The sequence below is a fragment of the Nocardia sichangensis genome, from assembly GCF_047200615.1.
Taxonomy (GTDB): Bacteria; Actinomycetota; Actinomycetes; order Mycobacteriales; family Mycobacteriaceae; genus Nocardia; species Nocardia sichangensis.
This window is the reverse complement of the sequence record NZ_JBJZOK010000023.1, coordinates 1-113,932: the sequence shown is the minus strand read 5'-3', so window position 1 is coordinate 113,932 and position 113,932 is coordinate 1. Positions and strand designations below refer to the sequence as shown.

The window sequence follows — 113,932 nt, the reverse complement described above, 5'->3', positions numbered from 1 at the left end:
GCCTGCGGCGACGGCCAAGACGTCGGGGAATTGTCGCCCGACGGGTCCTCGTTCACCTGCGCCGTCTTGCCCGGTATTCCGGCGCCGGTTTTCCGGCTGCGTCCGACTCCGAGCGCTGTGCGCCCAGAGCCCGGATATGTGGGCGTCGCGATGCCGAGGCGATCGGCTCCCGCCGTGCTCAGCCGCTCGGCGCGGATAGCGGCGGTGCCCAGTGCCGACGCCGGGTTCTATGTCGGGCCCGTCACCGGCGAGCCGAGGCCTCCGGAACCGCCACCGCTGATCACCGGTACCGCCGTCGATTTCGACCGGAAGCTACTGCGTTTCCTCGGGACCTCCGAAACGCAGCTGGTTTCGGCGTCCGGGCGACTGATCACCCTGTGGGATCTCGCGCAGCGCGACCGGCTGGCGAAATCTTTAGCGGTGCCGATCGTCAAAGGATGCAATTCTTGTGAACCAAGCTTGTCGCTGTCCCCGGACGGGCGCACCGCGGTGATCACCGGCCAGGACAAAGATCCGGGAGAATCGGCGCTCAACAGTGACGTGGTGATCATCCAACAGCTCGGGCCGAACCCCTCCCGGCAGCTCTCCATACCGGGACTATCCGGGAAACTCGCCTGGCGCGCGGATGGCACGATGCTGGCAATCGCCGCGAATCCGGCATCCGGCTACGAGCGACGTGTATTCCCGCCCAAACCCCACGTGGAGACTCCGTTCGAGGTGACGGTCCTGTCCTCGCCACCACCGCAGATCAGCGTCGAGGCGGCCGGTGTGTCGTCCGTATCACCCACCGCTGTTTCTCTCGACAGCAGGGGGCGGGCGTATCTGCACGATCTGGCTACCGGCGGCATCAGTTCGGAATTCATCCCGCTGGGCGGCGCGGTCGACACAGACCATGTCGTCGAAGCGGGAATCGACGCGGCCGGAGAGTTCCTGGTCATGCGCGATGCCGAGCACATATCGGTCTATGACTTGGCGCGACAGCAAAACGCGCACGATATCGACGGCAAGGACGCGCAGTCGGTGTTGTTCGCCGGACGGCATCTGCTGATCCGCCGGAAAGACAGCATCGAGATCTGGGATCGGACCGGCTCGAATCGAGAGCGGACGATCCCGTTCCGCAGTACTCGGAACTCGGCCGCGCAGCTCGCCGCCGCTGCGGACGCGAACGTGGTCGTCGCGAAAGACGAGGCAGGCTATCTGACTGTCTTCGCCGCCGACGGCACGAATCTGGGCGAACTCGAGCCTGATTCCGTTTGGCACGTCCCATCCGCCGTCGCCTTGTCCGCTGATGGACGGTATCTCGTGACGGTGAATCCCGGTCCCGCGTTCTCCGGCGGCGTCGATGGGACGCTGATCGAACGGGACATCTCACCGGACGGCCTGATCCGGGCCGCTTGTGCGCATGCTGGTCCGGATCTCACCGGCGCCGAATGGAACGCCTTGATGGGAGTTGCGCGTCCCGCTCAAGCCCGCTGCCCGTAGGGCGCGTTCGACTGCCGCCGGCGTTTCGCTCAGTCGGCGTGACGGCTCCTTCATGGGCTGGTCGGTCTTCCGGCGCCGACCGCCCTGTCCGCGAAATCCGGATGTGCCGGCGACCGGGTGAACGACGCCCGATAGCTGCTCGGTGGCACTCCGACGTGCCGGATCATGTGCTGGCGCAGCGACTCCGCCGAGCCGATGCCGCTGTGCCTGGCCACCTGGTCCATCGGCAGCGTCGTGGATTCCAGTAGCTCCCTGGCGCGTTGCAGGCGCTGGTGCAGCAGCCATTTCTGCGGGCTGAGGCCGGTCTCCTCGTGGAAGCGGCGGGTGAGCGTGCGCACGCTGGTGCGGGCGTGGGCGGCCAGATCGTCCAGCGACAACGGTAGGTCCAGCCGTCGCAGCGCCCAGGCGCGGGTGTCGGCGAGCGTCACGCCGTTCTCGGCGGGCAAGGGCGCGTCCACGAACTGGGCTTGGCCGCCGGGCCGCACCGGGGTGACGACGGCCGTGCGAGCGGCCGCGTTCGCGACGGTCGCGCCGTAGTCGGCGCGAATCAGATGCAGGCACAGGTCGATTCCGGCCGCCGCGCCGGCGGCCGTGGTGATCGGGCCGTCTTCGATGAACAGCGCGTCACTGCGGACCGACACGTCCGGGTGGTTCGCCGCCAGTTCGTCGGCGAGAGCCCAGTGGGTGGTGGCGGTGCGGCCGGACAGCAGGCCGGCCTGCGCCAGCACAAAGGCGCCGCTGCAAATCGAGGTGACGCGCTTGCCCGCGGCCACCGCGCGGCGCAGGGCGGTCAGCGTGGCGGCGTCCGCGTCGGCGCGGCTTCCGGTGCTCGGCACGATGACGATGTCCGCCTCCTCGATCGCCGCCAAGCCCCGGGAGACGACCACGTCGAATCCACCCAGCCCAGCGGGCAGCACGCCGGGCACGGCGGTGCACACCACGATGCGGTAGCCGGGCTCGCCGTCGACCATCGCCGCGCCCAGCACCGTTTCGGGCATGGCCAGGTCGAAAGCTTTCACCGGAGGAACCGCGACGACAGCGACAGTCTGCATGGCCTGATCCTTGGGATAGTTGGCAATCCAGCCAGTAGCTTACCCGTCGCCGCACCGGCAGGCTGAGTAGCGCACGACCGGCGAACGGCACCCCGAATGCCGCAGGTCGTGTGGAAAGACTTGTCGCAGAGAGGAATACGCATGCATTCGCATGTCATCGTCGGACGTGGCGCCACCGCTTCGGCCACCGCGGCGCTACTGGCCGGGTCCGGCGACCGGGTACGCATGGTCAGCCGCAGCGGCGCGGGGCCCGAGCACCCGAACATCGAACGAATCGCCCTCGACGCCTCGGACGCGGACGCGCTGACCGCTGTTGCCGAAGGCGCCGAAACCCTGTTCAACATGGCCATGCCCGCGTATCACACCTGGCCGGAGACCATCCCGCCGCTGTTCGGGTCCATTCGCTCCGCCGCCGAGCGGTCCGGTGCGAATTACGTGATGCTCGGCAACCTGTACGGCTATGGTCCCGCCGACGGGCCGGTCACCGAGCAGGCACCGCTGGCGGCCACCGGGCCGAAAGGGCGGGTTCGCGCCCGCATGTGGCGGGAAGCGGAAGAGGCGCACCGGGCGGGCCGAGTGCGCGTCACCGAGGTCAGGGCGTCCCAATTCATCGGTCCCGGCGCGATCTCGGTGTTCTCGCTCCTCGCACAGCCGAAGATCTCGGCGGGGCAGTTGGCGCTGCTGCCGCAGGAACTCGACCTGCCGCACGCATACACCGCGGTCGGCGACGCGGCGGCGGCAGCGGTCGCCGTCGCCCGCGACGAGCGCGCGTGGGGCAGGCCGTGGCATGCGCCGAGCATCACCGCGACCGCGCGGGAGCTGGCCGGACGATTCGCCGCGGCGGCCGGGGCGCCCGAGCCGCGGCTGGCGGTCATGAGCGATCGCGAACTGACGCTGCTCGGCCTCACCGACCCGTTCTGGCCGGAGTTGTTCGAGACCTACCACATGTCGCACGCGGCCTTCACGGTCGACGACTCGGCCATTCGCGACACCTTCGGCCTGAAGGCATCCGACCCGGACGAGGTGTTCGCGCAGGTGGTGCACGCGGCTCGAGCGTGATCCGGGACCACGCCGTTGCTGGGACCGCACATCGTGGCGGCGCGGTGAGGTCGAGATCTTCGCCGACAGTTGAGGACCCGCGCGCCGGCGCTCGCGCGGACATCGGTCAGGGAGGCGTCGCCTTCCCCGCGAACTGTTGTCGTCGCAGGACGGTTCTGGCCAGTTCGGCCGGGGTGCCCGTGCTGGTGTCGACGATCGTGTCGTAGGCGGCGCCGTGGTGGTGCACCGCGTGAAAATGGCCGCGCGCCAAGCCTTTTTTGACGTCGCGTCCGCGCGCCTGTTCACGCCGCTCCGCCACGGCCAGCGGGCAGGTGACGCGCACCAGCTGCACGTCCAGCCCGGCCAGCGCGGCCATCCAGATCGGCAGTAGATCCGCGCTCAGCAACATCTCGTCGATCACCAGGTGGTCCCCGCCGTGGGCGAAGGCGGCGGCCGCGGCGCAGGCGGAACGCAGCATCCGCCGCCCGACCTCGCCGTAGCGGATGACCACCATCGGGCTGCCGTCCGCGTCCCGGTCGCGGTCGTACCAGAATCCCTCTCGGCTGAGCGGACCGTCACGTCCTCCGCCCCAGTTCGGCGGAATGAGCTGGAACAACGTGTCGATGCCCCAGTAGACGAAGGGGATGTCGCTCTCGTCCTGGATGGCTCGCGCCAAGGTCGTCTTACCCGAGCTCGACGTTCCGTTGAGGAAGATGACGCGGCTGGTCGGTTCGACGCTGCGCATCCCGCCACGCTACCGGGTCATCGTCCAGCCCGGCTCGCTACGGATTCCAGGGGTCGAGGCCACCGTCGGGATCCAGGTGATCGAGGTTGGCGACGCGCCTGGCCGATCGCATCAGGGCTTCGCGGTTGATGTCGTTCGGGTTCGCGTAGTACTCCCTGGCCGCTTCCTGGTGCATGGTCGCGACTCGGTGGCCGATCGCCCAACGGGTGTCACGGCCCGCGCCGTCCCACTCGTCCGGGGTGATCGCCGCGCGCAGCGCCCGGTCCGAATGCCAATTCTGCTCGACCCGCTGCACGAACGCCTGATCGATGTTCGCGTTGGGGGCGGGCGCGTTGCTGTGCCGGACGAAGCTGTCCGCGGCGATCACCGCCTGGGCGGCGAAGGCATCGTGCGCTTCGTGGTCGACGTGGTTGTCCACCGCCCACGCCGCCGCGATCGCCTTCTGCAACGGCGCGAAGCTGTACGGGTTCTGCGATGCCGTCGACTCCTGGACGGAGTATGCCGTCAGCGCATTGGTGACCCGCTCGTGGCTCGCGCCGGAGGAGAGCAGGACAGCATGGATGCGCGAATCGGGAACCTTGTTGTCGCGCAATACTTTCAAGGCCCGCGACACGCCTATTTGGGTGTGTATGCCGCCGACCTGCTGGGCCGCGTCGACCGCCACACCACGCCAGTTGGTGCGGGACAGCTGATGCTCGACGTAGCCCGCTTCGCGGCTGGCCAGGATCCTTCTGGTGGAGCGTTCGATCGTCCGTCGGGTGCTGGAGAGCGGATTGAACGGATTGACCCGCCCGCCCGCCAGCCAGGCCGTCACCGGCGAGGAGTTGATGGTGTTGAGCGTGGAGAGTGGGGTCACCCATCCCATACCGGGCGCGGACTTCCCGCCGCCACCGCCGCCCATGCCGAGGGCGGTGCCGCCGCTGCTCCCGGACTTGCTCGTACTGCCTTGCATCGCGAGCGCGAATCGGTTGGCGATCCAGTCGTTGCCCCGGCTGAAACCGCTGCTGAGGCGTTTGAGCTGGAGGACTGCGACGATCTCGACGGTGCCCGCGATGATGATCACCGCCATGACCTGTCCGCGCGCCTGCGCGAACAGATTGCCCATGAACAAGACGTAGACGCCGAGGAAGATGGTGTACGCCGTCATTCGTGCCGCCGCGACGAAACTGTCGACGACATTGCGCACCAGGAACGTCTGCGTCGGACCGTATACGAATCCGCCCGCCGCGAAGCCGAATATCGACATGAACCCGTGATAGATCGTGTCCAGCGCGGCCTTGATGACCTTCATGCCGAGGTACATCGCGAAGGCCAGCAGGATGCCGCCGCAGACCAGCAGCATCAGACCCGTGGCGACCTGCCCCATGGAGGGATTCTCGGCCTTCGCGCGCGCGGCGCTGTCTCCACAGGACTTCAGGCCGCTGATCACCCGGGAGTCGTCACCCGCCGCCACCCCCGACGACCACGCCGATCGGCAGGCGGGCCGCTGGTCCACCGTGTGCCCGAAATTCCACACCTGTAGCGGCTTCCGGGCGAAATTATCGGCCAGGTCGCTCTGCATCGTCGCCACCAACTGGGTCGGATTCGGGTCGGCGTTCCCGTTCAGACCGGCGGCCACCGAGATCCCGAGATCGCGGCCCTGGGCCAGCAACCCGTGCGAGGACAGCACATCCGCGAGAGGCTCGGCGAGGAACAACGGGCCCAGCAGCGCGACGCCCACCATCGTCACCACCTGCATGGTGGCCTTCGCGTGGTAGCCGCGCGCGATGAACCACGCCACGCAGACCGCGCCGATGGTCGCCGCGGTGACCAGCATGATCGGGGTCGCGATCTGACCGGTGAGCGTGTCGGCCACGCCGTGCAACGCCGCACTGAACATGTCCAGCCACCGGAAGCTCAACGCGTAACCGATCAACCAGATCGCCGTCGTCACGATGGCGATGTAGCCGATGAACTCCAAGCCCAGCACGGCCCACAGAATGGTGGCGCGCGGCTTGAACAGGCTCTCGTCGCCGGTCGCGAATCGGTAGTCCGACAGCGGGATGCCCGACGAGTCGTGGATGTTCATCCAGCTGAGCCCGTCGATGCCGGAGGTTCCGGAAGTGCTGCCCGCCGCGTCTTGGGCGACGGCCAGCGCACCGAGGAAGCCCGGGAACACGAAGAGCGCGAAGAGAGTGAGGGTGGTCCAGATCGCCCGCCGCCGCCAAACGCCCGGCCGAGAACCCGGCCACCAGTTCGGCGCACCGGCGAGCAACGCGGTCACGGCTGTGGGAAACTCGCGGGGGACTCCGATCGAATGCCGCTCGGTCGAACTGAGGCGGACAGTGCGTGATCGCACCGCCTGGGGGCAGATGTGCACGAAAGAGTCCTTCGTCCCGTCTCTGGGGGCGCAGTCGACTGCGAATTCCGAAACGGGTTGCACGCGAACGTCAATGGCGTCTCGCCCCCGTCTCACGTCCTGTATTACAGACAGGGACGGAAACATCCGCCTGAACGTCCAATGACATCCAGGCGGCTCGGGAGTGTACGTACGCACCTCGGCCGTCTACTTGCGAAGTGCGTCAAATCAACTGGTGTACAGAGCGTTTCAGCGCAACCAGCCGCCTTCGACGCAGGCCACGTCATCGGTGTACGCGATATTCGCCCCGGACGGCGACCAGGGGAGGACACGCGGTCGTCGATCGCCCGACTTGTCGTACACCAGGTGAACAATGCCGTCATGGCATACGACGAGGAGCTGGCCGAGCGAATCCGGGAACTGATCGCACCCGGCCCCGAACTCACCGAGCGGAAGATGTTCGGCGGCCTGGCCTTCTTGATCGGCGGCAATATGGCGGTGGCCGCCAGCAGGCAGGGCGGTCTGCTGGTGCGGGTCGATCCCGACGAGGGCGAGCGGCTCCTCGGTGACACGGTGGAGCCAATGGTCATGGGCGGGCGCGAAATGGTCGGCTGGCTGCGGGTCACCGCCGTCGACGACGACGAAGTACTGCGGGAATGGGTCGAGCGCGGCGTCGCCTACGCCCGGACCCTCCCACCCAAAACGAAGAAGTAGCTCCGCTCAGGCCCTGACCTGCCGCCGGAACAGCACACGGTCGAATTCGCGTCCGTACTCGTCGACCGCGACCACGTCCATCTCGCTGGCGAACACGCCCGGCCGGACGTCGACGCGCAGGAACGAGTAATTCCGGAAGCGGACCCGCGACCACGGCGCGGCCTCGTCCTGCTTACCGCCGCCCGGGGTCCACACGTAACTGTTCGGCACCGAGGTGTCGGCCAGCTCGCTGCCGCGGAAGGTTTCCCGCGACCCGGGCTGGAATTCGTAGCGCGGGCGTCCGCCGCCGCCCACGGTGTAGTAGACGGTGCCGTCGGTCTCCGGGTAGACGATCGAGTTGTCGCCCGCGACCTTCGTCGCCTGCCCACCACGCAGCGGATCGGTGCGCTCGTAGACGTGATTGTGACCCTGCAATACCAGGTCGACCTGGTAGCGGTCGAAAAGCCCGACCCACGCGTCACGCACACCGCCGTCGCTGGCGTGCGATTCGGTGGTCGAATACGCGCAGTGGTGGAAGAAGCAGACGATGAAATCGATGTCGGGGTCGGCGCGGTGGGCGGCCAGGGTGCGTTCCACCCAACTCGTCTGTGCCCCGCCGGAGTAGCCGCTGTTCGCCCGGATCTCGTAGGAGACGTCGTTGGCGTCCAGCGAGAGCACCGCGACATTGCCGTAGGTGAACGTATACGCCGACGGGCAGCCCGCCGGACCGTTGCCGGGGAAGTCCAGGCGCGCCAGATGCCCGCCGTAGCCGTGGTCGCCGTAGGTCGCCTCCATGTCGTGGTTGCCGGTGGCGAACATCCACGGTGTCTGGGCGGCGCTGGGCTCGATGGCGTTGAAGTAGACGTCCCAGACGTAGGGGTTGTACTTGTCGAAACCGCTCGCCTGCTGCGCTCCGTGCGCCGCGAACTGCCCCGGCTTGCCCGCGCCGGACGGGTCGGCGTAGGCGATGTCGCCTGCGAGGATGTGGAAGTCCGGCCTGGCGGCGGCGATCTGGCGCAGCACGTTGCTCGCGTGCGGCGCGGCCGGATCGTTGTCGGCCTTGTAGTACTTGTCGTCGTAGTCGCCGGGAGCGACGCCCTCCGGCAGCGCGGGCGTTTCGTCGGTGCCCTGATCGCCCATCATGGTGAACCGGAACGGAAGGACCGCGGGGCGTGCGCTGGGCATCGCGGGTGCGGCGGCGCGGATGTCGCCGACGAATCCGTCGGAGGTCCGCCAGCGATAGAAGTGCGGCACCCGTCCGGGCAGGCCGTCCACCGGGGCGTGGACGTAGAACTGTTCGGCCGCGAGCACGCCGCCGTCGGCGGTGGGCAGCTGGGTGAGCAGGTTGCGCACCTCGGCTTGGACCGTCGCGCCCAGCGCCGGTGTCGGTCCGTGGTCGAGATACACCGTGGCGCCCGCCGGACGCCGCGAGAGTTGCGCCGCGAAACGCAACTGGCTGGCCGCGTCCGGCCCGAAGGCGACGCGCCGTCCACCCACCGCGAGCTGGGCCTCGTCGGCGTAGGCGCGCCTGCCGAACGGCGTCGTGCCGACGGCGGCCACCGCTGCCGCCGCGGCGGCGCCGCGTAGTACGTTGCGCCGCGACACCGGGCGACGGCGCAGGTAGGCGCGGTGCTATTCGTGCTGCTCGGGCATGGTCATGTGGGCAGCGAGATGGCCGGGAATTCCGGTGTCCGGAATGTCGCCTGCTGGATTCAGCGGTGTGGACGGCATACCGCAGATGCTGTACCGGCACGGCGCACGGAGCAACTCGACATCGCACCGCACGCGGGAATACCTCGTGAACAGACGGTTTCGCCGTTCGGGTTTGTTACATTTGTCGGAAATGTGTGAAATATGTGATGCCCGAACGTATTTCACCGGCGACCCGCCTGGGTTTCGAGTCGGATGGTCGACGGCCAACGGGCCGCGCTTTCTCGGCAGGGTTGCGGCCGACGCGTCTACGCCGACGGCCGATCCGTCGCGTCCGACGACTGTTCTGTATCCGTGGAAGTGCCGGGGGAGAACGGGAAGACCAGCGAAGCGCTCCACGGGAACCCCGGCGCACCCGGCCGCGTGGACCCGGCGGCGGCCGCCAGCGGTGCGTTGTTGCCGGTCAGCCTGCGGACTGTGCGCTCCATCGCGGGCAGGATCTCGGCGATATCGAGATCGGCGTTCGCGAAACGGCCGATCAGCGCGTAGATCATGTTGGTCAGCACGAGCGCGATGTCGGCGGTGTAGTCGGGATCGACATCGGCCAGCAGGGCGCTCGCGGCGGGCAGCACGGCGTCGAAGCCTTGCGCGTCGAGTCGTCGGCCGCCGGGGCCGGACCGCGCGCGATAGTAGGCCTCGAGCATCCGGGGATTCCGTTCCCACGGCTCGAACACGTAACGCATCAACCGCACCAGGCCGTCGGCCAGCGTCTCGTCCTCGACGGACGGGGCAGGGGCGGCGTAGGTGTTGGTCGCCATCCATTGCTCGACGGCGGCGAGCATCAGATCGTCGCGGGTGGGGTACCGCTTGTAGACCGTGGCCAGCGAGACGTGCGCGTTGCGGGCGACCGCACGCAGTTGGACCGCGTCGTAGCCGTGCGATTCGAGCATCGACACGACGGCGTCGAGGATCTTCGCCGTCGAATCTTCGTCTGTCCGGGCCACGTACGTACGGTAATCCAGGATCCGAGCGCGGGTGCTCGTCACCGCGGCGGCATTGAGCGAACGCGTGTTCCGATACCGCCGCCGTGGCTAAGCTGCCAGGATGACGCTCTTTCTCCGCGTCGCCGCAGTGCCGGTTGCGCTCGCCGGTGCGCTGGTGAGCGCGGCGCCCGCCGAGGCAACGCCCGGTAGCGACATCACCGCCGTCACCCTCGGCCAGGCGCAGATTCCCGCCGGGCTGGTGCCGTTCGTCGCGGGCACCGATCTGGTTGTTCGCGAGATCACCATCGGTCCCGGCGGCTCCACCGGTTGGCACTACCACCTCGGTCCGGTCTTCGGCTTCGTGCGGTCGGGCACGCTCACCCACCCCGGACCCGACTGCGACGCTCCGGTCTTCCGGACCGGCGAGTTCATCTACGAGCCCGCGGGTGAATGGAATGTGCACATCGGCCGGAACCTCGGCGCGGAGCCGCTCGTCCTCGACGTCGTCTACGCCCCGCCCACGGGCGAACCGCTGTTCGTCGACGCACCCGCCCCGGCCTGCGCGTAGGACCGTTCGGTCGCATGGGCGGTGGTTGCCGAGCCCGATGGCGTCCGGATGTCGGCGGTCGCGGTCGGGCGATCCGGCGGCGCGGGCACCGTAACGGTATCGGCATCATGCAGGAATTCGACCGGTGTCGGTCCTAGGGTCACCGTCCGGCGGCACGGGCCGGTGCCCCGAGTAGCCAGCGCCAACGTGGCAGTTCGGTGATTGCCGTGACGGCCGTCAACGTGGTGACGACGACGGCCGCCCAGGCCGGCCATGTGGCCCAGGACGCGAGTACGGCGGCGGCGAGTTGGAGGACGACGAGACCGATGGTGACTATGCCGGGGACCGGGATGAGGACCTGTCTTTTGTCGCCAGGGGTGGCGAAGAGGGTCGGCAGCCCGATGAGCAGGACCAATGTCGCGACCGCGAGCGCGACCGAGTGATCGGCCAGTGCCCATAGGGTGGCGATCCAGGCAATCAGTTCGGTGGTGAACCGCAGAATCGAGGCAATACGTCCCTGGCCGGTGAGGTTCGGCGAGGTGATGGGCCGAGTGGACATGACGGACAGCGTGTCATACCAGCTGGTCTGGAACGCTCGATGCTCCCAGTGGTGAGCAGGCGGCGGCGTCAGCTACGCCACACAGCAGTGAACTCATACCACGGGCCAGCGAGGTGAGTTGCGGTGAAGTCGTCGAATCCAACCGGTGTGCCATGAGGTGAGTACGCCCACCCACATGCGCAAGCCGCACCCCCGGATCGTCGGCCGGAACGAAACCTTCGCGACAAACGCTAGCAAGTACGCCAACCGCTTCGCAGTAGCACGCGCTTCGAGTCATCGGGGTCGCGAATCCGTAAGCGGCGCTTGCCGTCTCGCGTCAGTGACTAGGGCAGGCGGTGATGGGCGTAATCGCGGTGTCCGAGCCGGGTTCGACCGGTACGGCCACATCTAGATCGCACAGTCGGCGCAGGTAGATCAACTTGTCCTAGTCCCCGCAGCGATCCGGCGCAGCTTCTGGCTCGCGGTTCGCGCCGCCCCGCCAGCTGCGGTATCCGCGGTGCGCGGCGAAAGTTCCGATGATCGCGGTGGCGCACCAGACCGCGATGGCGGTGTAGGCGAGCGGGGCCGACAGGTCGCCGATCGATGCGCCGAGAGCGGTGTAGACGAATGCCCGTGGAGCCGAGCCGATGAATGCGCCCACGGCCATCTGCCACAGCGGGACTCCGAACGCGCCGAATACGTACGACGCCAGTGCATCCGAGATGCCAGGGACGAAGCGCTGGCCGACGACGGCCCACAAGCCGCGCCGCGCGATCTGGGCGTCGATACGCTCGGCACGCTCCTGGCCGAGCAACCCGCGCGCGCTTTCGCGGCCCGCCCGCCGCCCGAGGAAACTGGTGATGGTCGCCGTGCCCACCGCCGAGCCCAGCGTCACGAACGTCCCGACCAGCGGCCCGAACAGCAGACCGCTCCCGGCGGCCAGCATCGGGCCGGGCACGAAGATCGCGCCGAGCACCGCCGAGGCCGCCAGATAGGCGAACGGGGCCGCGGGTCCGGTCGCGGCGATCGCGTCGCGCACGCGTTCGACGTCGATCACTCCCGCGACGGCGACCAGATAGAACATCCCGAACAGGAATACGACGAACAGCGCCAGCCGCGCGATGTGCCGCCGCCGTCCGGTGCGAAAGAAGCCGTCGTTGTCCGTCATGCTGACCGCAATCCTGCCTCGAGCTGGCCGGACGTTCACGTCGAGGGTGCACAGTGCCCGCCGCCGGAGCACGGGACACAATCACGAAGCGGGGCTCTACGGTTTGAGCTATCGGCGGTGGCCGACCGGGGTGTGAATCCCGAATCTCCGCGCTTCTGTGGAAACCTGGTCGCGAACCGGCGGGGTCTGTACCCGGCTCCCTGTGCCTTGTCAGGTGCGCACCGTTCAGCTGTTGGGCGTGCGACTGGTGATCGAAGGAGCCGCCGTCGATTCAGGGTTCTAGGTACAGGCGCTCGTTCGGTAGGCGGCGTAGGCCGCTGGTGTCGGTGATCGCTACGGTTACCGCATCGGTGTAGCGGCGGGTCTGGTGTTCGTGGACGAACAGCAGGGCGGCGGTGAGGCAAGCGACGAAGTCGAAACGCATGCCGTGCAGGAATATCGACAGGCGGACGTCGGGTTCATCGGGCCGTGGGGATGTCACGGCCGCTCCGGTTCGCGGTCGCGGAAGTAGCGGAAGTCGTCACGGCTCACGATCACGGCGGTGACGAAGGTCGAGCAGGTGAGGTAGTCGCAGTCGCGATGCAGGTCTAGGGCTCGAAGTGCGTTCTTGCGGCTGGATACCGGCCAGTGTGGGTTGTCGTGGGCGAATCGGGTCCGCAGTGAATGCGGTCGGCCGTTGGCGTCGCTGGGGAAGAGCCACACGAGACCGTCATCGGGCACGGGACACCACCCGGAATCCCCGATGGCGGTTCGGCATCTGATCCGCCCACGCTCGAATGGCTTCCAGCACAACGCGTCCCGACGGCCGATATGGTCCGCGCGGCGGCACTATCCACTGGCGGATCGCGCCGGAAGAGGCGGTGGGCGAGGGGAGTGCGATCGTCGCTCCGGACCGAGCCACGCTCACGTCCAGCCGGAACAACTCCGCGAACAGCCGGTCGTCGTCCGGCAGATCCGCCACGATGAGGAACGTCCAGCGGTCCGAACGTGGGTGTGCGACAACGGGTCCGAGGAGTTCGCCCCGGCTCTGCATATGGGCTTTCGTTGCTTGCCCCAAACGCGTGGGCATCGTCACCCCGCACACGTACCCGGCACGCAGGATGATCCGCCCCAACTCGGGCGGGTCGATCACAGCGGGTAGATCGCACTCGCGCCGGTAGTAGTAGCACCTGGAACGCGGTGTGTCCCCGAACGATTGCATCACCGTCTGCGCTCCCCTCAGATCTGTTGCGGGGTTGTTCGCCCCACACGTTGTTGATGAATCTGCGGCGCAAGTCGGGGAGTGTCAGCCGGTCGAAGGCCCTCCCCGCCGGGCGCGGCGGACACAGGAGACCAGGCCCATGCGGGAATGTGTTGTCAAATTGGGTTTGTCAAATAGACTTCTTCAAATCGCCTGGGTGTTAGTCAGTTCGGCGTACAGGCTCGCGGCACGTTCAGCATGGGTAAGCACTCAAAACGGGGGTCGGCGGCATGTCAGAAATCGGTAGTACAGTTCCTCGGCGGCAGTTGGGCCGCTACCTGCGTGATCTCCGCACTCAGACCGGTATGACGATCCCGGAGGTTGCGAAGTTGATCCAGCGGAGTCCGAGCACGTTGCAGCGCATCGAGAAGGGGGAGCTTCCGCAGAAGGTCCGGACCGTCGACATCCGCGAACTCTGTAACGTACTGGGCGCTGACGAAACGATGACGGCGGCCATCACTGGACTTGCTGAGCAAGCCAACGTCAAGAGTTGGTGGCATGAGTACGGGACGCTCATCCCTAAGGACTTCGACGTGTACATGGGTCTGGAGTCCGCAGCGGAACAACTGACTTCGTACTCGCCCGATGCCGTTATAGGTCTCCTGCAACACCCCGACTATGCGAGGGTTCTTGTCCGTGGTGTCTATCCAGCCGGTACGCCCGACGAGATCGAGCAACGTGTGCATCTCAAACAGCGCAGACAGGCCCTGATCACACGCAAACGGCAGCCCGCGCGACTGAACATCGTCTTGGGCGAGGCGTCGTTGCGCCGGGTCGTAGGCAATCGGAAGATCATGTCTCGACAGGCCAGACATCTGGCGGACACCAGCACGTTGCCCAATGTCTCACTGCTGGTACTCCCGTTCGATGCCGGTATCCCGATGGGCGACCCGTTGGGCCTATTTACCATCCTGAATTTCGGGCTCAGCAGTAGAGGCGAGGCTGTGGAGCCTCCGGTGGTCTATTTGGAGAACTTCACCGGCGACATGTACCTGGAGAAACAGACTGATGTCGACCGCTACCATGAGGCGCATCAAGCTATCCGCCGCGCGGCGTTGGACGAGAAGATGAGCAGAGACCTGTTCCGGCAGGTGGCAAGGGAGTTCTCGGCGTGACCGACAAGTACGACGTTGACCTATCCGGAGCGAGTTGGTTCACCAGCACTCGCACATCTGGCGGTAAGGACTGCGTAGAGGTCGCCCATCTGGCAGGCGGCATGGTCGGCGTCCGAGACTCCAAAAACCCGACCGGCCCAGCGGTGGTGTTCACACCCGCCGCCTGGGACGCCTTCACCGCTGGCGTCATGGGCGGCGAGTTCGACCGCTCGTAGACAATGCGTGGGCGGGAGTGCCCCTCCACGCACCATCATCCAGTACCAACAGGGGGTACGAACGTGCACGTCAACCGGTCGAACGCGAATTGGTTCAAGAGCACGCACAGCGGTGGAGGCCAGGAGTGCGTGGAGGTCGCCCATCTGGCAGGCGGAATGGTCGGCGTCCGAGACTCCAAGAACCCGACCGGCCCGGCGTTGGTCTTCACGCCCGGCGAATGGGACGCCTTCACCGCTGGCGTCGTGGGCGGCACCTTCATCCACTCATAGGCCCGAGAAGTCGCGCGGCATCATTCCGGTGTCATCGGACAAGATCAACGGCACATGGCTGTGGCGTTTGCCGAGAAGACCTCTCGCTCATGTGCCGTTGATCTTGATGTTCAGGGTGGGTCGCGGGGCAGGAGGGTGCCGAGGGGGCCCAGGTCGATGTTGAGGTCTTCGGGGGTGAGGCCGAAGTGGTCGCGGAGTTCTTCCATGCGTTGCTCGAGGAGCATGAGGGTGGTGCCGATGCGTTCTATCTGGGTGTCGGTGAGGTCACCCGCGTCTACGCGGCGGAGTGCTTGGCGTTCCATGAGCTGGCGGAGGAGCTCGACCAAAGTGAGGACGAGGCTGACCAGGCCGCGCTCGACGGATTCCGGGTCGGTGTCGATACGCGGTGGGATGCCGCCGAATTCAGTCATCGCGGGGTGCCTCCAGCGCGTGCAGCGGTCCGGAGAGGGTGCTGATCGAGGAGATCAGCGCCCGCAGCGAGATCTGGACCAGGTCGACGTCCGCGATGGCGAGCTTGATGTCGCCGGAGATCACCACGCCGCCGGCCAGCACCCGATCCAGCAGATCGACCAACGAGACCCGGCGCTCGTCGTCGACCTCACGTGTGGCGCGGCTCATGCCGGTTCTCGTTCCACGCCCGCGAACGAATACGGCGGCCACGGGCCGGTGAGTTCGAGGCGGATGCCAGGGAATTCGTCGCCGAGCGCCGTGACGATGGTGGCGAAGTCGTCGGTGCGGTCGTCGTCCACGAGGTAGGTCCCGTTGAGCACCAACCAATCACGACGGCCACTCAGTGCCGGGTCGGTCAGCGCCTGACGTCGCCCCGCCGCCGCGTGCTGGAGCAGGCGGCTGTGGATCTCCTCGGCGCGCTGGGCCGCGTCGCGTTCGATGGTTTCCTGCGCGGACAGTTGCGCCCGGCGCCGGGCCAGATACGCGGCTCCCGCGCCCTTGCCTTCGCTCGCGGTGCGGGACTCGGCCACGGCGGCGGTCAGGGCGGCGCGGTCGCCGTAGGCCTTCACGCCCCACTCGGTGCGGCCGCTCACCAGCTCCAGCGCGGCGGCGAAATCCGCTCGCCGCTCGGTCAGCAGGTCGCGCACCCGGTCGTCGTCGAGGAAGACGGTGGCCAGCCGCAGCGGGACGGTCGGGCCTCGTCGCACCAGGGTCGATACGACGGCGTCGTGCGCACGGGCCGTCCCTTCCAGCCAATCGAGGTCCTCCAGATGCGCCCGCAGCGGCTGCTCCCCGAACACCTCGAGCGGCACCGAGCCGACGATCGCCGTCAGCCCGTCCACGACCACCGTTCGCACCGGCTCGCCCGCGACTCCGGTCAGCTCGCCCAGCTCCTCGCCGCCGCAGCCGGGCGTCACCGCGTACAGCCAGACCCCGAGATCCTCCGTCACGACCGCTCTTCCCTCGGTTGGCGGCGACGCTCGATGCGTTGCGGTTGTTCCTTGGCACCCTCCAGCTCCGCGATCCGGTCGCGCAGCTTCTGATTCTCGAGTTCGAGATCGTGATCCTGCCGCTCCAGCGTGCGGGCCTTGCTGTTGAGCCAGGGATCGGTCTCCCACCAATCGATGCCCACCGACTTGGCCGTCTCCAAGGACGCGATCACCAACCGCAGCTTGATCGTGAGCAGTTCGATGTCGAGCAGGTTCACCTGGATGTCGCCCGCGATGACCAAGCCTTTGTCGAGCACTCGCTCGAGGATGTCGGCGAGGTTGGTCGACGAATGCCCGCCTCCGTACGGCTGCGGCGCGGACGATCCGCCGGGCACCACCGTCATGACCGAGCCCTTCCGATGTCGGTGCTGCCGCGGGCGTAGCGTCTGGTTCTGCGATAGGCCAGCAGGTTCCCGTCGAGATCGATCTCGACTTCGTAGAGCGCGAGAATGTCCGCCGAGGACGGGATGCGGCGGTCCTCGAGCACCTCGATCTCCACCTGCCAGCCGTCCTCCGTCGGTTCCATCGAAGTGACCCCCTGCACCTCTTTCGACGTCAGTTCCACCAGGTTCTCCACAGCCATGGCGGCGGCCTGCGCCGGGCTGGGAGGGGGTTCGTCGGAAGCCGAGTCGACGTCTTCGGAAGTGGTCTTGCGTGCCACGCGCGGTCACTCCTTCCGGATCACGCGCGGCGACCGGTCATGCGGTCCAGGACCGCCTGCTGCGCTTGTCTGCGCTCCTCTTCGGACAGCTGACCGGCTGCCGCGGCCGCGTCGATCTCCTCGAGTTCCCGCCGCATGACGGCGGGATCCCGCATCTTCTGATCCACCTGGTCCTGGATCAATTCGCCCAGCCAGATCACGCCGCGGACCGGGGCGACGGGCAGCGTCAGGATCGATGTGAGCACACCGAACATGCCTTACCCCTCGGGTGCGCGCTTCATGACGAAGTCGTAGGCCGCCATCGGGCCGAGCAGGTTCAACTCCACGCGGCCGTCCCAGTCCTCGCCGAGCCGGCGCAGCGTCTCCTCCAGGTCTTTCTGCCGGTCCAGTTCGACCAGAACCGCGATGTGGACGGCCTCCTCCTCATGCGTGGGCTCGCGCTGGTTGACGAGCGGTTCGAACTCCTCGAGCTCGGCGACCACCTTGCGAGTGTCCTCGGCCCGCTTGGACTCGATGGCCTGATTGATCATCTCGCCGAGCGCGATTCGCTCGTTACGGGTGGCGTCCTCCGGTTTGTCACGGATCTCCCCGGCCAGCCGGGCGGCCTCGGCGTTCTCGTCGAGCAGCTCCCGGAGGATGGTGTTCTCGACGTAACGGCCGCGGACCACGAACTGCGCACGGCCCTCGAGTTGCTCCAGCGCGGAGCGGAATTCGTCCTCGTTCGCTCCGAGGAGTTCGTTCTCCACCGCCTCGGTGTCGGTCATGACCGCGCCGAAGCGCAGCGGCAACACCGGAGCGACGGCGGCCGATCCGTCCAGCAGTTCGGCGTGCGCGGTGAGGTCGTCGGGCGTGCCCAGCGGCCGATCCGACTCGAGCATGCTGACCAGCGCGGCGATCTCGCCGTGCCGTATCACCGATACCTCACCCGGTGGGTCGCCGACGCCGCTGGCGTGCGGCTCGGGCTCCACGTCGGCGGGCACGATGCCGTAGACGTAGACAGATGTCGCAGCGGTAGTCATCAGCCCTCCTTACGTTTGGGCCTGTTCGCCGTCTGGCGCTTGTCCTGCACGTCGCCGATGAAGTCCATGACCTTCTCGCCCGCCGCCTCGAGAGCGCCCTGCGTCTTGTGCTTCGCCAGGCCCTGGGTGCCCTCGCCGACGAGGTCGGTCAGTCCCTTCGGCTGGGTGGAGATCTCCAGCCGGTTGACGGCCTCGGCGAAACGCAGATAGGTGTCCACACTGGCCACCACGACGCGGGCGTCGATGGTCACCAGCTCGATGCCGACCAGCGACACGCGCGCGAACGCGTCGATGACCAGGCCTTTGTCCAAAATCGTATCGATCACGTCGGCCAGGCTGGAGGAGTTCGGGCGCGCCATCGTGCCCGCTCCGCCACCCCCGCCGCCGCCTGCGGGTTCGATGGTCATGCGTTTGCTCCTCGCTTCTCACGCGACCGGCGAGGCGCCGCGCTGCGGCGGCGGGCGGCGGGTCGACGGCGAGGACGCCGATCTTCGTCTTGCTCGTCCTCGTCTCGCTCGTCCGTCTCTTGTTCGTCGGTCTCTTGTTCTTCCTCGTCCGGCTCCTGCTCGTCCGGCTCTCGTTCCGTTTCCTCTTCTCCCTGATCTTCTTCGGACTTCTCCTCTTCCTCGCGGCGCGCGGTCTCGTCGTCCTTGACGACCTTGCTGTCGTGGATTTCGCCGTGCCAGCCGACGATGTCGTCGGGATGCAGTACGGACTCGGTCATCACGTGCCGCTCGAAGTGCTTCAGTTCCAGGCGGCAGCGGCGGCCGGCCGCGCGCCAGATGTTGGCGGTCTTCTCGAAGACTCCCTTGGGGTGGTACTCCAGCACCACGAGGATGCGGGTGTACTGCGGCGTTATCTCGTGGAAGGTGACCGCGCCGTCGATGTAGCCCTTGTGCCCCTTGGAACGCCAGACGATCCGCTCGAACGGCACCTGCTCGAGAATCGTGGATTCCCAGGTACGCCGCGACCAGAACACTTTGCCGGTCCAGCTGAGCTTCTCGTCGGAGACCTGTTCCACTTGCTCGAGCTTCTTGGTGTACTTCGGGAAATCCGCGAACTGGGTCCACTGGTCGTAGGCCAGGTGGATCGGGACGCCGACGTCGATGTGCTCGACGATGTTCGTCAGCTTGATCTTCTTGCTGCCGCCCTTGCCCTTGCCGCCGGTGAGCGATTCCTTCACGTTCTCGAACTGCTCGCGCAGTGAGTGACCGAGCTTGGTTTTGCCCATGCTCATGGCCGTGCTCAACGGCGAAGAGCCACCGGCGAGCTTCTGCACGCCGGTCAGCGCCGCCAGCAGGTTCCCCCCGCCGCCGCCCTCGGCGTACTCGTTCAATCGGCCCGCGGTCTTCGACACCTGGTTCGTGAGCCCGGTCACCGCGCGTTCGGTCAGCGCTCCGGTGAGGTTCTGCAACGACTGCTGCAAAATGCCGGTCGGCGTGGGCGGCGGCGCGTTCTTCTTGGCGGAAGATCCGGCCTTCTTGGCGGAGGCTCCCGCCTTCTTCGCGGATGATCCCGCCCCGGTCGCGGCTTTGGCAGCCCGGCCCGCCGTATCGGCGGCTACCTTGCCGACTCCTTCCGTCGCGTCACGCAAAATCTTCGCCATCGCCGGTCACCTCCTCGTGCGGCGCACGGGGGCCTGGCCGGCCTCGGCGCGAGTACGGCGGCGGCCGGAAGTCCCGGACGGCTTACGATCCGCGGAGTCGGACGAACGGTCGGCGGTCCGCGAGCTCGCTCCGCGCTTGGCGGTGGTGCTCGATCGGCGAGTGCGCGTCCGCGCGGCAGGCCGCTCGGTGTCGTCCTCTTCCTCGCCCCGCTCGGAATCGTCCTCGTCCTCGGGCTCTTGTTCTTCCTCTTCGTGCTCGTCCTCGGGCGTTCGATCCTCGTCCTCGTCCTCGTCCTGGTCCTCGTACTCGTCCTCGGGCTCTTGCTCCTGGTCCTCGTACTCGCCCTCTTGCTCTTCGTCCTCGTACTCGTCCTCAGGCTGTTGCTCTTGCTCTTCGTCCTCCTCATCCGCCGCCTGTGAGCCGCGTTGTTCTTCGCCCGCCAGGAGCGTCGTCCCCTGCTGTAACCGGTTGCTGAGCGCGTCCATGCGGTTGCTCGCCGCGGTGACCGCGGCCGAACGCACCGCGCCGAGCAACTCGTCGCGCACGGTGTCGGTGATCTTGGTCAGCTCCGGCGTCGATTTGAGCAGCTCCGTGCCGCGCTCGAGCAGTTCGGCGGGTGTTCCCGCAGATCGTCTCGCCATCGCGGCTCCCGCCAGCGTCATCGCGAAGCGCATTTTCTTCGTGCGGCCGAGCAGGTACCCGAGGCCCACCCCTAACGCGATTCTTGCTCCACCTTTCATTGCTCACTCCTTGCTCGTCTCCGCCGCCACGGCTTTGCTGAGCCGGGGCGGCGAGACTTTGACGTCCCCAGAAGTGGGATAGACCACATGGCAGCGGCCAAACTTCAGCGTATGCCTGGTTACCCGATGGGTCGATGGGTTCTGCCTGCGGAAAGCTGGGAACTCGCAGGCTGGCGAACCTGTTTCAGCGATCACTCGGCGGTAGAGGTCGGAAAAAAAATTTCGAGAAACTTCGCGAACTGTGTCGAAGGCGAGCGAGCGGCTCCGACCAGTGGGTGACAGCAAGTCACGCCACAACACAGGAGCACATCATGTCCGTCAACACGTTCCTCTGGTTCGACAACGCCGCCGAGGAAGCCGCCGCCCTGTACGCCGCGGTGATCCCGAACTCGCGCGTGGTCGAGGTCTCCCGCAACTCCGACGGCTCAGCGTTCATCGTCTCGCTGGACCTGGACGGTCAGGCGGTCACGCTGATGAACGGCGGACCGGACCACCCGCACACCGATGCCGCATCGCTGCAAGTGGTCGTGGACACCCAGGACGAGGTCGACCGCCTGTGGGACGCGCTCACCGCGGACGGCGGCGAGCCCGGCCCGTGCGGCTGGCTGAAGGACCGCTACGGCCTGTCCTGGCAGGTGGTGCCCTCGGCGCTGCCGAAATTGATGAGCGGTGACGATCCCGCGAAGACCATCGCCGTCGGCGCCGCCTTGCGGTCGATGTCCAAGCTCGATGTCGAGGCTCTCCAGAACGCCTACGACAACGCCTGATCAGGCGCCGCGAACACCGAAGACCCCGCCGGGACGCCGTTGTCCGGGCGGGGTCTCGCGCGACGGCGTCGTCAGCGCCAGCGTTCGGGGGTGACGGGCGCGTCCCACGCGCGGGCGTAGCGGCGCTTGTCGGGGGCGTCGTATTCCTTGCTGCGGTAGACCACGTACGGCCGCACCAGGTAGCCGACCGGCGCACTGAACATGTGCACGAGCCGGGTGTAGGGCCACAGCCCGATCAGGGCGAGCACGACCAGCCCGTGCAATTGGAAGGTCCACGGGGTGTCCACCATGAGCTCGGGTTGCGGGGTGAGCGTGAACAGGCTGCGGAACCAGGGCGAGACAGTCTCGCGATAGTTGTAGGTGCCCCACAGCAGGTTGCTGCCCCAGGTGTTGAGCAGGCCGGTGACCAGTGCGGCGGTCAGCAGCCCGTACATCAGCTTGTCGTTGCCCGTGGTCGCCTTGCGGACGGCGGGAACGGTGAATCGCCGGTAGAGCAGGATGCCGACACCGGCCAGCACGGCCAGCCCGGCCAGCGACCCCGCCGCTACGGCGACCACGTGATAGACGTGCTCGGAGATCCCGACCGCCGAGGTCCACGACTCCGGGATGAGCACGCCGAGCACGTGCCCGCCGAACACCCCGAGCATGCCGAAGTGGAACAGCGGACTGCCCAGCCGCAGCAGGCGGCTCTCGTAGATCTGCGAGGAACGGGTGGTCCAGCCGAACTGGTCGTTGCGGTAGCGCCACAGGTGCCCGAGCACGAAGGAGGTGAACGCGACGTACGGCAGGATCAGCCACAGCGCGACCGGCAGATGCGGGGATGCGTTCATCGTCGGCCTTCCGATCCGTCGAACAGGGAGGGGTCCATCGCGAAGGGCTCCAGCCCGACTTCCTCCTCGGGCGGGCCCTGGGCGGCGAGTTCGGCGATGCGCCTGCGGTCGGCGGTGGTGGGCGGCGGCAGCGTCGCCCCGATCGCCGCGAGCACTCCCGCGTAGGGGGAGTTGTTGTCCGACAGCGAAAGTCGCAGCAGCTCCAGCACCGGAACGTGCTCGCCGAGCAGCCGTTCGCCGCCGATCGGGTCGACGGTGGCGGCGAACTCCAGCAGCACCGGCAGATGGTCGGGCAGTTCCTCGTCCCCGAGTTCGACACCCGCGTGCCGGTAGGCGTGCTTGAAACGCAGCAACGCCATTCCGCGCTTGCGCGTGTCGCCGTAGGCGTAGAAGGTCAGGTGCAGGCTGGCGCGGCGGCGCATGTCGAAGGTCGCGACGTAGGCGGCCGCGAGTTCCAGCGGCGGGGTGGTCCGCAGGTAGTCGAGGCATCCGCTCAGGTGTGCGCGCACCTCGTCGTGTAGATCGGCTGCGGCGCTGGTCAATTGGTCGATCATGGCCAGTGTTTGCTCGGTGGGGTAGTCCAGCAGCAATGCGGCGATTCGCCACACCAGCTGGCGGTCGCGCTGGGCGAGTTCGACCACCGCTTCCGGGCGGCGGCGCAACTTCAGCAGGCTCATCGCCCCGCTCCGCTCGGCGCGGAGGCCGGATCCCCCGCGACGCTGCCCGAGCCGTCGCCGTTGCCCGAGCCGTGCCCGTTGCCTGCGAGCCCGTCGCCTGCGCCGTTCGCGTGGCCGTTACCCGAGTGCCCGTTGCTCGTGCCGTCGGCGTGCCCGTTGCCGTTCGCGGCGCCATCGCTCGGTACCAGGCCCTCGGTGCTCTTGCCATCCCAGTTCAGCAGGTTGATCCGGGACGACTTCTGCTCCGGCGCGGCGTCGTTGGCGTCGGTGAGGTGGAACTTCTCCACCATCTGATCGAACGCCGTCATGCCCGGACCGCCGTCGGTGTCCAGGCTGCACCCGGTGGCGAGCGAATCCAGTTCGTGCGCACGGGCTCCCGCGCCGCTCGGGATGACATAGCGGTGCTCGTACTTGGCGATGGCCAGCAGCCGGTACATCGCCTCGATCTCCTCGGGCTCCAGCCGCACCGACGGCGCGATCGAGGGATCGGGCTCCTCACCGAGGTTCACCGACCGCATGAACGAGCGCATCGCCGCGAGGCGCTGCAACGAAGCGCGCACCGGCCCGACCTCGCCCGCGGTGAACAGCTCGGCCAGGTACTCCACCGGAATGCGCAGCGCATCGATCGCGCCGAACAGGTTGGACACGTTCTCGCCGTCGTGGCCGGTCTCGCTGAGCACGTCGACCACGGGCGACAGCGGCGGCACGTACCAGACCATCGGCATGGTGCGGTACTCCGGATGCAGCGGCAGCGCGATCTGATAGTCCACGATCAGCTTGTAGACCGGCGAATCCTGGGCGGCCTGAATCCATTCCGGCGAGATCCCGGCCCGCTCCGCCTCCGCGATCACCCGCGGGTCATGGGGATTGAGGAACACCCCGAGCTGCGACGGGTAGAGATCCTTGTCGTCGGTTACCGACGCGGCCTCGAGCACCGCGTCTGCGTCGTAGAGCATGACGCCGATGTAGCGCAGCCGCCCGACGCAGGTCTCCGAGCACACCGTCGGAATACCGACCTCCACGCGCGGGTAGCAGAAGGTGCACTTCTCCGCCTTGCCCGTCTTGTGGTTGAAGTAGATCTTCTTGTACGGGCAGCCCGACACGCACTGCCGCCAGCCGCGGCACTTGTCCTGATCCACCAGCACGATGCCGTCCTCCGCGCGCTTGTAGATCGCGCCGGAGGGGCAGGACGCCGCGCAGGAGGGGTTCAGGCAGTGCTCGCAGATGCGCGGCAGGTAGAACATGAAGGTCTCTTCGAACTCCAGTTTCACCTGCTCCGACAGCTTCGCCAGCAGCGGGTCCTTGCCGACCTGCTCGGGGCCGGAGCCGAGGTCGTCGTCCCAGTTGGCGCCCCAGGTGACCTGCGTGTCCTGGCCGGTGATCAGCGATTTGGGCCGCGCGACCGGCGTGGTGTCGACCGGCGGGGAGGACAGCAGATTGTCGTAGTCGTAGCTCCACGGCTCGTAGTAGTCCTCGACCGTGGGCAGATCCGGGTTGGCGAAGATGTTCAGCAGCCGCTTCAGCCGGGAGCCGGACTTCAGGGTGAGCTTGCCGCGCTTGTTCAGCGTCCAGCCGCCCTTCCACTTCTCCTGATCCTGGTACTGCCGCGGATAGCCTTGCCCGGGGCGGGTTTCCACGTTGTTGAACCAGACGTACTCGGTGCCGCCGCGGTTGGTCCACGCCTGCTTGCAGGTGACCGAGCAGGTGTGGCAGCCGATGCATTTGTCCAGGTTCATCACCATGGCCAGCTGTGCCATGACGCGCATGTCAGTACCGCCTTCTCGCGTCGGTGGATGGTGTCCGCGTGCCGCGCTCGCCCATGTCAGTACTCCACTTCCTGCGAGCGCCTGCGAATCGTGGTCACCTCGTCGCGTTGATTTCCGGTGGGGCCGTGGTAGTTCAGCGCGAAGGACTGCTGCGCGTAGCCGCCGATGAGATGCGAGGGCTTGATCATGATGCGGGTGAGCGCGTTGTGGATGCCGCCGCGCTTGCCCCGGCCCTTGGTGTCCTCGCCGATGCCCTCGATACGCGGCACGTCCACCGCGCGATCCTGGGCGTGGTACATGAACACCGTGCCCTCCGGCATCCGGTGGCTGACGATGGCGCGAGCCACCACGATGCCGTTGCGGTTGATCGCCTCGATCCAGTCGTTGTCGGCCACGCCGATCTTCGCCGCGTCGCGATCGGACATCCAGATCGTCTGACCGCCGCGCGAGAGCGTGAGCATGTGCAGGTTGTCCTGGTAGGCGGAGTGGATCGACCATTTCGAGTGCGGCGTCAGGTAACGCACCGTGACGCCCCGCTCGCCGACCTCGCCGATCGAGGGCTCGCGGAACAGCGCGGTCATGTCCAGCGGCGGACGGAAGATCGGCAGCTGCTCGCCGAGCTCGATCATCCAGTCGTGATCGAGGTAGAAGTGCTGCCGCCCGGTGAGCGTGTGCCAGGGCTTGAGCCGCTCGGTGTTGATGGTGAACGGCGAGTACCGGCGTCCGCCGGTCTCGCTGCCCGACCACTCCGGCGAGGTGATCACCGGCACCGGGCGCGCCTGGGTGTCGGCGAAGGTGATCCGCTTGCCCTCGTGCTCGGCGGCCAGGTCGGCCAGTTTCGTTCCGGTGCGGCGTTCCAGCGCGTGGAAACCCTCCACCGCGAGCCTGCCGTTGGTGGTGCCCGACAGCGCGAGGATCGCCTCGGCCGCGTGCGTGTCCTTGGCCAGCGACGGGCGGCCCTGCGCGACACCGGACACGACCGTGCCGTTCACCCCGGCCAGGTACTCCACCTCCTGGTCGGGATAGGTGGTGACGCCCTTGGTGGTGACGCCGAGCGTGTCGACCAGCGGCCCGAGCGCGGCCATCTTCTCCGCGATCTTCGGGTAATCGCGTTCGACCACGACCAGCTTCGGCATGGTCTTGCCCGGAATCGGCTCGCACTCACCGGCTTTCCAGTCCAGCACGCGGCCGCCCGCCTGCGCCGTCGCGTCCGGCGAGTCGTGCTGCAACGGAACGGCGACGATGTCCTTGCGCTTGCCCAAGTGCTTCTCGGCCATCCAGGAGAAGCCGCGCGCGATCCGGTGGAAGGCGTCGAAGTCGGTCTTGGCCTCCCAGGGCGGCGAGATGGCCGGGGAGAACGCGTGCACGAACGGGTGCATGTCGGTGGAGGACAGGTCGTGCTTCTCGTACCAGGTGGCGGCGGGCAGCACGATGTCGGAGAACAGCGTGGTGCTGGTCATCCGGAAGTCCAGCGACAGCAGCAGGTCCAGCTTGCCGGTGGCGGCGGTCTCCCGCCAGTTCAGCTCCTGCGGCCGCACGCCGGTGGCTTCGGCGCCCTGCAGGTTGGAGTCGGCGCCGAGCAGGTGGCGCTGGAAGTACTCGTTGCCCTTGCCGGAGGAACCGAGCAGGTTCGCCCGCCACACGGTCAGGCAGCGTGGGAAGTTCTCCGGCGCGTCCGGGTCCTCGCAGGCGAATTTCAGGTCGCCGGACTTCAACCCGTCCACCACGTGCTCGGGCGCGGTCTTGCCCGCGGCCTCGGCCTCGTCGACCAGGTCGAGCGGGTTGCGGTCGAAGGTGGGGTAGCTCGGCATCCAGCCCAGCCGGCTGGCCAGCGCGATGTTGTCGGCGGCCGTGCGCCCGGCGAACTTGCCCGTGCCGAGCGGAGAGGCGAACGACTCGGCGGTGAACGGGTCGTAGCGCCACTGGTCGTTGGTCAGGTACCAGAACACGGTGCCCTGCATCTGCCGCGGCGGGCGCTGCCAGTCCAGGCCGAAGGCCAGGGTGGACCAGCCGGTGACCGGGCGGCACTTCTCCTGCCCGACGTAATGCGCCCAGCCGCCGCCGTTCACGCCCTGGCAGCCGGTCAGCAGGGTAAGGGTGAAGAACGCGCGGTAGATCTGATCGGAGTGGAACCAATGGTTGGTGCCCGCGCCCATCAGGATCATCGAGCGGCCGCCGGACCGGTCGGCGTTGTCGGCGAACTCCCGCGCGATGCGCTGGGCCTGCACGGCGGGCACGCCGGTGATGGCTTCCTGCCAGGCCGGGGTGTAGGGCTCGGTCGCGTCGTCGTAGCCGCTCGGCCACGTGCCGGGCAGTCCGTCGCGGCCGACGCCGTACTGGGCGAGCAGCAGATCGAAGACCGTGGTGACACGTTTGCCCGCGACGGTCGTGGTCGGCACACCGCGCACGAGCACGCCGGGAACGTCGCTGTCGAAGCGGGGAATCTGTACAGCCGCAGCATCGTCGGTGCGGCCGTACAGACTCAGAAGGGGATCGACGTCCCCGAGATCGAGGTTCCAGCGGCCGGTTCCCGCTTCGCCGAACCGATGACCGAGCGACCCGTTCGGCACCACCGGCTGCGCCTGCGCGTCCAGCAGCACCGTCTGGAACTCGACGCCCTCGCCGGTGCGGCCCAGGTCGGCGGCGGTGAGGAACTTGCCGGGCAGGTAGGCCCCGTCGCGCTCGTCCAGCGTGATCAGGTACGGCAGATCGGTGTAGCGCTTGATGTAGTCGAGGAATCGCGGCGTCGACTTCTCGACGAAGAACTCCTTCAGCACCACGTGGCCCATCGCCATGGCCAGCGCGGCATCGGTGCCGGGACGCGCGGGCACCCACTCGTCGGCGAACTTGGTGTTGTCGGCGTAGTCGGGGGAGACCACGACCACCTTCTGGCCCCGGTAGCGGGCCTCGGTCATGTAGTGCGCGTCCGGCGTCCGGGTGACCGGCACGTTCGAGCCCCACATGATGAGATAGCCCGCGTCGAACCAGTCCGCGGACTCCGGCACGTCGGTCTGGTCGCCGAACACCTGCGGCGATGCCACCGGCAAGTCGGCGTACCAGTCGTAGAACGACAGCATGGAGCCGCCGAGCAGCGAGATGAAGCGGGCGCCGACGGCGTGGCTGACCATCGACATGGCGGGGATCGGCGAGAACCCGGCCACCCGGTCCGGGCCGTACTGCTTGATCGTGTAAACGTGTGCGGCAGCGGCGATCTCGGCCGCCTCCCACCACTCGGCGCGGACGAATCCGCCCTTGCCCCTCGCGGCCTTGTAGCTGCGCGCCTTCTCGGGGTCTTCGACGATCTCGCCCCAGGCCAGCACCGGATCCTTGAGCCGGGACTTGGCTTCCCGGTACAGCTCCAGCAACGTGCCGCGCACGTACGGGTAGCGCACCCGGGCGGGCGAATAGGTGTACCAGGAGAACGACGCGCCGCGCGGGCAGCCGCGCGGCTCGTACTCCGGCTTGTCCGAGCCCACGGAGGGGTAGTCGGTCTGCTGTGACTCCCAGGTGATCACACCGTCTTTGACGTAGATCTTCCACGAACAGGACCCGGTGCAGTTCACGCCGTGCGTGGAGCGCACCACCTTGTCGTGCGACCAGCGATCCCGGTAGAACTCGTCGGCGCTGCGACCGCCGACCTTGTGCAGCGTCCGCTGATCGGACGATATCTCGCCCCGGTGGAAATATTTCCCCAGCCGCAGGAGCGCGTCCCCGGCGTCGGTGGCCGGGGCGGAGGGTGTATGACCCTGGGTACGCGAATTAACCACGACGTCCCCTTCGAGCTGTGCGATCGGGTTGATGTTCCGACTGTAAAGAGGCGCGCACGGCTGACCAAACGTCTTTCTCACAGCCCATTCGGAAGGGTGGTGAGTTGTGAGACCGGCGCAACCTCACGGTCACGGTAGCGCGGTGCTATCGGGCGGCATCCGCTGGGCCGACCAGGGGCAAACGGCTCTGAACTGGACAAAATCGGATCCGAGGAGGCCGCCCGCACGCATGTCGGTGATGCTTTGGAAACGGCGGGTTCTCCAGTGCTTTACATTTGTTAACACATTGGATCGATCTTCAGTGGGGCATTTTTCCAGTGTTCCGGCGAGTTTCGCTCGCGGCTCGGTGGCAACGTATTGTAAGCGTAATCACAATTCGCTGTGAATTCGCTCGACGTCGATCAATTGCACTGTGCTCCAGGCTCCGCCCGATCCGCCGTCGCCTCGATCGGGTCCGGGTGGCGTCGCCAGTCTGGCTACCACCCGCCGGATGACACTGTCGCTCAACCGGCGGTGGACGACGGAGGGGCCGTGCGGTGGTGGAACGGCTGCCGACTCGCGGTACGCCGTCCTCGCGCAACACGGCCCCACGGTGGACGGAAACGACATCGGCATACGGACCGACGCGCGGCTCGGTCGATCCGGCCGAAAGTGATCGTGGTTCCGAGGAGGTTATCTGCGCGATCAGACCTGGTCGGCGGGGTTGATGTCGGCGAACGTGTCGACCCAGTGGTGTGGCGGCCGAGGTGGATTGGGTTCGCCGGGTCGGGCCAGCCCGACCACTCGCCACCCAGCGGCGACGGCGGCGTCGAGTTCGTCCGGGTGATCGGACAGGAACAAGATGCGTTCGGCAGGGGCGCCGATGGCGCCCGCGATCTTGTCGTAGGAGGACGCCTCGCGTTTTCCGCCCGCCGTCGACAGATCGAAGTACCCGCTGATCAGGCCGGACAGACTGCCTCCATGCGCGAAGGCGAACCAATCCTGCTGATTGCGAATCGATCCCGAGGAGTAGACGTACAGCGCGAGACCCGCGGCGTGCCACGCGGCCAGGGCCGGTGGCACGTCGGGGAAGAATTCGCCGTGCAGTGCGCCGCTGCGGAAACCCTCCGCGCAGATCACACCCTGCGCGGTCTTCAAAGGCTCGGCCTTGACGTCGGTGTCGAGCCACCCGCGCAGGATCGCGGCGACTTCGGCCGGATCCGCGTCCGGCCGCCCGGCCAGCTGCCTGGTCGCGGCCAGCACGGGCGCCGCGGCCGCGGAGCTGTTCTCGGCCAGCCACTCCGGAAGCCGTTCGCGGGTGTAGCCGTACAGGTCTTCGCGAACCGCGGCGGTGGGGCTGGTGGTGCCCTCGATGTCGACGACGACGGCGTCGATCACGGCGCGGTGAGCAGCTCGTCGAGGCTGGGGAAGCCCGCGCTGATCTTGTCGCCGGTGAAGTCGCCGACCCAGCCGTCCTCCTCCTCGAAGAAGCGGATGGCGATGAAGTCGGGGCGTTCGCCCATGTCGAACCAGTGCAGCGTGCCCGCCGGAACCGAGAGCAGATCGCCGCCCTCGCAGACCACCGCGAGAACTTCCTCGCCCAGGTGCAGGTAGAAGCAACCGCGCCCGGCGGCGAAGAAGCGCACCTCGTCTTCGGCGTGGCGGTGCTCGTCGAGGAACTTCCCTCGGGCGCCCTTGGCGATCTCCGGCCACTGCGGGTCGGCGTCGTCGGGGTGGATGCGGGCGATGTCGATGTGCTTGTAGCGCCCGGTCTCGTTCAGTTCGGCGACGTTCGTCTCGTAGTGCGCGAGCAACTCCTCCGACGGCACCGACGCGGCGTTCTCCACCACCGGCCAGCGGCCGAACGTGATGCCGTGCCTGGCGAGTTCGGTGCCGATCATCTCGTCGTCGCTGGTGCGTACGCGCACGTCGGCCGCGTTGTCGGCGGCCATCACCTGCAGCAGGGTCATGTCAGTCCAATCTCGAGAAAATCGTCGCGCGGGCCGAACGCCGCCGGACTACCGGTGCGGCACACCAGCTCACACAATGCTTCCAGGCATTCGGCGCGATCGCGCGCCTGGGCGAGATCATCGCCCCACGCGGTGATCCCGTGCCCGGCAATGATCAGGACCGGAAGCGCGTCGGGGTGGTCGAGGAGATAGCGCTCGATGTCGGCCCCGATGCGCGGCACCTCGGGCCAGTTCGGGAAGACCGGGATGTCCGCGACGGCCGGATCGCCGCCACCGAGTCCCTTGATCAACTCGTAGTCGGTGATCCGCAGCGTGCCGAGCATTCCCGGCGTCGCCGAGCGGGTGGCCAGTGCCGTGGCGAACGGCGGATGGATGTGCACGACCGCTTGCGCCGGACGGGCCCGGTAGACGGCGGTGTGGATCGTCGTCTCCGCGGAGGGTTTGCGCCCCTGATCGGTCACGGGCGCGGAGTCCGCGACGCGCACGGTGACCATGTCGCGCTCGGTGAGCTCCCCTTTGGACAGCCCGCTCCCGGTGACCACGGCGGTCGCGCCGGTGCGCACGGAGATATTGCCCGCCGTACCCGGCATCCAGCCGCGCCGGTACAGCTCGCGGGCGAGGTCCGCGATTTCCGCGCCGGGCGACCGATCGGACCGGTGCACCACACCCTCTTCGGTGACCACCGCGGTCACCAAATCGGCGGGCGTGACGTCGAAGGCCGGGTTGAAGACCTCGGTGTGCGCGGGAGCCGTTGCCACACCGCCGAATCCGGTCACCTCGGCCGCCGCGCGTTCCTCCACGACGATCTCCCGGCCGGTGGCCATCGAGAGGTCGCGGGTCGACTCCGGGGCCACCACGACGAACGGGATGCCGTGGTGGCGGGCGGCGAGCGCGAGACCGTAGGTGCCGATCTTGTTGGCGACGTCGCCGTTGGCGGTGACCCGGTCGGCGCCGACCAGCACGCAGTCGACCTGTCCGGTCGCCATCGCCCAGGCGGCGGCGGAATCGATGGTCAGCCGGTGCGGGATGCCCGCCTCGGCCAGTTCCCACGTGGTCAGGCGGGCGCCTTGCAGCAGCGGGCGGGTCTCGTCCACCAGCACCTGCTCGATGGCGCCGCGCTCGGACAACACCCGCAGCGTGCCGATGGCGGTGCCGAACGCGCTGGTCGCGAGCCGTCCGGTGTTGCAATGGGTGAGCACGCGCAGCGGCCGGTCCGGACACAGGCGCTGCACCAGGTCGGCGGCGTTGGTGGCGGCGGCCCGGTTGACCCGGCCGTCTTCGGCCAGCATGTCGAGGGTCTCGGCGAGGACCGCATCGGCGCCCCGGCCCACCTTCGCCCGGACCCGCCGCACCGCCCAGGCCAGATTGACCGCCGTCGGCCGGGCCGCCGCGATCCGGTCCGCTTCGGCCTGCGCCGCGGTCTCGTCCACCACGCCGCCTACGGTGTGCGCGGCGGTGGCGATGACGACGCCGAACGCGCCCGCGATGCCGATGGCGGGCGCGCCGCGAATGGCCAGCGTCCTGATCGCGTCGATGACCTGGTCGACGGTGCTCAGCCGCAGCTCACGCACCTCGTGCGGCAGTCCGCGCTGGTCGATGGTGACGAGCGCGCCGTCGTCCCAGACCAGTGAGCTGTCGTCCATCAGGCGCATCCTTCGCGTCGAACCGGGTCGTGCCTGGTCAACGGTATCGGACGCCGGACGGCGAGCCGAAATCGCGTCAGGCCGCCCCGGCGCGCAGTTCGGCGGCGCGTTCGCGCGGGTCGTAGTCGGGGCCGACGCCCTCAATGAGCAGCAGGTCGCCGTCGATGTGATCGGCGCGCAGCGGCAGGATCTCCTGATAAGCGGGCGAGTGGTACCACTCCCGCGCCTCGGTCATCCCGGGGAACTCGATCAGCACCATGCTGCCGGGCCAGTCGCCTTCCACGACCTCGGCAGGGGGCCCGTGGATGACGAAGCGGCCGCCGAACGGGTCCAAGGTGGCCTGGATGCGCTCCAGGTATTCGAGGATGTCGGGATGCGGCCTGCGACTGCGGAGATGGGCGAAGCCATAGGCGGACATGGCGTGTGGTTCCTTCGTTCGACGACGCCGGAGATGGCGTCGAACCGACGGTAGGTCCGCCTCGCACGGGGTGGCAATTACCTCCGGGGTAAGCACAGGGCCTGAAACCGACCGCAGCCGCCGGTCCCGGGAGGAGGTGGGGCCGGCGGCGCGGGGGGCGCAGATCAGCTAGCGGCGGCGCTCCTGCTCGCCGCGCCGGTCGGGCATCTCGGAACGGTTGCCCCGACGGCCTTCCATGTCAGCGCCTTCACGGATGTCCTGCTCTTGGCGCTGTTGCTGCTGCTGCCTCGGCATCTGCTTCGGCATTTTCTTAGGCGTTTTCTTCGACTTTTCAGCCATCTCCACTCGGTCCTTTCCGGGGGATTGATATTCGCCTAACGAACACACGATAGCGAGCGGGAATGGCCTGTGGAAGAGGAAATGAAAAATATGGCTCCGAGCGGCTCGGTTGTTGTGTTTCCGCTGGTAGGAGCGCTATTGATCGCTGTATTCAGTAATGAATCCAGTTCAGTTCGACTTTTTCTTCCGGCCGGGTCGAGGCGAGGTGGGCCGTATGAAAACGGCGGTCAGGCATTCGTTTTATTTTCCTCGTGGATCGCTCTGCCGACGTATATCGCATTCGACTCCGCTGCCGCAAAGGAGTGCGCGTGCACGTTCCCGTGACAACGAAACCCGCTGCGCCGCAGAGACTTCGGATAGACGTCGGCCGAGCATTGGCGCACCGTCGTATTCCGCGCTCACTCGATCTCGCTGAGGCCAAGGCCCGCAACCGATTTCGTTCGGTCCACGACGCGCCCCGCAGGCCGAAGGGTTCAGCGCAGCGGCAGGAATTCGACGATCGCGCCGTCCTCGGCATCGGACGGGACGACCACCAGGCCGTCGCGGTCGATCAGGCCGCCCAGATGTGCCGTCCGGACAACCGGGTCGCCGATCCATCCGCCTTCCTCGGCGGCGCGAGCCGGAACGATGCGCGTCACCTGTCCGGCGATCTCGGCGGCGTTGTGCAGCGGCCCGCGCAGCGGGCGGGCGGGGAGCGCGCCGGTGCGGCCCTCGACGATCGCGGGTGCCAGCGCCATGAGCGTCGCGACGGCGGCGAACGGGTTGCCCGGCAGGCCGAGCACCGTGGTGCCGGAGGTGAGCCGGGCGACGACGGTGGAACCGCCCGGCCGCAGCCGCAGCCGCGGCACCACGATCTCGGCTCCGGCGCGGGTCAGGGCGGCACGGAGCTGGTCGGCCGCCCCGCCGCCGGTCGCGCCGACGATCACCAGCAGGTCGCGATCCGGCGCGACGGTCATGACCTCGTCGAATCCGTGCGGAGTGTCGCGCAGGTGCACCCGATCGGTGGTGCGAATGCCGTACCTGGCCAGCAGTTCCGGCAGGATCGGGCCGATCGAATCGCGCGTCTGCCCCGCCTGTAGCGGACCTTCGCTGCGGATCTCGTCACCGGTCATGACGACGTGCGCGCGGACCGGGCCGCGCACCGGCGCGGCGGTGACCTCGACGCTCGCGGCCGCGGAGACCAGCGCCGCGGTGACCGGCGCCCCCTCCGGCGCGACCGGATCACCGGCCGCCCGGTCCTCGCCGCGGCGGCGGATGTCGTCGCGCAGCGGGGTGTCCGGCAGGCGGTACAGCGTTTCGTCGACGACGTGCACGAACTCGTCGCGCAGCACGCCCGTGGTGCCGTCGGGGACGTGCGCGCCCGTGGCGATGCGCACCGCCTCGCCCGGCAGCAGCCCCACCGGACGCCGTCCGCCCGCGAAGCCGACGTCGCGGCGCAGGCGCCACGGCCCGTCGCCCGCCACCGCGTAACCGTCCATCGCCGAGACGTCGAAGCGAGGCAGCGGCCCGGCGGCCGTCAGCGGGCCCGCGAGCGCGGCCCCGATCACCGAACACAGGTCGGCTTCGTACGCGGTAAGCCGGGAAAGTCTGGTGTGCAGCAGGTTTCGCGCGTCGCCGAGCTCGAGCGGCGGTTGCTGTCGTGGCGCGTCCACCGCCGCTCTGGCCTGTCGCACCTCCTCTTCGGTGTCGCAGTCGCCGACGCCGGAGAGCGGGATGATCCCGGCGGCTGCGGGCACCAGCGCCTTCATCGGCTGATTGATCAGCGCGTCGAGCTCGTCCAGTGCGGCCGCCAGCGCGGAACGCCGCCACACCCCGATCAGGTATTGCGGCCGACCCGACTCGTCGGCCGCGAACACCGCGTCCGCTCCCGATTCGGTGGCGTGCCGGATGAGTTCGGCGATCGCCGACGGCGACAGGAACGGAAGGTCGGCGGCAAGCACCACGACCAGCGGGGCGGCGGAGCCGAGGGCCCGCAGCCCCGTGTCGATCGCCGCCACCGGACCCGATCCGGGCGGCACCTCGCGAACCTGCGTGATCTCCGGCGCCAACTCGGGGCGGTGCGGTCCGACCACCACCGTCCGCGCGCACGAGGCGACGGCGGCGAGCGCCACTTCGAGCATGGAACGGCCGCCGATGACGATGGCCGGTTTGTCCACGCCGCCCATCCGGCTGGCCCGGCCGCCCGCGAGCACGATCGCGTCGACGGCCGTCACACGCCACGACCCGGACTCAGGTACACCATGGCCGCCATGCTAATTCGTCAGCGCGGGGAAGCCGGGGAGCGGACGGCGTCGATCAGGCGTTCGACCAGAAGCGGGCCGGTGGCAGCAGCCGGAACTCGTTGAGCTCCGGGTCGGCGAGCACGAGGTCGGTATCGCGGTCGGGAGCCGGGGCGCCGCGGTCGATGGAGGTGGCGCCCGCCGCGTGCAGCCGGGCCACCTCGGCGGCCCGGTCGTCGGCCGGGAACGAGGTGAGATCCAGGCGCAGTCTGGTCCGGCCCGACCCCGCGTCGGGCGTGCGCACGAACTCCAGCCAGGAGCCCAGTCCGGTCGGTGCGCGCAATCCGGCCAGCCGCTCGCCGCGCCGCATGGACGGCCAGCCGGTGGCGGTCGACCAGAATTCGGCCAAGCGCTGCGGATCGCGCGTGTCGACCACGACCGCCGCGACGGCTCCGGTGTCCACGTACTCCTCCCTCGGTTCGAGCACGCAGAACTCGTTGCCCTCCGGATCGGCGAGCACCGCCCACGGCACCGCGCCCTGCCCGATGTTGATCGAGCGCGCACCCAAGGCCAGCGCCCGGTCCACCTGGGTGCGCTGGTGGTCCAGCGAGCGGGTGGCCAGATCGAGGTGCAGGCGATTCTTGCCGACCTTGGCCCGCATCGCGGGCAGGAAGGTGAGCGCCAAGTCGCCGCCGTCGGCGTCGGGAGCCGCCACGTTCACCTCGTCGCGGCGGTCGAGGGTGACACTCCAGCCCAGCAGTTCGGCCCAGAAATCCGCGACCGAGCGGGGCCGGTCGGCGTCGAACACGACACATGCCAGGCGGGTGGGCATGGATCAACGGTACTGGCCGCCATTCCGGCACGGAGGAATTTCGGAAAGCGGCGCTCAGTCGCCGGGGAGATCGGGCAGCGGGAAGCGTGCGGCGCGCAGGTCGACGCGTCCGTCCCGGATCGGCACGCCCTCTTCGGCCAGCAGGCGCAGCTGGCGATGAGCCAGGTGGGCGGCGGGACGGCCGCTCGCGCCGAGCACCCGATGCCAGGGCAGATCGGCCGAGTCGGTGCGCATGATCCAGCCCACCGTGCGCGGCGTCGACAAACCGGCGGCCGCCGCGATGTCGCCGTAGGTGACCACCCGGCCGGGCGGAACCGCCGCCACCAGCGCGCGCACCTGCTCGATCTGGGCGTCGGTGGTCGGCATCGGCTCAGAGCACCGAGCGCACGAGTTCGCCGGTCTGGGCCGGATACGCCTGGGCGACCATGTGATCGCAGTTCCATTCGAGCACGGTCAGGCCCGCGCCCATGTGCTCGGTGAGCGCCGCGCGGAATTCCGGCGTGACGAACGGCGGGTGCACCTTCATCGCCTGCACCAGCACGGTCGGCAGGTCGGCGGGCGGAAGCACCCAGTGGCGGGCCAGCTGGCCCCAGTAGGAGTTGATCGCTGGCAGGCTCATCCGCCAGCCGAAGCGCCCGTCGGCGGTGGGCATCAGGTGTTCGTCGAGTTCGGCTTCCAGCAATCGCGGCTCCACATCGCCCCAGCCGGTGTCGAGTTTGTCCTGGCGCGCGTGGTCGACGCTGTCGTAGTCGGCCGAGACCAGGGTGGACAGCGCGATCTCGTTGAGCCATTCCGGCTCCAGCGCGATCGCCGGATCGAGCAGCACCAGTTTGCGCACCAGTTCGGGATGCCGATGGGCCAGGTGCAGCGCGCACGCGCCGCCGAAGGAGTGCGCGACAACCACCACCGGGCCGTCCGCCTCGGCGGCGACCAACTCGACCAGGTCCTCGACGATGGTCTCGAAGTTCCACGGCGGCAGCGAGGTCGAGCGGCCGTGCCCGCGCAGATCCGGTGCGAGCACCCGTACGTCGGGCAGATGCCGGGTCGCCAGATCTTCCCAGCGTTTGCCGTGACCGGTCACACCGTGCAGGGCGAGCACCACCGGTCCCGTCGTCGGACCGAACCGGTGGACATTCAGAACAGACACCGGTCCATTCTGACCTGCGCCGTGATCGGCCGCAGCGCCGGTCGGGCGGAGGCGTGTACCGGCGTGTCGGTCGTGTCTGTTGCAATAGCCCGCGTGGTGCGATCGGATGGCGCGGTGCGACTGGTTCGCCGGAACGTGGTGGCGCCCCGGCCGCGAGACTGGGGCGCCGATGTCCGCGCGCTGCTGGACGCCGCGGCGGAGGCCGGTCCCGCGCGCCCGGGATGGCGGCCCTGGCAGGTGCTCGGCGGCCCGGGCACGGGTAAGACCGCCCTGCTGGTCGACCTCGCCGCCGGGCGCATCGCGGCCGGAGCCGACCCGGAATCGGTGCTGGTACTGACCCATTCGAAACAGGCCGCGGGCGCTGTACGAGACGCCATCACCACGCGGCTGAGCGGCCCGGGCCCCGGCGCGGAGGGCGGTGTGCCCGGCGCCACACGAGAACCCTTGGTGCGCACCCTGCACTCGTACGCCTTCTCCGTGCTGCGCAGGCACGCGATGGCGCACGGCAACCCGCCGCCGCGTCTGCTGACCGGAGCCGAACAGGACGCCGTGGTGCGCGAGATGCTGCGCGGCGATCTGGCGGACATGGCCGAGGGCGCGCACGGATTGTGGCCGGAGCGACTGCGGCCCGCCCTCGCGCTCGGCGGGTTCGCCGAACAGTTGCGCGATCTCATGCTCCGGGCCACCGAACGCGGCATCGGGCCGGAGGACCTGGTGCGCCTCGGCCGCGAGCACGCCAAGCCCGAATGGGTGGCGGCGGGCAGGTTCGCCCTCCGCTACGAGCAGACGATGCTGCTGCGCTGGTCGGTGGGCGTCGATGCGCCGGAGGCGACCGCGCCCGCGCTGGACGCCGCCGAACTCGTCGGCGCGGCGCTGGACGCCCTGGCCGCCGACCCGAATCTGCTTGCCGCCGAACGCGCCAGGATCCGATACCTGCTGGTAGACGACGCGCAGCACCTGGACCCGCAGGCGGCGATCCTGGTGCGAGCGATCGGGCACAGCGCCAGGACCACGGTGGTCGCGGGCGATCCCGACCAAGCCGTGTTCGCCTTCCGCGGCGCCGACGCGCGATTCGTCGCGGAACTCGACGTGCCACCCGAGCGGCGAGTCGTGTTGCGCGACAACCATCGGTTCAGCGGTCAGGTGGAGCTGGCGGTCGCCCGGATCGCCGCACGCCTGCCGGGTAGTGCGCCGCAGCGCATCCCCGTGCCGGAAGACACCGGCCCGCGGGAGGACGGCACCGAGGTGCGCGTGCGCGTGCTGGCCACGCCGGCGAAAGAGGCCGCGCTCATCGCCGACCACTTGCGCCGCGCGCATCTCACCGGCGGGGTGCCGTGGTCGCGGATGGCGGTGATCGTCCGTTCGGTGCCGCTGTCGCTGGCGCCGCTGCGCCGCGCCCTCCTCGCCGCGGGCGTGCCGGTGCGGCAGCCCGCGCTGGACACGCCGCTGGCGCGCAGGCGCGGCGCGGCCTGGATGCTGCTCTCGCTGCGCGCGGTCCTGGCGGGGGAGCAGGCGCAACGGGGCGCGGAACCGGCGTTCGAGCCGGAGGACGCCCTCGATCTGCTGTCCGGGCCGCTCGGCGGCGCGGACCAGATCGCCTTGCGCCGGTTGCGCCGCGGCATCCGGCGCGCGGTGCTGGAATCGGTGCGCGCGGGGGCGAAAACATCGGAAGCGGGCGACGATTCGCCGCCCGACCGCGACTCGGACATCGACCGCCCCTCCGCACTGATGTTGCGCGATCTGCTGATCGGGACCGGCGATCCGGCCATCATGGACCGGCTCACCGAGGTCGAGGCCGCGCCGCTGCGCCGGGTGCTGGACGCGCTGCGCCGGGCGCGCAAGGTGCGCGGGCGCGGCGCGGGCCTGGAGGACGTGCTGTGGGCGCTGTGGACCGGTTCTCGGCTGGAACGGCGCTGGGTGGCGCAGTCCGAGCGCGGCGGCGCGGTCGGCATGCAGGCCGATCGTGATCTGGACGCGGCGGTCGCGTTGTTCGACGCGGCCGCCGCCTATGTCGACCGGTTGCCGCGCGCGAGCATCGAAGGGTTCGTCGAATACCTGACGCAGCAGGAGATTCCGCAGGACGCGGCGCCGCGCACGCTGCCGGGCGAAGCGGTGGCGCTGCTGAGCGCGCACGCCGCCGCGGGGCGGGAATGGGATGTGGTCGCCGTCGCCGCCGTCCAGGAAGGGATTTGGCCCGACCCACGCACTCGCGGCACCCTCCTGCACACCGAGGACCTGGTCGATCTCACCGCCGGGGTGTCCGATGCGGGGGAGCGGGTGAGCCGTGCGGCGCCGATCCTCGCCGAGGAGCGCAGGTTGCTGCTCGTCGCGTGCAGCCGGGCCCGGCGGTCGCTGCTGGTCACCGCGGTGGAATCGGTGGCGGGCGAACGCGATCTGGTGCCGTCGCGCTTTCTCGCCGAACTGCTCGGACACGACGACGACGGCGAGCCCGGTGCGCTCCCGGTGGCCGACCCCGGCCGCGCCCTGGTGATGCATTCGCTGGTCGCCGAATTGCGCGGCGTGGTCTGCGATCCGGAGGCCGACCCGGAACGCAGGCGCCGCGCCGCGCACCAGCTCGCACGGCTGGCCGACGCGGGCGTCCGGGGAACCCACCCCGACGACTGGTACGGCACCACCGAACTCAGCTCGCGGCGACCGCTGTGGACCGAGGACGACGGCGCGGTCGCGCTGTCGCCCTCCACCGTCGAATTGCTGCGCACCTGCCCGCTGCGCTGGGCGCTGGAACGCAACGGCGGTACCGACGGCGACAACCCGCACGCCGTCAAGGGCAATCTGGTGCACACGCTCGTGCAGGCGCTGGCGGGCAAAGTACCCGAGGAACAGGTGCGCGCCGCGTTGGATCGCGCCTGGCGGGCGGTGGATCCGGGGACCGGCTGGCATTCCCGGCAGGAATTGCGCCGCACCGAGGCGATGCTGGAGACCTTCTCGGCCTGGGTGCGCAACACGCGCGGCGAACTCACCCAGGCCGGAGTCGAGGTGCCGGTGGACTGCGTGCTGCCCGCGCGCACGGAAGACGAACGCGCCGTACGGATCCGGGGCCGCGTCGACCGGCTGGAGCGAGACGCGCAAGGCCGTTTCGTCATCGTCGACGTGAAGACCGGCAAGTCGCCGGTCACCAAGCAGGCCGCCGTCGATCACGCGCAGCTGGCGACTTACCAGGTAGCGGCCGCCGCAGGCGCTCTCGACGCACCGGAGGTATCCGGTTCGGCCGAGCCGGAACCCGCGATCGGCTCGGCGGGCGAACCCGGCGGGGCGCGATTGGTGTACGTCGCCAAGCCGAGCAAGGCGGAGGGCGCCACTCAGCGCATGCAGCCTCCGCTGGACGCCGAGGCGCTCGAGCACTGGCGCGACACGATCCACCAGGCCGCGTCGTCCACTCAGGGCCCCAGCTACCTCGCCATGCGCAACGACGGATGCCGCCACTGCGCGGTCGCGGGCAGCTGCCCCGTGCAGGACAGCGGGAGGCAGGTGACCGACGAGTGAGCGCGCTCTCGGTCCCGCCGCGCCCGGTCGCCGGGGCGCCGCCGTGACGGGCGGGGTGACGCCGCACCAGCTGGCGCAGGCGCTCGGCCTGCCGCCGCCGACCGACGAACAGGCCGCCGTGATCGCGGCGCCGCCGGGCCCCACCCTCGTGGTCGCCGGCGCGGGCGCGGGCAAGACCGAGACGATGGCCGCCCGGGTGGTGTGGATGGTCGCCAACGGGCTCGTGCTGCCGGACGAAGTGCTCGGGCTGACCTTCACACGCAAAGCCGCCCAACAGCTGACCGCCAGGATCCGGACCAGGCTGGCCCGGCTCGCGGGTGCGCCGCTGCTGCGCGAACTGGACCCGAGCGGCCGCCTGCGCGCCCAGCTGACCGGCGCGGAACCGGAGATCAGCACCTACCACTCGTACGCGGGCAGGTTGCTCACCGAACACGGCCTGCTGCTGCCGGTGGAACCGTCGGCGACCCTGCTGACCGCGACCCAGCTCTGGCAGCTCGCCCACCAGGTGGTGCACACCTGGGACGGCGATCTGGAGACCGATCGCACCCCGGTGTCGGTCACCGAGGCGGTGCTCGCGCTGTCCGGGCAGCTGGCCGAGCACCTGGTCGAGCCGGAGGAACTGGCCGAGGCGCACACCGAACTGGCGAAGCTGGTATACACGCTGCCCCCGGGCCCGCGGCAGCGGGGCGGCCCGAGCCAGACCCTGCTGAACATCGTGCAAGTGCAGCGGGAACGGGTAGCGCTGCTACCGCTGGTGCACGAGCTCGCCGAGGCATTGCGCCGACGGGGCGCACTGGACTTCGGCGCGCAGATGTCCCTCGCCGCACGGTTGGCGGCCGAGCACCCCGAGGTCGCCGCCGCCGAACGCGCCCGTTTCCGCTTGGTCCTGCTCGACGAGTACCAGGACACCGGCCACGCCCAGCGGGTCCTGCTCGCCGCCTTGTTCGGCGGCGCGCCGGAGGAGCGGACACCGCAGCCAGCGACTCCGCCCGACATTCCTCCGGGCGATCGTCGCGGCGACGATGCTTCGTCACCCGCGGGCGTTCACACAGTTGCGCAGAGGGCGGCGCTGCCCGGTGTGCGGGAGAGCGTCGTGGCAAGTTCGGACACACTGCCGGAAACCGGGTCCGGGTCGTCATCGACCACCGACGCGCTTCCTGCTCACCCCGCGCAGAGCACGCGGTCGCCGGGCGTCGACGCGAACGACGTCGAAGGACAACCGCGGTTCGCCGGCGCACACGACCCGCGCGCCGTGGCGAGGCGTGCGGACCAACCTTCGCGCCGGCACGAAACGCAGCGACTAGCCGTGACCGCCGTCGGCGACCCGATGCAATCCATCTACGGCTGGCGTGGCGCTTCAGCGGCGAACCTGCCCCGGTTCGCCACCGACTTCCCCAGCGCGCCGGGCGTGCCCGCCCCGACGCTGTCCTTGCTGACCAGCTGGCGCAATCCGCCGGAAGCGCTGGCACTGGCGAATCTGGTCGCGGAACCGTTGCGGCGCAAGGCGTCCGAGAGCGGCGGGGTGACGGTCGATGCCTTGCGCGCCAAGCCCGACGCCGGGCCGGGTGTGGTGGCGCTGGCGCTGACCGACACCGTCGCCGACGAACGGGAGTGGGTGGCCGGGCGAATCGCCGCGGAGTGGGCTGCCCGGCACGCGGCCCAACAGCAGCCGCCCACGTCCGCCGTACTGGTGCGCCGCAATGCCGATGCCGCGCCGCTCGCGGAAGCGCTTCGCGCACAAGGTCTTCCCGTGGAGATCGTCGGACTCGGCGGCTTGCTCGCCACACCGGAGGTCGCCGACGTCGTCGCCACCCTGCGGCTGATCGCCGAACCGGGTGCGGGCAGCGCCGCCATGCGTGTGCTGACCGGCGCGCGCTGGCGCGTCGGGGTCGCCGACATCGCCGCGCTCGCCCGCCGCGCCAGGGACCTGTCCATCCGGCGTCCCGGATCGGAGGGACATACCGAGATCGCCGACGGCGCCGCGCTGGACGAGGCGCTGCGCGAAGTGGCGCCGGAACCCGCCGAACAGGCCGGGCTGGCCGACGCGATCGCCGATCCCGGTCCGCCCGAGCGGTATTCACCCGCCGGGTTCGCCCGCATCGAGGCGCTGGGACGGGAACTGGCCGCGTTGCGCGAACGCAGCGGTCAGCCGTTGGCGGAACTGGTCGCCGATGTCGAGCGCACCATCGGCGTCGGTGTGGAGACCCAGACCCGGCGAGCCATGGCGGGCACCGGGGCCGGACGTGAGCATCTGGACGCGTTCGCCGAGGTGGTGGCCGGGTACGCCGCGGACACCGGCGCCTCGCTCGGCGGACTGCTCGCGTTCCTCGCCGCCGCGGAAGAGGTCGAGAACGGGCTGGAGCCGGGCGAGGTCGAGGTCGCCAAGGACCGGGTGCAGGTGCTGACCGTGCACGCGGCGAAAGGCCTGGAATGGGAGATCGTCGCGGTCCCGCACGTGGTGGAGGGCGTGTTCCCGTCCAAAGTCGGTTCCGGCACGTGGCTGGGCGCGCTCGCCGAGTTGCCCACGTCGCTGCGGGGTGACCGCAGGCAGGACGACGCGGCCGAGGGCGTGCCGGTGCTCGAGCTCACCGACTTGTACGACCGCGCGGACCTCGACCGCGCGATCAAGGCGCACAAGGAGGCGCTGGAGCGCCGCCGGATCGATGAGGAACGGCGCCTGTTCTACGTCGCGCTCACCAGAACCGAACGGGTGCTGCTGGTTTCGGCCCACTACTGGGCGGAGACCGGCAGCACTCCGAAAGGCCCCTCGGATTTCCTGCTGGAGTTGAAGCACGCGCACCAGGACCCCGGCAGCCCGGCGTGCGACGTCTTGGCGATCGACCGCTGGGACGACCCGCCCGCCGCCGACGCCGTCAACCCGTTCACCGACAACCCCGCGGCCGCCGAGTGGCCGCGCGACCCCCTCGGCGCCCGCCGCGAGCCCATCGAACAAGGCGCGGCACTGGTCCGCGCTGCCCTGGCGAATTTGCGCGCCCGTCCCGCCGCCACCGGGCACCACGGCTCGAAGCCGCACGGCGCTACTGGTTCGATCCGCAGAACCAGGTCTGCCCGTGCCGAGATGCCGTCCGCGCCGGACGTCGACGAGCCGGGTTTCGCGGACCGACCGGGCGACTACGGGCCGGGTGATGAGCCGAGTCTCACTGGCGATTCGGCTTCTGGCCTGCCCGGCGCTGAGCCGGAGTTCGAGCATGAGGCGGGCGACTACGGGCCGGGTGACGAGCCGAGTCTCACCGGCGATTCGGCTTCTCGCCTGCCCGGCGATGAGCTGGAGTTCGAGCATGAGGCGGGCGACCACGGGCCCGGCGATGAGCCGAGTCTCACCCGCGATTCGGCTTACTATTCGCCCGGCGATGAGTCGGATTCGCGGATGAATCGACCTACTCCCCGGCCCGCTGACAAGCCGGGGTTCGCGGATGAGTCGGGCTACTACCGGCCCGGTGACGGGCCGGGTTCGCGGATGAGTCGGCCTAATCCTCGTCCCGCTGATGAGCCGGGGTTCGCGGATGAACCGGCCTACTATCCACCCGACGACGAATACCCGCCCGACGATTTCGCGGGGGACTTCGAGGTCGGGTCCATCGAATACGCCGATCCCTACGCGGATATCGAGCCCTATTTCGGTTCGGCGCCGGACCCGGTGGAGGAGTATCTGTCCGCCGACGAACCGGCATTCGCCGCGACCGGCTTCGCTCCGCCCCCGCCAGAGGACATGTACCGCCCGCACGACGCCCGCCTTGCGCCGGATCCTGCCGATCCGGAAGGCTGGGCCGCCGACGTCGACGCCTTGCTCGCCGAACACCACGCGGCCGCGGCCGCCGACGAAGAGGTGGAACTACCCGGACAGATCGCGGCGACCGCCCTGGTAGAGCTGCGGGCCGACCCGGCGAAGCTCGCCGCCCGCCTGCGTCGTCCATTGCCCTACCCGCCGAATCCACTGGCCCGCCGGGGTACCGCGTTCCACGCCTGGGTGCAGCGGTGGTTCGGCTCCACCCGCCTGCTCGGTCTGGACGAACTGCCGGGCGCGGCCGACGGCGGCGCGGCCGACGCGGGCCTGGACGCCGAGCTGAGCGCGATGCAGGAGGCGTTCCTCAACTCGCGCTGGGTCGATCGCAGTCCGATCGAAGTCGAGATCCCGTTCGAAACCTCGATCGCGGGCACCGTGATCCGCGGCCGGATGGACGCGGTATTCGCCGAACCCGGCGGCGGCTGGATCGTGGTCGACTGGAAGACCGGCGCCGAGCCGAGCGCCGCCGAGGAACCGGCGGTCGCCATGCAGCTGGCCGTCTACCGCCTGGCCTGGGCGCGGTTGATGGCCGCCCGCGAGGGACGGCCCGAGCACGAGATGCTGCCCCGGATCGGCGCCGCATTCCACTACGTGCGCACCGGCCGCACCATCGCGCCCCCGAACCTGGCCGGTCCGGACGAACTGGCCGAGCTGATCAGGAACGCCGCGCCCGCCGGCTCACCGCCAGCGACTGAGTGACGAGCGGGATCTGCAGCGGCAGCCGCAGCGCCGAGCCGATCTTCACCAGCCGCGGCGCCTTCTCGCTGGCGAGCATGTCCGCGGCGAACTGCACGTTGGCCGGGAACACCGCGATGAACAGCAGCGCCGCCAGCCGTCCGCCGAAGCCGCGGGTGCGCGGGACCGCGAGGGCGGCGGCGACACCGATCTCGGCCGCGCCGGAGGCGTAGGTGTAGTCGCGGGCGCGTCCGGGCAGGATGCGCGGCACGATCGAATCGAAGGGCTTCGGCCGGACGAAATGCAGCACCCCGGAGCCGAACAGCAGGGCGGCCAGGGCCAGCGCGGGCCGCCGCCCACCGTCGGACACGGACGTCAGCGTATTTTCTGCCATGCAGGCACCCTTACATCTACCCTGCTCGGCGTCGACCCCGGGCTGCTCCGGACGGTCCCACCCGACGTACTCCGAGCCTCGCAACCGGGCAAGCGTCGTCCGCGCGGATACGGGCCGAAGGGCCCGCGAACACCCACTGCCCGACCGCGAAACCGACTCGCTCGCGTTCGAGCGGCCATCCCCGCCCACGACGCAGTTGCCAGCGGCTATCACTCGGACACGACGCCCGAGGGTGAGCCACTTCTCCGTATCCGACGGCATCGCCTCGACCATCCAATTCCGAGGCGAAGCCCAAGAATCTGCCGTAGCGGTCCGGCGCGCTCGGCATGGTCGGCGCTCCCGAGGCGAACAGCGAGCGCCGGTGGGCTCGGGGCAGCCCTACAAGCCCCGGAACCGAGACCTGACGCGACCGGGCCGGCCACGGCCCGAGCGAAAGGGTCGGCAAGGTGACGACCGTGGTTCGTCTCGAGTCCACTCGGTCGCCGCGTACACGGCGATAACGTGATTCGGCCCACTCGCAGGTCGGTCGCCTGCAGCCGTGCGCATTGATCTCGAGTTCGAATGCCAGCGCACCCAGCTCACCTCGACCACGTCTTTCGAGCGAAGCGAGACCGAGCATGGGCCGCGAACACCCAGCGCCGAAGGCGCTGGAAAAACAAACACAGTAGGCTCCCCGGTGTGCCGGAGGGACAAGGATTACCGGGTATGACCGACACGAGCGACGAAACGACGGGTGTGCCCGGTGTTCGGTGACCGAGCGCGCAGCCTGGGCTTGGCCAGCAGGCCCGATTTCGCCCTGGTCGGACTGCTGCGCATCCCGGAAGTGCAGACCAGTCCGTGGATTTCGCTGACCAGACGGGTGCTGTTCGCGACGGGGCTGCTGTTCCTGGCAGCGCTGGTGGTCTACCTCGGACGCGACGGGTACCACGACAATTCGGGCAACGAACTGTCGTTCCTGGACGCGTTCTATTACGCGACGGTGTCGCTGTCGACCACCGGATACGGCGACATCCACCCGGTGACGCCCGAGGCGCGGCTGGCGAACATCGTCATCATCACCCCACTGCGCATCCTGTTCCTGATCGTCCTGGTCGGAACCACGCTGGGCGTGCTGACCGAACGTTCCCGGCAGGCTTTCAAGATTCAGCGATGGAGGCACACCGTGCGCAATCACACCGTGGTCGTCGGATACGGCACGAAGGGGCGGACCGCGATCGACGCCATGCTCGGCGACGGGGTGCAGCCCGCCGACATCGTCGTTGTCGACACCGACGTGGTCGCCTTGGAGGCGGCCGCGAACGCCGGGCTGGTCACGGTGCACGGCTCGGCGAGCCAGTCCGACGTGCTGCGGCTGGCCGGTGTGCAGCACGCCGACTCGGTGGTGGTTGCCACCAATCGCGACGACACCGCCGTGCTGGTCACCCTGACCGCCCGGGAGCTGAACAAGGCCGCCAAGATCGTGGTTTCGATCCGGGAGGCGGAGAACACCCACCTGGTCCGCCAGTCCGGCGCGAACTCGGTGGTGGTGTCCTCGGAGACGGCGGGCCGGTTGCTCGGCATCGCGACCACCACGCCCACGGTCGTGGAGATGATGGAAGACCTGCTCACCCCGGAGGAGGGCTTCGCCGTCGCCGAACGCGAGGTGGAGCCGTCCGAGATCGGCGGCTCGCCACGGCATCTGAGCGATATCGTCCTCGGTGTGGTGCGCAACGGGGTGCTCTACCGCGTGGGCGAGCCGGAAGTCGACGCGGTCGAGGCGGGCGACAAGCTGTTGTACATCCGTCGAGCGGGCAAGTGACCCCGGCGCGAACCGGCCGCACAGCTTCGGCGATAGTCTCGAACCGTGTCGGCATTTCAGCTCAATAGCGTTCCGTTGCTCTCCCGTTCTGTCGTCGACAGGGCCGAGCACATCCGAGGTGATGCCCAGGCCCTGAAGGAGGGCTGGGCCGAGGCCAGGCTCCTGCGGATCAACCGCCGCGGGCAGGTGCGCCTCGACGAAAGCGCCCTGATCCTGGACCCGGCCGTGGAGTTCTCCGCCGAGCCGAGCCCGGACGCGGTGTTCCTCGGTGTAGAGGAGGGCGTCCATCTGTGGGCGGTGCGTGATCCGGAGCTGGAGGGCGCGCTGACCGACCTGCGCGCGCTGGCCGGCGGCGCCGTCGACGACCGCACCGCCGCGTTGCTCTCGACCGCGATCGCGTTGCTGAACTGGCACGACAAGGCGGGGTTCCACGGCGCGGACGGCACCGTCACCATGTCGGCCAAGGCGGGCTGGTCGCGCGTCACCGAGAGCGGTTACGAGGAGTTCCCGCGCATCGATCCGGCGGTGATCTGCCTGATCCACGACGGTGGGGAGCGGGTGCTGCTCGCCCGCCAGGCCAGCTGGCCGAAGTCGCTGTTCTCGCTGCTGGCCGGGTTCGTCGAGGCGGGCGAGTCGCTGGAGCGCTGCGTGGAGCGCGAGATGCGCGAGGAAGTCGGCCTCGACGTGCGCGAGATCACCTACCTGGGCAGCCAGCCGTGGCCGTTCCCGCGCTCGCTGATGCTCGGGTTCGCCGCGGTGGCCGACCCCACACAGCCGCTGACCTTCACCGATGGTGAGATCGCCGAGGCCGACTGGTTCACCCGCGCACAGGTGCGCGAAGCGTTGGCGGTGGGCGACTGGTCGAATCGGGACGGGGGCGCCCGGTTGCTGCTGCCCGGCTCGATCTCGATCGCGCGCACGATCATCGAATCCTGGGCCGCGATCGACTAGCGCGCGCGGGCCGATGCGACCCGCGCGCGGCGGCTGATCAGGACAGACCGGCGAGGACCTGCTTGACTGCCGCCAGCGACGGGTTCGTCGCGGTGGAACCGTCGGCGAACTTCACGGTGGGCACGACGTGGTTGCCCCCGTTCACGCTGCCGACGAATTCGGCCGACGCCGGGTCTTGCTCGATATCGATCTCGACGTAGCCGATGCCCGCCTCGTCCAGCTGCTTCTTGAGCCTGCGGCAGTAGCCGCACCAGGTGGTCGAGTACATCGTCAGGGTGGGGTTCGCGTCAGTCACGGACACTGCAACGCCGGACGTCCGCGCACTGTTCCAACTCGAACGATATCCCGACTTGCGCGGCATTTAGTATGCGCGCATACTAAATGCATGACGATCATCGCCACCGCGCAGGCCACCTCCAGTGCGCCGCCGACCGCCTTCTTCGCCCGCTGGGCCGACATGGCCACCTGGCCGGAGTGGAACACCGACACCGAGTGGGTGCGCTTGGACGGACCGTTCGCCGAGGGCGCCACCGGGACGTTGCGGCCGAAAGGCGGCCCGAAGATCCGGTTCGTCGTCGCGCGTCTGACCGATCGCGAGTTCGTCGACGTCTCGAAGCTGTTCGGCGCGCGGCTCACCTTCGCCCACGAGGTCGCCGTCGCGGAAAACCGCACCACGGTCACCGTCACGGTCTCGATCGACGGACCGCTGCGCTTGTTGTGGACCAAGATCCTGGGCGCCGACTTGGCGAAATCCGTGCAGCCCGACCTGGACGCACTGGTGGCCGTCGCCGAGGGGGTCCCGGCATGAGTGCTACCGGTTCGAGCACGAAGTACTGGCTTGCCGTCGTGTCCAGGGAACATGTCCGGCGCGGTGTCGAGCTGGGCATCGCCCAGGCGAACCACGGCAAGCGCGCTGCGGTGGAACGCATGCGGCCGGGCGACGGATTGGTGTACTACTCGCCGCGCGAGGGCATGCGGGCCGGAGCGCCGGTGCGCTCGTTCACCGCGATCGGCACCATCGACGACCACCCGGCCTGGCAGGCCGACCCGCAGGACGGCGGTTGCTTCCGGCCGTGGCGCCGTTCGGTCAGCTACCGAGCCGAAGCGCGGGAGGCGCCGATCGATACGCTGCGTGACGAACTGGACCTCACCAGCGTGCCGAACTGGGGGATGATCCTGCGTCGTGGCCTGATAGAACTCAGCCCGCACGACTACGCGCAGATCGCGCGGGAGATGACCGACGAGTGAGGGAGGCCGATGCACGAGGCGGGGGACGGCGGACTGCGTTCCAGATTTCGCGCGGCAGAGGAAAGTCCCGGACTGTTGCTGTGGCAAGTGACCAACCGCTGGCAGGCGGCACAGCGGGCGGCGCTCGCTCCCTTCGACCTGACCCACGTGCAATTCGTGCTGCTGGCTTCGCTCACCTACCTCGCCGCCGGCCGCGAAGATCCGGTCCGGCAGCGTGACCTGGCGGAATACGCCGCCACCGATCCGATGATGACTTCTCAGGTGTTGCGCGCCCTGGCGCAGAAGGGTCTGATCGAACGCCGCGACCACCCCAGCGACCGCCGGGCGAAGGCCCTGGTCGCCACCGAAGCGGGCGTGGCGCTGGTGAACCGGGCCATCGTCGCGGTGGAGGAATGCGACGCGGAGTTCTTCGCGCCGCTCGGCTCGCAAGACAGCGCCCCCTTCGCTCGTTCCCTGCGGTTGCTGAGCGACCGCTGAACGCCACGCGCCCGGCCGCCCGAAGCGGCGACGAGGCGTACAACGGGCGGTCGCGTGCGGCGCACGGCTACCGCGCCGATGCCGTCTCTTGCCTCGGTGCCGGTCTGCTCGCGAGCGGCTGCTCCCGACCGCGACCGGTTGTGTGTCGGTGGGCGCTGTCATGATGGATCGCGTGCCCGCTCTCGACCTCGCAGACCTCGATCCCGAGCAGGCCGCCGCCGTGCGAGCACCGCGCGGCCCGGTGTGCGTGCTCGCGGGCGCGGGCACCGGAAAGACCAGGACCATCACCTATCGCATCGCGCATCAGATCGCGCAGGGGCACGTCAAAGCCGATCAGGTGCTCGCGGTGACGTTCACCGCTCGGGCCGCTGGGGAACTGCGGACCCGGCTGCGGGCCCTCGGTCTCGGCGGGGAAGCGACCCAGGTGCAGGCGCGGACGTTCCACGCGGCGGCGTTGCGGCAGCTGAAGTACTTCTGGCCGCAGATCGTCGGCGACGTGCCGTGGCGGCTGATCGATGCGAAATTCCCGATCGTCGCGCAGGCGGCGCACCAGGCCGGGCTGTCCACGGCCACTGACAGCGTGCGCGACCTGCTGAGCGAAATCGAGTGGGCGAAAGCCTCGCTCATCGCTCCGGAGGATTACACGGCGGCGGTCGCGAAGCAGCGGCGCGAGACGCCCTACGAGGCACTGCGTGTCGCGGACGTCTACGCGGGTTACGAGAAGCTCAAGGCGACGCCGGACGGGCTGCTGCTGGATTTCGACGACCTGCTGCTGCATACGGCCGCAGCGCTGGAGGACTATCCGGCGGTGGCCGACGAATTCCGCGGCCGCTACCGCAGTTTCGTCGTCGACGAGTACCAGGACGTCACCCCGCTGCAACAGCGCGTGCTCGATGCTTGGCTCGGCGACCGCGACGACCTGACCGTCGTCGGCGACGCCAACCAGACCATCTATTCGTTCACCGGCGCCACGCCGAGCTACCTGCTGGACTTCTCCCGGCGCTTCCCCGACGCCACCGTGGTCCGGCTGGAACGCGACTATCGGTCGACTCCGCAGGTGGTGTCGCTGGCCAATCGGGTGATCGGAGCGGCGCGCGGGCGCATCGCGGGTACCAGGCTGCAACTGATCGGCCAGCGCGCCGACGGGCCCGAGCCGGTGTTCGCCGAATACGACGACGCGCCGGCGGAGGCCGCGGCGGTGGCCGAGGCGATCGGCCGGCTCGTCGCGGCGGGCACACCGACCGCCGAGATCGCCGTGCTCTATCGGATCAACGCCCACTCGGAGAGCTACGAGCAGGCGCTCACCGAGCGCGGTATCCCCTACCAGGTGCGCGGCGGCGAGGGCTTCTTCGCGCGCGCCGAGGTCAGGCAGGCCGTGCAGGCACTGCGGCAAGCCGCCGCCCGCGACGACCTGCCCGACCAGGCGCGCAGCGGCAACTCCCTGGTCTCGCTGGTCCGCGCGGTGCTCGCGCCGCTCGGCCTTACCGCCACGGAACCCGCGGGCGCCCAGGCGCGTGAACGTTGGACCTCGCTGGTCGCGCTGGTGCGGCTGACCGAGGAACTCGTCGGCCACGACGACCGGCTCGACCTCACCGGGCTGCTGCGCGAGCTCGCGACTCGCGCCGAGGCCAGGCATCCACCCACGGTGCAGGGCGTCACGCTGGCCTCCCTGCACGCCGCCAAGGGGTTGGAGTGGGACGCGGTGTTCCTCGTCGGGCTGTCGGACGGAACCATGCCGATCGCGCACGTCCTCGCCGACGACGGCTCCGTCGCCGACGAGGCGGCGCTCGAGGAGGAACGGCGGCTGCTCTACGTCGGGGTCACCAGGGCGCGCGAACATCTGCGGCTGTCCTGGGCGCTGGCCAGGAACGAGGGCGGCAGGCGCAGCAGGCGGCGTTCGCGCTTCCTCAACGGTCTCGTGCCGGATGATTCGCCCGCCTCGCGGATCGCGGCACCGCCGTCGGCCCCGAACGGTGTCCGCCCGACCTGCCGGGTCTGCGCGAAACCGCTGATCGGCACCTACGCGACCATGCTCGGCCGCTGCCGCCGTTGCCCGGCCGAGCTGGACGCGGAATTGCTTGCCGCACTGCGGGACTGGCGTGCGGAGAAGGCGGAGGCGCTGCGGGTGCGCGAATTCGTCGTGTTCACCGACACCACGCTCACCGCGATCGCCGAACAACAGCCCGCCGACGACGCCGCGCTGGCCGCGATCGCGGGCATCGGTGCGAAGAAGATCGACCAGTTCGGCGCAGATGTGCTCGCGATCGTGGCGTCCCGGCTTCGATCCACATCACAAAACCGCAGGTAGAAAATAGGTTGTCCCGCTCGACGATCTTGCCTATGGTGGATTTCACGCACCGGGAGGGCATCTCGGCGCGCACAGTTACCGACACACAACGAGTACAGGAGGGAGGCAGAGCAATGGACAACATCATGAACTTCGGCGCCAGTGGCGTTGCGGTCTATGCGCCCATGGCGGCCTCCCGGGGGATCCTCGCCTTGCAGGGGATCGGTCTGTCCGGAATCGGTGCGTTCGGCATGTCCGGCACGCAAGTGAATTGCCTTGCCATGCATGCGTCGAACCGCACCCAGATTCAGGGCAAGCCCAGCGCGGGCTGGCACCCGACGGCTGTCGAGGCAGCAGTCGGTGTCTTCGCGGATGAAGTCGGCTTCGAGCCGGCGGATCCGCGGGCAGCACGCCTCCGCACCGCACACCCAGCGACCGTGAACAGGACTCGACACAGATGTCGACCTAGGTAGGGAACTCCTCCCCGACCTCCTGGCCACGGATCGCAAGACAGCGAAACCGTGGCCAGTATTCTCCGGCCCTTCAGCCGACCGGCACCGGTTTCGCCACAACAAACGAACCGCTGCAAACGAGCTGAAGGAGAACGACGTGTTCACCGCACAGAGTTGGCCGCAGGCCACTACTGACGTGACATGCCGAACTGTGGCGTCGCCTACTCGGACCCAGGAGATCACCAAGGTCCTGCCCTGCCGCGCTGGAGACCCGGACCTCTGGTTCGCCGAGAGCCCGGTCCAGTTGGAGCAGGCCAAGGCGCTGTGCGCGACCTGCCCGATCCGCAAAGGCTGCCTGAGCGCCGCCATGGATCGTGGTGAGCCATGGGGTGTTTGGGGCGGTGAGATCTTCGACCAGGGTGTCGTGATCGCCCGCAAGCGTCCCCGTGGTCGTCCGCGCAAGGTCGCGGTCCCGGCATGAGCCGGGGAGTGACTTCCCTCCCTCCGGTCGATGTGCTCGATTCGGTCGGTCCCGGCACGGGCCGAGCCAACGAACGAGAAAGCAGACCAGCCGCCCACCGTTGTCTGGTGGGCGGCTGGTCTGCTTTGCAGCGCCTGCGGCGCTGCGTGTTCGCGGCCCCGGCAAGTCTCGGCGTGAGCTATCGCTTCGACCGAGTTCGAGGGGGTTCAGCTCAGGAGGCGGTGCGTTCCTCGGTGAAGCCGGGCATCCAGGTGCGGACCAATTGCATGAACGGCAGTTCGGCGTCGAGTTGCGCCAGGATGCCGACGGAGCCGCCGAGTACCCGGAAGATCATCACGTATTGCGCCGGAAGTTGCAGTGCGCGTGCGGTTTTCATCTCCGGGCTGGAGATCTCCGAAGCCTTGCCCGCGACCCGCTGCATCCACCTGCGGGTGAAGTGGAACGAGTCGGCCTGGATCGGGTCGGTGAACGGCCGCAGGTAGTCGGCGATCTCCTGGTGGGTGACCACTCGGCCGGGGATCACCCAGCCGTGGTCGTACAGCAGTTCGGTGAGTTCGGCGAATCGCTCCTCGACCGCGAGGGCCAGCATTCGGCCCAGCACCGGGGGGAAACCGTCCGGCATCGGTGCGCAGGCTCCGAAATCGATCACCGCCAACTTGCCGTCGGGCAGCATCATGAAATTGCCCGGGTGCGGGTCGGCGTGCAGGAGTCCGACCACCTCCGGGGAGGAGAAGTGGAACCGGCCCATCAGCCCCGCGACGCGATTGCGCAGCGCACGGGTGCCCTCCGGATCCTCGGCGCCCTGCTTGATGATCGTGGAGACGGGGACGCCGTCCAGCCATTCGGTGACGATCACCTTCGGCGCGCTCGCCACCACCTTCGGCACCACGATCTCGGCGTGCCCGTCGAAGCCCTTGGCGAATGCGCGCTGGTTGGCGGCTTCGTTGCGGTAGTCCAGCTCCTCTTCGGTGCGCTCGGTGATCTCGGCGAGAATCGGCTTCACGTCCGCGCCGGGGATCACGGAAGCGACCAGACCGGACATGCGAGACAGGGTCTTGAGATCGGCGCGCAGCGCCTCGTCGGCGCCGGGGTACTGCACCTTCACCGCGACGGTGCGCCCGTCCGACCACACCGCCCGGTGCACCTGCCCGATGCTGGCCGACGCGGCCGGGGCGTCGTCGAACTCACGGAAGCGGGTCCGCCACTGGGTGCCGAGCTGCTGGTCGAGCACGCGGTGGACGGTCGCGGCCGGCATCGGCGGCGCGGCGGCCTGCAGCTTGGTGAGCGCCTCGCGATAGTGCTCGCCGAACTCCTCGGGGACCGCGGCCTCCATCACGCTGAGCGCCTGCCCGAACTTCATCGCGCCGCCCTTGAGCTCGCCGAGCACCGTGAACAGCTGCTCCGCGGCCTTCTGATTGAGCTGCGCGTTGATCTCCGACTTGTCGCCTCCGGCGAGCTTCTTGCCGAACCCCACGGCCGCTCGCCCGGCTATGCCGAGTGGAATCTTGGCCAACTTGGCGTTGCGGGACGAGCGACGGCGCACGATCTCAGACACGTACCCATCATGGCGGACGGACCGGCCGGTCGGCCACGGCAATCTTGATCACCATCGGCTTCAGTGCCCATGACCTGCGGAAACGAGTGCGCACATGCATGCGGGGTACCGGTCGCGTCCGCGCCGACCGAGGGTGTGAATCCGAATTCAGTTCGAGAGTCGCGTTCGGGATGGCGGGGCTCATCCAGGGCAGATCAGCTTCAGCGAGGTATCCGGCCGCCAGTCCAGCGCGGCGAAGGTGATCTTGTCCCGCGCCCGCCACGCCCACGGTGCGGAGTCAGTGACCGACGTCGCCGTCGGTGGGATGGACCGATGCGGTTCGTGCTCGCGGTCGCCAGATGAGTTCCTGGGTGGAGGCATCACGGCGGTATTCCGACGCCGTGCGCTGCGGAAAGGTGCACGCACCCGCAGTCGGGATGGCGGTCCCATCGGCGGCGATCGAGGGTGTGGGAGTCCAAGTCCAGTTCCAGCGTCGCGTTCAAGGTGGCGGGGGTTCGTCGGGGCGAGCAGTCGATGATCGTTTCGAGTTCGGCGAGGGCGATTGCCGTGGTGGCGGCGATTCCGGCGGGGGAGGCGTGGCCGATGCGGCCGAGTAGTTGGGCCGCCAGGTGTGGCCAGTCGGTGTCGTTCCGTGCGCGGATCAGGTCCGCGCAGCGCAGGCAGCTGGTGACGCCCGGCAACACCAAGGGACCGATGACGCCCTTGCTGTCGCGGATGCGCAGTGAAAGATGCGGGATCTGGTGCAGCACTAGATCACTCACCAGTCGGGGGTCGGGCATCAGCGTGTCGGCGAGCACCACGAGGTCCACTCCCCAGGACCGCGCCGTCGCCGTACCGGTGGGGTAGTCCCGGGAACGGCTCGGCCGCATACCGAGCGCCCGCAAGCCGGCCGACACCGCGTCCGACAGCGGCCCGAGGCCGTGTACTCGCACTGTTCGCACGTGACCGGCCCGGTCCTCCGGGTGGTCCAGCAGTCCGGCTTCGTCGACCAGCGTGAGCAATGCCACGGCGCGTTCGGCATCGATACCGCATTCTCCGGCGCGCCAGATGATCTGCGGCTTGGTGCGCAGACCGTCGAGCAGGCGGAGGAAGGTGACGACGGTCTCGGCGTCCATGCCTTCCGGATCGAGCACCACGGCGGTTTCCGGATCGCAACCGAGTTGGACGACGCCGGTAGGGCGGACCAGGACGGTAACCCGCGGACGCAATCGAGGACCACGACACATCGTTGTCATGTCATCAGTATGCGAACCCTGCGGGGTGCGGCCCGTGGCGAAATCCTTGGTTATCCACAGGATTTCGCGTCATCCACAGCCTGAATCAGGAGGATTCGCCGCCTTCTTTGCCCAGGTCGGGGCCGGTGTCGTCGTCCTTTTGCTCGCGTGCTGCTCGCTCACGAGCCTCGGTTTCGGCCAATTGCGCCAGCGGGTCGTCGAAGACGGTGGCGCCGCCGCCGATGACCGAGTCGATGAAACCGGCGGGGGAGTCCAGGTCGTCGGAATCCGGCAGCAGGTCCGGGTGCGCCCACACGCGGTCGCGGGCGGTCATGCCCGCGTCGCTGGTGAGCCTGCGCCACAGCGCCGCCGCCTCGCGCAGCTTGCGCGGACGCAACTCCAGCCCGACCAGCGTGGCGAAGGTCTGTTCCGCGGGACCGCCGGTGGCGCGCCGCCTGCGCAGCGTCTCCGCCAGCGCGCCCGCGCCGGGCAAGCGGTCGCCCACGGCGTCGGCGACGACCACCTGCACCCAGCCCTCGATGAGCGCCAGCAGCGTTTCCAGCCGTTCCAGCGCCTGCTTCTGCTCGGGCGTGGTCTGCGGCTCGAACGTGCCCTGGGCCAAGATCTCCTCGAGCTTCGACGGATCGGTCAGCGACATCGGGTCGATGTTCTGCGCGGCCTGCTCCATCGCGGAGAAGTCCATCCGGATGCCGCGCGCGTAGTCCTCGACCGCGCCGAGCACCTGCTGACGCAGCCACGGCACGTGCGCGAACAGCCGCTGGTGGGCGGCCTCACGCGCGGCGAGGAACACCAGGATCTCGCTTTCCGGCTGCTCCAGTCCGGCACTGAACTCCGAGATCGCCGCGGGCAGTAGCGCCGCGGTGCCGGTGGGGCCGAGCGGAAGGCCGATGTCGGTGGAGGTCAGTACCTCTTTGGCGAGCTGGCCGAGCGCTTGGCCGAGCTGCGATCCGAAGGCCAGGCCGCCCATCTGGCCAAGCATGCCGACCATCGGCGCGGCGAACTGCCTGGCCTCTTCCGGCAGCGCCGCGGTCCACATGCCCGAAATCTGCTCGGCGACCGGGTCGCACAGCCGCTGCCAGGTGGGCAGGGTCTGCTCGATCCAGTCGTTGGCGGTCCACGCGACCGTCTTGGCGGCGCCCGCGGGCAGGGTGGTCGCGCCGTCGAGCCAGAGTTCGGCGAGGTGCGCGGCGTCGGTCACCGCGCTCGCGGCGCCCGAGCTCACCGGGGCGACGGTCGGGCCGAGCTGCTGGCGGGCCAGCCGCTTGGCGACGTCGTAGTTCACCGGCCCGGCCTGCGCCGAGCCCGGTTGTCCCATGCCGCTGAGCATCTGGCCGAGCGAGGTCAGCATCTGGCCGAGTTGCGCCGGGTCGAACCCGCCCGCGCCGGACCCACCGATACCGAAACCGAACGGGTCGTTCGGGCCGGGACCGCTCGGCTCGTCACCGCGCTTGCGATCGTCGTCGTCGCGGTTCGAGAATCCGAAGGGGAGGTCGTTCATGCTCTTCACGTTACGCGTGTAGCACAGCGTCCCTGTGTTCGCGCGGCGCGAAACCGGAGGCGGCGCGCCCGGGCGAAATGACCGCCTCCGCCCACTCACGCCGCGGGCTGTCATTACTGTGGTCCAGGTGAATCGTCGGATCCTCACCCTGGTGGCCGCACTGATCCCGGTGCTCGTGCTCGGTGTCGTCGGCAGCGTACTGACTGTGCCGTTCGTCGCACTCGGGCCCGGCCCCACCTTCAACACCCTCGGCACGGTGGACGGCAAGGACGTCGTCGCTGTGCGGGGCACCGAGATCGATCCGACCACGGGTCATCTCAACATGACCACGGTGTCGGTGCGCGACGGGCTGAGCATCTTCGAGGCGTTCGGCTTCTGGGCCAGCGGCAAGCACGGCCTGGTGCCGCGCTCGGAGGTCTACCCGCCCGGCGTGTCGCGCGAGGAGATCGACAAGTCCAACCAAGAGGACTTCAAGGACTCGGAGGGCAACGCCGAGGTCGCCGCCCTGCACTACCTGAACCTGCCCACGGTCGTGCTGCTGCGCAAGGTGTCCGACGACGGGCCCGCCCACGACGCGCTGCGCGCGGGTGACGAGCTGATCAGCATCAACGGCACGCCGATGACGACCCCCAAGGATGTCGTGACCGCGGTCTCGTCCCAGGCGCCCGGCAGCACGCTCACCGTGGTTTTCCGGCGCGACAACGCCGAGCAGACCGCGTCGATCGTGCTCGGCGCCCGCCCCGGCGACCCGGCCAAGGGCTACCTCGGCGTGACGCCGGGCGAGGGCGCCCGGCCGCCGCTCGAGGTCGCGTTCAATCTCGCCGACATCGGAGGCCCCTCGGCGGGTCTGATGTTCAGCCTGGCCCTGATCGACAAGCTCACCCCCGGCGAACTGGACGGCGGCAAGTTCGTCGCGGGCACCGGAACCATCGATCAGGACGGCAAGGTGGGGCCGATCGGCGGCATCCAGTACAAGATGATGGCCGCGCGGGACGCGGGCGCGGAGACCTTCATGGTCCCCGCCGCCAACTGCGACGAGGCCAAACAGCGGACTCCCGACGGCCTGCGGCTGGTGCGCGTCGAGACCCTCACCGGCGCGGTGCAGTCGCTCAACGAGATCAACACCGGCAAGGAACCGGTCGGCTGCGGGTGAGCTGGATCGCTCGGTCGGTCGACAACCCGCGACGGAAGCCGCGCGACTCGCCCGGACCGCGCAGCGGCTGGTGATCCCGACCGAAGAACGCCGCGCGCCCGGCCGTTGAACCGCGATCGGGCCGCGCAGCGCCGCACCGGAGCGTCAGCGCTTCACTCCAGGGTGTGATGCAGCGCTTCGACGAGGTTCGGCGCCAGATTGGGGTAGGTGCGCAGGTCGAGGTCGCCGAAATCGTCCGCGTCGTCCGCGGGGCGCAGCTGCAACAGGCACAGCGACGCGCCGTCGCGCAGCACCGCGGCGAACAACCGGGCCTCCCGGCGCTCCGGGTGCGCCTCGGCGGCGGCGCGCGCGGCCGCGTCGGCGGCATCGTGGTCGGCCAGCAGCGGGGCGAGCGCGTCGTCGAGCGTCGATTCGGCGTCCGGAGGGAGCACCACGATCTCCTGCACCAGCACGCAACCGCGGACGGCGGGGGGCCAACTGGTGGTGGCCAGGAATTCGTCCAGGGCGATCGAGCCGCCGGTGATGTCGTCCGGGAAAGCTTCCTGGGCGACCGGCGTCAGCTCGTCGCCCTCGTCGAGCTGATCCTCCAGTTCCGGCTGCGCCGCGACCAGATCCGCGGTCGGCACCAGGGCGAACATCTGCGGGGGACGGCCCCACCCCTCGGCATCGACGAATTCCGCCACCTCCCGGACGGATCGGGCAAGGACGAGTTCGGCGTGCAGGTCTGGGGTCACGCGAACATCCAATCAAACCGCAGGCGCGGACAGCCGGAAACCCGGGCGATCGGTTCCCCGGCGCGGCAAGCGCAACCCTGCCAGCTGCATGGTGTCCGATTTCCGTAGAGTGGGCCGAGACGGTCCGGAAGGACCACCCGCAACATCGGACTGCGGCGCATCGGCCGAGCGTATCGGTGCGAGCGTCGCCGGACCTTGGAGAGTGGCATCGTGGGCATGCGGCCCCCCACCGGCTTACCTTCGCTGTCCCGACGCAGCCGTGTGCTGCTGGTGGCGGCCATCGTCCTAGCGGCGTTACTGCTGCTCGGGCCGCGGTTGACGGACACCTACACGAATTGGCTGTGGTTCGGCGAGGTCGGCTTCCGCAACGTGTATCTCACCGTGCTGCGGACCAGGGTGCTGCTGTTCCTCGTCGTGGCGGCCTTCGTCGGCCTGGTGGTCTGGCTGGCGCTGCTGCTGGCCTACCGCACCAGGCCGGTGTTCGTGCCGGTGGCGGGTCCGAACGATCCGATCGCGCGCTACCGCACCACCGTGATGAGCAGGCTGCGGCTGTTCGGCGTCGGCATCCCGGTGCTGCTGGGCCTGCTGTCGGGTCTGGTGGCGCAGTCGAACTGGGTGACGGTGCAGCTGTTCCTCAACGGCGGATCGTTCGGCGAGAAGGATCCGGAGTTCGGCCTCGACGTCGGCTTCTACGCCTTCGACCTGCCCTTCTACCGGATGGTGCTGAACTGGCTGTTCGTCGCGGTGGTGATCGCGTTCTTCGCCAGCCTGGTCACCCACTACGTCTTCGGCGGCCTGCGGCTGACCGGCCGCGAGGGCACGCTCACCCGCCCCGCGCGCATCCAGCTCGCCGTACTGGCCGGGATCTTCGTCCTGCTCAAAGCGATCGCCTACTGGTTCGACCGCTACGAACTGCTTTCCAGCAGCCGCAAGGAACCCACCTTCACCGGCGGTTCCTACACCGACATCAACGCGGTGCTGCCCGCCAAGCTGATCCTGCTGTCCATCGCGGTGATCTGCGCGCTGGCCTTCTTCGCGGGCATCGTGCTGCGCGATCTGCGGGTGCCCGCGATGGCCGCCGCGCTGCTGGTGCTGTCCTCGATCCTGGTCGGCGCGGTGTGGCCGCTGGTGGTCGAACAGTTCTCGGTGCGGCCGAACGCCGCGGACAAGGAGAGCGAGTACATCGAACGCAACATCGCCGCCACCAGGCAGGCGTTCGGCATCACCGACGACAGGATCGATTACAAGGACTACAAGGGCGAGAGCAGCAAGAGCCCGCTCGAGGTGCCGGTCGACGCCGCGACCGTCGGCAACGCCAGGCTGCTCGACCCGAACATCCTCTCGCCCACCTTCACGCAGCTGCGCCAGCTGAAGAACTTCTACGGCTTCCCGGAGTCGCTGGACATCGACCGCTACAACCTCGACGGTGACGTCCAGGACTACATCGTCGCCGCCAGGGAGCTCTCGCCCGCGGCGCTGAGCGGCAACCAGACCGACTGGATCAACCGTCACACCGTGTACACCCACGGCAACGGCTTCGTCGCCGCCCCGGCCAACCGGGTGAACAAACCGCCGTCGGACGATCCGAATGCCGCGGGGGGCAGCGGCGACGGCGGTTACCCGATCTTCATGGTCAGCGATCTGTTCACGCCGGCGGACAAGCAGCGGATCAAGGTGGACCAGCCGCGCGTCTACTTCGGCGAGCTGATCTCGCAGGCGAACCCGGACTACGCGATCGTCGGCGCGATGGACGGCCAGCGTCCGCGCGAGTACGACTCCGACACCGCCCAGTACACCTACACCGGCAAGGGCGGCGTGCCGATCGGCAACTGGTTCAACCGCCTGGCCTTCGCGGCCAAGTACGCCGAGCGCAATATCCTGTTCTCCTCGGCCATCGGCGACGACTCGAAGATCATCTTCAACCGCAGCCCGCGCGAGCGGGTGCAGAAGGTCGCGCCCTGGCTGACCACCGACGGCAACGCCTACCCCGCGGTTGTCGGCGGACGGATCGTCTGGATCGTGGACGCCTACACCACGCTGGACAACTACCCCTACGCGCAGACCACCTCGCTGGAGGGCGCGCTGGAGGACAGCATCGACAAGAAGACCGGGCGGCTGCTGCCGCGTAAGGCGGTCAGCTACATCCGCAACTCGGTGAAGGCGACGGTCGACGCGTACGACGGCAGCGTCACGCTCTACGAGGTGGACTCCTCGGACCCGGTGCTGAAGGCATGGCGCGGGGTGTTCCCGGGCGCGGTGAAGCCGGAGAGCGAGATCTCGCCGGAACTGCGGGCGCACTTCCGCTACCCGGAGGATCTGTTCAAGGTGCAGCGCGAGATGCTGTCGAAGTATCACGTGGACGATCCCCGAGAATTCTTCACCAACAACGCTTTCTGGTCGGTTCCCGCCGACCCGACCACCGAGGGCGGGACCACCGCCAACCAGCCGCCGTATTACGTGCTGCTGGGCGACCCGAAAACGAACAAGCCGACGTTCAATTTGACCAGTGCGATGACCGGCTACAACCGGCCTTATCTCGCGGCCTATATCTCGGTGCGTTCCGACCCGGACGGCTACGGGAAATTCACGATTCTTCGATTGCCAACGGACACACAGACATTGGGTCCGCAGCAGACGCAGAACCGGATGACGACCTCGCCTGAGGTGTCCCGCGAGAAAACGCTGCTGTCCAATTCGAACAAGATCAAATATGGCAATCTGCTGACCCTGCCGGTCGCGGACGGCGGCATCCTCTATGTGGAGCCGTTCTACAACGAACGCAACACCGGGCCGAACACGGCGACCTTCCCGCAGCTGCTGCGGGTGCTGGTGAGCTATCGCGACGAGGCGGGCAACGTCAAGGTGGGCTACGCCTCGACTTTGGCGGACGCGCTGAACCAAGTGATCCCCGGCGCGGGCGCGCTGGCGACGCCGTTCGGCGGTGACTCGGGCACCAGGCCCAAGCCGGGCACCACTCCGGTCCCCGCCGAGAACGGCAACAACGGGACCAGTAACGCCTCGACACCGCCGCCCGCTTCGGTCCCGCCACCGGCGACGGGATCGTCCGCCGCCAAGGACGCCGCGGCGGCCGAGCTCAACCGCAAGATCGAGAACGTGCGCAACGCCATGCGCAGCGGGAACTTCCAGGACTTCGGCCGTGCGCTGGACGAGCTGGACGCCGCGGTCAAGGCGTATCAGGACGCCGGTCGCTGAGTAGTGCCGCCGGATAGGACCGGCACGAAGAAAGACGCCGCCATCATCGCGATGGCGGCGTCTTTCTTTCGGCGCGGGATGGGTCAGCGACCGAGGGAGTCGATCAGCGCGCTGTTCTGGCTCAAGATCTGCTCGAACTGTCCCTTCAGGCCGTACTGCTCGGCCAGCTCGTCCGCGGCGGACTTGGCCTTCTCGACCACGGACTGCGCCGCGCTCACGGTGGGCTGGGCGGGCTCGGGCACGGCGGGAAGTTCCTCCGCCGGGGCCAGCGTCTCGGGCTCGGAGGTGCCCTGGCGCAGGTACCGGCCGCACACCGGCCACGCGCCGGGGCCCTGGGTGGCGAGCACGTTCTCCGCCACGCGAATCTGCTCCGCCTTGCTGGCGGTGTGGGCCGAGCCCTTGCCGCCGTTGGCGGCCCAGGTGCTCTGCGAGAACTGCAGGCCACCGTAGTAGCCGTTTCCGGTGTTGATCCCCCAGTTGCCACCGCTCTCGCACTGCGCGACGCCGTCCCAGTCGTGGGTGGCCGCGGAGGCGGAAGCGGTGGAGAATGCGAACGGGACGGCAACAAGAGCGCCGGTGATGGCGGCGAAGCCGATGGCGCGGGTGCTGATCTTCCGGTTCTCAGTCATGGTCGTTTCCCTCCCTGCGCCCGCCGGCACGGCGATCGTGCTTACTGCCGTGTCCCTGTCCCCAGGTCGTCGGGGATCCTCGAGCCGCGGGACAGGGTCACCGGTGTTCGGCGGTTCGAGTTCGAGCCCGTCTCGGATGATCCGGGCCGTGGAGTGACGGTAACGAAGAATTCTCAGCAGATCACATCTTGATAACGCCGGAATTGCATGATTCGAATAACTCGAATATGCGAGTTTTACCAGGTGGGAAACGTCGTCAACACGCTGATTCCATGCGAAGTTATCGCATCGTTATGTGAGTGAGATCACCTCGAAATGGTGAAGTAGGTCACGTTTGAAGTTGGTTTTCGGTGGTGAATCTTGAGGGCGCGGTGTGGAAATGTGCGGCATCGCGATTGCTGCGGGATGGTTTCGGAGTTCGGTGGCGGGCGGATGTTCCTGTCGTGCGGTCTGTTCGCCTCGCCGAAACCGCCTCTGAGCTGGCGATTTGCAGACTCTGCGAACCCATGTGTAATGTTGTGTTCACCGACGCGGGGTGGAGCAGCTCGGTAGCTCGCTGGGCTCATAACCCAGAGGTCGCAGGTTCAAATCCTGTCCCCGCTACTAGGGAAACGGCTCCGGAACAATAGTTCCGGGGCCGTTTTCGTCGTTCTGGCAGCACCCCGGCATCGGTGGCGTTACTGCCGAGTGGCGTGTCGGACGCGCGTCTACCGCACGCTGGCGGCGGGCTGCGCCTTCCCGGGGCCGCGTCGTCGGCCGGAGCGGGCGATTCGTTCCGGCACCCCGTGTCGGCGTTCACGCCGATGAGGCCGAACCGCACCAGCTGACCGACCATGCCAAGCGGCACACCGTCCGCCAACGGTTCGCGTCCGATGGATCGGCGCAGCTCCTCGTTCGGCAGGGTGCCGGTGGCCAGTTCCCTTGCCGACCCGCCACACGCCCGGCAGCAGTTCGGGCACCACGTCGGTGCGCTTGGCCGAATCGCGACACGTCGGCGCGCTGCGGCGGCCGGCGAGAGTGCCGGTCCTGGTCTCTGGTCGAGCCGCGCGTTCGGGCCGGAGACCGAAGACAGCGAGGGGAGACGGGATCAGACTGGCAGCGACGACGGTGTGAAGGAGGAAGACCTGTGTGTGCGCCACGGCTGATCGATGGTGGGGACTCGTCGGAGGTTTCGGGTGGGGACGTTGTCGGGACCGGTGTGAAACTCATCCGCGAGCGGGGTTTCGGCAGGGTGGTGGATCTGACGCATACGCTGACCCCGGACTTTCCGGTGTGGGAGCTGGTCAGCAAGCGGCCCGAGTTCGGGCGGGTGGCCTGCATGGCCGACAACCAGTACAACGCCGGGCGGCTCGACATCTACGAACATGTGGGCACCCATATCGACGCGCCGCTGCACTTCGACGACGCGGGTCTCTCGGTCGACGCCATCCCGGCGGAGAACCTGGTCGCGCCGCTCGCGGTCATCCGCATCGCGGAGCGCGCCGCCCGCGACGCCACGGCGGCCGTGACGGTGCGCGACATCCGGGACTGGGAGCGCGCACACGGCCCGCTGCCGCAGGGCGCGGTCGTCGTCATGGAATCCGGCTGGGCGCAGCGGGTGCCGATCCCGGGCGCGTTCCTGAATCACGACGAGCGGACCGACACCTATCGGTGGCCCGGCTTCAGCGCCGAGGCCGCCGACTTCCTGATCCATCAGCGGGAGGTCGTCGGCATCGGCGTGGACTCCACGGGCCTGGACCGGGGGAGCGACCGCGCGATCCCGGTCCATCGGACGTTCCTGCCGTCGGGCCGCTACGGACTCGAGGCGCTCAACGGCCTTCCGGACGTGCCCGACGCCGGCGCGACGCTTGTGGTCGGGGCCTCGAAGCACCGGGGCGGAACCGGCGGTCCCGCTAGGATTTTCGCGCTCTACTGAGCTCCGCTACCACTTGTTCCAATGGACGACATTGTCCAGATCGGTGCGCACGCCCGGGCGGAACGACGTGCCGATCGTGTACGCGACGGGGATGAGCGCGGTCTGCAGCACCGATTCGTACGGGATCCCGAGAACCTGGGCGGCCTCGTATTCGTACTGCAGATGCAGGGTGGTCCAGACGGTGCCGAGGCCGCGCTCCCTGGCCGCCAGCATGAAGCTCCACGTGGCGGGCAGGATCGACCCGTAGCTGTTGGCCATGTCGACGACGCCCGGGTCAGGGCGGCGCACCACGTGCACGCACGGGATCAGCATCACCGGCACCTCGTGCAGATGCTCGTACAGATGCGGGCCCGTGGCGTACATGCGCTGGGTGCGCACCGGATCGTCGCGCCAGTCCACGCCGTCCCGCGGCACGTATTCGGTCGGCATGTTGCGGCCTTTGCGGTACAGATCCGCCAGCGCGGCCCGCTGCTGCGGATCGGTCACCACGACGAAGGCCCACCGCTGCCGGTTCTGCCCGGTGGGCGCCTGGGTGGCGATGGTCAGGCACTCCTCGATGACCTCGCGTTCCACCGGGCGCGTGAAATCCAGCCGTCTGCGGACCGAGCGGGTGGTGGTGAGCACTTCATCGGCCGTCAGGTTGAGCCGCATCACGCCTCTGCTTCCATAGTTCGACATTTCGACAGATTTCGAATTCATGATATAGTGACACAAGGTATTTCGAGGTGTCAACGAGGGAACGAACGATGAACGGACTGCTCGACGCCATTCTCGCGGAGGACGCCACCGCAGCGGATTTCGCGAACCTGACTGTGCCGCAGAGTTATCGGGCGATCACCCTGCACCGCGACGAAATCGGCATGTTCGAGGGGCTGCACCCGGCCGAGCGCGATCCGCGCAAGTCGATCCATCTCGACGAGGTCGCGGTCCCCGAGGTCGGCCCGGGCGAGGCGCTGGTGGCGGTCATGGCCTCATCGATCAACTACAACACGGTGTGGAGCGCGATCTTCGAACCGGTCCCCACCTTTGCCTTCCTCCAACGGTACGGGCGTACTTCGGATCTCGCCGCCCGGCACGACCTGCCTTACCACGTCATCGGTTCCGATCTGGCGGGTGTCGTGCTGCGCACGGGCGCCGGGGTCACCGCCTGGCGGCCGGGGGATCGGGTCGTGGCGCACTGCCTGCACGTCGAACTGGAGGGGCCGGACGGGCACAACGACACCATGCTGGATCCGGCCCAGCGCATCTGGGGATACGAGACCAATTTCGGCGGCCTCGCCGAACTCGCGCTGGTGCGCGCCAATCAGCTGATGCCCAAGCCGCGGCATCTGACCTGGGAGGAGGCGGCCTCGCCGGGTTTGGTGAACTCCACCGCGTACCGACAACTGTTGTCGCGCAACGGCGCCGATATGAAAGCGGGCGACAACGTGCTCATCTGGGGCGCGGCAGGCGGCCTCGGATCCTACGCGACCCAATTGGTTCTGGCCGGCGGCGGCTTCCCGGTCTGCGTGGTGTCCTCGGCCGAGAAGGCCGAGCTGTGCCGGGCGATGGGCGCGCGGGCGGTCATCGACCGGTCGGCCGAGGGGTATCGGTTCTGGCGCGACGGCGTCCAGGACCAAGGCGAATCGAAGCGATTCGGAAAACGGATCCGCGAACTGACCGGCGGCGAGGACGTCGACATCGTCTTCGAACATCCCGGCCGGGAAACGTTCGGCACCTCGGTGCTGGTCGCCCGTAAGGGCGGGGTGGTGGTCACGTGCGCGTCGACGAGCGGCTATGTGCACGAATTCGACAACCGCTATCTCTGGATGAATCTCAAGCGCATCATCGGCTCGCATTTCGCGAACTACCGCGAGGCGTGGGAGGCCAACCGGCTCATCGCCAAGGGCTTGATCCACCCCACGGTCTCGAAGACCTATCCCCTCGCCGAGGCCGCCCAAGGGGTCTACGAGGTGCACGACAACCTGCATCAAGGCAAGGTCGCGGTGTTGGGGCTGGCGCCTGCCGAGGGGCTGGGCGTGGAAGATTCGCAGAAACGCGAACAGCACCTGCCCGCGGTCAACCGGTTCCGCGTCCTCGACTCGCTATGAGCCGAGGACGCGGTGCAAGGCGGTGAGAATCCGCCCTACCGGGGCATACAGCCCACGCGACCGGTGTAACTCGTTGGGCACGAAAGAGATCGCTGCCGCGTGCGACGGCCACGCCGCGTGCACACCGCCTCCGGAGCCGTCGTGCCCGAACGCGGCCGGATGCGGGCCGAGGTGACCGAGTTCGGTCTGCAGTTGCAGGCCAACGCCGTAACGCATGGGCCGCTTGAACACCGCGTCGAAGCCACCGGACAGCGGTGTGGTGCCCAGGGCCAGCGTGGCCGGTGACAACGGCGTCTCGCCGCCGAGCAACGCTCCGAACAGCCGCGCCATGGAGCGCGCGGTGCCGATCGCGTTGGAGGAGGGGATCTCCACCCGGTGCCAGGCGGGGCGGTTCCACGGAATGTCGTGCTCCGGGAAGATGAGTGGATTCGCCCAGACGGAATCCGCGAGGTTCAACCGCGCCGATCCCGCCGGTGCCGGGGCGCGGCCGCGCCACCCGGGCCCGTAGCGCACCTGCCCGACACGCGGTTCGAGATCCGCGGGCAGTCCCAGCCAGATGTCCAGGCCCAGCGGCACGGCGAATTCCTCGTGGAAGAGCGCGCCCACGGTGCGGCCGTCGACGCGGCGTATCAATTCACCGCACAACCAGCCGAAAGTGATTCCGTGATACGCGAGTTCGAGCGCCGGGTCGTCCTCTCGAGGTTGCTCGGCCAGCAGCTTCGCGGCCAGGGCGCCGTCCGGCGCGGGATCGCTCGGGAAGGGCGTGCGCACGCCCGGCAGGCGGGCGCGGTGGGAGACGAGTTCGGCGACGGTGACGTCCCCCTTCCCGGCGGCCGCGAACTCCGGCCAATACGCGGCGATCGGCGCGTCGAGCCGCAGCTCCCCCCGTTCGAGCAGTAGCAGCAGGCACACGGCGATCAGTACCTTGCTGCCGGAGAACAGGATCTGCAGCGTGTCGGCTTCCCATGGCCGGTCGCCGTCGTCACGGCTGCCGCCCCACAGGTCGACCACCGCGACGCCGTCGACCGTCGCGGAGAACGCTGCGCCGCCGCGCGTCTCGGCGAGATATTCCGCGAAGGCCTCCGCGACGGTCTCGTACCCCGGCTCCACCCGGCCGCGGACCCTCACGCCCACAGCAGCCCGCCGTTGACCTCCAGGACGTGGCCGTTGACGTAGGAGGAGTCGGCGCTCGCGAGGAAGACCGCCCCCGCCGCGGCCTCGGCGACCCGGCCGACCCGCTTGGCGATCAGGCGGTCCCGGTACAGCTCCCACGCCTTCGGGTTCTGGGCGAGGTCGTCGGCGATGCCGCCGTCCAGAATTCCGGGGGCGAGGCAGTTGACCGTGATGTTCCGCGAGCCCAGTTCCGCGGCGGACACTTTCGTGAACATCTCCACCGCGGCCTTGGACGCGCAGTAGGCGGCCGCCCCCACCGCGACGCGGGTGGCCATGCTCGAGGAGACGTTGATGATCGTCCCCCCGGTCTTCTCCAGATGCGGTATCGCCGACCGAGTCGTGTGGAAGACGCCGTTGACGTTCACCGCCATCGTCGTGGCCCAGTCCGCGGCGGTCGTGCGATGCACGCGGCCGTCGATGCTGACCCCCGCGTTGGCGACGACGATATCGATCCCGCCCAGGGTGTCGGCGGCCCGGCTCATCATCTCTTCGACCGAGTCGGCGTCGGTGACATCCACCGGAAGATAGGTGAATTCGCGCGGCCAGTCCGGGTGGCCCGCCGGATCCGTGCGTCCCGCGCACACGACGTGCGCGCCCTCGGCCGCGAAGGCGTCGGCGATGGCGCGGCCGAGCCCGCGCGTGCCCCCGGTGACGACCGCTCGCTTCCCACTCAGACGATCGTTCACCCGTCGCTCCCACCCGTCCGGTGCCAGCGCAGCACCGCGGCGCCGCCGGTCAGCCCGCCCCCGACGCCGGCGAGCAGGATGTTCTCGCCGTGCGCGATCGGCCGCTCGCGATGCGAGTGGGCCAGCGTCACCGGAACCGACGCGGCCCCGGTGTTGCCGAACCGGTCGACGGTGACCGGGACGCGGTCGGGATCCGCGCCGATCTTGACGGCGAGCTCTTCCACCAGACGCAGATTCGCCTGATGGAAGACGAAACGATCGATGTCGCCGACGCCGAGATCCGATTCTCGCAGCACGTCGTCGACCAGGGCGGGGAGCGTGTTGAGCGCGTAATCCCGTGCGCCGCGGCCGTTCATCTTGAAATAGTGGTCGCCATGTTCCAGCGCCCGCGCGTCGATCGGCTGCCGCGAACCGCCCGCGGGAACCTTCACGGTGTCGTGCAGCGCGCCGTGCGCCACCAACTGCTGGGCCAGCAGACCCGAGCCATCGGGCACCGGCCCGACGAGGGCCGCCGCGGCGCCGTCGCCGAAGAGGGCGACGGTTCTGCGGTCGCTCCGGTCCATGATCGTCGAGTACTTGTCGGCCGCGATCACCAGCACCGGCCGCCGCCGCGGATCGTCACGGACCAGTGCCGATGCCAGCCGCAGCGCGTAGAGGAAGCCGGTGCAGACCGCGTTCACGTCGAAGGCCGGAATATCCCGGAATCCCAATATTCCCTGCACGATCGCCGCGGTGGCGGGCAGGGGATGGTCCGGGGTCGAAGTCGCGACGATGATCGCGGACGGATCCGCCTGGTGCCGGTCCAGCAGTCTGCGGGCCGCCGCCACGGCGAGCGTCGAGGTGGGATCGGTGGTGTGGGCGTAACGCCGGGTCCGGATGCCCGTGCGATCGACGATCCATTCCGGTGTGGTGTCCGCCCAGGCGCTGATCGTGTCGTTGGACACCTCGATGGGCGGGACGTGGTAATCGATGTCCAGAATTCCGACTGTCATGAGGGAACCTCGGTATTCCTGAGGGGTGGACCGCACGGCGTCACAGCCGCACGGCGACGCGGTATTCGCGCAGCCAGGTGTTCAACTGCAGCGCGCGCGGCAGCCACGGCGGTGGGGTGAAGGTGCCGTTGTGCCAGCGATCGCTGTCGGCCAACTCGCGCAGCGCGGTCGTGTTCAGCAGCGCCAGGGCCGGCGACGACGGGTCCGCCAGCATCTCGCGGGTCGCCGCGCGGACCGCCGCGAGATATTCGGGGCTCTGACCGAACGGAAAGCCGCTCTTGGGGCGCTTGGCGACCTGCGGCGGCAGCCACGGCTCGGCGACCGTGCGCAGGATGCCCTTTTCCTGTCCGCCGTGCCGCTTCAGGTCCCAGGGCAGATTCCACAGGTACTCGACGAGCCGATGGTCGCAGAAGGGCAGCCGGACCAGCAGACCGGTGCGCGCGCTCATCCGATCCTTGCGGTCGAGCAGGAACGGCAGGAAGCGGGTGATCTCGAGGTGGAACACCTCTCGAACGCGTCGTGCCGCCGCGTCCTCGCCGTCCAGCCGCGACACCTCGGCGACCGCCTCGTCGTGCCGCTCGGCTACGGCCGCGTCCAGATCGAGGTGCTCACGCAGTTCCGCCGAGAGCATGCCGTTGCGGTCGGTGTTGCCCGCGCCCCAGGGGAAGCCACCCGTGGGATTCGCGGCCTCGGCCACGAACCACGGATAGCCGCCGAAGATGTCGTCGGCGCCCTCGCCGGACAACACCACGGAGGCGTACTTGCGGACCTCGCGGAACAGCAGGTACAGCGAAACGTCCAGATCGCCGACGCCGGGGATATCGCGGGCGCGCAGCGTTTCGGTCATCTCGTCCAGCAGCGCGGGTGCGTCCAGGATCACCTCGGTGTGATCGGTGCCGACGTGGTCGACCACCGCGCGCACGAACGGCGCGTCCCGGCTCGAATGCAGCGCGTCGGGAGTGAAATCGTCGTCGCCACCCGCGAAGTCCACCGAGTACGTGGACAGTTTCGCGCCAGTGGCCGCGGTGACCGAACGCGCGGCGAGCGCGGTGATGACGCTGGAATCCAGCCCGCCCGAGAGCAATCCGGCCGGTGCGGCCGTGCGGGTCTGGCGTCCGATGATGTCGGTCAGCAGCGCGTCGAGCGTGTCCACGGTGGTGGGCAGATCGTCGGGGTGCGGCGCGGATTCCAGTCGCCAGTACCGGGTGTGGTGCAGGCCGTTGTGATCGACGCGCACGGTCCAGCCGGGGCGGACCTCGCGCAGGCCGCGGTACACCGCGTCGCCGGGTCGCCGCATCGCGACGGTGAAGATGTCGATCAGCCCGTGCGCGTCCACCTCGGGTACGAACAGGTCGTTGGCCAGCAGGGCCTTCGGCTCCGAACCGAAGAGCAGCCCGCTCGGGTGCTCGGCGAAATACAGCGGCTCGATACCCAATCGGTCCCGCGCCAAGAACAATTCGGACCGGCGCACATCCCATATCGCGAACGCGAAGGCGCCGTTGAGCCGCCGGACCGCATCGCCGCCCCATTCGAGGTAGGCATGCGCAACGACCTCGGCGTCCTCGTCGGTGTCACCGGCGAAGACGTGGCCGCGCCCGGTCAATTCGGCGCGCAGTTCGCCGGTGTTGTAGATCTCGCCCGACAGCGTGAGCACCGCCAGCGGGCGGCCCGCCTCGGCGACGACCGCCGGTTGCCCGCCGGGCCGCGTGTCGGTCGCCGTCGCCGCGCGGTGGCCGAGGGCCACGTGCCGGTCGATCCAGGCCCCGCCGTGGTCGGGTCCGCGGTGGGTGAGGGCATCGGACATGGCGCGAACGGCGGCCTCGTGCTCGCGCAGATCGCGCTGCCGATCCAGCCAGCCGGTAATTCCGGACATCGACAGCCTCCTCAGGAGTTGGGCGATAGTTCCGACAGGGTCTGGCGCACCACCGCGTCGATCGGCGCGGGTAGCCGGGCCCAGTTCTGCTCTTCGTCGAGATCGAGGACGCGCGACAGCTTCCAGCCCAGGTACTGGCCCAGCGACGCGAGCGGCGGCAGCTTCTCCACCGGCCGTACGGTCACCTCGAGGCCGCCGAACAGGGCGCGCAGCCGGTCGGTGAGCACCGCGGTCCACGGACCCGCCGGATCGCCGTCGTAGGTGACCAGGAAGACGATCTGCCGCCCGCGCACCACGACCATGTAGTTGAACACCGTCGCGTCGGGCAGTGGCTCCTCCCAGACCGCCTGTTCCAGGTCGTTCTGACGAATACCGGTGCGGTCCAGCACGATAAGGTCCTGGGAGCGGCCCTGGGTGCGCAGGACGGCGGTGTGCAGACCGCATCCGCACGGCGTGCCGTCGATATCCACCAAGTCGCCGGTGCGGTAGCGCAGCAGCGGGCGAGCGGGCAGGTCGAGAGTGGTGATCACCAGCTCGCCGCGGTCGGATCGGCCGTCCACCCGCCGGATGCCGGTCTCGTCGACCAGCTCGAGCAGGAAACTCTGTGGTTGCAGATGCAGCTGTCCGCGCTCGCAGGTGACGGCAGGGGTGCCGGTCTCCGAAGAGCCGTAGGAGGAGACGAACGACGTCGCTCCGGTCAGCCTCTCGAGGTGACGGCGGAAACTGGGGCCGGTCTGCTCGGCCATCAGCAGCAGGCGGTCGAATTTCGGCGCGGGCAGCTCGGCGCGATGAGCGAATTGCACCATCTCGAGCAGCCGCGACGGCGGCCCGATGAAGACGTTGACTCCCAGCTGATCGATCAGCCGCAGCACCCGGGTGTAGTCGCCGGTGATGTTGTCCACCCAGGGGCGCAGCGACATCACCTGCAGATACTCCAGCGCCTTCTCGAACTGGTAGGCGGCAGGGGCGAAGGGGGCGTTGATCAGGATCAGCGCGATGTCCTTCGGCTGCAGCAGCCGCGCCCACATCTCGCCGATGTTCACGGTGTTGATCAGCAGATCGTCCAGCGCCTTCGGCGCGGCCGCGGGGTCGCCCGTGGTGCCCGAGGATTCGTAGTAGTGCAGGAACTCGTCCAGCGGACGGGTGAAGGCGGACTGCCCGAAGCGGCCGAGTTCCTTCTTGCCCAGGAACGGCAGCGACGGCAGGATCTCGGTCAGCACGCGCTCGGTCGGTATGGGCGTGCCGGTGTCCAGCTCCTCGAGCAGCCCGGCCGGGACCGAATCCTCGTACATCTTCGAACGACCCGCGGCGCGCACGGTCTCCAGCAGTTTCGCCGCGTGCACCCGATCGAGGTCGGCGGTGCCCGCGTATACCGACCGGACCAGCGCGGTGTGCTCGGCCAGCAGTCGCTGATTCTTCGCACGCGTATCGTCGTCGCGTAACAACAGCATCGGTCTCTCCTAGCGATCGGTGGGGAAGAGGGGGTCGGCGACGTCGGCGGCGGCGCGCACCGAGCCGTCGGCGATGAGCCGTTCGACCTGGTGGATGTCGTGGTCCATCCGCCGATCGCGGTCGGTGAACGGCACGTGGTCGCGGATCAGCTCGTGGACGCGGCGGATCGCGGGGGCGGCGCGGTGCACGCCGCGGATCTCCACGGCCTGGGCCAGCGCCAGCAGGTGGATCGCGGTGACCTGCCGGGTCAGCTCGATGATGGTGCGGGCGTCGCGGGCCGCGATCGTGCCCATACTGACTTTGTCCTGGTTGTGCGACTCGGTGGAGCGGGAGAACGCCGTCGCCGGGCCGCTGTGCTTGAGCGCCTCCGCGGTGACCGCCGAGGCGGCGATCTGCATGCCCTTGAAGCCGTGGTGCAACCCGGACTCGTAGTCCTCCGCGTCGCGGGGGGCGATCAGGTTCGGCGTGAGCCCGGCGTTGAACTTCTCGTCCACCACCAGTTCCAGCTGCCGGTCGAGCAGGTCGGCGAGGCTGGCGACGGCGACCTTCAGCGAATCCATCGCCTGCCCGACGTGTCCGGCGTAGAAATTGCCGCCGTGATGCAATTCGCCCGTCTCCCAGGCGAACAGCGGATTGTCGGTCGAGGAGTTGATCTCGGTGTCGATCCAGCGCCCCACCCACTCCAGGCTGTCGCGCAGCACGCCGTTGACGTGCGGCGCGCAGCGCACCGAGTACTTGTCCTGGATGCGATGTTCGAGGGTGCGGAAGCCCCGGCCCTCCAGCCCCGACCGGCGCACGAGGATCTCCTCGTAGCTGGTGGTGAGGCCGGATCCGTCGAGCAGACCGCGGATCAACTCGGCGCTCGCGCCCTGTCCGGGATGCGGCTTGTTGGCGTGCACGAAGGGATGGAAGTGCGAGCCGTTGCCAAGCAGGGCCTCGCAGGTCATGGCGGTCGCGACGTCGGCGGCGTAGGCCAGCTCGGCGGCGTCGGCGACCGCGAGCGCCGCGAAAGCCGAGGTGAAGGCGGTGCCGTTGATCAGTGCCAGGCCCTCCTTCGGCTCCAGCACCACCGGTTCGATGCCCTCGGCACGCAGCGCCTCCGCGGTGGGGCGCACCTCGCCCCGATACCGCACCTCGCCCTCCCCGAGCAGCGCCGCGGCGACATAGCACAGCGGAACCAGATCTCCGCTCGCGCCGAGCGATCCGCGCTCGGGGATCAGCGGCAAGATATCGGCGTCGAGGTGCCGCAGCAGGGTCGAGACCACTTCGGGGCGGATCGCGGACGGGCCGCGCGTGAGGCAGTTGGCGCGGATCAGCAGGGTCGCCCGGGTCACGTCCGGCGCCGTCACCGGGCCGACCCCGTTGAGGTGGTAGACGATCAGATTGCGTTGCAGGTCGGCGGCCTTCGCCGGGGAGATCTGGCGATTGACGCTGTCGCCGAACCCGGTGGTGACGCCGTAGATCGGGATCCCGGTGTCGATCAGTTCGCGTTTGAGCAGCACGGATTCGTGCATGGCCGTCAGCGCGGCAGGGGCGATGCCGAGGTTCACCGGTACGGTGCGGCGTGCCACGGCGGCGACCTCGGTCACGCGTAACGCGGTGCCGTCCAGGAATAGTTCGGTGCCGGTCGTCGTCATGCCAGCTCCACCAGCTCGGGTTCGGCAGCGACCCGGCCGCGTCCGAGTGCCTCGCCGATTGCCCGTAAATTCGTGGCCAGTCGGGCGAATTCGGGCAGATCGAGGGATTGGTCGCCGTCGGAGAGCGCCTGGGCGGGGCGCGGGTGCACTTCGACGATCACCCCGTCGGCGCCTGCCGCGAGGGCGGCCGCGGACATCGGCGGCACATAGCGCGTGGCGCCGGTGCCGTGACTCGGATCGACCAGGATCGGCAGGTGCGACAGGTGTTTGACCACCGGAACCGCGTTGAGGTCGAGGGTGTTGCGCGTCGCGCGCTCGAAGGTCCTGATGCCGCGCTCACAGAGAATGACGTGGTCGTTGCCGTGTGCGAGCAGGTACTCCGCGGCATTGAGCCATTCGTGCACGGTCGCCGACAGGCCGCGTTTGAGCAGCACCGGCCTGCCCGTCAGGGCAAGCTCGGTGAGCAGGGTGAAGTTCTGCATGTTGCGCGCCCCGACCTGTAACAGGTCGGCGGCATCGGCGACGCGATCGATGTCGCGCACGTCGAGGATCTCGGTGACGATCGGCAGACCGGTCTCCGCGCGCGCGTCCCGCAGCATCGCCAGTCCGTCCGGGCCCAGACCGTGGAAGCTGTAGGGCGATGTGCGAGGTTTGAACACGCCGACGCGCAACATGTCCGCGCCTGCGGCCCGGACCGCCCGCGCGGTCTCGAGCAGCACCTCCGGCGTCTCGGCCGAGCACGGACCGGCGATGATCACCGGGCGGCCGTCGCCGACCGGCACCGCGCCGACCCGCACGACCGAACCCTCCGGACGGTACTCGCGGGCGGCGAGCGGGAAAGAGCTGCTCTCGGGCAGAACCCGTACCAGATGCTCGCTGCGGGCGAGCTCGGCCTCGAGCAGCGGGCCGGTTTCGGCCCACGTGACGATCAAGAATCCGGTGCGGGTGCGGCGGGTGGTCGCCTTCGCCGGAACCTGGCGGAGCCGGGTGAGGATGTCCTGCAGTTGCGTATCGGTGATGTCGTCGCGCGTCTGCGCCACATACACAGCCATCTAGTGGGCCTCCTGATCGGGCCGGCGGAATGAAAACGGTCGAATGGAGATGAGGTCCAGTCTGTTTCGAAAACAAGTTCCGGTCTTCCGGCTGTGGTCGCTATTGAATTCACGTCCCTGGCCCGGTTCCTATCGATATACGACTGGACCGGGGACTGGTCGCGACCTGGACCGGCGGCGGGGAAGGCATTGCGGTGCAGGGCTTTTACTTACCGGAAATCCGTGCATCACAGGATGCGAAGCAATGTCAATGCTTTGAATCCACCGCGTCGGAAAATATGGGCGGGCGCCATATGCGGGGGTTCACTCCTTGCACCGTATTCTGTGCTACCCCATCCGTCGGAAAGAATGTGTGATGCGAAAATGGAATCTGCCGATGGTCCGGTCGGCGGCTGTGCTCGCGACGCTCGCCGTCGCGTGTACCGCGTGCTCGACCGGCGGATCCGGTCCTGTCCGGGACGCCGGACCGCCCCGGCCCGGCGGCACGCTGACCTATGGTGTGCATCGCGAGGCGACATGTATCGACCCGCATGTCAGCGCAGGCGATATCGTCGGTGAATTGCAGCGAAATGTATTCGACTCGCTGGTCGCACAGAAAACCGACGGCACCTTCGCGCCGTGGCTCGCGACCGCCTGGCAGATCTCCGACGACAGCCGGGAATACACTTTCACGCTGCGCCGGGACGTGCGATTCTTCGACGGTCGGCCATTCGACGCCGCCGCCGTTCAGGCGAACTTCGAGCATATTGTCTCGCCGAAAACCAAATCTCAGTATGCGGCCAGTTTGCTGGGCCCTTATGCGGGGACGGACGTCCTCGACGAATACACGGTGCGCGTCCGGTTCAAATCGCCGAATGTCCCGTTCCTGCAGGCGGCGAGCACGGCTTATCTCGGCTTCTATTCACCCGCGGTGCTTGCCGAGCATCCCGACGACCTGTGCGCGGGAGGCCGGTTCGCGGTGGGCTCGGGACCGTTCCGCGAGGTCGAGGTCCGCCGCGGGCAGGGCATAGATTTCGTCCGCAACGACGAGTACCGCTGGCCCCCGGCGAACGCGGGGCACACCGGACCGGCCTATCTGGAACGGCTCACCGTGCGCGTCCTGACCGAGGACGCCGTGCGCACCGGATCGCTACGCGGCGGCCAGGTCGACGTCATCTCCGACACTCCGCCGACGGAGATCGCGGATCTGCGCCGCGACGGGGATTTCCAGCTCGTCAACCGGAATTCGCCCGGCGTGCCGTACACCTACTTCTTCAATGTCTCCAAGGAACCGTTCTCCGATATCCGGGCCCGGCGGGCGGTGGGCGCGGCCGTCGACCTCGACGGCATCGTGAAGAGCGTCTACTTCGGCGAATACCCGCGGGCCTACGCACCGCTCTCGCCCACCACGCCCGGCTACGACCGCGCCGCGGAGGGGCGCGCAGGCTACGACGTCGCCACCGCGAACCGGTTGCTCGACGAACTCGGCTACACCGGGCGCGACGCGCAGGGCTACCGCACCCGCGATGGGCACCGCTTCAGCATAGGGCTGCCCTACGCGTCCAATCTGATTCGCGAGTCCCGGGACGTGGTGGCCCAGGCGGTGCAGCAGGAACTGAAGAAGGTCGGCATCGAATTGCGTTTGGAACCGGTCGATTACGGCACCTACACCAATCTGCTCAAGCGCAACGAATACGAGATGACCGGCGGCAGCTGGGGCCGGTCCGATCCGGACGTGCTGGCCACGCTGTACCAGTCCGATCGCGATGCCCGCAAAGGCGGTTCGAACACCGGTCAGGTGCACGACGCCGGAGTCGACGCACTGCTGGCGCAGGGCCGGGCCGGCACCGATCCGGCGCGGCGCTACGGGTTCTATCAGCAGGCGCAGCAACTGATCCTGGATGAAGCCTATGGGCTGCCGGTCTACGTCTACAACAGCAACTATGCCGCCGCGTCGCGGGTACACGACTTCACCTTGGATGCCAACGGTTGGAGCAAGTTCTACGACACCTGGGTGGAGTCCAAGTGAGACACAGACTCTTTCGAATCATCGCGCACCGGGTGTGGACCGGGGTGCTGGTGCTGCTCGGGGCGCAGACGGTGACGTTCTTCGCCCTGCGGCTGACGCCCGGCGACCCGGTGGACACTTTGCTGGGCGCGCAGACCAGCGCTTCGCCCCAAGTGCGCGCACAGATCGCCGCGGATCTCGGCTTGGACGAGCCGCTGTGGCGGCAGTACCTGCACACGGTGCTGCGGCCGCTGACCGGGAATCTGGGTCACTCCTATCAGCTGAGCGAGGATGTGCGCACCGCGCTGCAGAGCCAGCTGGGGCCCACCGTGCAACTGGCGGCGGGGGCCATCTTGGTGGCCCTGGTGATCGCGGTGCCCGCGGCGCTGTCGACCGCCGGGCGCGGCAGGTTCGTGCGCGCGGCGGTATCCGGTTCGGAACTGCTCGCGGTTTCGCTGCCCGCGTTCTGGATCGGACTGATCCTGTTGACGCTGTTCTCGTTCCAGCTGCACCTGTTCCCGCCCGCGGGCGGTGGCGGCCTGGCGAGTCTCGTGCTGCCGGTACTGTGCCTGGCCATCCCGATGGCGGGTGAGCTGGGGCAGGTGCTGCGCGAGACGCTCGACCGGTCTCTCGAGCAGCCGTTCGTGCTGACCCTGCGGGCGCGCGGGCTGACCGAACCCGCGCTGCGGCTGCGGCATGTGCTGCGCCACGGTTCGCTGTCGACGGTCACCATGACGGGCTGGATGCTCGGCGTCCTGCTCACCGGGGCCATGCTCACCGAAACCCTGTTCGCGCGGCCGGGTATCGGGAAGATGACCGTCTCCGCGGTGATGACCAAGGACTTCTCCGTGGTGAACGCGGTCGTCCTGCTCGCCGCGCTGTTGTTCGTCGTGATCAATCTCGTGGTGGACCTGCTGTATCTGGTCCTGGATCCCCGGCTGCGGAGGTGAGGAAATGACCGTCGTCCCGAACATCAGGACCGTGTCGCCCGTCCGGTTCCGATCGGTGCCGTGGCCGGTATGGCCCGCGGCCGTCGTCCTGCTGTTCATCGTGGTGGCCGCGGTGGCGCCGCATCTGCTCACCGGTGTGGACCCCGCCGTGAACGACTGGCGGGTCGCGCTGCATCCGCCGAGCCCGTCCCATCCGTTCGGCACCGACCGGCTCGGCCGCGACGTGTACTCCCGGACCATCTACGCCGCTCGCACCTCTCTCGGTATCGGCGTCGCCGCGACCGCGATCGCGGTCGCGCTGGGATCGGTCGTGGGTCTGCTGGCCTCGGGTCCGTCGAAGCTGATCGACGCGGTGCTGATGCGGCTGACCGAGATTCTGCTCGCCTTTCCCGGGCTGCTATCGGCGCTCGTGCTGATCGCGGTTTCCGGGCCCGGCGCGCGCAACTCCGCACTGGCGATCGGGCTGGCGGCGACGCCGTACTACGCCCGCCTGGTCCGCTCGCAGGGCCTGGTGGTACGGATCAGCGGTTACGTGGAGGCGGCGCGCACCCTCGGCCAGAGCCGATGGCGCATCACGGTGCGCCACATCCTGCCCAACGCGCTGGCGCCGCTGCTGGTGCTCGCGCCGCTGGGCGTCGGCACCGGCATCATCGCGGGGGCGGGCCTGAGCTTCCTCGGGCTCGGCGCCGTGCCGCCCACGCCCGAATGGGGTTCGATGCTGGCCGAGTCCCGCAATCTGCTCAGCCGCGCCTGGTGGCTCGGCGTCTTCCCGGGTCTGTTCGTGGTCGCCGCGGTGGTGTCGATCACGGTCCTGGCCCGTTTCTGGCAAGGACTCTCGGAGGGCAGGGTGGCGCGATGACAGCATTGGAAATCACCGATTTGACAGCGGGTTTCGGTCGCACCGAGGTGGTGCACGGGATCTCGTTGACGATCGAGGCCGGGGAATGCGTGGCCTTGGTGGGCGAATCCGGTTCGGGCAAGAGCGTCGCCGCGCGAGCGCTGATCGGGCTGACCCAACGAGACGGCTGGGTGCGGGCGGAGCGGTTGCGGATCGCCGGGCAGGACGGCCGTGGCTGGTCGCAGCGCCGGTGGCGCCGGGTTCGCGGCGCCACGGTCGGTTACGTGGCGCAGAACGCGCTGGGATCCCTGGACCCGCTGCGGCGCATCGATCAGGAACTGCGCGAGGCGCTGCGGATCCACCGCACGGTGGCGGCGGCGGAGGTCACGAACCGTTCGGAGCAGTTGCTCACCCGCGTCGGGATTCCGGACGCGCGCAGCCGCTTGCGGCAGTATTCGCACGAACTCTCCGGTGGGCTGCGGCAACGGGCGCTGATCGCGACCGCGCTGGCAGCCGAGCCGCAGTTCCTGATCGCCGACGAACCCACCACCGCCCTCGACGCCTCGGTGCAGCGCCGGATCCTCGCCCTGCTGCGCGAGATCCGCGACGCGGGCACCGGACTGCTGCTCATCAGCCACGACCTGGCGGCCGTAGCCGAGGTCGCCGATCGGATCGCGCTGATGCGCGACGGCCGCATCGTCGAACAGGGGCCGACAGCCGAGGTGCTCACCAACCCCTCACACGACTACACCCGCCTGCTGCTGGCCGCGGTGCCGTCGGCGCACACCCGCGGCGCACGCCTGTCGCCGGCCGAATTCGATCTGGCGGCACAGCTTCCCGCGCCGCGCACGCCCCGGCCCAAGGGCGCGCTGGCGCGTGTGCTGGATGCTCGCCGCGTGTTCCGCGATCCCGACGGTGCGCCGTTCGCGGCGCTGGACGGGGTCGACCTCTCGGTCGCGCGCGGCCAAGTCGTCGGCGTGGTGGGCGAATCCGGTTCGGGCAAGAGCACTCTCGCGCGGGCGCTGCTCGGCCTGGAAAAGCTGGACGGTGGTACGGTCACCGTTACCCCGGGGGTGCGCCTGCAGGCCATCTTCCAAGATGCGCTGGGCTCGTTCGACCCGCGGTTCACCGTTCGCCGGGTGCTGGACGAGGCGCTGGAGGCGGGAAAGGTCCGGCGCGCCGACCGGCAGGGCCGGGCCCGCCACCTGCTGGCCGCGGTGGGATTACCCGATTCGGTCCTTTCGCGCCGCCCCCTCGACCTGTCCGGCGGTCAGCAGCAGCGTGTCGCCATCGCGCGGGCGCTGGCGCCGGGCCCGGATCTGATCGTCTGCGACGAACCGGTCTCGGCGCTGGACGTCTCGATTCAGGCGCAGATCCTGGACCTGCTCTTGCGGGTGCGCCGCGAACTGGGTGTCGCGCTGATCTTCATCTCGCACGATCTGGGCGTGGTGCACCACCTGAGCGACGAGATCGTGGTGATGCGCGCGGGCCGAGTGGTCGAATCGGGTCCGGCCGACGAGTTGTTCACGACGCCGCGCGAGGAGTACACCCGCGAACTCCTCGCGGCCGTGCCCGTGCTGCCGGATTACACGGGGCCGCGGGCATGAACCGGCGCAGGCCCTACGGTCCCCGGTCCCGACCCGATCCTGGGCCGCGGGCCGAAGACAGCGACTCGCGGACTCGAAAGACTGGACCTCCAACGACTTCCAGGAGGCATTGTGACGCCCCCGAACCCGCGGCGGTCGCCGCTGCTGCTACCCGTCGTGCTCGCGGCGACGTTCATGTCCGGATTCGACACGAACGTGGTCAACATCGCGCTGCCCGCGATCCGCGGCGAGCTGCACGCGGGACCGGCGGCGCTCGAACTCGTCGTCAGCGGTTACATCTTCGCCTATGCCGCCGGTCTGATCACCGGGGGCAGGCTCGGCGACCTCTACACCTACCGCAGGCTGTTCCTGATCGGCATGGCCGGCTTCACCGTCGCTTCGATGCTGTGCGGGCTCGCGCAGTCGCCGGTGGAACTGGTCGGCGCCCGGATCCTGCAGGGCCTCACGGCGGCGGCCATGGTCCCGCAGGTGCTGGCCACCATCATGGCCAATTTCGACGCGGGGGACCGGACCCGGGCGCTGGCCTGGTTCGGCGTGACCGCGGGGGCCAGCGGGGTGGTCGGGCAGGTGCTCGGTGGACTGCTCATCTCGGCGGATGTCGCCGGATGGGGTTGGCGCACCGTGTTCTTCCTCAATCTGCCGGTGGGAGCGGTGATGCTGGCCGTCGCCGTGCGGGTGCTTCCCGCGCGCACTCTCGATCGCAGGCCCGGGCTGGATCCGGTGGGCCTGATCGGAATCACGGCCGCCCTGGCGCTCGCGCTGGCGCCGCTGTCGTTCGGGCGCGAACAGGGCTGGCCGCTGTGGACCTGGGTCTGCCTGGTCGCGGCCGTGCCGTGCCTGCTCGCGGTGCTGGCCTACGAGCGCCGCCTGGCGGCCGCGGGCGGCGACCCGCTCATCGACCTCGATTTCTTCCGGCGGCGGTCGACCGTGTTCGGCATCCTGATCAACGTCGCGTTCATGGCGACGTTCACCAGCGGCATCTTCGCGGTCACGCTGCTGCTCCAGGAAGGTTTCGGGCTCAGCGCCTTACATGCCGGGCTGGCGTTCGCCGCCCGCGGGGCGCTGGTCGTGCCGGCGCCGATGGTCGGCAGGCGGGTGATCGCCGCGCACGGGCAGGCCCGCGCGATCGTGCTCGGCTGCGGCATCGACATCGTGACACTGATCGGGCTCGGCGTGGCATTGCACGGGTTCGGCGGGCACATCTGGCTCGGCTGGGTTGTCATCGGCAACGCGCTGCTCGGCTTCGGCAATATGCTCATCCTGCCCGCCGCGCTGGGCGTCACGGTGGCGACGGTCGAGCCGCACCAGGCGGGCAGCGCCTCCGGAGTCGTGAACACCACCCAGCAGTTCTCGGGTGCGGTCGGACTCGCCGTGCTCGGGACGCTGTTCTTCGCCGTGGCGGGTAGCGGGCCCGGGCGCGGCGAGTACGCCACGGCCGTCGAGGCGGTTCTCTGGGTGCATCTGGTGCTGATCGTGGGCGCCGCCGCGCTCGCGCTGCGGCTGGATCGTGTCCGGACGCCCAGTGTGGTGGTGGCACAGCCGGGTTCGGCGCAAGCGGCGCAAGCGGCGGTCGATCGATGACCGCGCGCCGCGAGGTATGGCTTTTGATCTAGATTTCGATAACAATCGAAATCATGACCGAGCGAACGGCAGCACACATACCCACCGGCTGGGACGGCGTCGTCGATGTGACCGAATCCGATGGCTGGCGCCAGCCTTGGCGGCTGCCGCCGCGCCGGCTGGCCACGGCGTTCTCCCCGGAACTGACCGAACACGCCGTGGTCCCGACCGGTGTGCGCATCGGCGTCGTGACCGACGCGCCCGAACTGTCCTTGAGCCTGCGCTCCACGCCGGTGTGGACGCCGCGCCCGCGCGCCGTGGACGTTTTCGTGAAGGGGGAACTGTCGCAAAGCCTTCCGGTCGGCGCCGGCGCCGAGGAACTGATCGTCCGGCTGCCGGGAGAGCGGTCGGAAGTGCAGCTGTGGCTTCCGCATCGCGGCGCGATCACCCAGGTCGGCCCGATCTCGGTCGCCGCATCGGCCACCATCGAGCCCGCGCCCGCGACCGGCCCGCGCTGGATCACCTACGGCAGCTCGATCACCCAATGCCTGGTCACCGCCTCGCCCAGCGAGACCTGGCCCGCCCGCATCGCGCGGCGCTACGGCTGGCGGCTGCTGGATCTCGGATTCGCCGCGCAGGCCTATCTGGACCCGTTCGTGGCGCGGACGATCGCGAGCAGGCCCGCCGACCTGATCTCCGTCGAACTCGGACCCAACCTCTACATCCGCGGCCCGTTCACCGAACGCTCGCTCGGCGGGCTGGCGGCCGGATTCCTGGAGACCATCCGCGACGCCCACCCCGACGTGCCGGTGGTCGTCTTCTCCCCGCCGGTGTGGGTAGAGCGCGAACACGAGCCGAATCCGCACGAGCTCACGCTGTCCGGCGTGCGCGAACTCGTGGAGAACGTGGTCCGGGTCCTCCAGGGCCTCGGCGACGGCAACCTGCATCTGGTTCCCGGCGACGAGCTGTTCGGGGCCGCCGACGCCGGGCTCACGATCGACGGTCTGCACCCCGACGCCGCGGGCGATGCCCTGCTGGCCGAGCGCTTCGGTCCCCGGCTGGCGGCCGTGCTGGCCGGGTCCGCGGTCCAGGTACCCGCCGGAGGACCGGCCGGGAGACCGGCATCCGAACCGGTCCGTTGACCGAAGACGTCCGGTATGCCCTCTTCGGACACTGAACGGGTCTTCTTTCCGCTCGGTCTGCTCAGGAGGGTTCCCGTGACCGAAGCGCCGATAGCGCCCCGATCCACCCGTTTGCACACGCTCACCGGAATGCGGTTCGCCGCGGCACTTCTGGTGTTCTTCACGCATATCTCGCTGGAAGGATTCTTCACCGATCCCGACGCCCAGCACGCCGCGTCGTTTCTGCTGAAACGCGAGGGCTGGACCGGCGTCGGGTTCTTCTTCGTCCTCAGCGGTTTCGTCCTGACCTGGTCCGCGCGGCCGGGCGACACCAAGCGCGCGTTCTGGCGGCGGCGGTTGGTGAAGATCTATCCCAACCACGTCCTGACCTGGGCCATCGCCTTCGGGCTGTTGGTCTGGGCCGGCAAGTCGGTCACCGCCGGGGTGGCGATCCCGAACCTGCTGCTGGTGCACACCTGGGTGCCGGTCGTGCAGAACTTCGCCAGCATGAACACCGTCGCCTGGTCGCTGTGCTGCGAGGCGCTGTTCTACCTGCTGTTCCCCTGGCTGCTCGCCGCGGTCGAGCGAATCCGCCCGGAACGGCTGTGGGCGGCGACGATCGGCGTGCTCGCGACCATCGTGCTGCTGCCGTTCTTCGCGCTGTTGCTGCCGGATCAGCCGCGGGTGCCGTTCGCCACCGATGTCCCGGTGTACCAGTTCTGGTTCCTCTACCTCTTCCCGCCGGTGCGCGTGCTGGACTTCCTGCTGGGCATCCTGCTGGCGAAGCTGCTGCTGTCGGGGCGCCGCGCGCCGCTGACGCTCGCCCCGGCCTCGCTGCTGGTCGTCGCGGGGCTCGTGGTCCAGCTCTGGGCGCCGTACATGTGGGCGCTGGTCGCGGTCGGCGTGATCCCGACGGCGCTGCTCATCCTGGCCGCCGCGACCGCCGACGTGCGCGGCACATTCTCGCCGTGGCGGTGGCGCTTCGTGGTCTGGCTCGGGGACATCTCGTTCGCGTTCTACATGATCCACGAGCTCGTCCTGCACTATCGCCATCAGTTGTTCGGCATCCAGCAGGCCTGGGCGACACCAGCGGCGATCCTGGTCATCCTCGGATTCCTGGTGCTGGACACCCTGATCGCCTGGGGGCTGTACTCCGGCTTCGAGAATGCGATCGTGCGGCGATGGAGCCGCCCCCGCCGCCGTGTCACTGCCGCTGTGGTGATCCCCGCACCCGCGGCGGCGAAACAGGCTGCTTCGCAATCGGATACGCCGTCGCCATCGAGCGCCGGGATGACCGTCGCTCCGGCGGCCGCCGCCACGGAAGGAGCCGACCTGTGAGGACGTTCGTCCTGACAGCCGCCGCGGTGACCACGGTGGCCGCCGCGACCGCCCTGTGGCCCGCCTCGCCCGCGCGGGCCGCCGCCACCCATATCGCCTGTGCGGGAACGAGTACGGTGAGCTACTCGCCTGGCATCACCGATACGCCCAGGCCGGTGCGGATCAGCACCGACGCGGTGTTCGGCTCGTGCGTCTCCAGCGATCCGACCATCACCGGAGGCACCACCCACGCGGGCGGGCCCGCGACGATCGGGTGCGGACCTGCCGCCGGGACCGGCAGCTCGCGGGTCGACTGGAACAACGGACAGCACAGCACCTTCGAGTTCCGCACCGTCTACGTCAACCGGCCCGCCGGGCAAACCCTGATCGTCATCTCCGGCACGGTGACCGACGGTGAATTCCTCGGCGACCATGTCGACGGCGCGGGGCTTTACCTGACCGCCGACATCGCCGGCTGCGGCTCCGCAGCCGGGGTCACCTCGACCTTCGGCCCGGTCACCCGGACCTTCAGCTCGTAGCCGGGACGAGGGCGGGGGCGTTGTGCAGAATCGAGCTGAGCACTCCCGGGAAGCGGGCCTCGACCTCGTCGTAACGCAATTCGTTGCGACGGTAGCTGCCCTCCTGGATCACCCGCAGCAGACCGGCCATCCGGAGCACCTTGAGATGGTGCGAGAGCGTGGACATGCTCACCGGGACGTCGAATCCGCCGCAGGTGATCGCCTCCTCCTGCCGCAGCCTTGCCACGATCTCCAGCCGCACCGGGTCGGACAGGGCATGCAGCAGGGTGGGCAGGCTCACCGATTCGATGGAGGGATGCTGGAGTGCGCGCACCGGGCCGATTCTACCTTTCGCCGCGACCGCCGAGGCGGCTCACGCCACTGCCTCGGCGGCCTGCTCGTGGACCAGGCCCAGCACGATCGGGAAGACCAGCAGGCAGGAAACGGCGCAGGTGATGCCGAGCCAGACGAAGCTGTGCGTGCCCGACAGCACCGCCACCGAGGCGGAGGTGCCGACCGTCGACCCGGCGTACAACGCGGAGGAGTTCAGGCCGAGCGCGGTACCGCGCGCCGCCGGCGCCAACTCGCTGACCAGCGTGGTGATCGAGGAGGCGCCGATATTGAACGCCAGCACCCACAGCGCCGCGACGATGACCGGCACGACCAGCGCGCCGTCGAGGCTGGAGAAGGCGATCAGCGCCACCGCCACCCCCAGGCCCGCGGCCGCGATCACCACACGCTTGCCGAACCGGTCGGTGAGCCGCCCGCCGAGGAAGTTCCCGCAGACGCCAACGGCGCTGATCACCAGCAGCACCAATCCGATCGCCGTGGTGGACAGGTCGAAATTGGTTGTGAAGTAGACGCCGACATTGGCCCACATGCCCTGGTTTCCCGCGGTCCAGAAGAACGTCGACAGCAGCACGAACAACACGGACGGATTGCTGAACGCGGCGCGGAACTTGTCCACGTACGCGCGCAGCGGATGCACCGCGGCCTGGGTCGCGGCGACCGGGATGCGCGGCAGGGTAAGCGGCACGACGGCCAATGCCAGCGCGGCGAGCACGGCGATGGCCCAGAAGGACACCCGCCAGCTGAAGGCGTCCGCGGCGAAGGATCCGACGGGCACGCCGATCAGCGACGAGCCGGTGAGCGCGCCCATGATGATGCCGATGGCGCGCCCGCGCCGCTCCGGCGCGACGACATCGGCGACCGCGGCGAAGATGCTCGGCACCATCATCGCCGCGCCGAGCCCGGCCAGGCCGCGAAACACCAGCAGCACGGCGAAATTCGAGCCTATGCCGGTCAACGCGGTGCCGATGCTGAAGATCGTGAGCCCGGTGAGGATGACGTTGCGCCGCCCCCACCGGTCCGACACCGGGCCGAACAAGGGCCCGGTCACCGCGTAGACCAGGGCGTAGGTGGTGACGAGCAGTCCCGCCGAATCCACCGAGGCGTGCGTGTCCCTGGTGATGGTGGGCGCCAGCGGCGCGACGATCAGCGCGTCGAGCCCGACGAGGGCCGCGCAGATCGATCCCACGATCAGCAGCCGACGGCTGCCGACATCGGATTCGTCGCGGGCAGCGGTGGTCGAGGAAACCATGAGGCACCTGCCTTGAGTAGTAGTACTAGATTTCGAAGATTACCGAAATCATGACCACATGGTGACAGGCGGCATGCCGCTCGTCAACGGAAGAGCCGGTGCCGGTGCGGCTTTCGGGAGATCAGGCCCGCGCGGGGACCGGCGCGGCGGCGCTGCGCACCACCGTGTCGAGCAGGCCGGGGAAGCGGGCGTCGAGATCGGCGGCGCGCAGCGAGACCATGCGGCGCACGCCGTCGACGCGGGTCGCGGTGAGCCCGGCCTCGCGCAGGACCTTCAGGTGATGCGACAGGGTGGACTTCGTCAGGTCGGGGTTCAGTTCGCTGCACGACATCTCGTCGATCCGCGCGGCCAGCTCGCAGACCATCGCCAGCCGGGCCGGATCACTCAGCGCGTGGAAGATGGCGGTGAGTTCCAGGTCGTCGCGAGCCGGCTGGTTCACTACTCGCGCCATGATGGCCGCCTTCCGCTGCGTTCGTGCCCGATCGAGATTTCGATCATAGTCGTTTTCTCGTCCGATACCGGTCCAAGGTCCAGGTCCGCCGACCGGACCGAGGGCTGATGCCTCGTGCGGGATACCGGGCCCGCGGCCGAAGACAGTTCGCCGCGCTCCGAGCAGCATTGGGCGGAACGCTCGCGCAGCAACGGAAGTGGTCGCATGAACAAGCCAGCAGCCGCGGCGGGACGCCGATCGCGACCGGCGCCCCGCTCGCGATCGGCGCTAGTCGACCACCGCGGCGTGCACGAGCTGGCGCAGCCGCGAATACAGCGGCAGCGCCTTGGACGGGAACAGCTGCGGGAACGCCATCGCGGTGATGCGCTTGACCGGATCGACGAAGAAATAGGTACTCGTGGCGGAATACCAGGAGAATTCGCCGGGCGTCGCGATGACCTTGGTGGCGGCCGGATTCTCGGCGGTCAAGAAGCCGAAGCCGAAACCGAGGCCGTCCAGGGTGGTGAGCGCGGGCAGCACCGGGCGCCCGATCGCGCCCAGGTCCGCGCCGCCCGGGAGCTGGTTGGTGGTCATGTATCTCACCGTCTGCGGCGACAGCACGCGCCCGCCGTTCCAGGCGCCGTTGTGCAACAGCATTTGCAGGAAGTGATGAAAATCGGCGGCGGAGGTGATCAGGCCCGCGCTGCCGGACAGCCAGCTCGGCCGCTGCGTCGGATCGCCGCCCGCGAGCACGTCGTTGCGCACCGCACGCCCCGTCGCCGGATCGGCCATGTAGATCGCCGCCAGCCGGTCGACCTCCTCGGGCTCGATCCAGAACTTGGTGTCGTGCAGGCCGAGCGGATCCAGCACCCGCTCGGCGAACACGCGGTCGAGCGACTGTCCCGACACCACCTCGAGGAGTCGGCCCAGGACGTCGGTGCTCACCCCGTAATTCCATGCGGTGCCCGGCTCGAACAGCAGCGGCAGCGTGGCCCAGGTGTCCACGGCGGTGGCCAGATCGATGCCGGGCGGAGCGCTCCACTCGAAGCCGCGCTGGACGTACAGTTCGTCCACCGGATGGGAGTGGTGGAAACCGTAGGTGAATCCCGCGGTGTGGGTGAGCAGATGCCAGATGCGGATGGGTTCGCGGGCCGGCTCGGTCTCCAGGTTGCCGCCGCCGAGCCGTTTGTAGACGCGGACGCCGGCGAGCGAGGGGATGTAGTCGCTGACGGGGTCGTTGAGCCCGAACGCGCCCTCCTCGTACAGCGCCATCGCCGCGACCGAGGTGAACGGCTTGGTCAGCGACCACGCCCGGAACAGCGAATCGGTCGCCATCGGCAGTTCGGCCTCGGCGTCGCGATGTCCACCGGTGCCGACGTGCACGACCTTGCCGTCGCGGGCGATGATCCCGACCCAGCCCGCCATGCGGCCCGCGTCGACGAGCCGGTCGAGGTAGTCGTCGAAGCGCCGCAGCCGCGCGGGATCGAACCCGGCCTCGGTCGCATCGATTTCGATTTTGATTTCCGACATGAGGTGATTCCTGCCTTTATCGCGTACCGGGAATCCGGAATGATCCGGCCCGGTACTTGCCAAGCCGACATCGAGAATAGTAGCTTTAGTTCGATAGATGTACAACTATCGAACTTAGTTGCGGGCCAACGCATTACAACAGCGCGGTGCCCGGATAGCGCCCCGATGACAATGATGTGGGAGGTTGGTTTCTCATGCCCCGATACGGAATCACGCTGCCGTTGCCGCTGGTTTCGCTGCCCGACCATCGCGTGATCTTGGAGCAATTGGCCGACCTCGGTTACACCGACGCGTGGACCGGCGAGTTCGCCGGCGTGGACGCCTTCACCCCGCTGGTGCTGGCCGCGGCCTGGGGGTCGCCGAGCCTTCGGCTGGGGACGGCGGTGGTGCCGGTATACACGCGCGGTCCCGCCGTGATCGCCCAAACCGCTTCGGCGCTGGCCGATCTCGCGCCCGGCCGGGTGGTCATCGGCGTCGGCTCCTCGGGTCCGCAGCTGGTCACCGGAATGAACGGTGTCCCCATGGCCGAGCCCTACCGCCGGGTGCGTGACACGGTCCGCTTTCTGCGGCAGGTCTTCACCCACGGCGTCGTGACGGGTCCGTTCGACACCATCGACTTCGAGGGCTTCCAACTGGGCTATCCGGCCGCGGAACCGCCGCGGATCATGGTCGGCGCGCTGCGCACGCGGATGCTGCGGCTCGGCTTCCGCGAGGGGGCCGGATCGATCACGAATTTCCTCGCGGCCGAGGACATTCCGACCGTCGTGCGAGCACTGGGCGAGGACCGGGGCCGCGGTGAACTGGTGGCACGCATCTTCGTGTGCCCGACCGAGGACGTCGAATACGCCCGCGCGGCCGGGCGCCGGATGCTCGCGCACCTGTTCACCCGCCCGTCCTACCGCGCCTTCCACGAATGGCTCGGCCGCGCCGAAGTGGTTGCCCTGGTGAACAAGTACGTCGACAGCGGCGATCCGCTGCGGGCCGCGGCGGCGATCCCGGACCAGGTCGTGGACGGTATTCTCATCCACGGCAATACGGCGCGGTGCCGCGAGCAGATTCAGCGCTACGTCGACGCCGGCGTCGACACGCCGGTCGTAATGCTCCAGTCGTCACCGGAGTTGCTGGCCGGTGGGCCGGCCGCGGTGTGGCGCACGGTGCGCGAGCTGGCCCCGCGATGAGGCGGGCGGCGGTTGTGGGACGATCGTCGAATCCTCGAACAAGATTAATATTCTCGGAGATCATTAATAGCGACGGAATTTTTAGTAGAAGTGCGCACCTGTTGCCGCACACGTGGGCCTGTGTTAGTTTGACAGATATCGATCTTGCCGGTAGTCGTCTTTCGATTTCGCGTTATCGGGAAGATCGTCGGATTCTCAACAATCGGGACCCACCTATAACTACAGAAGCTTGCGGGGCGCAGATGAAGTTGTTAGGCGCAAATCACGAGACCGGCGAATTCGGCGAAGATGCCGGACGGAACACGGCGGCGGCTCGAGTAGTGGTGGTCTGCGGGGAGCAGATCATGCGCAGCGGACTGGTTTCTATTCTGCGTGGCATGCCCGACCTCGGCTGGGTCGGGCCTGCGACCAACAGCCAGGCGGCGTTGAACATGGTCGCGGCGGGCAAGGCGGATGTGGTCGTGCTCGACCACTGTGCCAACCCGGGCTGGGACGGGCCCGCGCTGGCCGCCCGGTTCACCGGCATCCGTCCCGACCGCGGTGTCGGTGTGGTGGTGGTGTCGGACGGCACCGACAGCGAACTGCTGCTGCGATATCTGCAGGCCGGCGTCCGTGGCCTGGTCTCACGGCGTTCCAGTGCCGTCGATCTGGTGAACGCGGTGGACAGCGTGATCCGCGGTGAGGCGCTGCTGTCGCCCTCGATCACCCGGCTCGTGCTCGAAGCGACGGTGCCCTATCTGCCCGCGGCCTCGACCCGGTCGGTCACCGCTCTGGACACGTTGACCCAGCGCGAGCTGGAAATCCTGATCCTGGTGGCCGACGGATTGTCCAACAGCGAAATCGCTCAAGTTCTGCACGTCAGCTACAAGACCGTGAAATTCCACGTGTCGAATATCCTGCGCAAGTTATCGGTGCGCACTCGGGCGCAGGCGATCGTCTATCTGCGGCCGAGTGTGGCCATCACCTCACAAGCGGGCTGACGACCGCGGCGCCGAGTTTCCGTCTTGTTGGCGGAGGCCTCGGCTGCTATCGTTTAGTTCGAGAGTTTTGAAACTTTCGAATCGTGTCCGATTCGGTTTCCCTCACCCTCCTTCGGCTCTGGAAGGAAATATCCCGATGACTGAAATCGTCGAAGAAGATCTCGACTCCTATCCCTTTCCGCTCGGCCCACTCGGCGAGCCGCCGGAACGCTTCTCCGAGCTCCGCGCGCAGTGCCCGGTCGTGCGGGTCCGCATGCCCAGTGGCGACACCGCCTGGGCGGTCACTGGATACGACGAAGTCGTTGCGGCGCTCTCGGATTCGCGACTGTCCCGCGCGGCCCTGCGGGAGCCGGGAGCCCCGCGCGTGATCAAGGGCCCCGACTTCGGGGACAATCCCTTCAATCTGCTCAGCCAGGACGGCGCCGACCACCGGCGGCTGCGGCGGCTGATCTCGCCGGCCTTCACACCCAAACGCGCCGAACAGAAGCGGCCGCGGATCCAGGAGATCGCCGACGAACTCGTCGACGCTCTCGAAGCGGGTCCGCGTCCGGCCGATCTGCACCACGACTTCGCGGCCCTGCTGCCGATCTGGGTGATCACCGATCTGCTCGGCGCGTCGCGGGAGCGCCGGGCCGACATCCAGCGCTGGACCGATCATCTGGTCAGCATCACCGCCCACACCGCCGACGAGCGGCTGCGGGCCAGGGACGAGTCCGCGGCCTATGTCGTCTCGCTACTGGCCGAGCGCCGCGGCGCGCCGGGCGAGGACCTGCTGTCGGACCTCATCACCGCGCGCGACGACGGGGACCGCCTCTCGGAGCAGGAATTGGTCTGGCTGACAGTCAATCTGCTGGTCGCAGGGCACGACACCACGGTGAGCGCGCTCAGTCGCGCGACGTATCAAATACTGCGGCACCAGGATCAGTGGGCCTCGCTGGTCGCGCGCGTCGATGACCGGGAGGTGGTGCGGCACGCGGTGGACGAACTGCTGCGCTACGCGCCGCCCTCGGAGATCGGCTTCCTGCGCATCGCCACCGATGATCTCGAGGTGGGCGGCGTCGCGGTGCGCAAGGGCGAGGGCGTCATCCCGATCATGCATGCCGCGGGGCGCGACACCCGCCACGTTCACGATCCGGACCGGCTCGATCTGTTCCGCGAGGATGTCAAACATGTGGCGTTCGGGCACGGCAGCCACTTCTGCCCGGGTGCGGGCCTGGCACGGCTCGAACTCGAGATCGGGCTGGCGACCCTCGCGCGGCGGCTGCCGGAATTACAGCTGGCCGTGCCGCCGGATGACGTCGAATGGTCCAGTGGACTGCTGACCCTGCGACCGAAGACGCTGCCGGCCCGGTGGTGACCTCGGCGGCCGGCTCCCGGGCCCGCGCCGTCCCGCAATGGCGTTGGCTGACCGTGCTGGCCACCTGTGCCTGTCTCGTCGGGCTGGACGCGCTGGTCGTCTCCCCGCTCGCACCGCGGATCACCCACGAGGTGGGCGCACCGCCGCGGGTGGGCGGACTGCTGGTCACCGCGTACGCCCTGGCCTATCTGGTCGCGGGTCCGGTCTTCGGGCCGCTGTCGGATCGGTGGGGCCGGACGCGGCTGATGACGCTCGGGCTGGCCGTCTTCGCGGCCGGCACCGCGGCGACCGGATTCGGCACGAATTTCATTGTATTGCTGGGCTTTCGAGTGCTCTCGGGCGTCGGCGCGGCGATGCTGGTGCCCGCGATCCTGGCCCATGTCTCTGGGCAGGTGCAGCCGCGGCGGCGCGGTGCCGCGATCGGCGTGATCGTGGGCGCGATGATGGGCGCGTCGGTGGCCGGCGTGCCCGCGGGGGCGTTCCTCGCCGGCGCGGTGTCGTGGCACTGGACGTTCTGGGGCATCGGCATCGCCGCCGCGGCGCTGCTCGGACCGCTCGCGAGGCTGGTGCCGGGCGGTGCGCCTACGGCGGCGGCCGGTGACGCGCCGATCCGCGCGGCGCTGGGCGATGCGGCGGTGGTGTACACCCTGCTGTGCACGTTCTTGTGGACCGCGGGCCTGCAGGGGATGTTCGCCAATGCCGGGCTCTTCTACGCCGACAACTTCGGATTGTCCACGGGCGCAGTTGGTCTGGCGCTGGCGGGCGGCGGCGCGATGAGCGTCGCCGGGAATGTCTGCGGCGGGCGGCTGGCCGACGCCGTCGGCGGCCGCCGGGTCGTCGCGGTGGCCACGCTGGTGGCGGCCGCCTCGGTTCTCGCGTTCTCGCTGTCCATCGGGTCGCTGGTGGCGGCCGTCGCGGTCCAAGTGGTCTGGGGCGGCGCGGTGGGACTGGGCCAGTCGGCGCTGACGACGCTGGCGGGCACCCTGCGGCCGCAGGCCCGCGGCACGGTGCTGGCGCTGAATTCCTCGCTGCAGTACGGCGGGATGATGGCGGGCACCGCGGCGGCAGCCGCACTGCTGCAGGCCGATTCGCCCTTCTGGGCGGTCGGAGCGCTGTGCTCGGTGTGCAGCGCCCTCGTTTTTCCGGTGGTCACCGTGCTGCTGCCCGTGACCACCGATTCGGACCCCTCGTAAGTCAATTCACTCCGAACAAGGATCGAAATGAAGAAGATACTTGTGTCGACGGCGCTTGCCGTCGCCGCGACCACGACCGCCGTGAATCTCGCCCAGGCGGCTCCCGCAGCGGGCGACGAGGCGGTGAACTACACCGCCGCCACCACCCCGCAGGCGGTCACCGTCACCACCGACGGCGGTTCGCTCACCGCCGACGACGGCGTATTCAAGATCACCGCGGCCGACGGCACGGTGCTCGCGGGCACCGAATTGTCGTTTCGGGTGGACGATTTCGTCTTTCCGATCACCGCGGACATCGCCGGTCACACCGCCACCCTGACGCCGCGATTCGACCTCGGCCACGCCGTCTACCGACCGGTGGCACTGCCTTACGAGGACTCCGCTCCCTGGAAGACCCCGTACGACCGCGAGGTCGCGGCCTGGAGCCGGATGACATCCACCATCGCCGCGGGCGCCACGATCGGCACCCTCGTCGGCGGCCTCACCGGCGGAGCCGTCGGCTGCGTCCTGGGCGGCATCGCGGGCGCGACGGTGGCCTCGGCCGCGATCGTCGGCCTGTTCGGCGCGTTCCTGCCTGCCGCGGCGGTGGGTTGCGTGGGCGGCATTCTCGCCATCGGAGCGCTGGGGACCCTCGTCGGGCAGCTGCTGGTGACCGCGCCCGTAGCGATCCTGGCGGCCTCCCAGTACTTCACCACGATCAACCAGCCGTTCAACCCGGCGCCGACGAAGTAGAAAGACGCCTACCGCTCGCCGCGTCTCCCAGGGTCGCCGGGAGACGGGGCTTCCGCCCCTGCGCGTCCGGCCTGCGGTGCGGGCCACGGGTGGATCAGCTCAGCGAAACGGCCCGAAACCACCTGGTTCCGGACCCTTTCGGCTGCGCGCTCCAGTTCCTCGGTTCGTCGGCTGCGAGCGAGCGTGTGCCTGCCAACGGGCTGGTTCCGAAGGCGCTACTGCCGGTGGAACCGCTCCCGGACGGCGTCCATGCGGGCGCGTAATTCGTTCGGGCTGATCACGCCGCGATCCATCAGGGTGTGCGCCGTGACGACGACCGATCGGGTGCGTACCGGGAAGTCGCGATAGATCGTCTCGCCCAGCGTGTCCTCGGCGTGGCGGCGTTCCAGGTTGTCGAACGCGCCGCGCCACGAGAGGCATTCGCACGTGGCCTGCATGCTGGACTCCCACGGGTCGGGTTTGCCGTCGAGCTCGGGCAGCGAGGTCTCCCGGTGCGACGCGGGGTCCAAGGTCTCCAGCAGGACTTCGTACGGACCGCTCGTCACGGGCGTCCCTCCTTCTCGGCGGCGGCTTCGACTCGGTTCGGTGGTTGCTGTGCGGTCCAGTCGGCCTGGGGCAGCGCCACGCCGATCATCGTGTCCCGGGTGACGATGGCCGCCAGCTGTTCCTCGGTCCAGCCCTCGGTGCCCTCGGGGCGCATCGGCATCACCATGAACCGCGACTTCTGGTTGGAGTCGTGCACGCGGATCTCGACGTCGGGCGGGAAGTGCAAGCCGAATTCGGCGAGCACTTCCCGGGGCCAGCGCACCAGGCGGCGACGGTAGTTGGGCGTGCGATACCAGTCCGGGGACATCCCGAGCACCGGTCGCGGATAGCACGAGCACAGCGTGCACACGATGACGTTGTGCACCTCGGGCGTGTTCTCCAGCACGTAGAAGTAGGTGTAGTCGCTCGGCGTCCCCGATCCGGTCGGATCGCGCCAGTCGATGCCGATCTCCTTGCACGTCTCGGTGCCGTCGGCGAGCAGGCGGGCCTTGAACTCGGGGTCGGTCCACGCCTTGGCGACCAGCTTCGATCCGCCGTGCGGACCCACCGATTCGGCCCACTCCGCGAACCTGCGGTGGTCTTCCTGGGAGAACAGCCCCTTCTCGATGGCGAGTTCCCGCACCGCCGTCTCGAGCACCTCGAATTCGCTGATCTCTTCGCTGGTCCGGATCGGCGCGTGCGCGTCGTGATCGTGGGTCCGGCTCACTGGGCATCCTCCTCCGCGGGCTCGAGCCAGCGCTCGGAGACCTCCGTCTCCAGGGTGTCGACGTCGAAGCCGGTGTATTTGGGCCATAAATCCTTCTGGCGGAATCGCACGACGTAGAACGGCTCGACGCGACCGTCGTCCCGTCCCCATGCCTCGTCCTCCGGGATGATCCACTCCGGCCGGTACTCGACGACGACACCGATGCGCCCGCGGGTGTAGGCCTGGGTGCGGGTGTGGAACATCGACGTGGCGTCGCGGACGCGCACACGGTCGCCGATCCGGTATCTCCTGCTCATGTGCGCGCCTCCATTCGTGCGCGTACTTCGTCCAGCTTGGCCGACAGTTCGTCGGGGGTGATCAATCCCTTGGCGACCAATGTCTTCGCCGCGACGGTCGCCCAGCGCGCGTAGTAGGGGAGACCGAAGTACAGCGTCGCGCCGAGGTCGTTCTCCGCTCGCCTGCGTTCCTCGGAGTTCCATACGCCGCGCCAGCCGAGGCATTCGCAGGTGACGTACGTGCTCATCTCCCAGGCCTCTTCCTCCTTCTCCCGGTACTCGACCGGAGTGTCCGGCTGGCCGCCCACGTCGTGCAGAACGTGTCGGAGGGCGGCGAACAACGCGTTCGAGATCTCGTAGGGCGAGTCCAGCGGCTCGCGAAAGACCGGTGCGAGGTCCGCGACGCGATGCTGCAACTCGTCGAATCGGTTCGGTGCGCTCATCATGTCTCCGAAGTGACGGATCCGGGGTCCACGGCGGGGCGGTTGCGGCAGGTGTGCTCGCGCACGCCTTCCCGCGTAGGAACTGGAGGGGGAACGAGCGCCATGGAAACTCCAACGGGACGGCCCGCCCAGCAGGCGGGTGCAGTCGGACGACGGGTGTGACCCCAGTCACAATCGCATGGTTCGGATACCGAGCGTACACGTCGAGATCGATTTGCTGAAGGATGCCTGTGGCGCGGCGAAGACGGGCGCGCCCGGCTCGGAGAATTGCGCTGCCGACCCTCTTGACTAGCGGAAAATGTGGAGGAAACTAGTCATTACACCGGAGCACCGGTAGGTGAGCGCACTGTCAGCTGAGACGTCGGTAGGCAGTGAAGACACCGACCCAGGATCCGGCTAGGCCCCCGGCAAGCCAGTCGCAAAACCGGAGACTCAGCGACGACTGAGGATCACGGAAACGACGAGACTACCGGGGACTGATCTGTGTAGGGGGTCTTTCGCCTGGTCTCAGGCTCGCGAACAGGACCGGAGTGTCGGCTGAATCGGCCCACTCCAACGGAATGCTGATGGTTGACTAGCCGTGTGCCGGCTGTCTCGGCCGCACATTCGGCAACCCGTATCAGGAGGCACCCGCAATGCCCACTCATGACGGAAGCTGGCCGCAGGGAACACCGTGCTGGGTCGACTGCCAGGTCGACGACCCGGCGCGCGCCCGCGAATTCTACGGCGCACTCTTCGGCTGGGAGATCCAGGACAGCCCGCCCGAGGCGGGGGGATACCTGATGGCGATGCGCAACGGCCGCGCGGCCGCGGGCATCGGACCCAAGCCGGAAGGCATGCCGATGCCGTCGGTGTGGACCACCTACCTCGCCGCCGACAGCGCCGACGCCATCGCGGAGAAGGTGAACGCCGCGGGCGGTTCGCTGATGATGCAACCGTTCGACGTACTCGATGTCGGCCGCATGGTCGTCGGCGCCGACCCCACCGGCGCGGTCTTCGGGATCTGGGAGGCCAAGGCCCACAGCGGCGCGGGGGTATACAACGAGCACGGCGCCTACTGCTGGAACGAGCTGCACACCAGCGACTACAAGAAGGCCCAGGAGTTCTACGCCGATGTGTTCGGCTGGCAGTACTCCGAAATCGGCGACGGCGAGAATTTCGTCTACTCCACCTTCAGCTTGCCGCAGGGCGGGGACGCCGTCGGCGGCATCAACGACTCGACGAAGATGCCCGGCGACAACCCGTCGTATTGGCTGGCCTGGTTCCAGGTCGGCAACACCGATGACGCGCTCGCCAAGGCGCGCGATCTCGGCGCCACCGTCATGTCCGGACCCGACGACAGTCCCTTCGGCCGCATGGGCCTCGTCCAGGGGCCGCAGGGTGAGGTCTTCGGCCTCATCGACCCGACGACGACAGTCGGGGAGCCGCCGACCGGCGCGTGAGTCGTCCGGCGGCGACAACCGAGCCGTTGCGCTCGCTTGTCGCCGCCGGAGCAATCGTGGTTTCGGCGGGGGTGTCGACGGACTCCGCGGCTCGCGGCGCGGGAGCGTAGGGCCCGGTCGACACGGTTCATGAACGACGCTCGTGCCGAAGGGTGCGACGATTCGTCGAGGTCCAGGCCACGGTCGGTATACCGGGTCAGTCGGAGCGCGCCGATTCCGGCGACACCAGACCGTGCTGATGGGCGTAGACCACGGCGTGGATGCGATCGCGGACACCGAGTTTGGCCAGGATGCGGGAGACGTGAGTCTTCACCGTCTCCTCGCCGACGCCGAGCTGAGCGGCTATCTCGGCATTGCTGCGCGCGTCGGCGAGCAACAGCAGCACCTCCAGTTCGCGGGCGGTGAGCTGATGGACCTCCGGTGGGGTGCGCGGCGGTGCGAGCGTGGTCGCGAAGCGGGAGACCAGACGGCGGGTCATCGACGGATCGATCAGCGCGTCTCCGCGCGCCGCGATCCGGATGGCCGTGACCAGTTCTTCCGGCGGCAGGCTCTTCAGCAGGAACCCGCTGGCGCCCGCCTGCAGGGCGCGATACAGGTTGGCTTCGCTGTCGTAGGTGGTGAGCACCAGGACGTGCGTGCCGCCCGCGGCCACGATCGCGGCGGTGGCGGCGAGCCCGTCCAGTTTCGGCATCCGGACGTCGAGGATCGCGACATCCGGTCGTAGCCGGGCGGTCTCGCTGATCGCGGCGCGGCCGTCGCTCACCTCGGCGACGCAATCCAGATCCGGCTGACTGTCGACGACGGCGCGCAGGCCGGAACGGAACACGCTGTGGTCGTCGGCGATCAGGACGCGGATGGGCAGGTTCACGATCCTCCGATCGGCACCGACACCGTGGTGTGCCAGTGCGTGGCGTCGCGGCCGTAGTCCAGGTCGCCGTCGAACAGCTCGGCGCGGCGGCGGATTCCGTTGAGGCCACGCGGTACCGAGGTGTCCGCGGTGACCGGTTCGGGGGCGAGGGGATTGGTCGCGCGCAGCATCACCCGCTTGGGCAGGTACTCCACCTCCAGTCGCGCGTGCGTACCGTCTCCGTGCCGCAGCGCGTTGGTCAGCATCTCCTGCACGATGCGGTACAGCGTGATGTTCAGCGAGTCCGGCAGTTCCACCGCCTCGCCGCGCACGCTTGTCTCGACGTCCAGCCCGGCCGCGCGGACGTGCTCGATCAGCCCGTCGATGTCGGCCAGTCCCGGCTGGCGCTGCCCCTCGTCCTCGTGGCCGTGCAGCAGGTCGAGCTGGCGGCGCAGATCGACCATCGCGGCCCGGCTGCTGGACTCCACCGCGGACAGCGACCGGGCGGCGGCCTCGCTCGCCGTGCCGCCGAGGGCCAGCCGCGCCGCGCCCGCGTGGATGCCGATCGCGCTGACGTGATGCGAGATCACGTCGTGCAGGTCGCGGGCGATGGCGGCCCGCTCATCGGTGACCGCGCGCTCCACGGCCGTCCGGTGCTCCTGCTGCCGCAATCGGGCGCGCTGCTCCAGATCGGCGATGTAGGCGCCGCGCGCCGCCGTGTAGCGGCCGACCAGCCACGGTACGCAGCCCGCGGAGACGGTCGCGGCGAGCAACAGCCGCCAGTCGTGCGCCGCGGCGCTGTCGGTGAACAGGTGCGCTCCCGCGACTCCCGCGCACAGCAACAGCATGGTGAGCACGGAGGTCGGCCCGGCGAGCCATGCCCCCGCGCGATATCCCGCCACCAGGAACCCGACGTCGGCGAATCGCACCGGGAATCCGTGCCGGTACAGCAGCAGCGCGGCCAGGAGCCGGACGAGCACCTGCACCGCCGCGACCACGCCCGCCGTCCGGGGCGGCGCGGCCAAGGCGAGATCGGCGGCGACGATCGCCGTCACGGCGGCGACCGTCTGCCACGGCGCCACCGCGAACACGCCGCACAGACCGAGCACCACCGCGTCGATGGCGGCGGCCACCACGGCGACCACCACCGACTGGCGAGCCAGCGACCTGCTCACGTCCACCAGTTCGTCACCGCCTCCATTCGGTTCCGGTGCCGAGCCCTGAGGGTGATCCTAATGATCGGGCCCCGTCCGAAGACGCCGCACGGACGACAACTCTGCCCGGGTGCGGACGCGCCCGCGTCCCCCGCGCGGGGGACGCGAAGTCCCTCGTCGGCGCGATGTCTTCCCAGGCCCGAGCCCGTAGCGTCGGGGATCGACGGCAGACGAAGAAGGAGTACCCATGGGTCGTGTGGAGTTCGAGTTGCTGACCTACGCCATCCCAGCATTCGCGGCGCTCATGCTGGTCGAGTGGATCGCCTACCGCCGTGATCCCGACCGATCCGGCAACGGCGGATCGGCCAGCGACACCGCATCCAACGTGACGACGTTCACGCTGGGCAGGCTGGTCAAGCCGCTGATGCAGCATCTGGTGCCGTTCTCGGCGGTCGTCGTCGCCGCGGCGGTCACGCCGCTGCACCTGTCGCCGCGATCGTGGTGGGTCTGGGTGCTCGGCTTGATCGTGACGGATCTCTGCTACTACTGGGCGCACCGCGCCGATCACCGGGTCCGGCTGATGTGGACCGCGCACAACGTGCACCACTCCAGCGAGCACTTCAACCTCTCCACCGCGCTGCGTCTCTCCTGGCTGCACCCGATCCCCAACATCCTGCGTGGACTGGCGTGGGTGCCCGCCGCGCTGCTTGGCTTCCCGGCCTGGATGATCTTCCTGTTGCAGGGCATCGGGTTGCTCTACCAGTTCCCGATCCACACCCAGCGGGTCGAGACGCTGCCGCGCCCGATCGAGTTCCTGTTCAACACCCCGTCGCACCACCGCGTGCACCACGGGTCGAACAAGCCCTACATCGACAAGAATTACGGCGGCATCCTCATCATCTGGGATCGCATGTTCGGCAGCTTCGCCGCCGAGTCCGAACCGGTCCGCTATGGCCTCACCAAGAACATCGGCACCGACAATCCGCTGAAGGTCAACTACCACGAACTGGCGGCGCTGATCCGCGACGTGCGCGGCGCGAGCACCTGGCGCGGGCGGCTCGGGTACGTCTTCGGCCCGCCCGGCTGGACCGAGCACCCCGCACCACCTGCCTCGATCGAGCCGCCGGTCCGCGCCGAGGAGCACGTCCCAGCCGTGCGGCTCGCGTCCTGATCGACTGGTGACGGGTAGCCGGGCGGCACGAGCCGTCCGGCTATCGGCGTATTCGTGCCGCTCGAGACCGGCGGAGACGTGAATTCGGATCAGACGGAATCGAGATAGAACCGCAGACTCGTGATGCCGTCGCCATCGGTCGCGAACTCCACGACCGCGACTCCCGGTATCGCGCCGAGCCGCACACTCGCCGTGACGGTGCGTCCGGCGGCGATCACCTTGCTCCAGCGCATGTTGCGCGCTCGATTCGTGAACTCCTCCACCGACACCGGTGTGCCCGCGGGCAGTTCGATGTCGACCCGCTGCCCGAGCAGCTCGCGCACGGCGCTGAGGTCGGTGCTCGCCGCGGCGGCGAAAAGCCTTGTGGTAGCCCGCTTTCCGCGACGGCCCACGCCGCCGAGCGCCCGCAGCATGCCCAACGCCCCACCGACGCCCTGGTTGACGATCAACTGCGGTCCGAGCTTCAACGCGGCGGCGAGCCCGGGCAGCCCGGTGCGCAACAGCTGCCAGATCATGCCCGCCAACTCCCAGTGCGCGGCCAGGTAGGCGATCTTCCAGACGCCGTCCTGTTCCACCAGCCGGTAGCGCAGATGCATCGGGACCGAGACGGTGGCGCCGGTCGACATCGTGGTGACGATGGTCAGGTCGCGCAGCACCGTCGGCGGATGGACCAGGTCGCGGTCGACCCGGAACGCGATGGTGTTCGGCCCGATGAAGGTGTCGTAGAAGCGTTCGATGGCCGCGCGGCCGACGTGCGGGTGCGAGCCGACCGGGTCGTTGACCTCCGCGTCCGGGGCGAACAGGCCGACCCACGCGGACTTGTCGTGCGCGGCGACCGCGAGCGGCGACGCCTCGACGGCCGTCAGCAGCGCTGCGCTCGAGTGATCCAGCGGCATGGCAGAACCTCCGTCGACGTGAACCGGACTCGACACATGGTAGAACAAGTTCTAGTTTTGGCGTCGTTTTCCGGTGCGTCCGCGCCGGTCGCCTCCGCGCGACAGGGGAACTCGATGGACTGATCCACCGGGGGCCTGTGCCGCTCGCGAATCTATCGAGCCAGATGGATTGGATCGGACCAATTTGTCGCGGGTAGTTTCCTGCGGTTTTTCGGGAAGTTTGGCCAAAACGATGCGGAAACGCTGCGTCTGGGCGATTTCGGGCTACAGTCGGGTCATGGGTATCGAGTACGCGAGCGTCATCGATCTACCCCGGTCCGAGGTTTTCGCCTGGCACGCGCGCCCCGGCGCCATGACCCGCCTGGCGCCGCCCTGGCAGCCGGTGTCGCCCCGCGCCGAATCGGACTCGCTCTGCGACGGGCGGGCGGTGCTCGGACTGCCCGGCGGACTGCGCTGGGTGGCCCGGCACGATCCTCGTGAGTACGACCCGCCGCGCCGATTCGTCGACGCGGTGACCGTCGACGGAATCGGGTCGCTGCCCGCCGGGCTGCTGCCGTGGCGGCACACCCACGATTTCGAGGTCGTCGACGAGACGCGCACCCGGGTGGTGGACCGGGTGGACGCGCTGGTGCCCGCCGCGGTGCTGCGCCCCATGTTCGCCTACCGTCACCGGCAGCTCGCCGACGATCTCGCGGCCCACGCGCGGGCGGCGGGGGCGGGGTTCGTGTCGAATACCGTCGCGGTGACCGGAGCATCCGGCACGGTCGGTTCGGCACTGGCCGCGTTCCTGTCCGCCGGCGGTCATCGCGTGGTGCGGCTGGTCCGGCATCCACCCCGCGCCGCGGACGAAAGACAGTGGGTCACCGCCGATCCCGCGTCGGATCTGCTCGCCGGCGTGGACGCGGTGGTGCATCTGGCCGGTGCTTCCATCGCGGGCCGGTTCACCGAGGGACACAAGCGAGCCATCGCCGACAGCCGGATCGGACCGACCCGCGCACTCGCCGAAGTGGCGGCCCGGGCGGCGGTGCCGGTGTTCGTGAGCGCTTCCGCGATCGGCTACTACGGCGCCGACCGGGGCGACGAGGCGCTGACCGAGCAGTCGGCGCGCGGTGCGGGCTTTCTCGCCGACGTGGTCGAAGGATGGGAGGCCGCGACGGCGCCCGCCGCGGAGGCGGGGGTGCGGGTGGTGTGCGTGCGCACCGGAATCGTGCAGTCCCCGCGCGGCGGCACGCTGCGGCTGTTGCGCCCGTTGTTCACGGCCGGGCTCGGCGGGCGCATCGGTGACGGTCGACAGTGGCTGTCGTGGATCGGGATCGATGACCTGATCGACGTCTACCATCGGGCGCTCTGGGACACCGGCTTGTCTGGCGCGGTCAATGCGGTTGCCCCGCAGCCTGTTCGGAACGCGGAGTACACCAAGGTCCTCGCAGGCGTGTTGCATCGGCCCGCACTGTTTCCGGTACCCGGGTTCGGTCCGGCTCTGCTACTGGGGCGCGAAGGCAACCGGGAAGTGGCTTCGGCCAGCCAGCGTGTCGTGCCCGCGCGACTGACCGAAGCCGGTCACCCGTTCCGTACCTCGGCCCTGGAACCGGCGCTGCGGCACTTGCTCGGCAGGTCCGCGGACTGACCTCGGCGACACCGAGGGGACGCCTGAGGCGGTTCTGGGTCCGGCGGGATGTCGTTCATGGGCGAGTCGCGTCCGGTCGGTGGCCGCAGTCGACGCGAGACGTTGCGTAGGCGAGGGCCGAATCGTGTTACGGCGCATTGCTGCCGACGGGTGGCGAGAGCTGGGATGGCGGTGGCGTGTGCTCGATCATCGCCCGTCTTCCTACTGTGGCGCTGCGACAGCGATACGCCTCTCGGCCACGCATCAATTTTGCATCGATAGTGGGAGAAGGATCGGTGCCGTCAGTCGTCGATCGGGTCCCACATGATCTGCGCCGGAGAACGATCCGCGGCGAGTGTTCCGTTCCGGCGTATCTCGACGCCTCAGGCGAGCAGGTCGGCGGCGTCGAGCAGGCTGTCGACACGTTCCACGCCGTCGGGGAGGAAGACCGCCTCCCAGCCGGGGCCGCCGACCAGGACTCGGGCCCCCGCGCCGAGGCACGCGCGTACGGCGGAGGTCAGCGCGGTGGACTCCTGCTGCGACCACAGCAGCACGGCGGCGGGGTTTTCGAACCGGGCCAAGGTGTCGGCGAGCGCGGCGGCGGGCACGTCGGCGCCGAGCATCCGCGCCCCCACGCCGCGTTCGGCGAGGGCCGCGCGCAGCACCTCCAGCGGAAGCGAATGCGTTTCCCCGCTGGTGCAGGCGAGTACCACCGGCGTCGTGCCGACGGGCGCCGACGGCGGGTTCGTCCGGTGCAGCACTGAGATCACGCACCAGGACAGCAAGTGCTCCACATCGATGCAGCCCTCACCGCTGAGCTGACGGTCGACGATGTCGGCGAAAGCCGGTCGGCACAGCAGATCCCAGGTGTCCACCACGCCGAACGCGCGGACATGCGCTTCGATTCGATCGGAGACCGCGGTGGTGTCCAACGCGAAGGCCGCCTCCAGCAACGATTCGCGGCGCCCGAGGGTGGGCGCTGGCCCGCGCACCGCGGCGGCCGCGCCCGCCGGGCTCGCGCCCCCGCGGATCAGGGTCAGCATCCGCTCGAGCATGGCGATGTCGGCTTCGGTGTACAGGCGGTGCTTGCCAGGGCGGTGCTGCGGCGGGCCGATGTCGTAGCGGCGGTTCCAGCTGCGCAGCGTCGCGGTCGGGATACCGAGGCGTTCGGCGACCGCGCGCACCGTGTATCCGGCCGCGTCGGACACGGGGACGGGACCGGCGGGCATCGCACTATTCTGCCCGCCGCCGACGGGATTCGTTCCACCCGGCCGGTCGACGGGTCCGCGCGGCGGCGCCACGTCATCCTCGATCCCGGGCCGGGCGGTCGCGCGTGAGCCGACGGGCTGTCGCCGTGAGCCGGGGCGCTGTCCGCGGTGTCATCGATCCTCCGGGAAGAGCTGTTTGCATCAATTATGCATCGTTCTATGCTAGTGTGGACCGCGTCGCCGATTTCCGAGGAGTTAGCGTGCACCGTCGCAATCTGCTGCGTACGTCCACCCGCCTGCTCGTCGCGGCGGTGTCGGCCCTGTCCGTCACGGCGCTGGCGGCTGTCGGCGCCTCCGGGGAGCCCGGTCAGGTCGCCGGGCCCGCGCCGGTGCCGCGCCTCGAACTGGAGCGGTATCTGGGCACGTGGCGTCAGCTCGCCGCCATCCCGCAGTACTTCAACCTCGCCTGCGCGCGGGACACGCAAGCGAACTACGCGCTCGATCCGCAGGGCAATATCGCGGTACGCAACACCTGCACCACGTGGGCGAACACGCAGAACGAGATCAACGGCACCGCGGTGGTCAACGATCGGGAGACCGGGGCGCAACTGCACGTCAGCTTCCCCAGCGTGCCGACCCAAGACGCCTTGGACGGGCCGACCAACTACATCGTCACCGCGCTCGGCCCGGATTATTCGTGGGCGGTGGTCACCGACCCGAGCCGGGCGTCCGGATTCGTCCTGGCTCGCGCGGTGTCGCTGGAGGCCGATGCGTGGCAGCAGGTCCGCGCGGCGATCACCGCCGCGGGCCAGAACACCTGCCTGTATCTGACCTCACCGACGACAGGCGGTGAGTCGCGCATCGTCCCGCTCTGCGCGGGGTGATCCGGCGTGTTCGGCGCTCGCGAGGGTCGCGTCGCGCGGTATGGCTGAGCCGCCCGATGCCGTCCCGGCGCGGCCCTCATGGGCGCCGAGCACGAACCGCACCGTCCGAAGGAGGCTCGAGAATGACCATTCGCGCCGCATGCCGGGAGCGTGCGCGGTGACCGTCACGATCGCTTTGTTCACCCGCGACCTGCGGGTGCGAGACAATCCGGTGCTGACCGCCGCGCACCGGGAGGGCGCCGAGGTGGTGCCGCTGTTCGTGCTCGACGACGCCATCCTCTCCGGCCGCTTCGCCGCGCCCAACCGAGCCAGGTTCCTCGCCGCCGCCCTCGCCGAGTTGGACGACGAACTGCGCGCCATCGGCGGCGGCCTGGTCGTGCGCCGCGGTGACGTGGCCGCGGAGGTCGATCGCGTGGCGGCGCAGGTGCGCGCCGCGAGCGTGCACGTCGCCGCCGACGTCAGCGGCTACAGCCGCAGGCGGGAACGCGCGCTGCGCGAGCTTCTCTCCCGCCGCGACTGCCTGCTGCACACGCATCCCGCCACCGTCACCGCCGCCGATCCGGAGACGCTGTTGCCCGCCACGGGGCGCGACCACTTCGCGGTCTTCAGCCCGTATTTCCGGCGCTGGTCCGACGCGCCACAGCGCAAGCCGCTGAACAAGCCGCGCAACCTCACGGTGCCGCGGGTGTCCGGCCTGCCGCTGCCGGACGCGGCCGAGCTGTGCGCGGGCCCGACGTCGCCCCAGCTCACGGTGGGCGGTGAGACGACGGGCCGGAAGATCCTGCGCGACTGGTTGTCCGGGCCGGTGGAACACTACGCGCGCGACAACGACGACCTCGCCGCCGACGCCACCTCACGGCTGTCGCCCTACCTCCATTTCGGCTGCTTGTCGCCGGTGGAACTGGCGCACCGGGTCGACATGTCGAGCGAGGGCGGCCACGCGTTCGCCAGGCAACTGGCTTGGCGCGACTTCTACCACCAGTTGCTGGCCGCCCGCCCGTCCGCGGCCTGGTCGGACTACCGTCCCCGCTCGATCCGCTGGCGCGACGACCAGCAGGCGATCGACGCCTGGCGGGACGGGCGCACGGGGCACCCGGTCGTGGACGCGGGCATGCGGCAGCTGCGTGCGGAAGGCTGGATGCACAACCGGGCACGCCTGATCACTGCCAGCTTCCTGACCAAGTCGCTGCTGGTCGACTGGCGGGTCGGAGCGGAGCACTTCCTGCGCTGGCTGGTGGACGGCGATCTGGCGAACAACCAGCTCAATTGGCAATGGGTCGCGGGTACGGGGACCGACACCAGGCCCAACCGGGTGCTCAATCCGCTGCGCCAGGCGCAGCGCTACGACCCGGACGGCGCGTACGTCCGGCGCTGGATTCCGGAGCTGGCGCATCTACCCGGTGCGCGCATTCACCGACCGTGGCGGGAAAACGTCGATACGGCGGACTACCCGGCGCCGATCATCGACGTCGTCGGGATGTAGTGGGGCCGAGTCACCCGGACAGCTCGTTCGGCGGCTGCACGAGCACGGCGTCGGCGACCGACTCGAAGGCTCGGATCACGTTCTCCAGTTCGTCGCCGACATCCCGCATCCCGGCGATCGCCGCCAGATCGTCGATGTCGAAGTACCACCGTGCGAACAAGCGGCGGAACGCGTCGTCGGCGTCGCCCGCGAGCCGCAGGATCTCGGCGCGATAGCGCGCCGCCCCGACCGGATCCCACGGTGCCGCGAACGATCGGGCCGTGTTCCGGCCGCATTCCTCGACGATGCCGATGATCTCGGCGAGTTCGTCCGCGAGCGCCGTCACGCGGTGCCGGTGGGCGAGCTCGGCTGTCGCCGCGAGGTGGACCACGACATCGCGCAAAGCGCGGGTGAGATCGCAGTTCGGCTCGCACGCGATGTCCTCGGCGAGTGCCGAGAGCCGAGCGTGTACCGCGTCGGGAACGACGGGGAGCATGTCGAGCATCGCCGCGGCCCGCCCGACCGTATCCGCCGCCCGCCGAGAACAGTCGTGCGAGTGTCTCCGGGCCAACGGTTGCGACGATGTCACAGGTGCTCCTGACGGTCGATCGAAAGGTTTGGCGCGCGGCGACGTTCCGCCCCGCGGTCGCGACCGGTGCCGCGACACAGATGATTCGAAGAGCGAGGACACGCGGATCAAGCCGCCTCGACCACCTGGGTTCCCGCGCGAGCTTGGCGAATCCCGTTCGCGCGCGTTTGAATTGATGTGTCGAGGATTTGCCATGTCCGAGGAAAGGGGCCTGTCATGGGCACCGTCGAAATCGCGATCACCATCGGCCGCATCGTGGACACCTTGCAAAAGGCGCTGATCCTGCTCATCCTCTGAGCGACTCGTGTTTCCCGGGCCCGCCGACGAAGGTTGCCCGGGAATCACGGAGATTCGCTGGATCGTTCTCCCGGTCGATCAGTCGCCGTGCACCGACCGGTGGAACTCCCATGCGTCGGAGACGATGTCGGCGAGGTCGGGGCGCTGTGGCTTCCAGCCGAGCCGGGTCCCCGCTTTGCCGCTCGCGGCCACGCAGACGGCCGGGTCACCCGGCCTGCGCGGGCCGTAGTGGACCGGGAAGTCGCGTCCGGTGACTTCGCGCACCGTGTCGAGCACCTGCCGGTTGGAGTACCCGCTGCCGTTGCCGAGGTTGTACACCTCGTATTCGCCGGGACGGATGGCCTCCAGCGCCAGCAGGTGCGCGGCGGCCAGATCGGCCACATGCACATAGTCGCGGATGCAGGTGCCGTCCGGTGTCGGGTAGTCGGTGCCGTAGAGGGTGAACGAATCGCGTTGTCCCGCAGCGGCTTGCAGCAGGATCGGGATCAGGTGCGACTCCGGCTCGTGCCGCTCGCCCAGGTGCGTGTCACCGGCGACGACGGCGCCGGAGGCGTTGAAGTAGCGCAGCGACGCCGCGCCGAGTTCGCTCGCGCCGCACTCGCCCGCGATCATCAGGTCCACCGTCGCCTTGGTCGCCGCGTACGGGTTGGCCGGACGCACCTCGGCGCTTTCGTCGAAGGGTGTGCTGCCGTCGCCGGTGTACATCGACCCGGTGCTGGAGAAGATCAGGCGCGGGGTGCCCGCGGCGCGAACGGCGCGCAACAGGGCGAGCGAGCCTTCGATGTTGTTCCACCAGTACTTCTCCGGATTCGCGACCGATTCGGCGACCTCGATCTTGGCGGCGAAGTGCAGCACGCCGTCGAAGCCCGCCGCCGGGGTGAGCACATCGGCGACGCGGTGGACCGACAGCTCGTGGAACGTCACGCGCGGCGGAAGGTTCGCCGGGAAGCCGGTGGACAGGTCGTCGATAATCACCACTTCATGGCCCGCGTCGACGAGTTGATGCGCGACGACGCCGCCGATGTAGCCGGCGCCGCCGGTGACGAGAAGCTTCACGGATGTCCTCTCCTGGGGGTGGCTGGCGGAAGATCTCAGAGTAGGCCGTGACGAGGGCGCCGACGGCCGGGTCCGGGTTCCGAACCATCATCGCGTCCGAGCCCGGCCGGGGAACGCTGTCGAAGCTGTGAATTCGCTGGAGATATCGATCCGGCTGCCAGCTATTTCCCAGCGCAGTATCGGGCTCCCTCGAGATCCCGGGCCGAGGATCGTTCTCGCGGTCGAAGTCCGGCCGATGGCCCCACGGGCCGATACCAAGGGAGAACGAGTATGAAGGCGTTGAAGTCCAAGGTGGCGAAGGCCGCGGCCGTCGGAGGCATCGCTCTGGCGGCGGTCGGCGTCGGCGCGGGCGTCGCGAGCGCGGATCCTGGCCACGACGATCGTGACCACGGCCGCGGCCCGGTTCCCGAGCAGCACCACCAGGACCCGCAGCCGAGCCCGCACGGATTCTGGTTCTTCAACCAGTGGGTCCCGCTGCCCTGAGTCCTTCGACACGCCGCCGATCAGGTCGATTACCTTGCTGGTAATCGACCTGATCGGCATTGTGGGCGAGGCTCGGAGCATGGTGACGAACAGCAGCCGGCGAAACCGCTCCGCACTGGCCGGTGCGCTGCGCGGCTTGGCGCTCGGGCGGGTCGCGCTGGGCTCGGCCGCGCTCGTGGCCCCGCGGACGCTGACCACGGCGCTCGGCGTGCGGCCCACGCCCGAACTCGACTACATGACCCGGATCTTCGGCGCGCGGGCGATCGCGCTCGGCCTCGGGTATCTCACCGCGCCCGCCGAGGAGCTGCCGCGCTGGCAGCGCCTGGCGTTGCTGGTGGACATCCTCGACACGACACACGGCGGGGTGCGCGTCCTGCGTGGCGACATCCCCCGGCCGACCGCGGTCGCGCTGGTCGCCCTGACCGGCGGGTACATGCTCGTCGGCGCGACCAGACTGGCCAGGGATCTGCTGTGAATGTCTTTGGCACACTGGTGCGATGGCGACCGTTGTGGCATTCCACGCGCACCCCGACGACGAGACGCTGCTGACCGGCGGGACGCTGGCCGGGCTGTCCGCCGCCGGGCACCGGACCGTCATCGTGGTGGCCACCGACGGCCATATGGCCGATCTCGACGGCCGGAAGGCGCTGCGGCTCGGTGAGTTGGAGGCGAGCGCCGCCGCCCTCGGCGTGCACCGCGTAGCGCACCTCGGCTACGCCGACAGCGGGCACGGCCCGGTGCTGTACGCAGACCCGCCGGACCGGATGCGATTCGCCCGCGCGGACCCCGAGGACGCGGCGCGTCGGCTGGCCGCGATCCTGCGCGAGGAGAACGCGGAGATCCTGCTCAGCTACGACCGCAACGGAGGGTACGGCCACCGCGACCACATCCGCGTGCACGAAGTGGGCAAACGCGCGGCCGAATTCGCCGGAGTGGCGCGCGTTCTGGACGCCACCCTGCCCCGCGATGGTTACGCACGGCTCGTGCGTGCGCTGACGCGGCTGGGACTTCCTTTCCACTACGACTTATCGGTGCTCGACTCGTTCTACAGTCCGCGTTCGGCGATCACCCACCGGATCGACGTCTCCGCCCAAGCCGCCCGCCGCAAGAGGGCTCTGGCCGCCCACCGGTCGATCATCGAGGGCTCCAGCCGCTTCGCGGCCATCGCGAAGGTGCTACTTCGCATGCCGACGCCGGTGCTCGCCAGGGTGATGCGCTGGGAGTGGTTCGCCGAAGAAGGCGCTACCTCCACCTCGGGAACTCCGCTCGACGACATCTTCCGGCCCGCGTCCCGCTGACGGTGTGCCCTCGGGTGCGCGACCCACCGCGTTACTTGCGCGATTGCGCCGACGAGATTTCTCGACGCAAGCAGCATTCATTTCGGCGCGGGTCGTGAGGCGCGGGCTGTGCCGACTCGATCCGGACGAGCGTCGCCGGGACCGCGCCGAACCCGGGCGCTCCCAGCCGGGGCGTCGATGCCGATAGAGCACGGCCGGTGGTTGCCCGCGCGTCGACGGGAAGCCGACCGGTATTCGACGGTTGCGTCAGGTGAGCGGTGAGGTTCGGCGCGGAAGCCTCTTTCGCGGCGGCCTACTGCGGTGGCATCCGCTCACCTGTGGAGCGCGTATCGGCGGGTTCCCGCGGCATCACCACGGTGAAGGTCGCACCGCGTCCCGGTTCGCTGTCGACCGACACGCGTCCGCCATGGGCCGTCACCAGGGCTTGGACGATGGACAGGCCGAGGCCGGCGCCGCCGCTGGTGCGAGTGCGTGAGGCGTCCGCGCGGTAGAAGCGTTCGAACACCCGGGCGGCGGCCTCGGGAGACAGGCCGGGGCCCGCGTCGATCACGTCGACCCGGACACGGTCGGGGGCGGCCGTGAGCCGCACCGTGATCGGCGTTTCCCGCGGGGTGTGGGTCAGCGCGTTGCCGAGCAGGTTGCCCAGTACCTGGCGCAGGCGGGCCTCGTCGCCGATGACGTCCATGGTTCCCTCGCCGTCGCCGAGTGCCAGTGTGATCGGGCGATCCGGCGCCTCGGGCGAGGGTTTCTGGCGGGCTGCGATGGCCCTGGCGTTGTGCACGGCGTCGCCGGCGAGGGCGAGCAGGTCGACGGGTTTGCGCTCCAGCGGGCGTTTCTCATCCAGTCGCGCCAGCAACAGCAGATCTTCGACCAGCAGACCCATCCGCTCGGCCTCGGCCTCGATCCGGCCGACCACCATCCCCGCGTCGCTGCTGGCGCCCTGACGGTACAGCTCGGCGAAACCGCGGATCGTGGTCAGCGGCGTGCGCAGTTCGTGGCTGGCGTCCGCGACGAAGCGGCGCATCCGCGTCTCCGAGCGGCGGGCCGCTTCCTCCGAGGCCTCGGTGGCGGCCACGCCGTGCTGGATCTGCGCGAGCATCTCGTTCAACGACCGCGCCAGATGGTCGACCTCGGTGTCGACGCCGCGCACCGGGACCCGCCGGTGCAGGTCGCCGCCTGCGATCGCCGCCGCGGTCTGCTCCACCTCGCGCAAGGGCCGCAGGCTGCGCCGGATGACCAGGTAGCCGACGGCGCCGAGGGCAAGCAGTGCCGCCGCCCCCGTGCCGATCTCGAAGAAGATCAGCCGCGATACCGTCTCCTGGTTGTCGGTGAGTGGCAGGCCGATGGTGGTCGAGCCGTATTGGTTGGTGGTGGTCAGTACGCGCCAGCGCACCGAGGAACCGTCCGCGGAACCCACCGTCCGCGGGGTGTGGGCTTTCGCGCCGCTGAGATCCGGGTTGCCCGCGGCGCTGTTGGCGCCCGGTAGGTCCTGATACACCTGCCCGTCGGCGCCGGTACGCAGTTCGAAGAACCGGCGCGGCTGTTCGCCCGCCGATCTCGGCTGTACCGGCAGGGCCGGGAGATCGGCCGGAAGCCATTGCACTCGACCGTCGCTGGTCGTCACTTGGCGCATCGGACGCGGCTCCGCCCACTGCCGTGCCGCGTCGTAGAGCTGCTCGTCGGTGCGCTGGGTGAGCGATCGGCTCAGCGCCGAGGTCACCGCCGCGCCCGACGCGAACAACGCCGCCGCGGTCAACAGCAGCAGCACGATCACCAGCCCTATCCGCAGCGGGACCGCCGACACTCGCCGCGCGAGTTTCTCCCGTACGCTCACGTCCGGCTCACCTGCGGTTCGCGCAGCACGTATCCCACGCCACGCAGCGTGCGCAGCAGCTTCGGTTCGGTGGTGTCGATCTTGCGCCGCAGGTACGACACATACGACTCGACCACGCCCGCGTCGCCGCCGAAGTCGTAGCGCCAGACGTGGTCGAGGATCTTCGGCTTGCTCAGCACCTTGCCCGCGTTGACCATGAAGTACCGCAGCAGGGTGAACTCGGTCGGCGACAGCGACACCGGCGCGCCCGCTTTCCACACCTCGTGGCTGTCGTCGTCGAGCACGAGGTCGCCGACCGACATCCGGCTGGCGTTCTCCTGGACGGACTGTATTCCGCTGCGGCGCAAGATGACTCGGAGCCGGGCGATGACCTCCTCCAGGCTGAACGGCTTGGTCACGTAGTCGTCCGCGCCGAGGGTGAGGCCGGTGAGCTTGTCGTCGACGTCGTCACGCGCGGTCAGGAAGAGCACGGGGGCGTCGACCCCGTCGGCGCGCAGTCGCCGCAGCATCCCGAAACCGTCCATGCCCGGCATCATCACGTCGACGACGAGCGCGTCCGGCCGGAAGGTGCGCACGCGGTCCAGCGCCTCGGTTCCGCTGAGCGCGGTGGCCACCTCGAAGCCCTGGAACCGCAGGCTCACGGCGAGCAGTTCGATGATCATCGGTTCGTCGTCCACGATGAGGACGCGGGCTTCGGGTTCGGTGCCGGTCATGATCCCATGATTGCGCCGCAGGCACGGAGCGACCTGCGAGCAAGCTGGGTATTTCCTGGGAGCCACGCGGGCGCGGACACGCGAACGGAGTATCGGGGCGGGGGGGGGGGGGGGGGGGCCCCCGCGGGGGGGGGGGGGGGGGGGGGGGGGGGGGGGGGGTGGGTGGGGGCGGCGGGGGGGGGGGGGGGGGGGGGGGGGGGGGGGGGGGGGTGGGGGGGGGGGGGGGGGTGGGGGGGGTGGGGGGGTGTTTGTTGGTGAGGGTGTTTGGGTT

Annotated in this window: 107 protein-coding genes, 1 tRNA gene and 1 pseudogene (1 of these 109 cut by a window edge); 44 read left to right on the top strand and 65 right to left on the bottom strand. The window is 69.0% G+C overall.

Annotated elements, in window-relative coordinates; all coding sequences use genetic code 11:
* Positions 1 to 1,482 carry the 3' portion of a hypothetical protein gene (locus tag ACL03I_RS27790; RefSeq protein WP_412807322.1) on the top strand. The gene continues 1,398 nt to the left of window position 1, outside the view, so 1,482 of the gene's 2,880 nt are visible here — the last part of the coding sequence; the start codon falls outside the window, past its left edge; the stop codon is at positions 1,480 to 1,482.
* Between the two features lie 50 nt (positions 1,483 to 1,532).
* Here ACL03I_RS27790 and ACL03I_RS27785 read toward each other — a convergent pair whose 3' ends face one another.
* Complete coding sequence (locus tag ACL03I_RS27785; RefSeq protein WP_397276733.1) at positions 1,533 to 2,534, bottom strand: GlxA family transcriptional regulator; 1,002 nt, start codon at positions 2,532 to 2,534, stop codon at positions 1,533 to 1,535.
* A 141-nt stretch (positions 2,535 to 2,675) separates the two neighbouring features.
* Here ACL03I_RS27785 and ACL03I_RS27780 point away from each other — a divergent pair, with 141 nt between their 5' ends.
* Positions 2,676 to 3,593: an NAD-dependent epimerase/dehydratase family protein gene (locus tag ACL03I_RS27780; protein ID WP_364437614.1), complete on the top strand. Its 918-nt coding sequence runs from the start codon at positions 2,676 to 2,678 to the stop codon at positions 3,591 to 3,593.
* A gap of 106 nt (positions 3,594 to 3,699) precedes the next feature.
* On the opposite strand, the gene ACL03I_RS27775 is transcribed toward ACL03I_RS27780, so the two are convergent.
* A complete protein-coding gene (locus ACL03I_RS27775; RefSeq protein ID WP_412807321.1) occupies positions 3,700 to 4,317 on the bottom strand; it encodes a chloramphenicol phosphotransferase CPT family protein in 618 nt (205 codons plus the stop codon).
* Between the two features lie 37 nt (positions 4,318 to 4,354).
* Positions 4,355 to 6,580, bottom strand: a complete 2,226-nt coding sequence (locus tag ACL03I_RS27770; RefSeq protein WP_355079785.1) for a hypothetical protein — start codon at positions 6,578 to 6,580, stop codon at positions 4,355 to 4,357.
* A 456-nt stretch (positions 6,581 to 7,036) separates the two neighbouring features.
* On the opposite strand from ACL03I_RS27770, the gene ACL03I_RS27765 reads away from it, so the two are divergent.
* Entirely contained in the window at positions 7,037 to 7,369 is a 333-nt protein-coding gene (locus tag ACL03I_RS27765; protein ID WP_355079783.1) for a TfoX/Sxy family protein, read from the top strand.
* Positions 7,370 to 7,375: 6 nt separating this feature from the next.
* On the opposite strand, the pseudogene ACL03I_RS27760 reads toward ACL03I_RS27765, so the two are convergent.
* Positions 7,376 to 9,079: pseudogene (locus ACL03I_RS27760) on the bottom strand (metallophosphoesterase).
* 227 nt (positions 9,080 to 9,306) lie between these two features.
* A complete protein-coding gene (locus ACL03I_RS27755; RefSeq protein WP_412807320.1) occupies positions 9,307 to 10,002 on the bottom strand; it encodes a TetR family transcriptional regulator in 696 nt (231 codons plus the stop codon).
* A 100-nt stretch (positions 10,003 to 10,102) separates the two neighbouring features.
* Here ACL03I_RS27755 and ACL03I_RS27750 point away from each other — a divergent pair, with 100 nt between their 5' ends.
* Positions 10,103 to 10,549: a cupin domain-containing protein gene (locus ACL03I_RS27750; protein WP_355079778.1), complete on the top strand. Its 447-nt coding sequence runs from the start codon at positions 10,103 to 10,105 to the stop codon at positions 10,547 to 10,549.
* Between the two features lie 139 nt (positions 10,550 to 10,688).
* Here ACL03I_RS27750 and ACL03I_RS27745 read toward each other — a convergent pair whose 3' ends face one another.
* The 5 genes from ACL03I_RS27745 to ACL03I_RS27725 form a co-directional block, all read right to left on the bottom strand.
* Positions 10,689 to 11,087, bottom strand: coding sequence for a hypothetical protein (locus tag ACL03I_RS27745; protein WP_412807319.1), 399 nt, complete (start codon positions 11,085 to 11,087; stop codon positions 10,689 to 10,691).
* Positions 11,088 to 11,511: 424 nt separating this feature from the next.
* Positions 11,512 to 12,234, bottom strand: coding sequence for a TVP38/TMEM64 family protein (locus ACL03I_RS27740; RefSeq protein WP_355079774.1), 723 nt, complete (start codon positions 12,232 to 12,234; stop codon positions 11,512 to 11,514).
* A gap of 271 nt (positions 12,235 to 12,505) precedes the next feature.
* Positions 12,506 to 12,715: a hypothetical protein gene (locus ACL03I_RS27735; RefSeq protein WP_355079772.1), complete on the bottom strand. Its 210-nt coding sequence runs from the start codon at positions 12,713 to 12,715 to the stop codon at positions 12,506 to 12,508.
* Positions 12,712 to 12,954, bottom strand: a complete 243-nt coding sequence (locus ACL03I_RS27730; RefSeq protein ID WP_412807318.1) for a hypothetical protein — start codon at positions 12,952 to 12,954, stop codon at positions 12,712 to 12,714. Before ACL03I_RS27730 ends, ACL03I_RS27735 begins: the two co-directional genes overlap by 4 nt.
* Positions 12,944 to 13,435 carry a DNA-directed RNA polymerase subunit beta gene (locus ACL03I_RS27725; RefSeq protein WP_412807345.1) on the bottom strand — a complete coding sequence of 164 codons (492 nt, stop codon included), beginning with the start codon at positions 13,433 to 13,435 and terminating at the stop codon, positions 12,944 to 12,946. Before ACL03I_RS27725 ends, ACL03I_RS27730 begins: the two co-directional genes overlap by 11 nt.
* A 269-nt stretch (positions 13,436 to 13,704) precedes the next feature.
* Between ACL03I_RS27725 and ACL03I_RS27720 the strand changes: the two genes are divergently transcribed.
* Genes ACL03I_RS27720 through ACL03I_RS27710 form a run of 3 tightly spaced genes read left to right on the top strand, consistent with a single transcriptional unit; the run spans position 13,705 to position 15,074 of the window.
* On the top strand, positions 13,705 to 14,589 hold the full coding sequence (locus ACL03I_RS27720; RefSeq protein WP_355079768.1) for a helix-turn-helix domain-containing protein: 885 nt from the start codon (positions 13,705 to 13,707) through the stop codon (positions 14,587 to 14,589).
* Complete coding sequence (locus tag ACL03I_RS27715) at positions 14,586 to 14,804, top strand: DUF397 domain-containing protein (protein WP_355079766.1); 219 nt, start codon at positions 14,586 to 14,588, stop codon at positions 14,802 to 14,804. The genes ACL03I_RS27720 and ACL03I_RS27715 overlap by 4 nt, the downstream gene beginning before the upstream one ends.
* A gap of 3 nt (positions 14,805 to 14,807) precedes the next feature.
* Positions 14,808 to 15,074, top strand: coding sequence for a DUF397 domain-containing protein (locus ACL03I_RS27710; protein ID WP_412807317.1), 267 nt, complete (start codon positions 14,808 to 14,810; stop codon positions 15,072 to 15,074).
* Between the two features lie 110 nt (positions 15,075 to 15,184).
* Here ACL03I_RS27710 and ACL03I_RS27705 read toward each other — a convergent pair whose 3' ends face one another.
* Genes ACL03I_RS27705 through ACL03I_RS27660 form a run of 10 tightly spaced genes read right to left on the bottom strand, consistent with a single transcriptional unit; the run spans position 15,185 to position 20,441 of the window.
* Entirely contained in the window at positions 15,185 to 15,484 is a 300-nt protein-coding gene (locus ACL03I_RS27705; RefSeq protein WP_355079762.1) for a gas vesicle protein K, read from the bottom strand.
* Positions 15,477 to 15,692 carry a gas vesicle protein gene (locus tag ACL03I_RS27700; RefSeq protein ID WP_412807316.1) on the bottom strand — a complete coding sequence of 72 codons (216 nt, stop codon included), beginning with the start codon at positions 15,690 to 15,692 and terminating at the stop codon, positions 15,477 to 15,479. The genes ACL03I_RS27705 and ACL03I_RS27700 overlap by 8 nt, the downstream gene beginning before the upstream one ends.
* A complete protein-coding gene (locus ACL03I_RS27695) occupies positions 15,689 to 16,474 on the bottom strand; it encodes a GvpL/GvpF family gas vesicle protein (protein WP_412807315.1) in 786 nt (261 codons plus the stop codon). The genes ACL03I_RS27700 and ACL03I_RS27695 overlap by 4 nt, the downstream gene beginning before the upstream one ends.
* Positions 16,471 to 16,857 (bottom strand): gas vesicle protein GvpJ, encoded by a 387-nt coding sequence (gene gvpJ, locus ACL03I_RS27690; protein WP_412807314.1) that lies wholly within the window; start codon positions 16,855 to 16,857, stop codon positions 16,471 to 16,473. The genes ACL03I_RS27695 and gvpJ (ACL03I_RS27690) overlap by 4 nt, the downstream gene beginning before the upstream one ends.
* Positions 16,854 to 17,174, bottom strand: a complete 321-nt coding sequence (gene gvpO / locus ACL03I_RS27685; protein ID WP_355079754.1) for a gas vesicle protein GvpO — start codon at positions 17,172 to 17,174, stop codon at positions 16,854 to 16,856. Before gvpO ends, gvpJ (ACL03I_RS27690) begins: the two co-directional genes overlap by 4 nt.
* Positions 17,175 to 17,194: 20 nt before the next feature.
* The gene (locus ACL03I_RS27680; protein WP_355079752.1) at positions 17,195 to 17,428 is read right to left on the bottom strand and encodes a gas vesicle protein GvpG; all 234 of its coding nucleotides are present in this window, start codon (positions 17,426 to 17,428) and stop codon (positions 17,195 to 17,197) included.
* Between the two features lie 3 nt (positions 17,429 to 17,431).
* A complete protein-coding gene (locus ACL03I_RS27675; protein WP_412807313.1) occupies positions 17,432 to 18,193 on the bottom strand; it encodes a GvpL/GvpF family gas vesicle protein in 762 nt (253 codons plus the stop codon).
* Positions 18,193 to 18,600, bottom strand: a complete 408-nt coding sequence (gvpJ, locus tag ACL03I_RS27670; RefSeq protein ID WP_355079748.1) for a gas vesicle protein GvpJ — start codon at positions 18,598 to 18,600, stop codon at positions 18,193 to 18,195. The genes ACL03I_RS27675 and gvpJ (ACL03I_RS27670) overlap by 1 nt, the downstream gene beginning before the upstream one ends.
* Complete coding sequence (locus ACL03I_RS27665; RefSeq protein WP_355079744.1) at positions 18,597 to 19,799, bottom strand: SRPBCC family protein; 1,203 nt, start codon at positions 19,797 to 19,799, stop codon at positions 18,597 to 18,599. The genes gvpJ (ACL03I_RS27670) and ACL03I_RS27665 overlap by 4 nt, the downstream gene beginning before the upstream one ends.
* Before the next feature lie 6 nt (positions 19,800 to 19,805).
* On the bottom strand, positions 19,806 to 20,441 hold the full coding sequence (locus ACL03I_RS27660; RefSeq protein WP_412807312.1) for a hypothetical protein: 636 nt from the start codon (positions 20,439 to 20,441) through the stop codon (positions 19,806 to 19,808).
* A gap of 410 nt (positions 20,442 to 20,851) precedes the next feature.
* Between ACL03I_RS27660 and ACL03I_RS27655 the strand changes: the two genes are divergently transcribed.
* Complete coding sequence (locus ACL03I_RS27655; RefSeq protein ID WP_412807311.1) at positions 20,852 to 21,307, top strand: VOC family protein; 456 nt, start codon at positions 20,852 to 20,854, stop codon at positions 21,305 to 21,307.
* Between the two features lie 71 nt (positions 21,308 to 21,378).
* On the opposite strand, the gene narI is transcribed toward ACL03I_RS27655, so the two are convergent.
* From narI to ACL03I_RS27590, 13 genes are all read right to left on the bottom strand, one after another.
* Positions 21,379 to 22,137, bottom strand: coding sequence for a respiratory nitrate reductase subunit gamma (narI, locus tag ACL03I_RS27650; protein WP_355079740.1), 759 nt, complete (start codon positions 22,135 to 22,137; stop codon positions 21,379 to 21,381).
* Positions 22,134 to 22,814 carry a nitrate reductase molybdenum cofactor assembly chaperone gene (gene narJ, locus ACL03I_RS27645; RefSeq protein ID WP_412807310.1) on the bottom strand — a complete coding sequence of 227 codons (681 nt, stop codon included), beginning with the start codon at positions 22,812 to 22,814 and terminating at the stop codon, positions 22,134 to 22,136. The genes narI and narJ overlap by 4 nt, the downstream gene beginning before the upstream one ends.
* Positions 22,811 to 24,571, bottom strand: coding sequence for a nitrate reductase subunit beta (gene narH / locus ACL03I_RS27640; protein WP_412807344.1), 1,761 nt, complete (start codon positions 24,569 to 24,571; stop codon positions 22,811 to 22,813). Before narH ends, narJ begins: the two co-directional genes overlap by 4 nt.
* 65 nt (positions 24,572 to 24,636) lie before the next feature.
* On the bottom strand, positions 24,637 to 28,347 hold the full coding sequence (locus ACL03I_RS27635) for a nitrate reductase subunit alpha (RefSeq protein WP_355079736.1): 3,711 nt from the start codon (positions 28,345 to 28,347) through the stop codon (positions 24,637 to 24,639).
* A gap of 684 nt (positions 28,348 to 29,031) precedes the next feature.
* Positions 29,032 to 29,724, bottom strand: a complete 693-nt coding sequence (mtnC, locus tag ACL03I_RS27630; protein ID WP_412807309.1) for an acireductone synthase — start codon at positions 29,722 to 29,724, stop codon at positions 29,032 to 29,034.
* Entirely contained in the window at positions 29,721 to 30,296 is a 576-nt protein-coding gene (locus ACL03I_RS27625) for a 1,2-dihydroxy-3-keto-5-methylthiopentene dioxygenase (RefSeq protein WP_412807308.1), read from the bottom strand. The genes mtnC and ACL03I_RS27625 overlap by 4 nt, the downstream gene beginning before the upstream one ends.
* The gene (gene mtnA, locus ACL03I_RS27620; protein ID WP_412807307.1) at positions 30,293 to 31,939 is read right to left on the bottom strand and encodes an S-methyl-5-thioribose-1-phosphate isomerase; all 1,647 of its coding nucleotides are present in this window, start codon (positions 31,937 to 31,939) and stop codon (positions 30,293 to 30,295) included. The genes ACL03I_RS27625 and mtnA overlap by 4 nt, the downstream gene beginning before the upstream one ends.
* A 76-nt stretch (positions 31,940 to 32,015) precedes the next feature.
* The gene (locus ACL03I_RS27615) at positions 32,016 to 32,357 is read right to left on the bottom strand and encodes a DUF1330 domain-containing protein (protein WP_412807306.1); all 342 of its coding nucleotides are present in this window, start codon (positions 32,355 to 32,357) and stop codon (positions 32,016 to 32,018) included.
* Between the two features lie 168 nt (positions 32,358 to 32,525).
* Complete coding sequence (locus tag ACL03I_RS27610) at positions 32,526 to 32,696, bottom strand: hypothetical protein (RefSeq protein ID WP_355079726.1); 171 nt, start codon at positions 32,694 to 32,696, stop codon at positions 32,526 to 32,528.
* A gap of 473 nt (positions 32,697 to 33,169) precedes the next feature.
* A complete protein-coding gene (locus tag ACL03I_RS27605) occupies positions 33,170 to 34,909 on the bottom strand; it encodes an NTP transferase domain-containing protein (protein WP_412807305.1) in 1,740 nt (579 codons plus the stop codon).
* Positions 34,910 to 34,991: 82 nt separating this feature from the next.
* The gene (locus ACL03I_RS27600) at positions 34,992 to 35,747 is read right to left on the bottom strand and encodes a VOC family protein (RefSeq protein WP_355079722.1); all 756 of its coding nucleotides are present in this window, start codon (positions 35,745 to 35,747) and stop codon (positions 34,992 to 34,994) included.
* 54 nt (positions 35,748 to 35,801) lie between these two features.
* Positions 35,802 to 36,113, bottom strand: coding sequence for an MGMT family protein (locus ACL03I_RS27595; protein ID WP_355079720.1), 312 nt, complete (start codon positions 36,111 to 36,113; stop codon positions 35,802 to 35,804).
* 4 nt (positions 36,114 to 36,117) lie between these two features.
* Positions 36,118 to 36,894 carry an alpha/beta hydrolase gene (locus ACL03I_RS27590; RefSeq protein ID WP_412807304.1) on the bottom strand — a complete coding sequence of 259 codons (777 nt, stop codon included), beginning with the start codon at positions 36,892 to 36,894 and terminating at the stop codon, positions 36,118 to 36,120.
* Between the two features lie 72 nt (positions 36,895 to 36,966).
* Between ACL03I_RS27590 and ACL03I_RS27585 the strand changes: the two genes are divergently transcribed.
* Positions 36,967 to 40,398, top strand: coding sequence for an ATP-dependent helicase (locus ACL03I_RS27585; RefSeq protein WP_412807303.1), 3,432 nt, complete (start codon positions 36,967 to 36,969; stop codon positions 40,396 to 40,398).
* A 43-nt stretch (positions 40,399 to 40,441) separates the two neighbouring features.
* Positions 40,442 to 44,902: an ATP-dependent helicase gene (locus tag ACL03I_RS27580; protein WP_412807302.1), complete on the top strand. Its 4,461-nt coding sequence runs from the start codon at positions 40,442 to 40,444 to the stop codon at positions 44,900 to 44,902.
* Here the strand turns inward: ACL03I_RS27580 and ACL03I_RS27575 are convergent.
* A complete protein-coding gene (locus ACL03I_RS27575) occupies positions 44,859 to 45,272 on the bottom strand; it encodes a DoxX family protein (RefSeq protein WP_412807301.1) in 414 nt (137 codons plus the stop codon). The two genes, ACL03I_RS27580 and ACL03I_RS27575, sit on opposite strands and share 44 nt — an antisense overlap.
* 742 nt (positions 45,273 to 46,014) lie before the next feature.
* On the opposite strand from ACL03I_RS27575, the gene ACL03I_RS27570 reads away from it, so the two are divergent.
* The gene (locus ACL03I_RS27570; protein ID WP_355079967.1) at positions 46,015 to 47,070 is read left to right on the top strand and encodes a potassium channel family protein; all 1,056 of its coding nucleotides are present in this window, start codon (positions 46,015 to 46,017) and stop codon (positions 47,068 to 47,070) included.
* A 45-nt stretch (positions 47,071 to 47,115) separates the two neighbouring features.
* A complete protein-coding gene (nudC, locus tag ACL03I_RS27565) occupies positions 47,116 to 48,021 on the top strand; it encodes an NAD(+) diphosphatase (RefSeq protein WP_355079965.1) in 906 nt (301 codons plus the stop codon).
* A 37-nt stretch (positions 48,022 to 48,058) separates the two neighbouring features.
* Here the strand turns inward: nudC and ACL03I_RS27560 are convergent, their stop codons facing one another.
* Positions 48,059 to 48,289: a mycoredoxin gene (locus tag ACL03I_RS27560; protein WP_379256129.1), complete on the bottom strand. Its 231-nt coding sequence runs from the start codon at positions 48,287 to 48,289 to the stop codon at positions 48,059 to 48,061.
* 117 nt (positions 48,290 to 48,406) lie between these two features.
* On the opposite strand from ACL03I_RS27560, the gene ACL03I_RS27555 reads away from it, so the two are divergent.
* The 6 genes from ACL03I_RS27555 (at position 48,407) to ACL03I_RS27530 (ending at position 52,966) form a co-directional block, all read left to right on the top strand.
* Positions 48,407 to 48,829, top strand: coding sequence for an SRPBCC family protein (locus tag ACL03I_RS27555; RefSeq protein WP_355079961.1), 423 nt, complete (start codon positions 48,407 to 48,409; stop codon positions 48,827 to 48,829).
* On the top strand, positions 48,826 to 49,269 hold the full coding sequence (locus ACL03I_RS27550; RefSeq protein WP_412807300.1) for an EVE domain-containing protein: 444 nt from the start codon (positions 48,826 to 48,828) through the stop codon (positions 49,267 to 49,269). Before ACL03I_RS27555 ends, ACL03I_RS27550 begins: the two co-directional genes overlap by 4 nt.
* Positions 49,270 to 49,278: 9 nt before the next feature.
* Positions 49,279 to 49,746, top strand: coding sequence for a MarR family winged helix-turn-helix transcriptional regulator (locus tag ACL03I_RS27545; RefSeq protein WP_355079957.1), 468 nt, complete (start codon positions 49,279 to 49,281; stop codon positions 49,744 to 49,746).
* A gap of 160 nt (positions 49,747 to 49,906) precedes the next feature.
* Entirely contained in the window at positions 49,907 to 52,054 is a 2,148-nt protein-coding gene (locus ACL03I_RS27540; RefSeq protein WP_356960790.1) for an ATP-dependent DNA helicase UvrD2, read from the top strand.
* A gap of 113 nt (positions 52,055 to 52,167) precedes the next feature.
* Positions 52,168 to 52,506, top strand: a complete 339-nt coding sequence (locus tag ACL03I_RS27535) for a hypothetical protein (RefSeq protein ID WP_355079953.1) — start codon at positions 52,168 to 52,170, stop codon at positions 52,504 to 52,506.
* Positions 52,507 to 52,642: 136 nt separating this feature from the next.
* A complete protein-coding gene (locus ACL03I_RS27530; RefSeq protein WP_379256123.1) occupies positions 52,643 to 52,966 on the top strand; it encodes a WhiB family transcriptional regulator in 324 nt (107 codons plus the stop codon).
* Positions 52,967 to 53,177: 211 nt separating this feature from the next.
* Here ACL03I_RS27530 and ACL03I_RS27525 read toward each other — a convergent pair whose 3' ends face one another.
* The 4 genes from ACL03I_RS27525 to ACL03I_RS27510 form a co-directional block, all read right to left on the bottom strand.
* Positions 53,178 to 54,521 carry an ABC1 kinase family protein gene (locus ACL03I_RS27525; protein WP_355079951.1) on the bottom strand — a complete coding sequence of 448 codons (1,344 nt, stop codon included), beginning with the start codon at positions 54,519 to 54,521 and terminating at the stop codon, positions 53,178 to 53,180.
* 180 nt (positions 54,522 to 54,701) lie between these two features.
* The gene (locus tag ACL03I_RS27520) at positions 54,702 to 54,881 is read right to left on the bottom strand and encodes a hypothetical protein (protein ID WP_412807299.1); all 180 of its coding nucleotides are present in this window, start codon (positions 54,879 to 54,881) and stop codon (positions 54,702 to 54,704) included.
* Complete coding sequence (locus ACL03I_RS27515) at positions 54,881 to 55,756, bottom strand: hypothetical protein (RefSeq protein ID WP_356960793.1); 876 nt, start codon at positions 55,754 to 55,756, stop codon at positions 54,881 to 54,883. Before ACL03I_RS27515 ends, ACL03I_RS27520 begins: the two co-directional genes overlap by 1 nt.
* 85 nt (positions 55,757 to 55,841) lie before the next feature.
* Positions 55,842 to 57,254, bottom strand: coding sequence for a zinc-dependent metalloprotease (locus ACL03I_RS27510; RefSeq protein WP_355079947.1), 1,413 nt, complete (start codon positions 57,252 to 57,254; stop codon positions 55,842 to 55,844).
* A gap of 127 nt (positions 57,255 to 57,381) precedes the next feature.
* Here ACL03I_RS27510 and ACL03I_RS27505 point away from each other — a divergent pair, with 127 nt between their 5' ends.
* Entirely contained in the window at positions 57,382 to 58,407 is a 1,026-nt protein-coding gene (locus tag ACL03I_RS27505) for a YlbL family protein (RefSeq protein ID WP_412807298.1), read from the top strand.
* 152 nt (positions 58,408 to 58,559) lie between these two features.
* Here the strand turns inward: ACL03I_RS27505 and ACL03I_RS27500 are convergent, their stop codons facing one another.
* Positions 58,560 to 59,141 carry a PPA1309 family protein gene (locus tag ACL03I_RS27500; RefSeq protein WP_355079943.1) on the bottom strand — a complete coding sequence of 194 codons (582 nt, stop codon included), beginning with the start codon at positions 59,139 to 59,141 and terminating at the stop codon, positions 58,560 to 58,562.
* Between the two features lie 210 nt (positions 59,142 to 59,351).
* Here ACL03I_RS27500 and ACL03I_RS27495 point away from each other — a divergent pair, with 210 nt between their 5' ends.
* A complete protein-coding gene (locus tag ACL03I_RS27495; RefSeq protein WP_355079941.1) occupies positions 59,352 to 62,354 on the top strand; it encodes a UPF0182 family protein in 3,003 nt (1,000 codons plus the stop codon).
* Positions 62,355 to 62,437: 83 nt separating this feature from the next.
* Here the strand turns inward: ACL03I_RS27495 and ACL03I_RS27490 are convergent, their stop codons facing one another.
* The gene (locus ACL03I_RS27490) at positions 62,438 to 62,983 is read right to left on the bottom strand and encodes a transglycosylase family protein (RefSeq protein WP_355079939.1); all 546 of its coding nucleotides are present in this window, start codon (positions 62,981 to 62,983) and stop codon (positions 62,438 to 62,440) included.
* Positions 62,984 to 63,512: 529 nt separating this feature from the next.
* On the opposite strand from ACL03I_RS27490, the gene ACL03I_RS27485 reads away from it, so the two are divergent.
* Both ACL03I_RS27485 and ACL03I_RS27480 read left to right on the top strand, forming a co-directional pair.
* Positions 63,513 to 63,586, top strand: a tRNA-Met gene (locus tag ACL03I_RS27485).
* A 595-nt stretch (positions 63,587 to 64,181) separates the two neighbouring features.
* A complete protein-coding gene (locus ACL03I_RS27480; RefSeq protein WP_412807297.1) occupies positions 64,182 to 64,898 on the top strand; it encodes a cyclase family protein in 717 nt (238 codons plus the stop codon).
* 6 nt (positions 64,899 to 64,904) lie between these two features.
* Here the strand turns inward: ACL03I_RS27480 and ACL03I_RS27475 are convergent, their stop codons facing one another.
* Positions 64,905 to 65,552 (bottom strand): nitroreductase family protein, encoded by a 648-nt coding sequence (locus ACL03I_RS27475; protein WP_379253376.1) that lies wholly within the window; start codon positions 65,550 to 65,552, stop codon positions 64,905 to 64,907.
* Positions 65,553 to 65,644: 92 nt separating this feature from the next.
* Between ACL03I_RS27475 and ccrA the strand changes: the two genes are divergently transcribed.
* A complete protein-coding gene (gene ccrA, locus ACL03I_RS27470; RefSeq protein ID WP_355079933.1) occupies positions 65,645 to 66,988 on the top strand; it encodes a crotonyl-CoA carboxylase/reductase in 1,344 nt (447 codons plus the stop codon).
* On the opposite strand, the gene ACL03I_RS27465 is transcribed toward ccrA, so the two are convergent.
* The 7 genes from ACL03I_RS27465 to aroF are packed head-to-tail and all read right to left on the bottom strand — an operon-like array spanning position 66,983 to position 75,853.
* On the bottom strand, positions 66,983 to 68,122 hold the full coding sequence (locus tag ACL03I_RS27465) for a serine hydrolase domain-containing protein (RefSeq protein ID WP_412807296.1): 1,140 nt from the start codon (positions 68,120 to 68,122) through the stop codon (positions 66,983 to 66,985). The genes ccrA and ACL03I_RS27465 overlap by 6 nt on opposite strands.
* On the bottom strand, positions 68,113 to 68,847 hold the full coding sequence (locus tag ACL03I_RS27460) for an SDR family NAD(P)-dependent oxidoreductase (protein WP_355079929.1): 735 nt from the start codon (positions 68,845 to 68,847) through the stop codon (positions 68,113 to 68,115). The genes ACL03I_RS27465 and ACL03I_RS27460 overlap by 10 nt, the downstream gene beginning before the upstream one ends.
* Positions 68,844 to 69,839 (bottom strand): 3-oxoacyl-ACP synthase III family protein, encoded by a 996-nt coding sequence (locus tag ACL03I_RS27455; RefSeq protein ID WP_412807295.1) that lies wholly within the window; start codon positions 69,837 to 69,839, stop codon positions 68,844 to 68,846. The genes ACL03I_RS27460 and ACL03I_RS27455 overlap by 4 nt, the downstream gene beginning before the upstream one ends.
* A 40-nt stretch (positions 69,840 to 69,879) precedes the next feature.
* A complete protein-coding gene (asnB, locus tag ACL03I_RS27450) occupies positions 69,880 to 71,712 on the bottom strand; it encodes an asparagine synthase (glutamine-hydrolyzing) (RefSeq protein ID WP_412807294.1) in 1,833 nt (610 codons plus the stop codon).
* A gap of 11 nt (positions 71,713 to 71,723) precedes the next feature.
* Positions 71,724 to 73,163, bottom strand: a complete 1,440-nt coding sequence (locus ACL03I_RS27445) for a phenylacetate--CoA ligase family protein (protein ID WP_412807293.1) — start codon at positions 73,161 to 73,163, stop codon at positions 71,724 to 71,726.
* A 9-nt stretch (positions 73,164 to 73,172) separates the two neighbouring features.
* Positions 73,173 to 74,801, bottom strand: a complete 1,629-nt coding sequence (locus ACL03I_RS27440; protein WP_412807292.1) for an HAL/PAL/TAL family ammonia-lyase — start codon at positions 74,799 to 74,801, stop codon at positions 73,173 to 73,175.
* Positions 74,798 to 75,853: a 3-deoxy-7-phosphoheptulonate synthase gene (gene aroF, locus ACL03I_RS27435; protein WP_355079919.1), complete on the bottom strand. Its 1,056-nt coding sequence runs from the start codon at positions 75,851 to 75,853 to the stop codon at positions 74,798 to 74,800. Before aroF ends, ACL03I_RS27440 begins: the two co-directional genes overlap by 4 nt.
* A gap of 355 nt (positions 75,854 to 76,208) precedes the next feature.
* Here aroF and ACL03I_RS27430 point away from each other — a divergent pair, with 355 nt between their 5' ends.
* The 8 genes from ACL03I_RS27430 (at position 76,209) to ACL03I_RS27395 (ending at position 85,772) form a co-directional block, all read left to right on the top strand.
* Positions 76,209 to 77,861 carry an ABC transporter substrate-binding protein gene (locus ACL03I_RS27430; RefSeq protein WP_355079917.1) on the top strand — a complete coding sequence of 551 codons (1,653 nt, stop codon included), beginning with the start codon at positions 76,209 to 76,211 and terminating at the stop codon, positions 77,859 to 77,861.
* Complete coding sequence (locus tag ACL03I_RS27425; protein ID WP_412807291.1) at positions 77,858 to 78,790, top strand: ABC transporter permease; 933 nt, start codon at positions 77,858 to 77,860, stop codon at positions 78,788 to 78,790. The genes ACL03I_RS27430 and ACL03I_RS27425 overlap by 4 nt, the downstream gene beginning before the upstream one ends.
* Positions 78,791 to 78,794: 4 nt before the next feature.
* Positions 78,795 to 79,649, top strand: a complete 855-nt coding sequence (locus tag ACL03I_RS27420; protein WP_355079914.1) for an ABC transporter permease — start codon at positions 78,795 to 78,797, stop codon at positions 79,647 to 79,649.
* Positions 79,646 to 81,235, top strand: coding sequence for an ATP-binding cassette domain-containing protein (locus ACL03I_RS27415; protein WP_412807290.1), 1,590 nt, complete (start codon positions 79,646 to 79,648; stop codon positions 81,233 to 81,235). Before ACL03I_RS27420 ends, ACL03I_RS27415 begins: the two co-directional genes overlap by 4 nt.
* A 111-nt stretch (positions 81,236 to 81,346) precedes the next feature.
* The gene (locus tag ACL03I_RS27410; RefSeq protein ID WP_412807289.1) at positions 81,347 to 82,816 is read left to right on the top strand and encodes an MFS transporter; all 1,470 of its coding nucleotides are present in this window, start codon (positions 81,347 to 81,349) and stop codon (positions 82,814 to 82,816) included.
* Positions 82,817 to 82,869: 53 nt separating this feature from the next.
* Positions 82,870 to 83,937 (top strand): SGNH/GDSL hydrolase family protein, encoded by a 1,068-nt coding sequence (locus ACL03I_RS27405; RefSeq protein WP_412807288.1) that lies wholly within the window; start codon positions 82,870 to 82,872, stop codon positions 83,935 to 83,937.
* A gap of 75 nt (positions 83,938 to 84,012) precedes the next feature.
* Positions 84,013 to 85,254: an acyltransferase family protein gene (locus ACL03I_RS27400; protein ID WP_412807287.1), complete on the top strand. Its 1,242-nt coding sequence runs from the start codon at positions 84,013 to 84,015 to the stop codon at positions 85,252 to 85,254.
* On the top strand, positions 85,251 to 85,772 hold the full coding sequence (locus ACL03I_RS27395; RefSeq protein WP_412807286.1) for a hypothetical protein: 522 nt from the start codon (positions 85,251 to 85,253) through the stop codon (positions 85,770 to 85,772). The genes ACL03I_RS27400 and ACL03I_RS27395 overlap by 4 nt, the downstream gene beginning before the upstream one ends.
* On the opposite strand, the gene ACL03I_RS27390 is transcribed toward ACL03I_RS27395, so the two are convergent.
* The 4 genes from ACL03I_RS27390 to ACL03I_RS27375 all read right to left on the bottom strand — a co-directional run bounded on the left by ACL03I_RS27390 (position 85,762) and on the right by ACL03I_RS27375 (position 89,311).
* Complete coding sequence (locus tag ACL03I_RS27390) at positions 85,762 to 86,085, bottom strand: ArsR/SmtB family transcription factor (protein WP_355079902.1); 324 nt, start codon at positions 86,083 to 86,085, stop codon at positions 85,762 to 85,764. The two genes, ACL03I_RS27395 and ACL03I_RS27390, sit on opposite strands and share 11 nt — an antisense overlap.
* A 39-nt stretch (positions 86,086 to 86,124) precedes the next feature.
* Complete coding sequence (locus ACL03I_RS27385; RefSeq protein ID WP_356960819.1) at positions 86,125 to 87,351, bottom strand: MFS transporter; 1,227 nt, start codon at positions 87,349 to 87,351, stop codon at positions 86,125 to 86,127.
* A gap of 121 nt (positions 87,352 to 87,472) precedes the next feature.
* Positions 87,473 to 87,802: an ArsR/SmtB family transcription factor gene (locus ACL03I_RS27380; protein WP_355079898.1), complete on the bottom strand. Its 330-nt coding sequence runs from the start codon at positions 87,800 to 87,802 to the stop codon at positions 87,473 to 87,475.
* Positions 87,803 to 88,069: 267 nt separating this feature from the next.
* Positions 88,070 to 89,311 (bottom strand): serine hydrolase domain-containing protein, encoded by a 1,242-nt coding sequence (locus ACL03I_RS27375; protein WP_355079896.1) that lies wholly within the window; start codon positions 89,309 to 89,311, stop codon positions 88,070 to 88,072.
* A 194-nt stretch (positions 89,312 to 89,505) separates the two neighbouring features.
* Here ACL03I_RS27375 and ACL03I_RS27370 point away from each other — a divergent pair, with 194 nt between their 5' ends.
* The 5 genes from ACL03I_RS27370 (at position 89,506) to ACL03I_RS27350 (ending at position 94,751) form a co-directional block, all read left to right on the top strand.
* Complete coding sequence (locus ACL03I_RS27370) at positions 89,506 to 90,489, top strand: LLM class F420-dependent oxidoreductase (RefSeq protein WP_355079895.1); 984 nt, start codon at positions 89,506 to 89,508, stop codon at positions 90,487 to 90,489.
* 128 nt (positions 90,490 to 90,617) lie between these two features.
* A complete protein-coding gene (locus ACL03I_RS27365; RefSeq protein WP_412807285.1) occupies positions 90,618 to 91,469 on the top strand; it encodes a response regulator transcription factor in 852 nt (283 codons plus the stop codon).
* Between the two features lie 136 nt (positions 91,470 to 91,605).
* Entirely contained in the window at positions 91,606 to 92,826 is a 1,221-nt protein-coding gene (locus tag ACL03I_RS27360; protein WP_355079891.1) for a cytochrome P450, read from the top strand.
* A complete protein-coding gene (locus ACL03I_RS27355; RefSeq protein WP_412807284.1) occupies positions 92,823 to 94,019 on the top strand; it encodes an MFS transporter in 1,197 nt (398 codons plus the stop codon). Before ACL03I_RS27360 ends, ACL03I_RS27355 begins: the two co-directional genes overlap by 4 nt.
* A gap of 27 nt (positions 94,020 to 94,046) precedes the next feature.
* The gene (locus tag ACL03I_RS27350) at positions 94,047 to 94,751 is read left to right on the top strand and encodes a hypothetical protein (protein ID WP_412807283.1); all 705 of its coding nucleotides are present in this window, start codon (positions 94,047 to 94,049) and stop codon (positions 94,749 to 94,751) included.
* Between the two features lie 215 nt (positions 94,752 to 94,966).
* On the opposite strand, the gene ACL03I_RS27345 is transcribed toward ACL03I_RS27350, so the two are convergent.
* The 4 genes from ACL03I_RS27345 to ACL03I_RS27330 are packed head-to-tail and all read right to left on the bottom strand — an operon-like array spanning position 94,967 to position 96,721.
* Entirely contained in the window at positions 94,967 to 95,296 is a 330-nt protein-coding gene (locus ACL03I_RS27345) for a ScnB (RefSeq protein ID WP_355079887.1), read from the bottom strand.
* Positions 95,293 to 96,003, bottom strand: a complete 711-nt coding sequence (gene scnC, locus ACL03I_RS27340; protein ID WP_355079885.1) for a thiocyanate hydrolase subunit gamma — start codon at positions 96,001 to 96,003, stop codon at positions 95,293 to 95,295. The genes ACL03I_RS27345 and scnC overlap by 4 nt, the downstream gene beginning before the upstream one ends.
* Positions 96,000 to 96,299, bottom strand: coding sequence for an SH3-like domain-containing protein (locus ACL03I_RS27335; RefSeq protein WP_355079883.1), 300 nt, complete (start codon positions 96,297 to 96,299; stop codon positions 96,000 to 96,002). The genes scnC and ACL03I_RS27335 overlap by 4 nt, the downstream gene beginning before the upstream one ends.
* A complete protein-coding gene (locus ACL03I_RS27330) occupies positions 96,296 to 96,721 on the bottom strand; it encodes a hypothetical protein (RefSeq protein ID WP_355079882.1) in 426 nt (141 codons plus the stop codon). The genes ACL03I_RS27335 and ACL03I_RS27330 overlap by 4 nt, the downstream gene beginning before the upstream one ends.
* Before the next feature lie 635 nt (positions 96,722 to 97,356).
* Here ACL03I_RS27330 and ACL03I_RS27325 point away from each other — a divergent pair.
* Entirely contained in the window at positions 97,357 to 98,163 is an 807-nt protein-coding gene (locus ACL03I_RS27325; protein ID WP_355079880.1) for a VOC family protein, read from the top strand.
* A 196-nt stretch (positions 98,164 to 98,359) separates the two neighbouring features.
* Here ACL03I_RS27325 and ACL03I_RS27320 read toward each other — a convergent pair whose 3' ends face one another.
* Both ACL03I_RS27320 and ACL03I_RS27315 read right to left on the bottom strand, forming a co-directional pair.
* On the bottom strand, positions 98,360 to 99,025 hold the full coding sequence (locus tag ACL03I_RS27320; protein ID WP_459561389.1) for a response regulator: 666 nt from the start codon (positions 99,023 to 99,025) through the stop codon (positions 98,360 to 98,362).
* A 2-nt stretch (positions 99,026 to 99,027) separates the two neighbouring features.
* The gene (locus tag ACL03I_RS27315) at positions 99,028 to 100,191 is read right to left on the bottom strand and encodes a sensor histidine kinase (RefSeq protein WP_355079876.1); all 1,164 of its coding nucleotides are present in this window, start codon (positions 100,189 to 100,191) and stop codon (positions 99,028 to 99,030) included.
* A 220-nt stretch (positions 100,192 to 100,411) separates the two neighbouring features.
* On the opposite strand from ACL03I_RS27315, the gene ACL03I_RS27310 reads away from it, so the two are divergent.
* A complete protein-coding gene (locus ACL03I_RS27310) occupies positions 100,412 to 101,335 on the top strand; it encodes a sterol desaturase family protein (protein WP_412807281.1) in 924 nt (307 codons plus the stop codon).
* 89 nt (positions 101,336 to 101,424) lie between these two features.
* On the opposite strand, the gene ACL03I_RS27305 is transcribed toward ACL03I_RS27310, so the two are convergent.
* Entirely contained in the window at positions 101,425 to 102,231 is an 807-nt protein-coding gene (locus ACL03I_RS27305) for a nuclear transport factor 2 family protein (RefSeq protein WP_412807280.1), read from the bottom strand.
* Positions 102,232 to 102,508: 277 nt separating this feature from the next.
* Here ACL03I_RS27305 and ACL03I_RS27300 point away from each other — a divergent pair, with 277 nt between their 5' ends.
* Positions 102,509 to 103,858, top strand: coding sequence for a TIGR01777 family oxidoreductase (locus ACL03I_RS27300; protein WP_412807279.1), 1,350 nt, complete (start codon positions 102,509 to 102,511; stop codon positions 103,856 to 103,858).
* 362 nt (positions 103,859 to 104,220) lie between these two features.
* Here ACL03I_RS27300 and ACL03I_RS27295 read toward each other — a convergent pair whose 3' ends face one another.
* The gene (locus tag ACL03I_RS27295) at positions 104,221 to 105,066 is read right to left on the bottom strand and encodes a MerR family transcriptional regulator (RefSeq protein WP_355079869.1); all 846 of its coding nucleotides are present in this window, start codon (positions 105,064 to 105,066) and stop codon (positions 104,221 to 104,223) included.
* Between the two features lie 239 nt (positions 105,067 to 105,305).
* Between ACL03I_RS27295 and ACL03I_RS27290 the strand changes: the two genes are divergently transcribed.
* The gene (locus ACL03I_RS27290) at positions 105,306 to 105,929 is read left to right on the top strand and encodes a lipocalin family protein (protein WP_412807278.1); all 624 of its coding nucleotides are present in this window, start codon (positions 105,306 to 105,308) and stop codon (positions 105,927 to 105,929) included.
* 157 nt (positions 105,930 to 106,086) lie between these two features.
* Positions 106,087 to 107,412 carry a cryptochrome/photolyase family protein gene (locus ACL03I_RS27285; RefSeq protein ID WP_412807277.1) on the top strand — a complete coding sequence of 442 codons (1,326 nt, stop codon included), beginning with the start codon at positions 106,087 to 106,089 and terminating at the stop codon, positions 107,410 to 107,412.
* Between the two features lie 10 nt (positions 107,413 to 107,422).
* On the opposite strand, the gene ACL03I_RS27280 is transcribed toward ACL03I_RS27285, so the two are convergent.
* Positions 107,423 to 107,896 (bottom strand): hypothetical protein, encoded by a 474-nt coding sequence (locus tag ACL03I_RS27280; RefSeq protein ID WP_364431426.1) that lies wholly within the window; start codon positions 107,894 to 107,896, stop codon positions 107,423 to 107,425.
* Positions 107,897 to 108,355: 459 nt separating this feature from the next.
* Positions 108,356 to 109,333: a UDP-glucose 4-epimerase GalE gene (gene galE / locus ACL03I_RS27275; protein WP_412807276.1), complete on the bottom strand. Its 978-nt coding sequence runs from the start codon at positions 109,331 to 109,333 to the stop codon at positions 108,356 to 108,358.
* Positions 109,334 to 109,612: 279 nt separating this feature from the next.
* Here galE and ACL03I_RS27270 point away from each other — a divergent pair, with 279 nt between their 5' ends.
* The 3 genes from ACL03I_RS27270 to ACL03I_RS27260 all read left to right on the top strand — a co-directional run bounded on the left by ACL03I_RS27270 (position 109,613) and on the right by ACL03I_RS27260 (position 111,114).
* Complete coding sequence (locus ACL03I_RS27270; RefSeq protein WP_379253377.1) at positions 109,613 to 109,816, top strand: hypothetical protein; 204 nt, start codon at positions 109,613 to 109,615, stop codon at positions 109,814 to 109,816.
* Positions 109,817 to 109,895: 79 nt separating this feature from the next.
* Positions 109,896 to 110,291 (top strand): hypothetical protein, encoded by a 396-nt coding sequence (locus ACL03I_RS27265; protein ID WP_355079858.1) that lies wholly within the window; start codon positions 109,896 to 109,898, stop codon positions 110,289 to 110,291.
* 22 nt (positions 110,292 to 110,313) lie between these two features.
* A complete protein-coding gene (locus ACL03I_RS27260) occupies positions 110,314 to 111,114 on the top strand; it encodes a PIG-L deacetylase family protein (RefSeq protein ID WP_356960844.1) in 801 nt (266 codons plus the stop codon).
* 292 nt (positions 111,115 to 111,406) lie between these two features.
* Here the strand turns inward: ACL03I_RS27260 and ACL03I_RS27255 are convergent, their stop codons facing one another.
* Entirely contained in the window at positions 111,407 to 112,948 is a 1,542-nt protein-coding gene (locus ACL03I_RS27255; RefSeq protein WP_412807275.1) for a sensor histidine kinase, read from the bottom strand.
* Positions 112,945 to 113,661, bottom strand: a complete 717-nt coding sequence (locus ACL03I_RS27250) for a response regulator transcription factor (RefSeq protein ID WP_412807274.1) — start codon at positions 113,659 to 113,661, stop codon at positions 112,945 to 112,947. The genes ACL03I_RS27255 and ACL03I_RS27250 overlap by 4 nt, the downstream gene beginning before the upstream one ends.
* Positions 113,662 to 113,932: the final 271 nt, after the last annotated feature.

Bases quoted from the DNA above. Each gene is read 5' to 3' on its own strand.
- ACL03I_RS27680 (WP_355079752.1), bottom strand. From the start codon at position 17,428: ATGTTCGGTGTGCTCACATCGATCCTGACGCTGCCCGTCGCCCCGGTC.
- ACL03I_RS27265 (WP_355079858.1), top strand. From the start codon at position 109,896: ATGGTGACGAACAGCAGCCGGCGAAACCGCTCCGCACTGGCCGGTGCG.
- aroF (WP_355079919.1), bottom strand. From the start codon at position 75,853: ATGGCTGTGTATGTGGCGCAGACGCGCGACGACATCACCGATACGCAA.
- ACL03I_RS27545 (WP_355079957.1), top strand. From the start codon at position 49,279: ATGCACGAGGCGGGGGACGGCGGACTGCGTTCCAGATTTCGCGCGGCA.
- ACL03I_RS27575 (WP_412807301.1), bottom strand. From the start codon at position 45,272: ATGGCAGAAAATACGCTGACGTCCGTGTCCGACGGTGGGCGGCGGCCC.
- ACL03I_RS27765 (WP_355079783.1), top strand. From the start codon at position 7,037: ATGGCATACGACGAGGAGCTGGCCGAGCGAATCCGGGAACTGATCGCA.
- ACL03I_RS27785 (WP_397276733.1), bottom strand. From the start codon at position 2,534: ATGCAGACTGTCGCTGTCGTCGCGGTTCCTCCGGTGAAAGCTTTCGAC.
- ACL03I_RS27725 (WP_412807345.1), bottom strand. From the start codon at position 13,435: ATGCAATCGTTCGGGGACACACCGCGTTCCAGGTGCTACTACTACCGG.
- ACL03I_RS27350 (WP_412807283.1), top strand. From the start codon at position 94,047: ATGAAGAAGATACTTGTGTCGACGGCGCTTGCCGTCGCCGCGACCACG.
- ACL03I_RS27745 (WP_412807319.1), bottom strand. From the start codon at position 11,087: ATGTCCACTCGGCCCATCACCTCGCCGAACCTCACCGGCCAGGGACGT.
- ACL03I_RS27560 (WP_379256129.1), bottom strand. From the start codon at position 48,289: ATGTACTCGACCACCTGGTGCGGCTACTGCCGCAGGCTCAAGAAGCAG.
- ACL03I_RS27615 (WP_412807306.1), bottom strand. From the start codon at position 32,357: ATGTCCGCCTATGGCTTCGCCCATCTCCGCAGTCGCAGGCCGCATCCC.
- narH (WP_412807344.1), bottom strand. From the start codon at position 24,571: ATGGCACAGCTGGCCATGGTGATGAACCTGGACAAATGCATCGGCTGC.
- ACL03I_RS27675 (WP_412807313.1), bottom strand. From the start codon at position 18,193: ATGACTACCGCTGCGACATCTGTCTACGTCTACGGCATCGTGCCCGCC.
- ACL03I_RS27405 (WP_412807288.1), top strand. From the start codon at position 82,870: ATGACCGAGCGAACGGCAGCACACATACCCACCGGCTGGGACGGCGTC.
- ACL03I_RS27380 (WP_355079898.1), bottom strand. From the start codon at position 87,802: ATGGCGCGAGTAGTGAACCAGCCGGCTCGCGACGACCTGGAACTCACC.
- ACL03I_RS27710 (WP_412807317.1), top strand. From the start codon at position 14,808: ATGCGTGGGCGGGAGTGCCCCTCCACGCACCATCATCCAGTACCAACA.
- ACL03I_RS27520 (WP_412807299.1), bottom strand. From the start codon at position 54,881: ATGCCTCCACCCAGGAACTCATCTGGCGACCGCGAGCACGAACCGCAT.
- ACL03I_RS27310 (WP_412807281.1), top strand. From the start codon at position 100,412: ATGGGTCGTGTGGAGTTCGAGTTGCTGACCTACGCCATCCCAGCATTC.
- ACL03I_RS27595 (WP_355079720.1), bottom strand. From the start codon at position 36,113: ATGCCGACCACCGACGCCCAGATCGAGCAGGTGCGCGCGCTGGTGGCG.
- ACL03I_RS27305 (WP_412807280.1), bottom strand. From the start codon at position 102,231: ATGCCGCTGGATCACTCGAGCGCAGCGCTGCTGACGGCCGTCGAGGCG.
- ACL03I_RS27335 (WP_355079883.1), bottom strand. From the start codon at position 96,299: ATGAGCAGGAGATACCGGATCGGCGACCGTGTGCGCGTCCGCGACGCC.
- ACL03I_RS27700 (WP_412807316.1), bottom strand. From the start codon at position 15,692: ATGAGCCGCGCCACACGTGAGGTCGACGACGAGCGCCGGGTCTCGTTG.
- ACL03I_RS27430 (WP_355079917.1), top strand. From the start codon at position 76,209: ATGCGAAAATGGAATCTGCCGATGGTCCGGTCGGCGGCTGTGCTCGCG.
- ACL03I_RS27260 (WP_356960844.1), top strand. From the start codon at position 110,314: ATGGCGACCGTTGTGGCATTCCACGCGCACCCCGACGACGAGACGCTG.
- ACL03I_RS27295 (WP_355079869.1), bottom strand. From the start codon at position 105,066: ATGCCCGCCGGTCCCGTCCCCGTGTCCGACGCGGCCGGATACACGGTG.
- ACL03I_RS27665 (WP_355079744.1), bottom strand. From the start codon at position 19,799: ATGGCGAAGATTTTGCGTGACGCGACGGAAGGAGTCGGCAAGGTAGCC.
- ACL03I_RS27660 (WP_412807312.1), bottom strand. From the start codon at position 20,441: ATGGCGAGACGATCTGCGGGAACACCCGCCGAACTGCTCGAGCGCGGC.
- gvpJ (WP_355079748.1), bottom strand. From the start codon at position 18,600: ATGACCATCGAACCCGCAGGCGGCGGCGGGGGTGGCGGAGCGGGCACG.
- ACL03I_RS27325 (WP_355079880.1), top strand. From the start codon at position 97,357: ATGCCCACTCATGACGGAAGCTGGCCGCAGGGAACACCGTGCTGGGTC.
- ACL03I_RS27600 (WP_355079722.1), bottom strand. From the start codon at position 35,747: ATGCCCACCCGCCTGGCATGTGTCGTGTTCGACGCCGACCGGCCCCGC.
- ACL03I_RS27445 (WP_412807293.1), bottom strand. From the start codon at position 73,163: ATGCTGTTGTTACGCGACGACGATACGCGTGCGAAGAATCAGCGACTG.
- ACL03I_RS27515 (WP_356960793.1), bottom strand. From the start codon at position 55,756: ATGACAACGATGTGTCGTGGTCCTCGATTGCGTCCGCGGGTTACCGTC.
- narI (WP_355079740.1), bottom strand. From the start codon at position 22,137: ATGAACGCATCCCCGCATCTGCCGGTCGCGCTGTGGCTGATCCTGCCG.
- ACL03I_RS27535 (WP_355079953.1), top strand. From the start codon at position 52,168: ATGGACAACATCATGAACTTCGGCGCCAGTGGCGTTGCGGTCTATGCG.
- ACL03I_RS27330 (WP_355079882.1), bottom strand. From the start codon at position 96,721: ATGAGCGCACCGAACCGATTCGACGAGTTGCAGCATCGCGTCGCGGAC.
- ACL03I_RS27540 (WP_356960790.1), top strand. From the start codon at position 49,907: ATGATGGATCGCGTGCCCGCTCTCGACCTCGCAGACCTCGATCCCGAG.
- ACL03I_RS27510 (WP_355079947.1), bottom strand. From the start codon at position 57,254: ATGAACGACCTCCCCTTCGGATTCTCGAACCGCGACGACGACGATCGC.
- mtnA (WP_412807307.1), bottom strand. From the start codon at position 31,939: ATGGACGACAGCTCACTGGTCTGGGACGACGGCGCGCTCGTCACCATC.
- ACL03I_RS27385 (WP_356960819.1), bottom strand. From the start codon at position 87,351: ATGGTTTCCTCGACCACCGCTGCCCGCGACGAATCCGATGTCGGCAGC.
- ACL03I_RS27420 (WP_355079914.1), top strand. From the start codon at position 78,795: ATGACCGTCGTCCCGAACATCAGGACCGTGTCGCCCGTCCGGTTCCGA.
- ACL03I_RS27550 (WP_412807300.1), top strand. From the start codon at position 48,826: ATGAGTGCTACCGGTTCGAGCACGAAGTACTGGCTTGCCGTCGTGTCC.
- ACL03I_RS27280 (WP_364431426.1), bottom strand. From the start codon at position 107,896: ATGCTCGACATGCTCCCCGTCGTTCCCGACGCGGTACACGCTCGGCTC.
- ACL03I_RS27440 (WP_412807292.1), bottom strand. From the start codon at position 74,801: ATGACGACGACCGGCACCGAACTATTCCTGGACGGCACCGCGTTACGC.
- ACL03I_RS27555 (WP_355079961.1), top strand. From the start codon at position 48,407: ATGACGATCATCGCCACCGCGCAGGCCACCTCCAGTGCGCCGCCGACC.
- ACL03I_RS27250 (WP_412807274.1), bottom strand. From the start codon at position 113,661: ATGACCGGCACCGAACCCGAAGCCCGCGTCCTCATCGTGGACGACGAA.
- ACL03I_RS27360 (WP_355079891.1), top strand. From the start codon at position 91,606: ATGACTGAAATCGTCGAAGAAGATCTCGACTCCTATCCCTTTCCGCTC.
- ACL03I_RS27375 (WP_355079896.1), bottom strand. From the start codon at position 89,311: ATGTCGGAAATCAAAATCGAAATCGATGCGACCGAGGCCGGGTTCGAT.
- ACL03I_RS27740 (WP_355079774.1), bottom strand. From the start codon at position 12,234: ATGACGGACAACGACGGCTTCTTTCGCACCGGACGGCGGCGGCACATC.
- ACL03I_RS27370 (WP_355079895.1), top strand. From the start codon at position 89,506: ATGCCCCGATACGGAATCACGCTGCCGTTGCCGCTGGTTTCGCTGCCC.
- ACL03I_RS27720 (WP_355079768.1), top strand. From the start codon at position 13,705: ATGTCAGAAATCGGTAGTACAGTTCCTCGGCGGCAGTTGGGCCGCTAC.
- ACL03I_RS27705 (WP_355079762.1), bottom strand. From the start codon at position 15,484: ATGACTGAATTCGGCGGCATCCCACCGCGTATCGACACCGACCCGGAA.
- narJ (WP_412807310.1), bottom strand. From the start codon at position 22,814: ATGAGCCTGCTGAAGTTGCGCCGCCGCCCGGAAGCGGTGGTCGAACTC.
- ACL03I_RS27610 (WP_355079726.1), bottom strand. From the start codon at position 32,696: ATGGCTGAAAAGTCGAAGAAAACGCCTAAGAAAATGCCGAAGCAGATG.
- ACL03I_RS27775 (WP_412807321.1), bottom strand. From the start codon at position 4,317: ATGCGCAGCGTCGAACCGACCAGCCGCGTCATCTTCCTCAACGGAACG.
- ACL03I_RS27300 (WP_412807279.1), top strand. From the start codon at position 102,509: ATGGGTATCGAGTACGCGAGCGTCATCGATCTACCCCGGTCCGAGGTT.
- ACL03I_RS27415 (WP_412807290.1), top strand. From the start codon at position 79,646: ATGACAGCATTGGAAATCACCGATTTGACAGCGGGTTTCGGTCGCACC.
- ACL03I_RS27455 (WP_412807295.1), bottom strand. From the start codon at position 69,839: ATGACAGTCGGAATTCTGGACATCGATTACCACGTCCCGCCCATCGAG.
- asnB (WP_412807294.1), bottom strand. From the start codon at position 71,712: ATGTCCGGAATTACCGGCTGGCTGGATCGGCAGCGCGATCTGCGCGAG.
- gvpJ (WP_412807314.1), bottom strand. From the start codon at position 16,857: ATGACGGTGGTGCCCGGCGGATCGTCCGCGCCGCAGCCGTACGGAGGC.
- ACL03I_RS27490 (WP_355079939.1), bottom strand. From the start codon at position 62,983: ATGACTGAGAACCGGAAGATCAGCACCCGCGCCATCGGCTTCGCCGCC.
- ACL03I_RS27780 (WP_364437614.1), top strand. From the start codon at position 2,676: ATGCATTCGCATGTCATCGTCGGACGTGGCGCCACCGCTTCGGCCACC.
- ACL03I_RS27750 (WP_355079778.1), top strand. From the start codon at position 10,103: ATGACGCTCTTTCTCCGCGTCGCCGCAGTGCCGGTTGCGCTCGCCGGT.
- ACL03I_RS27625 (WP_412807308.1), bottom strand. From the start codon at position 30,296: ATGACCCTGCTGCAGGTGATGGCCGCCGACAACGCGGCCGACGTGCGC.
- ccrA (WP_355079933.1), top strand. From the start codon at position 65,645: ATGAACGGACTGCTCGACGCCATTCTCGCGGAGGACGCCACCGCAGCG.
- ACL03I_RS27655 (WP_412807311.1), top strand. From the start codon at position 20,852: ATGTCCGTCAACACGTTCCTCTGGTTCGACAACGCCGCCGAGGAAGCC.